The 113948-nt window shown below is 64.1% G+C and carries 103 protein-coding genes and 1 riboswitch; of the genes, 53 read left to right on the forward strand and 50 right to left on the reverse strand.

The window, feature by feature from the left end:
• Positions 1 to 253: 253 nt before the first annotated feature.
• Positions 254 to 655: an acyl-CoA thioesterase gene (locus DGA31_RS19860; RefSeq protein WP_056840560.1), complete on the reverse strand. Its 402-nt coding sequence runs from the start codon at positions 653 to 655 to the stop codon at positions 254 to 256.
• Between the two features lie 73 nt (positions 656 to 728).
• A complete protein-coding gene (locus DGA31_RS19865; RefSeq protein WP_109513715.1) occupies positions 729 to 2585 on the reverse strand; it encodes a patatin-like phospholipase family protein in 1857 nt (618 codons plus the stop codon).
• 193 nt (positions 2586 to 2778) lie between these two features.
• A riboswitch (S-adenosyl-L-homocysteine riboswitch) is annotated at positions 2779 to 2890 on the forward strand.
• Positions 2891 to 2914: 24 nt separating this feature from the next.
• On the opposite strand from DGA31_RS19865, the gene ahcY reads away from it, so the two are divergent.
• From ahcY to DGA31_RS19880, 3 genes are all read left to right on the forward strand, one after another.
• On the forward strand, positions 2915 to 4324 hold the full coding sequence (gene ahcY, locus DGA31_RS19870; protein WP_056840558.1) for an adenosylhomocysteinase: 1410 nt from the start codon (positions 2915 to 2917) through the stop codon (positions 4322 to 4324).
• A gap of 101 nt (positions 4325 to 4425) precedes the next feature.
• Positions 4426 to 5271: a methylenetetrahydrofolate reductase [NAD(P)H] gene (gene metF, locus DGA31_RS19875; protein WP_109513716.1), complete on the forward strand. Its 846-nt coding sequence runs from the start codon at positions 4426 to 4428 to the stop codon at positions 5269 to 5271.
• Between the two features lie 334 nt (positions 5272 to 5605).
• The gene (locus DGA31_RS19880) at positions 5606 to 7486 is read left to right on the forward strand and encodes an RNA helicase RhlE2 (protein ID WP_109513717.1); all 1881 of its coding nucleotides are present in this window, start codon (positions 5606 to 5608) and stop codon (positions 7484 to 7486) included.
• A 300-nt stretch (positions 7487 to 7786) separates the two neighbouring features.
• Here the strand turns inward: DGA31_RS19880 and DGA31_RS19885 are convergent, their stop codons facing one another.
• From DGA31_RS19885 to qhpR, 3 genes are all read right to left on the reverse strand, one after another.
• The gene (locus tag DGA31_RS19885; RefSeq protein WP_056840555.1) at positions 7787 to 8365 is read right to left on the reverse strand and encodes a YceI family protein; all 579 of its coding nucleotides are present in this window, start codon (positions 8363 to 8365) and stop codon (positions 7787 to 7789) included.
• 26 nt (positions 8366 to 8391) lie between these two features.
• Positions 8392 to 8940, reverse strand: a complete 549-nt coding sequence (locus DGA31_RS19890; protein ID WP_109513718.1) for a cytochrome b — start codon at positions 8938 to 8940, stop codon at positions 8392 to 8394.
• Between the two features lie 628 nt (positions 8941 to 9568).
• Entirely contained in the window at positions 9569 to 10639 is a 1071-nt protein-coding gene (gene qhpR / locus DGA31_RS19895) for an AraC-like transcriptional regulator QhpR (protein ID WP_109513719.1), read from the reverse strand.
• Between the two features lie 330 nt (positions 10640 to 10969).
• Here qhpR and exaC point away from each other — a divergent pair, with 330 nt between their 5' ends.
• The 4 genes from exaC (at position 10970) to eutC (ending at position 16277) form a co-directional block, all read left to right on the forward strand.
• A complete protein-coding gene (exaC, locus tag DGA31_RS19900; RefSeq protein ID WP_109513720.1) occupies positions 10970 to 12490 on the forward strand; it encodes an acetaldehyde dehydrogenase ExaC in 1521 nt (506 codons plus the stop codon).
• A gap of 73 nt (positions 12491 to 12563) precedes the next feature.
• Positions 12564 to 14012 carry an ethanolamine permease gene (eat, locus tag DGA31_RS19905; RefSeq protein ID WP_056840551.1) on the forward strand — a complete coding sequence of 483 codons (1449 nt, stop codon included), beginning with the start codon at positions 12564 to 12566 and terminating at the stop codon, positions 14010 to 14012.
• A 51-nt stretch (positions 14013 to 14063) separates the two neighbouring features.
• Positions 14064 to 15458, forward strand: a complete 1395-nt coding sequence (locus DGA31_RS19910) for an ethanolamine ammonia-lyase subunit EutB (protein ID WP_109513721.1) — start codon at positions 14064 to 14066, stop codon at positions 15456 to 15458.
• Between the two features lie 9 nt (positions 15459 to 15467).
• Positions 15468 to 16277: an ethanolamine ammonia-lyase subunit EutC gene (eutC, locus tag DGA31_RS19915; RefSeq protein WP_109513722.1), complete on the forward strand. Its 810-nt coding sequence runs from the start codon at positions 15468 to 15470 to the stop codon at positions 16275 to 16277.
• Between the two features lie 157 nt (positions 16278 to 16434).
• Here eutC and DGA31_RS19920 read toward each other — a convergent pair whose 3' ends face one another.
• Positions 16435 to 18141: a flavin monoamine oxidase family protein gene (locus tag DGA31_RS19920; RefSeq protein WP_109513723.1), complete on the reverse strand. Its 1707-nt coding sequence runs from the start codon at positions 18139 to 18141 to the stop codon at positions 16435 to 16437.
• A 212-nt stretch (positions 18142 to 18353) separates the two neighbouring features.
• Here DGA31_RS19920 and DGA31_RS19925 point away from each other — a divergent pair, with 212 nt between their 5' ends.
• Positions 18354 to 19760 (forward strand): adenosylmethionine--8-amino-7-oxononanoate transaminase, encoded by a 1407-nt coding sequence (locus tag DGA31_RS19925; RefSeq protein WP_056840547.1) that lies wholly within the window; start codon positions 18354 to 18356, stop codon positions 19758 to 19760.
• 107 nt (positions 19761 to 19867) lie between these two features.
• Positions 19868 to 20587 (forward strand): 16S rRNA (uracil(1498)-N(3))-methyltransferase, encoded by a 720-nt coding sequence (locus DGA31_RS19930; RefSeq protein WP_109513724.1) that lies wholly within the window; start codon positions 19868 to 19870, stop codon positions 20585 to 20587.
• A 110-nt stretch (positions 20588 to 20697) separates the two neighbouring features.
• Here DGA31_RS19930 and trhA read toward each other — a convergent pair whose 3' ends face one another.
• Entirely contained in the window at positions 20698 to 21312 is a 615-nt protein-coding gene (trhA, locus tag DGA31_RS19935) for a PAQR family membrane homeostasis protein TrhA (RefSeq protein ID WP_109513725.1), read from the reverse strand.
• Positions 21313 to 21454: 142 nt separating this feature from the next.
• Here trhA and DGA31_RS19940 point away from each other — a divergent pair, with 142 nt between their 5' ends.
• The gene (locus tag DGA31_RS19940; RefSeq protein ID WP_056840544.1) at positions 21455 to 22366 is read left to right on the forward strand and encodes a LysR family transcriptional regulator; all 912 of its coding nucleotides are present in this window, start codon (positions 21455 to 21457) and stop codon (positions 22364 to 22366) included.
• Positions 22367 to 22922: 556 nt separating this feature from the next.
• Complete coding sequence (locus DGA31_RS19945; RefSeq protein WP_056840543.1) at positions 22923 to 23192, forward strand: DUF6124 family protein; 270 nt, start codon at positions 22923 to 22925, stop codon at positions 23190 to 23192.
• A gap of 201 nt (positions 23193 to 23393) precedes the next feature.
• Here DGA31_RS19945 and madM read toward each other — a convergent pair whose 3' ends face one another.
• The 17 genes from madM to pilG form a co-directional block, all read right to left on the reverse strand.
• Positions 23394 to 24158 carry a malonate transporter subunit MadM gene (madM, locus tag DGA31_RS19950; RefSeq protein ID WP_109513776.1) on the reverse strand — a complete coding sequence of 255 codons (765 nt, stop codon included), beginning with the start codon at positions 24156 to 24158 and terminating at the stop codon, positions 23394 to 23396.
• 5 nt (positions 24159 to 24163) lie between these two features.
• Entirely contained in the window at positions 24164 to 24565 is a 402-nt protein-coding gene (gene madL / locus DGA31_RS19955) for a malonate transporter subunit MadL (protein WP_056840542.1), read from the reverse strand.
• Positions 24566 to 24634: 69 nt separating this feature from the next.
• Positions 24635 to 25570, reverse strand: a complete 936-nt coding sequence (gene mdcH / locus DGA31_RS19960; RefSeq protein WP_109513726.1) for a malonate decarboxylase subunit epsilon — start codon at positions 25568 to 25570, stop codon at positions 24635 to 24637.
• Positions 25567 to 26184, reverse strand: a complete 618-nt coding sequence (locus DGA31_RS19965; RefSeq protein ID WP_421957991.1) for a malonate decarboxylase holo-ACP synthase — start codon at positions 26182 to 26184, stop codon at positions 25567 to 25569. The genes mdcH and DGA31_RS19965 overlap by 4 nt, the downstream gene beginning before the upstream one ends.
• Positions 26181 to 26984, reverse strand: coding sequence for a biotin-independent malonate decarboxylase subunit gamma (gene mdcE / locus DGA31_RS19970; protein ID WP_056840539.1), 804 nt, complete (start codon positions 26982 to 26984; stop codon positions 26181 to 26183). Before mdcE ends, DGA31_RS19965 begins: the two co-directional genes overlap by 4 nt.
• Complete coding sequence (locus DGA31_RS19975) at positions 26981 to 27832, reverse strand: biotin-independent malonate decarboxylase subunit beta (protein WP_056840538.1); 852 nt, start codon at positions 27830 to 27832, stop codon at positions 26981 to 26983. The genes mdcE and DGA31_RS19975 overlap by 4 nt, the downstream gene beginning before the upstream one ends.
• Positions 27825 to 28124, reverse strand: a complete 300-nt coding sequence (locus tag DGA31_RS19980; RefSeq protein ID WP_056840537.1) for a malonate decarboxylase subunit delta — start codon at positions 28122 to 28124, stop codon at positions 27825 to 27827. Before DGA31_RS19980 ends, DGA31_RS19975 begins: the two co-directional genes overlap by 8 nt.
• Before the next feature lie 2 nt (positions 28125 to 28126).
• Positions 28127 to 29002, reverse strand: a complete 876-nt coding sequence (locus tag DGA31_RS19985) for a triphosphoribosyl-dephospho-CoA synthase (RefSeq protein ID WP_109513727.1) — start codon at positions 29000 to 29002, stop codon at positions 28127 to 28129.
• Positions 29002 to 30678 carry a malonate decarboxylase subunit alpha gene (gene mdcA, locus DGA31_RS19990; protein WP_056840535.1) on the reverse strand — a complete coding sequence of 559 codons (1677 nt, stop codon included), beginning with the start codon at positions 30676 to 30678 and terminating at the stop codon, positions 29002 to 29004. The genes DGA31_RS19985 and mdcA overlap by 1 nt, the downstream gene beginning before the upstream one ends.
• A 147-nt stretch (positions 30679 to 30825) precedes the next feature.
• On the reverse strand, positions 30826 to 32922 hold the full coding sequence (locus tag DGA31_RS19995; RefSeq protein WP_109513728.1) for a site-2 protease family protein: 2097 nt from the start codon (positions 32920 to 32922) through the stop codon (positions 30826 to 30828).
• Positions 32923 to 34242 carry an efflux RND transporter periplasmic adaptor subunit gene (locus tag DGA31_RS20000; RefSeq protein WP_109513729.1) on the reverse strand — a complete coding sequence of 440 codons (1320 nt, stop codon included), beginning with the start codon at positions 34240 to 34242 and terminating at the stop codon, positions 32923 to 32925.
• A 408-nt stretch (positions 34243 to 34650) separates the two neighbouring features.
• Positions 34651 to 35124 (reverse strand): chemotaxis protein CheW, encoded by a 474-nt coding sequence (locus DGA31_RS20005; protein ID WP_056840532.1) that lies wholly within the window; start codon positions 35122 to 35124, stop codon positions 34651 to 34653.
• The gene (locus DGA31_RS20010; RefSeq protein ID WP_109513730.1) at positions 35117 to 41005 is read right to left on the reverse strand and encodes an Hpt domain-containing protein; all 5889 of its coding nucleotides are present in this window, start codon (positions 41003 to 41005) and stop codon (positions 35117 to 35119) included. The genes DGA31_RS20005 and DGA31_RS20010 overlap by 8 nt, the downstream gene beginning before the upstream one ends.
• A gap of 44 nt (positions 41006 to 41049) precedes the next feature.
• On the reverse strand, positions 41050 to 43092 hold the full coding sequence (locus DGA31_RS20015; protein ID WP_109513731.1) for a methyl-accepting chemotaxis protein: 2043 nt from the start codon (positions 43090 to 43092) through the stop codon (positions 41050 to 41052).
• A gap of 17 nt (positions 43093 to 43109) precedes the next feature.
• Complete coding sequence (locus DGA31_RS20020; RefSeq protein WP_056840817.1) at positions 43110 to 43649, reverse strand: chemotaxis protein CheW; 540 nt, start codon at positions 43647 to 43649, stop codon at positions 43110 to 43112.
• A 26-nt stretch (positions 43650 to 43675) separates the two neighbouring features.
• Positions 43676 to 44041 carry a twitching motility response regulator PilH gene (gene pilH / locus DGA31_RS20025; protein ID WP_056840816.1) on the reverse strand — a complete coding sequence of 122 codons (366 nt, stop codon included), beginning with the start codon at positions 44039 to 44041 and terminating at the stop codon, positions 43676 to 43678.
• A 45-nt stretch (positions 44042 to 44086) separates the two neighbouring features.
• Positions 44087 to 44497 carry a twitching motility response regulator PilG gene (gene pilG / locus DGA31_RS20030; protein WP_056840529.1) on the reverse strand — a complete coding sequence of 137 codons (411 nt, stop codon included), beginning with the start codon at positions 44495 to 44497 and terminating at the stop codon, positions 44087 to 44089.
• A 197-nt stretch (positions 44498 to 44694) separates the two neighbouring features.
• Between pilG and gshB the strand changes: the two genes are divergently transcribed.
• From gshB to DGA31_RS20065, 7 genes are all read left to right on the forward strand, one after another.
• Positions 44695 to 45648, forward strand: coding sequence for a glutathione synthase (gene gshB / locus DGA31_RS20035; protein ID WP_109513732.1), 954 nt, complete (start codon positions 44695 to 44697; stop codon positions 45646 to 45648).
• A gap of 141 nt (positions 45649 to 45789) precedes the next feature.
• Positions 45790 to 46692 carry an energy transducer TonB gene (locus DGA31_RS20040; protein WP_109513733.1) on the forward strand — a complete coding sequence of 301 codons (903 nt, stop codon included), beginning with the start codon at positions 45790 to 45792 and terminating at the stop codon, positions 46690 to 46692.
• A 104-nt stretch (positions 46693 to 46796) separates the two neighbouring features.
• Positions 46797 to 47366: a YqgE/AlgH family protein gene (locus DGA31_RS20045; protein WP_056840526.1), complete on the forward strand. Its 570-nt coding sequence runs from the start codon at positions 46797 to 46799 to the stop codon at positions 47364 to 47366.
• A complete protein-coding gene (ruvX, locus tag DGA31_RS20050) occupies positions 47366 to 47806 on the forward strand; it encodes a Holliday junction resolvase RuvX (RefSeq protein ID WP_109513734.1) in 441 nt (146 codons plus the stop codon). Before DGA31_RS20045 ends, ruvX begins: the two co-directional genes overlap by 1 nt.
• 88 nt (positions 47807 to 47894) lie before the next feature.
• Positions 47895 to 48413 (forward strand): bifunctional pyr operon transcriptional regulator/uracil phosphoribosyltransferase PyrR, encoded by a 519-nt coding sequence (pyrR, locus tag DGA31_RS20055; protein WP_056840524.1) that lies wholly within the window; start codon positions 47895 to 47897, stop codon positions 48411 to 48413.
• Between the two features lie 12 nt (positions 48414 to 48425).
• Entirely contained in the window at positions 48426 to 49430 is a 1005-nt protein-coding gene (locus DGA31_RS20060; RefSeq protein WP_056840523.1) for an aspartate carbamoyltransferase catalytic subunit, read from the forward strand.
• Positions 49427 to 50698: a dihydroorotase gene (locus tag DGA31_RS20065; RefSeq protein WP_056840522.1), complete on the forward strand. Its 1272-nt coding sequence runs from the start codon at positions 49427 to 49429 to the stop codon at positions 50696 to 50698. Before DGA31_RS20060 ends, DGA31_RS20065 begins: the two co-directional genes overlap by 4 nt.
• Before the next feature lie 42 nt (positions 50699 to 50740).
• Here DGA31_RS20065 and DGA31_RS20070 read toward each other — a convergent pair whose 3' ends face one another.
• Positions 50741 to 51148, reverse strand: a complete 408-nt coding sequence (locus DGA31_RS20070) for an NINE protein (RefSeq protein WP_056840521.1) — start codon at positions 51146 to 51148, stop codon at positions 50741 to 50743.
• A 248-nt stretch (positions 51149 to 51396) separates the two neighbouring features.
• Here DGA31_RS20070 and DGA31_RS20075 point away from each other — a divergent pair, with 248 nt between their 5' ends.
• Complete coding sequence (locus tag DGA31_RS20075) at positions 51397 to 52068, forward strand: C40 family peptidase (protein ID WP_056840520.1); 672 nt, start codon at positions 51397 to 51399, stop codon at positions 52066 to 52068.
• A gap of 237 nt (positions 52069 to 52305) precedes the next feature.
• On the opposite strand, the gene DGA31_RS20080 is transcribed toward DGA31_RS20075, so the two are convergent.
• Positions 52306 to 53340, reverse strand: a complete 1035-nt coding sequence (locus DGA31_RS20080) for a type IV pilus twitching motility protein PilT (protein ID WP_056840519.1) — start codon at positions 53338 to 53340, stop codon at positions 52306 to 52308.
• A 55-nt stretch (positions 53341 to 53395) separates the two neighbouring features.
• On the opposite strand from DGA31_RS20080, the gene DGA31_RS20085 reads away from it, so the two are divergent.
• From DGA31_RS20085 to DGA31_RS20120, 8 genes are all read left to right on the forward strand, one after another.
• Positions 53396 to 54082: a YggS family pyridoxal phosphate-dependent enzyme gene (locus DGA31_RS20085; protein ID WP_056840518.1), complete on the forward strand. Its 687-nt coding sequence runs from the start codon at positions 53396 to 53398 to the stop codon at positions 54080 to 54082.
• A gap of 23 nt (positions 54083 to 54105) precedes the next feature.
• A complete protein-coding gene (proC, locus tag DGA31_RS20090) occupies positions 54106 to 54927 on the forward strand; it encodes a pyrroline-5-carboxylate reductase (RefSeq protein ID WP_109513735.1) in 822 nt (273 codons plus the stop codon).
• A 23-nt stretch (positions 54928 to 54950) separates the two neighbouring features.
• Positions 54951 to 55565: a YggT family protein gene (locus tag DGA31_RS20095; RefSeq protein ID WP_056840516.1), complete on the forward strand. Its 615-nt coding sequence runs from the start codon at positions 54951 to 54953 to the stop codon at positions 55563 to 55565.
• Positions 55566 to 55946: 381 nt separating this feature from the next.
• Positions 55947 to 57086, forward strand: a complete 1140-nt coding sequence (gene metX / locus DGA31_RS20100) for a homoserine O-succinyltransferase MetX (protein WP_109513736.1) — start codon at positions 55947 to 55949, stop codon at positions 57084 to 57086.
• Positions 57087 to 57093: 7 nt separating this feature from the next.
• Entirely contained in the window at positions 57094 to 57714 is a 621-nt protein-coding gene (gene metW / locus DGA31_RS20105; RefSeq protein ID WP_056840815.1) for a methionine biosynthesis protein MetW, read from the forward strand.
• A 37-nt stretch (positions 57715 to 57751) separates the two neighbouring features.
• Complete coding sequence (gene rdgB, locus DGA31_RS20110) at positions 57752 to 58345, forward strand: RdgB/HAM1 family non-canonical purine NTP pyrophosphatase (protein WP_109513737.1); 594 nt, start codon at positions 57752 to 57754, stop codon at positions 58343 to 58345.
• 56 nt (positions 58346 to 58401) lie between these two features.
• A complete protein-coding gene (gene hemW / locus DGA31_RS20115) occupies positions 58402 to 59556 on the forward strand; it encodes a radical SAM family heme chaperone HemW (RefSeq protein WP_236709459.1) in 1155 nt (384 codons plus the stop codon).
• A 9-nt stretch (positions 59557 to 59565) separates the two neighbouring features.
• Positions 59566 to 59889 carry a DUF3392 domain-containing protein gene (locus DGA31_RS20120; protein ID WP_056840512.1) on the forward strand — a complete coding sequence of 108 codons (324 nt, stop codon included), beginning with the start codon at positions 59566 to 59568 and terminating at the stop codon, positions 59887 to 59889.
• A 167-nt stretch (positions 59890 to 60056) separates the two neighbouring features.
• Here DGA31_RS20120 and trmB read toward each other — a convergent pair whose 3' ends face one another.
• The 4 genes from trmB to DGA31_RS20140 form a co-directional block, all read right to left on the reverse strand.
• Positions 60057 to 60704, reverse strand: a complete 648-nt coding sequence (gene trmB / locus DGA31_RS20125; RefSeq protein WP_241509623.1) for a tRNA (guanosine(46)-N7)-methyltransferase TrmB — start codon at positions 60702 to 60704, stop codon at positions 60057 to 60059.
• Between the two features lie 94 nt (positions 60705 to 60798).
• The gene (locus DGA31_RS20130; RefSeq protein WP_109513740.1) at positions 60799 to 61593 is read right to left on the reverse strand and encodes a thiazole synthase; all 795 of its coding nucleotides are present in this window, start codon (positions 61591 to 61593) and stop codon (positions 60799 to 60801) included.
• Between the two features lie 48 nt (positions 61594 to 61641).
• A complete protein-coding gene (gene thiS / locus DGA31_RS20135; protein ID WP_056840509.1) occupies positions 61642 to 61842 on the reverse strand; it encodes a sulfur carrier protein ThiS in 201 nt (66 codons plus the stop codon).
• 103 nt (positions 61843 to 61945) lie between these two features.
• A complete protein-coding gene (locus DGA31_RS20140; RefSeq protein WP_109513741.1) occupies positions 61946 to 62326 on the reverse strand; it encodes a DUF423 domain-containing protein in 381 nt (126 codons plus the stop codon).
• Positions 62327 to 62397: 71 nt separating this feature from the next.
• Between DGA31_RS20140 and mtgA the strand changes: the two genes are divergently transcribed.
• On the forward strand, positions 62398 to 63093 hold the full coding sequence (gene mtgA, locus DGA31_RS20145) for a monofunctional biosynthetic peptidoglycan transglycosylase (protein WP_056840507.1): 696 nt from the start codon (positions 62398 to 62400) through the stop codon (positions 63091 to 63093).
• A gap of 126 nt (positions 63094 to 63219) precedes the next feature.
• On the opposite strand, the gene rpoH is transcribed toward mtgA, so the two are convergent.
• The 4 genes from rpoH to ftsY form a co-directional block, all read right to left on the reverse strand.
• Positions 63220 to 64074, reverse strand: coding sequence for an RNA polymerase sigma factor RpoH (rpoH, locus tag DGA31_RS20150; RefSeq protein ID WP_056840506.1), 855 nt, complete (start codon positions 64072 to 64074; stop codon positions 63220 to 63222).
• A gap of 129 nt (positions 64075 to 64203) precedes the next feature.
• Positions 64204 to 65232 carry a permease-like cell division protein FtsX gene (gene ftsX, locus DGA31_RS20155; protein WP_056840505.1) on the reverse strand — a complete coding sequence of 343 codons (1029 nt, stop codon included), beginning with the start codon at positions 65230 to 65232 and terminating at the stop codon, positions 64204 to 64206.
• A complete protein-coding gene (ftsE, locus tag DGA31_RS20160) occupies positions 65229 to 65900 on the reverse strand; it encodes a cell division ATP-binding protein FtsE (RefSeq protein ID WP_056840504.1) in 672 nt (223 codons plus the stop codon). Before ftsE ends, ftsX begins: the two co-directional genes overlap by 4 nt.
• Positions 65897 to 67576 (reverse strand): signal recognition particle-docking protein FtsY, encoded by a 1680-nt coding sequence (gene ftsY, locus DGA31_RS20165; protein WP_109513742.1) that lies wholly within the window; start codon positions 67574 to 67576, stop codon positions 65897 to 65899. The genes ftsE and ftsY overlap by 4 nt, the downstream gene beginning before the upstream one ends.
• Positions 67577 to 67875: 299 nt before the next feature.
• Here ftsY and DGA31_RS20170 point away from each other — a divergent pair, with 299 nt between their 5' ends.
• From DGA31_RS20170 to DGA31_RS20195, 6 genes are all read left to right on the forward strand, one after another.
• Positions 67876 to 69228: a M16 family metallopeptidase gene (locus DGA31_RS20170; protein WP_056840502.1), complete on the forward strand. Its 1353-nt coding sequence runs from the start codon at positions 67876 to 67878 to the stop codon at positions 69226 to 69228.
• Positions 69225 to 70706, forward strand: a complete 1482-nt coding sequence (locus DGA31_RS20175) for a M16 family metallopeptidase (protein WP_109513743.1) — start codon at positions 69225 to 69227, stop codon at positions 70704 to 70706. The genes DGA31_RS20170 and DGA31_RS20175 overlap by 4 nt, the downstream gene beginning before the upstream one ends.
• Complete coding sequence (gene rsmD, locus DGA31_RS20180) at positions 70706 to 71290, forward strand: 16S rRNA (guanine(966)-N(2))-methyltransferase RsmD (protein WP_056840500.1); 585 nt, start codon at positions 70706 to 70708, stop codon at positions 71288 to 71290. Before DGA31_RS20175 ends, rsmD begins: the two co-directional genes overlap by 1 nt.
• A gap of 127 nt (positions 71291 to 71417) precedes the next feature.
• A complete protein-coding gene (locus DGA31_RS20185) occupies positions 71418 to 72458 on the forward strand; it encodes a hydrolase (RefSeq protein WP_056840499.1) in 1041 nt (346 codons plus the stop codon).
• Positions 72459 to 72638: 180 nt separating this feature from the next.
• On the forward strand, positions 72639 to 73355 hold the full coding sequence (locus tag DGA31_RS20190) for an AzlC family ABC transporter permease (protein ID WP_109513744.1): 717 nt from the start codon (positions 72639 to 72641) through the stop codon (positions 73353 to 73355).
• Positions 73352 to 73666, forward strand: a complete 315-nt coding sequence (locus DGA31_RS20195; RefSeq protein WP_056840497.1) for an AzlD domain-containing protein — start codon at positions 73352 to 73354, stop codon at positions 73664 to 73666. The genes DGA31_RS20190 and DGA31_RS20195 overlap by 4 nt, the downstream gene beginning before the upstream one ends.
• Before the next feature lie 136 nt (positions 73667 to 73802).
• Here DGA31_RS20195 and DGA31_RS20200 read toward each other — a convergent pair whose 3' ends face one another.
• Positions 73803 to 74657, reverse strand: a complete 855-nt coding sequence (locus tag DGA31_RS20200) for a sulfurtransferase (RefSeq protein WP_109513745.1) — start codon at positions 74655 to 74657, stop codon at positions 73803 to 73805.
• A gap of 224 nt (positions 74658 to 74881) precedes the next feature.
• Between DGA31_RS20200 and coaD the strand changes: the two genes are divergently transcribed.
• Both coaD and DGA31_RS20210 read left to right on the forward strand, forming a co-directional pair.
• Positions 74882 to 75364, forward strand: a complete 483-nt coding sequence (gene coaD / locus DGA31_RS20205; RefSeq protein ID WP_056840495.1) for a pantetheine-phosphate adenylyltransferase — start codon at positions 74882 to 74884, stop codon at positions 75362 to 75364.
• A gap of 97 nt (positions 75365 to 75461) precedes the next feature.
• Positions 75462 to 75713 carry a YfhL family 4Fe-4S dicluster ferredoxin gene (locus DGA31_RS20210; RefSeq protein ID WP_056840494.1) on the forward strand — a complete coding sequence of 84 codons (252 nt, stop codon included), beginning with the start codon at positions 75462 to 75464 and terminating at the stop codon, positions 75711 to 75713.
• 49 nt (positions 75714 to 75762) lie between these two features.
• On the opposite strand, the gene DGA31_RS20215 is transcribed toward DGA31_RS20210, so the two are convergent.
• From DGA31_RS20215 to DGA31_RS20225, 3 genes are all read right to left on the reverse strand, one after another.
• Positions 75763 to 76104 (reverse strand): hypothetical protein, encoded by a 342-nt coding sequence (locus DGA31_RS20215; protein ID WP_056840493.1) that lies wholly within the window; start codon positions 76102 to 76104, stop codon positions 75763 to 75765.
• Between the two features lie 87 nt (positions 76105 to 76191).
• On the reverse strand, positions 76192 to 77004 hold the full coding sequence (gene mutM, locus DGA31_RS20220) for a bifunctional DNA-formamidopyrimidine glycosylase/DNA-(apurinic or apyrimidinic site) lyase (RefSeq protein ID WP_056840492.1): 813 nt from the start codon (positions 77002 to 77004) through the stop codon (positions 76192 to 76194).
• Between the two features lie 18 nt (positions 77005 to 77022).
• Entirely contained in the window at positions 77023 to 77835 is an 813-nt protein-coding gene (locus tag DGA31_RS20225; protein WP_161959211.1) for an HDOD domain-containing protein, read from the reverse strand.
• A gap of 239 nt (positions 77836 to 78074) precedes the next feature.
• On the opposite strand from DGA31_RS20225, the gene DGA31_RS20230 reads away from it, so the two are divergent.
• A complete protein-coding gene (locus DGA31_RS20230) occupies positions 78075 to 78614 on the forward strand; it encodes a type 1 glutamine amidotransferase domain-containing protein (RefSeq protein WP_109513746.1) in 540 nt (179 codons plus the stop codon).
• An 83-nt stretch (positions 78615 to 78697) separates the two neighbouring features.
• Complete coding sequence (locus DGA31_RS20235) at positions 78698 to 79894, forward strand: class I SAM-dependent rRNA methyltransferase (protein WP_109513747.1); 1197 nt, start codon at positions 78698 to 78700, stop codon at positions 79892 to 79894.
• 411 nt (positions 79895 to 80305) lie between these two features.
• Here the strand turns inward: DGA31_RS20235 and DGA31_RS20245 are convergent, their stop codons facing one another.
• A complete protein-coding gene (locus tag DGA31_RS20245) occupies positions 80306 to 80692 on the reverse strand; it encodes a hypothetical protein (RefSeq protein ID WP_109513748.1) in 387 nt (128 codons plus the stop codon).
• 357 nt (positions 80693 to 81049) lie between these two features.
• Between DGA31_RS20245 and ilvD the strand changes: the two genes are divergently transcribed.
• On the forward strand, positions 81050 to 82891 hold the full coding sequence (gene ilvD, locus DGA31_RS20250; protein ID WP_056840488.1) for a dihydroxy-acid dehydratase: 1842 nt from the start codon (positions 81050 to 81052) through the stop codon (positions 82889 to 82891).
• A gap of 44 nt (positions 82892 to 82935) precedes the next feature.
• On the opposite strand, the gene darG is transcribed toward ilvD, so the two are convergent.
• The 4 genes from darG to DGA31_RS20270 all read right to left on the reverse strand — a co-directional run bounded on the left by darG (position 82936) and on the right by DGA31_RS20270 (position 86755).
• The gene (gene darG / locus DGA31_RS20255) at positions 82936 to 84033 is read right to left on the reverse strand and encodes a type II toxin-antitoxin system antitoxin DNA ADP-ribosyl glycohydrolase DarG (RefSeq protein ID WP_109513749.1); all 1098 of its coding nucleotides are present in this window, start codon (positions 84031 to 84033) and stop codon (positions 82936 to 82938) included.
• Positions 84033 to 84674, reverse strand: coding sequence for a type II toxin-antitoxin system toxin DNA ADP-ribosyl transferase DarT (gene darT / locus DGA31_RS20260; RefSeq protein ID WP_109513750.1), 642 nt, complete (start codon positions 84672 to 84674; stop codon positions 84033 to 84035). The genes darG and darT overlap by 1 nt, the downstream gene beginning before the upstream one ends.
• A gap of 347 nt (positions 84675 to 85021) precedes the next feature.
• Complete coding sequence (locus DGA31_RS20265; protein ID WP_109513751.1) at positions 85022 to 86083, reverse strand: HAD family hydrolase; 1062 nt, start codon at positions 86081 to 86083, stop codon at positions 85022 to 85024.
• A gap of 153 nt (positions 86084 to 86236) precedes the next feature.
• Complete coding sequence (locus tag DGA31_RS20270) at positions 86237 to 86755, reverse strand: dihydrofolate reductase (protein ID WP_109513752.1); 519 nt, start codon at positions 86753 to 86755, stop codon at positions 86237 to 86239.
• Positions 86756 to 86847: 92 nt separating this feature from the next.
• Between DGA31_RS20270 and DGA31_RS20275 the strand changes: the two genes are divergently transcribed.
• The 3 genes from DGA31_RS20275 (at position 86848) to DGA31_RS20285 (ending at position 90258) form a co-directional block, all read left to right on the forward strand.
• Positions 86848 to 88227, forward strand: a complete 1380-nt coding sequence (locus DGA31_RS20275; protein WP_109513753.1) for a DUF2868 domain-containing protein — start codon at positions 86848 to 86850, stop codon at positions 88225 to 88227.
• Positions 88220 to 89596 carry a DUF3482 domain-containing protein gene (locus tag DGA31_RS20280; RefSeq protein WP_109513754.1) on the forward strand — a complete coding sequence of 459 codons (1377 nt, stop codon included), beginning with the start codon at positions 88220 to 88222 and terminating at the stop codon, positions 89594 to 89596. Before DGA31_RS20275 ends, DGA31_RS20280 begins: the two co-directional genes overlap by 8 nt.
• Before the next feature lie 206 nt (positions 89597 to 89802).
• Positions 89803 to 90258, forward strand: coding sequence for a YkgJ family cysteine cluster protein (locus DGA31_RS20285; protein ID WP_056840483.1), 456 nt, complete (start codon positions 89803 to 89805; stop codon positions 90256 to 90258).
• 261 nt (positions 90259 to 90519) lie between these two features.
• Here DGA31_RS20285 and typA read toward each other — a convergent pair whose 3' ends face one another.
• Together typA and thiI are read right to left on the reverse strand one after the other, a co-directional pair.
• Entirely contained in the window at positions 90520 to 92340 is a 1821-nt protein-coding gene (gene typA / locus DGA31_RS20290) for a translational GTPase TypA (RefSeq protein ID WP_056840482.1), read from the reverse strand.
• A gap of 136 nt (positions 92341 to 92476) precedes the next feature.
• Positions 92477 to 93931, reverse strand: coding sequence for a tRNA uracil 4-sulfurtransferase ThiI (thiI, locus tag DGA31_RS20295; RefSeq protein ID WP_109513755.1), 1455 nt, complete (start codon positions 93929 to 93931; stop codon positions 92477 to 92479).
• Between the two features lie 335 nt (positions 93932 to 94266).
• On the opposite strand from thiI, the gene glnA reads away from it, so the two are divergent.
• The 9 genes from glnA (at position 94267) to DGA31_RS20345 (ending at position 103881) form a co-directional block, all read left to right on the forward strand.
• Entirely contained in the window at positions 94267 to 95673 is a 1407-nt protein-coding gene (gene glnA / locus DGA31_RS20305) for a glutamate--ammonia ligase (RefSeq protein ID WP_056840480.1), read from the forward strand.
• 212 nt (positions 95674 to 95885) lie between these two features.
• The gene (locus tag DGA31_RS20310; protein WP_109513756.1) at positions 95886 to 96443 is read left to right on the forward strand and encodes a chorismate mutase; all 558 of its coding nucleotides are present in this window, start codon (positions 95886 to 95888) and stop codon (positions 96441 to 96443) included.
• Between the two features lie 104 nt (positions 96444 to 96547).
• A complete protein-coding gene (locus DGA31_RS20315; RefSeq protein WP_109513757.1) occupies positions 96548 to 97732 on the forward strand; it encodes a hypothetical protein in 1185 nt (394 codons plus the stop codon).
• A 69-nt stretch (positions 97733 to 97801) separates the two neighbouring features.
• Positions 97802 to 98323: a DUF4124 domain-containing protein gene (locus DGA31_RS20320; RefSeq protein ID WP_056840478.1), complete on the forward strand. Its 522-nt coding sequence runs from the start codon at positions 97802 to 97804 to the stop codon at positions 98321 to 98323.
• A 37-nt stretch (positions 98324 to 98360) separates the two neighbouring features.
• Entirely contained in the window at positions 98361 to 98954 is a 594-nt protein-coding gene (locus DGA31_RS20325; RefSeq protein WP_056840812.1) for a DUF4124 domain-containing protein, read from the forward strand.
• Positions 98955 to 99284: 330 nt separating this feature from the next.
• Positions 99285 to 100370 carry a nitrogen regulation protein NR(II) gene (gene glnL, locus DGA31_RS20330; protein ID WP_056840477.1) on the forward strand — a complete coding sequence of 362 codons (1086 nt, stop codon included), beginning with the start codon at positions 99285 to 99287 and terminating at the stop codon, positions 100368 to 100370.
• Positions 100367 to 101803, forward strand: a complete 1437-nt coding sequence (ntrC, locus tag DGA31_RS20335) for a nitrogen regulation protein NR(I) (RefSeq protein ID WP_056840476.1) — start codon at positions 100367 to 100369, stop codon at positions 101801 to 101803. The genes glnL and ntrC overlap by 4 nt, the downstream gene beginning before the upstream one ends.
• Positions 101804 to 101923: 120 nt before the next feature.
• A complete protein-coding gene (locus DGA31_RS20340) occupies positions 101924 to 103696 on the forward strand; it encodes an amidase (RefSeq protein ID WP_056840475.1) in 1773 nt (590 codons plus the stop codon).
• Complete coding sequence (locus DGA31_RS20345; protein WP_152035062.1) at positions 103693 to 103881, forward strand: hypothetical protein; 189 nt, start codon at positions 103693 to 103695, stop codon at positions 103879 to 103881. The genes DGA31_RS20340 and DGA31_RS20345 overlap by 4 nt, the downstream gene beginning before the upstream one ends.
• Here DGA31_RS20345 and mgrA read toward each other — a convergent pair.
• The 4 genes from mgrA to DGA31_RS20365 form a co-directional block, all read right to left on the reverse strand.
• Entirely contained in the window at positions 103847 to 104884 is a 1038-nt protein-coding gene (mgrA, locus tag DGA31_RS20350; protein ID WP_109513759.1) for an L-glyceraldehyde 3-phosphate reductase, read from the reverse strand. The genes DGA31_RS20345 and mgrA overlap by 35 nt on opposite strands.
• A gap of 120 nt (positions 104885 to 105004) precedes the next feature.
• Complete coding sequence (locus tag DGA31_RS20355; RefSeq protein WP_109513760.1) at positions 105005 to 105946, reverse strand: sulfonate ABC transporter substrate-binding protein; 942 nt, start codon at positions 105944 to 105946, stop codon at positions 105005 to 105007.
• A gap of 97 nt (positions 105947 to 106043) precedes the next feature.
• Complete coding sequence (locus DGA31_RS20360; RefSeq protein ID WP_109513761.1) at positions 106044 to 107372, reverse strand: LLM class flavin-dependent oxidoreductase; 1329 nt, start codon at positions 107370 to 107372, stop codon at positions 106044 to 106046.
• 2 nt (positions 107373 to 107374) lie between these two features.
• Complete coding sequence (locus tag DGA31_RS20365; protein ID WP_109513762.1) at positions 107375 to 109645, reverse strand: TonB-dependent receptor; 2271 nt, start codon at positions 109643 to 109645, stop codon at positions 107375 to 107377.
• Between the two features lie 217 nt (positions 109646 to 109862).
• Between DGA31_RS20365 and DGA31_RS20370 the strand changes: the two genes are divergently transcribed.
• Complete coding sequence (locus DGA31_RS20370) at positions 109863 to 110909, forward strand: LacI family DNA-binding transcriptional regulator (RefSeq protein ID WP_109513763.1); 1047 nt, start codon at positions 109863 to 109865, stop codon at positions 110907 to 110909.
• Positions 110910 to 110954: 45 nt separating this feature from the next.
• Positions 110955 to 111692 (forward strand): SDR family oxidoreductase, encoded by a 738-nt coding sequence (locus DGA31_RS20375; protein WP_109513764.1) that lies wholly within the window; start codon positions 110955 to 110957, stop codon positions 111690 to 111692.
• 18 nt (positions 111693 to 111710) lie between these two features.
• On the opposite strand, the gene betT is transcribed toward DGA31_RS20375, so the two are convergent.
• Positions 111711 to 113666, reverse strand: coding sequence for a choline transporter BetT (gene betT / locus DGA31_RS20380; RefSeq protein ID WP_161959212.1), 1956 nt, complete (start codon positions 113664 to 113666; stop codon positions 111711 to 111713).
• Positions 113667 to 113948 lie beyond the last annotated feature (282 nt).

Consider the following 113948-nt stretch of genomic DNA (forward strand, 5'->3'; position numbering starts at 1 on the left):
TTCAAGGCCTGACAGGGATCTTGTGGGAGCGACCAGCAGTCGCGAAAGGGTCGGTACATTCACCCTCTTAAGTGCCTGCCACGCGACATTCGCGACCGTGGGTCGCTCCCACAGGTTTTGCGTCTGGCCCCTATTCAAGGCCTGACAGGGATCCTGTGGGAGCGACCAGCGGTCGCGAAAGGGTCGGTACATTCACCCTCTTAAGTGCCTGCGACGCTGCCTTGGCGACCGTGGGTCGCTCCCACGGGTTCAGTCATTCGTCGCCCGGCAGGTCGAACTGGTCCTTGATGTAGCGGATTTCGGTTCGACCATGCGCCGCCGGCTGGCCGTCTTCGCCCAGGTTGACGAAGACCATCTTCTCCACCGTCAGGATGCTCTTGCGGGTGATCTTGTTGCGCACCTGGCAACGCAGGGTGATCGAGGTGCGGCCGAACTCGGTGGCGGTGATGCCCAGCTCGATGATGTCGCCCTGGCGCGAGGCGCTGACGAAGTTGATCTCCGAGATGTACTTGGTCACCACCCGCTGGTTGCCCAGTTGCACGATGGCGTAGATCGCCGCTTCCTCGTCGATCCAGCGCAGCAGGCTGCCACCGAACAGCGTGCCGTTGGGGTTGAGGTCCTCGGGCTTCACCCATTTGCGGGTATGAAAATTCATGCTTGCTCCTGACATCCGACCTAAAGATGCCAGCCATCATGGCAGAGCACGGCGGTCCTGTGAAAAGCCTTTGTCAAACACCCCCCTCGATTCGCCAGGCCCTGGCCTGCGCGACGGTCGTGGAAGTCCAGAGCGTGACCGGCAAGCGGTTGCGCGATTGATACCCGCTGATGATGGCCTCCAGCGCCTCATTGACCTCGCTTGCCGTGCTCGCCTGCAACAGCTGTTGATCGGCACGCAGCAGCAGCTCGGTATTGGCCTGGGTCTGCCAGAGCAGGTGCAGCGATGGAAAGATCAGCGCCTTTCTGATGTTGCCGGCAATCACCCGGATCTCGCGCTGGCGCCGCTCGACCTGCGCCGCCACCAGCACCGACGACTGCACCGGCACCTCACGCAGGCCCTCGAGCAGCCGCTTGAAGGCCTGCCGTTCATGACGGTTCAGTTGCAGCGCCAGCCACTGCGTGTCCGCCGGGCTGCGAACCTGGGCATCAAGATTTGCAAGGGCTGCCGCGATGGCGTCCGTCAGCGTCACGCCGGCCTCGCTGTCGAGTGCGGCGATGGCCGCCTCAAGCAGTGCCAGCCGTTCGTGCGCGGTGCGGCGCCAGGCCAGCGTCTGCGTGACCCCGGGCACTTCGGTGCTGCGCGCAACACTGGCGAGCATGTCGTCGTCCAGGCTTTGCAGCGCGGCCTCCAGTGAGTCGAAATCGTAACCCTCGCGCTGCACGGCGCGCTCGGCCAGGTGCGTCCTGACCGCCTGTTCCAACTGTTCTTGCAGGTGATTGCGAAGCTCCGGGCTCATGGTGAAATTCAGCGTGCCGTTCAAGGCACCGGTGAAATCACCACGCTCGGTGCGCAACGGCACCACCACGGTCTGCGCCGCCAGGCGCTTGAGGCCCAGGTTCTGCCACTCGCGCTGCGCTGACACCGGTGCCCCGGCCAGCCAGTCGGCGAGGAAGGTGGTCAGGCCACCGCGCGTGTTGCCTGCCTGGCCCTGCTCGAACGTCAGGATCAGCATGTCGGCGCTCGACAACAGGTCGGTGCCCAGCTCCGGGTCGAGCAGTTGCGGCACCGGGGTGTTGAGCAGCACGCCACCGTCCTGGAAGAAGGTCAGCTCGTCGAACACCTGGAAATCCAGCCCTTCCTGCCCCGGCTGGCGAAACACCACGGGCAGGGCAGCCGAGACGTGCGCGGCCACCGCGATGTCCAGGTCGGGGGTCAGGGCCGCACCGAACACCACCAGTTGCGGTGCGCCGGCAAACATCGCCGTGCCGGTAATGGTGAGCTGCTTGATCTGCGCAATATACCGGTTGAGCAACGCAAGGTCGGCGAAGGTCACCGCGCCCTCGGCTTGCAAGCGCTTGCGCACGGCCTGCACCTCGGACGGGTGCGTGTCGGTAATCAGCGCCAGCACCGCCGTACGGGCCTGCTCGCGGATCAGCGCTTCCAGTGGCAGCGCTGCCGACTGCAGGCGTGGCAACACGCCCAGCAGCAGGTGGGTAAAGCTGCCGGCCGTGCCGGGCAGGATAGCGTCTGCGCGCTCACCCAGTCGGGCCAGGCCGTGTTGCAGCCAGCCGATACTCTGGTCGCTGCTGTCGAGCAGGGCCAGCAGGTCGGTGTTGTCGCTCAGTTCATCAAAGGGCGCGGCCGGCATGCCCGAGGCAATCAGCGCCGCCATGATCGCGCCGGCCGAAGATCCGTGCACCGACTCGATCCCGGGCAATACCCCAAGGCGCTCCAGCGCGGTCAGCGCACCCGAATAGGCAAAGCCCTTGGCGCCGCCGCCGCTGAGAATCAGCTTGCGGATCGGCGGCCTGTCCAGTTCAAGGCGGGCGATGCCATTTTCATGGATCGCCAGTGTGATCCGGCGACGGCCCGCCTGTTCGACGATCAGGGTGGGTGACGACTCAAGTCCTTTCGGGGTGCTGTTCACGGTGCGGTTCCTTGCACGCTGGATGAACCACGACGATAAAGCCCCGACCGGCACCGGATGCGGTACAAGAATATTTTCCCATCCGTCATCCGGCGCAGTGCCCTGTGCAGAAAAACTTTGGAACAATCGTCCGCACGGCTATACTGCACACCGTTTTCAAACGGTCATCAATTCTCGATACCGTTCCCGCCACCTGTCCGAGGGGCGCTGCAGCAGGTTTACCCTGTCAGGCTCGGATGGGGCGTTGTCTGACAGGCTGATCCCTCAGCCGGCAGGCCTTTAACGCACAACGGCGCCCATTCGCATTTACTTGGAATGGAGACTCTTCAATGAGCGCTGTAAACACGCCTGCCGATTTCAACGACTTCAAGGTCGCCGACATCTCCCTGGCTGCCTGGGGCCGCCGCGAAACCATCATCGCCGAATCGGAAATGCCGGCCCTGATGGGTCTGCGCCGCAAGTACGCCGGTGAGCAGCCGCTCAAGGGCGCCAAGATCATCGGCTGCATCCACATGACCATCCAGACCGCCGTGCTGATCGAGACCCTGGTTGCCCTGGGTGCCGAAGTACGCTGGTCGTCGTGCAACATCTTCTCCACCCAGGACCAGGCCGCTGCCGCCATCGCTGCTGCCGGTGTGCCTGTGTTCGCCTGGAAAGGCGAAACCGAAGAAGAATACGAGTGGTGCATCGAGCAGACCATCCTCAAGGATGGCCAGCCATGGGACGCCAACATGATCCTTGACGACGGCGGCGACCTGACCGAGATCATCCACAAGAAATACCCGGCGATGCTGGACAGGATCCACGGCGTCACCGAAGAGACCACCACGGGCGTGCACCGCCTGCTGGACATGCTGGCCAAGGGCGAACTGAAGATCCCGGCCATCAACGTCAACGACTCGGTGACCAAGAGCAAGAACGACAACAAGTACGGCTGCCGTCACAGCCTCAACGACGCCATCAAGCGCGGCACCGACCACCTGTTGTCGGGCAAGCAGGCGCTGGTGATCGGCTACGGTGACGTGGGCAAGGGCTCGGCCCAGTCGCTGCGTCAGGAAGGCATGATCGTCAAGGTCACTGAAGTCGACCCGATCTGCGCCATGCAGGCCTGCATGGACGGTTTCGAACTGGTTTCGCCGTTCATCGACGGTGAGAACGACGGCACCGAAGCGAGCATCGACAAGGCCCTGCTGGGCAAGATCGACCTGATCGTGACCACCACCGGCAACGTCAACGTGTGCGATGCCAACATGCTCAAGGCCCTGAAAAAGCGCGCCGTGGTGTGCAACATCGGTCACTTCGACAACGAAATCGACACCGCTTTCATGCGCAAGAACTGGGCATGGGAAGAAGTGAAGCCACAGGTGCACAAGATCCACCGCACCGGCACTGGCGCGTTCGACCCACAGAACGACGACTACCTGATCCTGCTGGCCGAAGGTCGCCTGGTGAACCTGGGCAACGCCACCGGCCACCCAAGCCGCATCATGGACGGCTCGTTTGCCAACCAGGTGCTGGCGCAGATCTTCCTGTTCGGGCAGAAGTACGCCGACCTGTCGCCGGCCCAGAAAGCCGAGCGTTTGACTGTCGAAGTGCTGCCCAAGAAGCTGGACGAAGAAGTCGCCCTGGAAATGGTGCGTGGCTTCGGTGGCGTCGTGACCAAGCTGACCAAGACCCAGGCCGACTACATCGGCGTGACCGTCGAAGGTCCGTTCAAGCCACACGCTTACCGCTACTGATCATTTAGCAGCTGCCCGCGCAGGGGCGGATTCATCCGTGATGCGTTTTGCGGATGAATCCGCTCCTGCAGGTGTGCGTCAGGCTTTGAAGGTTATCGCTCATGTCCCAGAAACACGTCTACAGCTTCGAGTTCTTCCCCACCAAGACCGATGCCGGCCAGGAAAAACTGTTGAGCGTTGCTCGGCAGTTCAGCGCCTGCTCGCCGGAATTCTTTTCGTGCACCTACGGTGCCGGCGGTTCGACCCGTGACCGGACCCTCAACACCGTGCTGCAACTGCAGAACGAGGTCAAGGTTCCCGCCGCCCCGCACCTGTCGTGCGTCGGCGACAGCAAGGATGACCTGCGCGGTCTGCTGGCCGAGTACAAGGCCGCTGGCATCAAGCGCATCGTGGCCCTGCGCGGCGACCTGCCTTCGGGCATGGGCCTGGTCAGCGGCGACTTGCGTCACGCCAACGACCTGGTGAGCTTCATCCGCGAAGAAAGCGGTGATCATTTCTACATCGAAGTCGCCGCCTACCCCGAGATGCACCCCCAGGCGCGCAACCTCGAAGACGACATCGCCAACTTCGTGCGCAAGGTCAAGGCCGGCGCCAGCAGCGCGATCACCCAGTACTTCTTCAACGCCGACAGCTATTTCTACTTCGTCGAGCGCGTGCGCAAGGCGGGCGTGGAGATTCCGATCGTGCCCGGCATCATGCCGATCACCAACTACAGTAAGCTGGCGCGTTTTTCGGACGCCTGCGGAGCGGAAATCCCGCGCTGGATCCGCAAGCAGCTGGAAGCCTACAACGACGACAGCGCCAGCATCCAGGCGTTCGGCGAGCAGGTCATCACCGAGATGTGCGAGAAGCTGCTGCAAGGCGGCGCGCCGAGCCTGCACTTCTACACGTTGAACCAGGCCGAGCCGAGCCTGGCGATCTGGAAGAACCTCGAGTCGTCACGCTGAGGTTGTGTCTGATGGCCCCGAAGCATTGCTTCGGGGCCACACTCCTGATAAAACCGTTGGGCAGCCGGAAACAAGCACAGCGTAGTGGCTCTGTTATACTCCGGCCTTCCCGCCAGGCTTACGCCCGGACGCTGGGTCTTGCAAAAGGCATCTCGATCACGCCGATGCAGTCACGAGATGGATTTCCGACCCCGCTGCACCGGACGCGATCGCGTTCCTCATATGCTCCTGAAAACCGCGACCCCACATGTCGTCGCAGGTCAAAGCAGCCCGAACGTCATTGCGCCAGGCACGATTTCCCTGAGCACAAGCTCCAACCAGAACAGGATTTCTCATGTCCTTTGCCTCCCTCGGTCTCTCCGAGGCTCTAGTCCGCGCTGTCGAAGCGGCGGGCTATACCCAGCCTACTCCCGTGCAACAGCGGGCCATTCCCGCCGTGTTGCAAGGTCGCGACCTGATGGTGGCGGCGCAGACAGGTACTGGTAAAACCGGTGGTTTCGCCCTCCCGATTCTGGAGCGCCTGTTTCCCAACGGTCACCCGGACAAATCCCAGCGTCATGGCCCGCGCCAGCCGCGCGTACTGGTCCTGACCCCGACCCGTGAACTGGCCGCACAAGTGCACGACAGCTTCAAGCTGTATGCCCGCGACCTCAAGTTCGTCAGCACCTGCGTGTTCGGCGGTGTCGGCATGAATCCCCAGATCCAGGCCCTGTCCAAGGGCGTCGACGTCCTGGTTGCCTGCCCGGGTCGCCTGCTCGACCTGGCCGGCCAAGGCAATGTCGACCTGTCCCACGTTGAAATCCTGGTGCTGGACGAAGCCGACCGGATGCTCGACATGGGCTTTGTGCACGACGTCAAGAAGGTCCTGGCACGCCTGCCGGCCAAGCGCCAGAACCTGTTGTTCTCGGCGACCTTCTCCAACGACATCACGGCCCTGGCCGGCAAGCTGCTGCATGACCCCGAGCGCATCGAAGTCACGCCGCCCAACACCACGGTCGAGCGCATCGAACAGCGTGTGTTCCGCCTGGCAGCCAGCCACAAGCGTGCCCTGCTCGCCCACCTGATCACCCAGGGTGCATGGGAGCAGGTGCTGGTGTTCACCCGCACCAAGCACGGCGCCAACCGCCTGGCCGAGTACCTCGACAAGCACGGGCTGAGCGCCGTGGCGATCCACGGCAACAAGAGCCAGAACGCCCGCACCAAGGCCCTGGCCGACTTCAAAGCCGGCGAAGTACGGATCATGGTCGCCACCGACATCGCCGCCCGCGGCCTGGACATCGATCAGTTGCCGCATGTGGTCAACTTCGAACTGCCCAATGTCGATGAAGACTATGTGCACCGTATCGGCCGTACCGGCCGGGCCGGTCGCAGCGGCGAGGCGATCTCGCTGGTTGCACCGGACGAAGAAAAACTGCTCAAGAGCATTGAGCGCATGACCCGCCAGAAGATCGCCGACGGCGACCTGGCCGGTTTCGATGCTTCCAAGGTCGAGGCCGAAAAGCCTGAAACCCGCGAGCCACGCCCACAGCGCAACACCCGTAGCGGCCGTGCCGAAGGCGCCGACAAAGGCGAAAAGGGAAGCGGCGGCCGTCGCGATAAAGGCAAAGACAAAGGGCGTGACAGCAAGAGCAAGGACAAGCCGGCCGTAGCCGCCGCTCCCGGTGAGCGTCCGGCGCGCCCGCCACGCGAAAAAAAACCGCGTGAAGGCACCGCCCGCACCCAGCCACAGCCGCAACAGCAGGCGTCCGCTGCACCTCGTGCCCCGGCCAACCGCGACCCGGAAGTGTTCCTGGATGACGAGGTCGACAACTTCGGCAACCGCGCCGACTACGTCAGCCCTTACCAGGGCAAGTCCCAGGGCCGTGGCCGTCGTCCGGGCGCCGCGCCTGCCGCCGGCACCGGTGCTGCCCGTCCGCAGGGCCAGGCACCGCGCAGCAACACACCACGTCCGGCGGGTGCTGGCGCCGGTGCAGGTGCTGGCAAGCGCACCAGCAATGGCCCGCGCACCGGTGCACCGCGCAACAACGCCCCGCGTGACCGTCAGGCCCGTGAAGAGCCCGCCGTTCGCCCGCCGGAGCGTCAGTCGCAACAGCCGAAAATCGTGCACAAGGAATCGAAGATCGATCGTTTCCCGTCCGCCGAACTGCTCGACGAAGTGCCAAACCGCCCACGCGGTGAAAAACCGGCCCTGCTGACCCGCAACCGCGACAGCTAAAACCGGAGCACCCGACCTGTAGGAGCGCGCTTGCCCGCGACCGGCTGCGTTAGCAGTCGTAAATTTGCAGCGTTTCAAAGATTTTGAATGTGTTCACAACCGTAAATTTTTGGCGTTGCGCAGATTTTGCGAGCGCTTCGCACTCGGTCGCGGGCAAGCGCGCTCCTACAAGCGGTGAATTGAATATTGAGTAGCGCGGCGGGGCGGCGAGCGGCTTTTGCGGTGATGCGCTCCTCGCCGTACGCCACACACAAAAACGCCGACCCAAGGGTCGGCGTTTTTGCATCTATCGAAAAGCGCTTACTTCTTCTGCACGCCTTCCAGCGAGATGTCCAGGTCCAGTGTCTGCGACGTCGGGCCTGGGCCCTTGATGCCGAAGTCGTTCAGGTTGAGGGTAGTCGAACCGTTGAAGCCGGCACGGTAGCCGCCCCACGGGTCCTTGCCTTCACCATTGAACGTGGCCTTGATGGTCACCGGCTTGGTCACGCCATGCAGGGTCAGGTCGCCGGTCACATCGGCGGTTTTCTCGCCGGTGGATTTCACGCTGGTGGAGACGAACTTGGCCTCTGGGAATTTGGCGGTGTCCAGGAAATCCTTGCTCTGGATGTGCTTGTCACGCTCGGCATGGTTGGTGAACAGGCTGGCGGTTTTCAGCTCGACCGCGATCTTGCTCGCTTCAGGCTTGGCAGCGTCGAAGCTGAACGTGCCGTCCCAGTCCTTGAACGTGCCGTGGATGAAGCTGTAGCCCAGGTGGCTGATCTTGAAGTCGATGAAGGCGTGCTGGCCTTCCTTGTCGATCACGTAGTCGGCGGCCATGGCCTGGCCGGCGGTGAACAGAGCAGTACCCAGGGCCAGAGCGGCGAGAGACTTCTTCAACATGCTGTATTCCCTTTGTGGTTGAACAATCAATTACGACCCAGCATGCGCTTGAGGGTCACATCACGATCAATAAAGTGGTGTTTCAGTGCAGCCAGCCCATGCAGCCCCGCGAAAATCACGATGGCCCAGGCCAGGTAAAAATGAATCTGCCCGGCGGTATCGGCCTGCTGCGGCAGTCCGCTGACCAGCGCCGGCACCTCGAACAGGCCGAAGACCGGAATGCCCACGCCATCGGCGGTGGAAATCAGGTAACCGGCGGTCATGACCGCAAACAGCGCGACATACAGGAAGGCATGGCCAAAGGCAGCGCCGAGGCGGGTCATTCGGCTGTAGCTGGCCAGTGGCGGTGGCGGCGGGCTGACAAAGCGCCAGATCACGCGCAGCAGCATCGCAGCGAACAGCACCAGGCCGATGCTCTTGTGCAGGTCCGGCCCTTGCTTGCGCCAGCTATCGTAGTAATCCAGCCCCATCATCCACAACCCCAGGCCAAACAGACCGAACACGGTCAGGGCCACACCCCAGTGCAGCACGCGACTGACCAGACCGTAACGAGAGGAGGAATTGCGTAGCTGCATTGCTTGATACCTTGTAAGACGTGCGATCAGACTAGCGATTTATCTATCGAAAGAAAGCGCAAAAAATGGCTTTTAACTATCGATAAATACGATGGATTAACCGTTTGTGCTGCCGCGGATTTCAGACCATGACGCGCGCTGGCGGTTCGTTGCGCACCTGCAAAGCAGGCGCAGCGCAGCATCGCCAGAAATCGAAGCGGGGAATACGGGCGCAAGACCGCCGGCTTTTTGCTACCGACGAACGGTATCCATAGACAAACGAATTGGGCATGGCACCTTGCTTGTGAGCGTCGGAAATCTGAGCCAGATACGTTGAATGTACCGGCCCTTTCGCGACCGTTGGTCGCTCCAACAAGGTCTATGGCCTTGAAAGGGAACAGACGCAAACCCGTAGGAGCGCGTTTACCCGCGACCGGCTGCGCAGCAGTCGTAAAATTGCAGCGTTTAATCAATTTCTGCGAGCGCTCCGCACTCGGTCGCCGGCAAGCGGGCTCCTACCGGTCGATGCCTGCCCGAATAGCCTGTTCTGAGCAACCAACGGTCGCGAATGCAGCCTGCCAGCCGCCGGCGATCTTGAATGTGCCGGCCCTTTCGCGACCGGTGGTCGCTCCAACACTGTCGTGCGTTTTTACGCCGAACCCTGCCGCCACTGGCGGGGGCTGACGCCGAACCAGCGGCGGAAGGCGCGGGAGAAGGCGCTGGATTCCGAATAGCCCAGCAAGGGCGCCAGGCTGGAAATCGGCAGCTGCGCCTGGCCCAGGTAGTGGGTGGCCAGCTCGCGGCGCAGGGTGTCGACCACTGCCGAGAAACTCAGGTTGTGCTCGCGCAAGCGGCGTTGCAGCGCCCAACTGGACAGGCCCAGTTGCTCGGCGATGGTTTCCAGCACCGGCTCGCCTTCCAGCAGGCGCTGGCGCACCTGCTCGCGCACCGCATCGACGATGTCCAGCTCGCCTTGGCCGCCCAGGCGGCTGAGCTGGCTCAGCGAATCCTGCATCACCAGCAACAGCAACGGATCGCTCTGCGGCATGCTGCGTTGCAGGCCGCGCTTGGGGATCAACAGCGAATTGCACGGCTGCTCGAAATACACCGGTGCATCGAAGACTTTGCAGTGCTCATGCCAGTGTTCCGGGCGTGGATGCTCGAAATGCACCGCCCGCGGCGCCCACTGGTTGCCCAGCACATGACGGACCAGGTTGAGCGCCATGCCCAGGGTCAACTCGGCGTCCTGGCGCCGGCACAGAATGGCACCGTGACGCACCTGGTAATCGAAGCGGTAGCACTCCCCGGCATCGACCAGGCGAATCAGGCTGTTGCGCTGGTGCAATGGAAAGGCCCGGGCAAAGTTAATCAGTGCCTGCTCGACCGTGGCCGAACACAGGCCGATATAGCCCAGCAACCCCAGCGCCTGCGGCTTGAATTGCTGGCCGTAGTACAGGCCGAAATTGTCGCAGCCCGACTGGCGCGAGGCCTCTTCAAGCACCTGGCAGTAGTTGGGCAAGGCCAGGCTCAGGGTCGGGTGACGCAGTGATTCCGGGTCGATACCCGACACCCCCAGCACCCGGTCGGGGTCGCCGCCCTGCTTTTCGATGAAGTCGCACAGGCCGCTGGCGGCAGCAGCCAGCACGCCGGCATTGGCCTGGGCCCCGGCCAGCAGCGAAGCGCGCCCCGAGAGTTCCGGCTGGGCGAGAAGAATGCTCATCGAGGCCTCCTTTGTGACAAGTCATGTCAACAAGCAAGAAATACGCCGCCCATCCTCAACCGCCCGGCCCCCGCCGCCAGGCAGGTCAGAACAATACCCATAACGTTGTAGGACGCCCCAAAATGGGTCGTCAGGAAACACCCGCACCGCCGCAGAGCGGCGGATTTGACTCAACACGACAGCGCGGCATGTCGTCGGCAAAAGTTGACCTCAGGTGACAAAAAGCCATTCTCAAGGTCAAGTCGGCGTCATGAAATCCGCTCAAGATGAAGCCCAGCCTTATTCCTCAGGCCTTCTCGAATAACAAGAAACGTCGTCCGGAGAATACTCATGATCTATGCCAAACCAGGTACCGCAGGCGCTGTCATCACCCTCAAGCCACGCTATGGCAACTACATCGGTGGTGAATTTAGAGCCCCCGCGGGCGGTCAGTACTTCACCAACACCAGCCCGGTGGACGCCTCGGTGATCGGTGAGTTTCCGCGCTCGACGGCGGCGGACATCGACCAGGCGCTGGACGCCGCCCATGCTGCCGCCGAGGCGTGGGGCAAGACCTCGGTGCAGAACCGCTCGCGGATCCTGCTCAAGATCGCCGACCGCATCGAAGCCAACCTCGAATTGCTGGCCGTGGCCGAAAGCTGGGACAACGGCAAGGCCGTGCGCGAGACCCTGAACGCCGACGTGCCGCTGGCCGCTGATCATTTCCGCTACTTCGCCGGCTGCATTCGCGCCCAGGAGGGCAGCAGCGCCGAGATCGACGAACACACCGCGGCCTACCACTTCCACGAGCCGCTGGGCGTGGTCGGGCAGATCATCCCGTGGAACTTTCCGCTGCTGATGGCCGCCTGGAAGCTGGCCCCGGCCCTGGCCGCCGGCAACTGCGTGGTGCTCAAGCCGGCCGAGCAGACGCCCCTGTCGATCACTGTCTTCGCCGAGCTGGTGGGCGACCTGCTGCCGCCGGGTGTGCTCAACATTGTCCAGGGCTTTGGCCGCGAAGCCGGTGAAGCCCTGGCCACCAGCACGCGCATCGCCAAGATCGCCTTTACCGGCTCCACGCCGGTGGGCTCGCACATCATGAAATGCGCCGCCGCCAATATCATCCCGAGTACCGTCGAGCTGGGCGGCAAGTCGCCCAACGTGTTCTTTGAAGACATCATGCAGGCAGAACCGGCCTTCATCGAGAAAGCCGCCGAAGGCCTGGTGCTGGCGTTCTTCAACCAGGGCGAGGTCTGTACCTGCCCGTCGCGGGCCCTGGTCCAGGAGTCGATCTTCGAGCCGTTCATGGTCGAGGTCATGAAGAAGATCAAATCGATCAAGCGCGGCAACCCACTGGACACCGAGACCATGGTCGGCGCCCAGGCCTCGCAGCAGCAATACGAAAAAATCCTCGGTTACCTGGACATTGCCCAGCAAGAAGGCGCACAACTACTGACCGGCGGCGCCTCGGAGCAGCTCGAAGGCGACCTGGCCGGCGGCTATTACATCCAGCCGACCCTGCTCAAGGGCACCAACGACATGCGCGTGTTCCAGGAAGAAATCTTCGGCCCGGTGGTCGGGGTGACCACCTTCAAGGACGAGGCCGAAGCCCTGGCAATCGCCAACGACACCGAATTCGGCCTGGGCGCCGGCGTCTGGACCCGTGACATCAACCGCGCCTACCGCATGGGCCGGGCGATCAAGGCCGGACGTGTATGGACCAACTGTTACCACCTGTACCCGGCGCACGCTGCCTTCGGCGGCTACAAAAAGTCCGGGGTCGGGCGTGAAACCCACAAGATGATGCTCGACCACTACCAGCAGACCAAGAACCTGCTGATCAGCTACGACATCAACCCGCTGGGCTTCTTCTGATCTGCCGCCAAGACAGCCAATCCAACACAGCTGCGGCCCGCTGTTACCCGGCGGGCCACGAAGGAGTCCAGACATGTCCAAAGAGACACTTACCCCATCCGCCTCTCAGGGCGGCGTGGAAACCGAAGCGGTCGGCGCCGAGTATTTCGCCAGCCGCCAACTCAAACAAGGCGCTGCCGGCTGGGTATTGCTGATCGGCCTGGGCGTGGCCTATGTGATTTCCGGTGACTACGCCGGCTGGAACTTCGGCCTGGCCCAGGGCGGCTGGGGCGGCATGTTCATCGCCACCTTGCTGATGGCGACCATGTACCTGTGCATGTGCTTCTCGCTGGCCGAGCTGTCCTCGATGATCCCCACCGCCGGCGGCGGCTATGGCTTCACCCGTACCGCGTTCGGCCCCTGGGGCGGCTTTCTGACCGGCACGGCAATCCTGATCGAATACGCCATCGCCCCCGCGGCGATTGCCTGCTTCATCGGCGCCTATTGCGAATCGCTGTTCGGCATCGGCGGCTGGATCATCTACCTGGTGTTCTACGTGGTGTTCATCGGCATCCACATTCTGGGCGCCGGTGAGGCCCTGAAACTGATGTTCGTGATCACCGCCGTAGCAGCCATCGCCCTGGGCGTGTACATCGTCGCAATGGTGCCGCACTTCCAGGTCGCCAACCTGTTCGACATTCCGGCCACCACCGCCGCCGGCGCCAGCAGCTTCCTGCCGTTCGGCTACATGGGCATCTGGGCCGCGCTGCCTTACGCCATCTGGTTTTTCCTGGCGGTCGAAGGCGTGCCACTGGCCGCCGAAGAAACCAAGGACCCCAAGCGCGACCTGCCCCGCGGCCTGATCGGCGCGATGCTGGTGCTGCTGGCCTTTGCCGGCCTGATCCTGCTGGTCGGTCCGGGTGCCGCCGGTGCCCAGGCGCTGGTCGCCTCCGGTAACCCGCTGGTCGAGTCGCTGGTCAAGGTCTATGGCGGTTCGACCTGGATGAGCCAGTTCGTCAACCTGGTCGGCCTGGCCGGCCTGATTGCCAGCTTTTTCTCGATTATCTATGCCTATTCGCGGCAGATCTTCGCCTTGTCGCGGGCCGGCTACCTGCCGCGCGGTCTGTCGCTGACCAACCGCAACAAAGCGCCGGTGATGGCGCTGATCGTGCCAGGCATCATCGGTTTCGGCCTGTCGCTGAGCGGTCAGGGCGATCTGTTGATTCTGGTGGCGGTTTTCGGTGCCACACTGTCGTATGTATTGATGATGGCCGCGCACATCACCCTGCGCGTGCGGCGTCCGGACATGCCACGCCCGTATCGCACACCGGGTGGCGTGGTGACCTCGGCGGTGGCGCTGGTGCTGGCGGCCATTGCCCTGGTCGCAGGCTTTCTGGTCGACACGCGGGTGGTGATCGGCGCGGCGGTCATCTACGCACTGTTCATTGCCTACTTCGCCCTGTACAGCCGTCACCACCTGGTGTCGGGCACTCCCGAGGAAGAGTTCGCCGCCATCCAGGCTGCCGAACAATCCCTGCGCTGACCGGTACAAGGTGGCCACCCCCCTGCGGGTGGCCACCACAGGAGACAGACCATGGCTCGTTTTACCCACACCATCGCCCACATGACCTGGACCTTCGAGGACCTGCGCGAGCTGATGGCCAAGGCCAGCCCGGCGCGCTCCGGCGACTACCTGGCCGAGGTCGCCGCCGGCAGCGATGCCGAGCGCGCAGCGGCGCAGATGGCCCTGGCCAACGTGCCGCTCAAGCATTTCTTGCAGGAAGTGCTGATTCCTTATGAAAGCGATGAAGTCACCCGCCTGATCATCGACACCCACGACAGCGAGGCCTTCGCGCCGGTCAGCCACCTCACCGTGGGCGGGCTGCGTGACTGGCTGCTCAGCGAGCAGGCCGACGAACAGAGCCTCAAGGCGCTGGCCCCCGGCCTGACCCCGGAAATGGCCGCGGCCGTGTCGAAGATCATGCGCATCCAGGACCTGGTGCTGGTGGCGCAGAAAACCCGCGTCGAAACCCGCTTTCGTAACACCCAGGGCCTGCGCGGGCGGATGTCGACCCGCCTGCAGCCCAACCACCCCACGGACGATCCGGCCGGCATTGCTGCCAGCATCGTCGATGGCCTGCTGTACGGCAACGGTGATGCCATGATCGGCATCAACCCGGCCACCGACAGCATGAGTTCGATCTGCACGCTGGTGGAGATGCTCGATGCGATCATCCAGCGCTACCAGATCCCGACCCAGTCGTGCGTACTGACCCATGTCACCAGCTCGATTGCCGCCATCGAACGCGGCGCGCCGCTGGACCTGGTGTTCCAGTCCATTGCCGGCACCGAGGCGGCCAATGCCAGTTTTGGCGTCAGCCTGAAGATTCTGCAGGAAGGCTATGACGCCGGCCTGAGCCTCAAGCGCGGCACGCTGGGCAACAACCTGATGTACTTCGAGACCGGCCAGGGCAGCGCGCTGTCGGCCAACGCCCATCATGGCGTCGACCAGCAGACCTGCGAGACCCGCGCCTATGGCGTGGCCCGGCATTTCAATCCGTTTCTGGTCAACACCGTGGTCGGCTTCATCGGCCCCGAGTACCTGTACAACGGCAAGCAGATCATCCGCGCCGGCCTCGAAGACCACTTCTGCGGCAAGCTGCTGGGGGTGCCGATGGGCTGCGACATCTGCTACACCAACCATGCCGAGGCCGACCAGGACGACATGGACGTGCTGCTGACCCTGCTGGGCGCGGCCGGCATCAACTTCATCATGGGCATTCCGGGCTCGGACGATGTGATGCTCAATTACCAGACCACCTCGTTCCACGATGCGCTGTATGCCCGCCAGGTGCTGGGCCTGCATGCCGCACCGGAATTCGAGCAGTGGCTGGCACGCATGGGCATCTTCCAGCAGCAGGGCGGTCAACTGCGCATGGGCAGCGAATTGCCACCGGCATTCCGCCAGGCCCTGGCGCAACTCAGTTAAGAGGTGCTCATGACAGACAAATCGCCCGCCACCGAAAACCCCTGGCAGCACCTGCGCCAGTTGACCCCGGCGCGCATCGCCCTGGGCCGCGCCGGCACCAGTCTGCCCACGGCGGCGCAACTGGACTTTCAGTTCGCCCACGCCCAGGCCCGCGACGCGGTGCACCTGCCGTTCGACCACGAAGGCTTGCGCGAAGAACTGCAAGGTCGCCAGCTCGACACCTTGCTGGCGCACAGTGCCGCGCCCGATCGCCACACCTACCTGCAGCGCCCGGACCTGGGCCGGCGGCTGAACGAGGAATCCGCGCAGGCGCTGGACGCCTACGCTGCGCAACAGGGCAAAGGCTTCGACCTGGCGATCGTCATCGCCGACGGCCTGTCGTCGCTGGCCGTGCGCCGGCACAGCCTGCCGTTTCTCGACAAGCTGCTGGAGCAGGTGAATGAAGCAGGCTGGTCGCTGGCGCCCATCACCCTGGTGCAACAGGGTCGGGTCGCGGTGGCCGATGAAGTGGCGCAGCGGCTGGGGGCGAAGATGAGCGTGATCCTGATCGGCGAACGACCAGGACTCAGCTCACCGGACAGCCTGGGGCTGTATTTCACCTACGGCCCCAGGGTCGGGCTCAACGACGCCTACCGCAACTGCATCTCCAACGTGCGGCTTGAAGGGCTGAGCTACGGCATGGCGACCTTTCGCCTGATGTACCTGATGCGCGAAGCCTGCCGCCGCCAGCTCTCCGGCGTCGACCTCAAGGACGAGGCCGAAGTGCCGGTGCTGGACAACGAAGGACCGGGGAACTTCCTGTTGAACGACAAGCGCTGAGCCCCTGCCACGCCCCTTCTGATCCCGTAGGAGCGCGCTTGCCCGCGACCGGCTGCGTTAGCAGTCGTAAATTTTCAGCGTTTCGCAGATTTTGCGAGCGCTACGCACTCGGTCGCGGGCAAGCGCGCTCCTACAGCGGGTTCGTGCTGGCCTGTCGCTATGGCGCGGTTTTCCTGGCCGGTTCTTTCTTGGTGCTTTCCTTGTGGGTCGAGGCCTTGTGGTGGGGCTCTTTCTTGACGGCTTCCTTCTTCACCGGTGTTTTCGCCGGCTCGACCCTGGCCGGGACCACCACCGGGGCCGCTACAGGTATCGGTGTCGGCGCCACCACCGGGGCGGCCGGTACAGGCTCTGGCAAGGGCGCAGGCTCAGGGGCCTTCGCGGCCGGGGCTTCGTCGGCACGGCCGAACAGTTTCTCGAAGAACCCGGGCTCGGCTTTTTTCACCGGCACTGCCGCCGGCACGGCCGGGATGACTTTAGGCTCGAACGACTTGCCCGCCGCCAGGTCCTGCACCTGGCTGGCGGCGCGCTGGCCACTGCGCAAGGCGCCTTCCAGGGTGCCGGGGTACAGGGTGTCGGTGTGCTCGCCGGCAAAGGCGATACGCTGTACCGGCTTTTCCCACAGGCGCCAGAACTTGCTGATCTGCCCCGGGCCATAGGCCAGGTACGAACCGCCAGTGCCGGGGTCGACGCTGTAGCGGCGGATTTCATAGCCGGTGTAGGCGCCACGCGCCTGCGGGTACAGCGTGTGCAGGCGAATCAGCACCTGGTCGACCAGTTGCTTGTCGCCAAAGGCCTGCATGATCCGTGCATTGTCGCCTGACAGGTTGATCACCACATTGGCGCCACCCTTGAGCGCTGGTTCGATCCACAGCATGCCCAGGCCGGTGTTGCTGAAGATCTCGCCCGACAGGCGCGCCTTGCTGTCCCATACCGGGGTCTTGAACTTGAGCATGATCTGGTCGCGCCAACCGTAGTTGGTGCCCTTGAGCGCCGCCTGGTGCTTGCCGTCCAGCGCCGGGGTGAGCTGGATCTTGCCCAGCGCCCGCAGCGGCACGGCCAGCACCACATAGTCGGCGCTGTAGCCTACGGCCCCCACCTTGACGGTGACGCTGTCCTTGTCCTGAATGATTGCCGACACCGGCGACTGGGTCTTGATCGACTTGATCTGCCGGGTCAGGGCCTCGACCAGCACGGCGCTGCCACCGGGCAGGCGCGCGGCACGGCGGTCGCGCTCATCGACACCCCGGTAGACCCGGGTCTGCTGGGCGAAATACAGCAGCGACAGGCGCGAAGGCTCGTCATAGCGGGTACGGATCTGCTGGTTGACCAGTTGCCGGGCCACCGGTGGCAGGTTCTGGCGGTCCAGCCAGTTGGACACGTTGATCTGGTCCAGCGCAAACAGCGTGCTGTTGGCCGCCGGATTTTCCGGGTCGTCGATGGAGCGCGCCAGGTTATCCAGCGTGGCGTCATAGCGCTTGAGCGCTTCGGCCGTGGCCGGTTGCTTCACGGCCAGGTCAGCCGCAGTGAAGTACTCGCCATCAATCAGGTAGCCGGGCGCACGCACGTATTCCGGTGCCGCCACGCTGGTCAGCTTGAAGCGCTCCAGGTACTGGTTGAGCAGCGGCTGGGCCTTGCTGTTGCCGATCCACTCGCTGCCGGCCAGCCCCGAACGGCCGCCAGTGCTGCCACGGGCTTCGAGCACCGTCACCTGCCAGCCCTTGGCTTGCAGTTCATAAGCGGCGGTCAGTCCCGCCAGCCCGCCGCCGACCACAATGGCCGTGCGCGGCTTGTCATCGGCGAGCGTATTGACGCTGACCAGCCCTATTACCACTAACACACAGGCACGCAGCCAGGCCGAACGCATTGCGCAAACTCCGATAAAAAATGTGGGAAATGTCAGCAACATGCTGCAATAAAACGTGAGAGGCGGCGCAGCATACGTCAGCCATCAAAAGGCCGCCAGCCACCCTTGACCCACTGTCGCTGCCAGCAAAGGTTGTTCCTTGAGCCCGCATTCACTAGGCTGGCGCCATTGTTTGCCCTCGCACCCAGCGAGTCGCTTGACGGAGATTGCCCATGGGCCTGAACGACCAATGGATGCAGCGCGACCTGGCGGTGCTGTGGCACCCCTGCACCCAGATGAAAGATCACGAACACCTGCCGCTGATTCCCATCCGCCGGGGTGAAGGCGTGTGGCTGGAAGACTTCGAAGGCAAGCGCTACCTGGACGCGGTGAGTTCCTGGTGGGTCAATGTCTTCGGCCACGCCAACCCGCGCATCAACCAGCGCATCAAGGACCAGGTCGATCAGCTTGAACATGTGATTCTCGCCGGCTTCAGTCACCAGCCGGTGATCGAGTTGTCCGAACGCCTGGTCAAGCTCACCCCTGAGGGCCTGACCCGCTGTTTCTATGCCGACAACGGTTCGTCGTGCATCGAGGTGGCGCTGAAGATGAGCTTTCACTACTGGCTCAATCGCGGCCAGCCGGGCAAGCAACGCTTCGTCACCCTGACCAACAGCTACCACGGCGAGACCATGGCGGCGATGTCGGTGGGCGATGTGCCGCTGTTCACCGAAACCTACAAGCCGCTGCTGATGGACACCCTCAAGGTGCCCAGCCCCGACTGCTTCCACCGCCCGGACGGGGTGAGCTGGGAAGACCACTCGCGCACAATGTTCCAGGCCATGGAGCAGACCCTGGCCGAGCACCATGCGAGTGTGGCGGCGGTGATCGTCGAGCCGTTGATCCAGGGCGCCGGCGGCATGCGCATGTACCACCCGGTGTACCTCAAATTGCTGCGCGAGGCCTGCGACCGCTACGGCGTGCACCTGATCCATGACGAGATCGCCGTGGGCTTTGGCCGCACCGGCACGATGTTCGCCTGCGAACAGGCCGGCATCCGCCCGGACTTCCTGTGCCTGTCCAAGGCCCTGACCGGTGGCTACCTGCCGCTGGCGGCCTGCCTGACCACCGACGAGGTGTACGGCGCCTTCTACGACGACTATCCGACCCTGCGCGCCTTTCTGCATTCGCACAGCTACACCGGCAATCCGCTGGCCTGTGCCGCCGCCCTGGCGACCCTGGACATCTTCGAGCAGGACAACGTCATCGAGGCCAACAAGGCCCTGGCCCGGCGCATGGCCACCCGCACCGCGCACCTGGCCGACCACCCCAACGTGGCCGAAGTGCGCCAGACCGGCATGGCCCTGGCCATCGAGATGGTCCAGGACAAGGCCAGCAAGACGCCCTACCCCTGGCAGGAACGCCGCGGCCTGAAGGTCTTCCAACACGCCCTGGAACGTGGTGCCCTGCTGCGCCCGCTGGGCAACGTGGTGTACCTGCTGCCGCCGTACGTGATCACCGAAGAGCAGATCGACTTTCTGGCCGAGGTGGCCAGCGAGGGCATCGACATTGCCACCCGCGAAAGCATCAGCGTGCCGGTACGCGAAGGCTTCCACCCTGATTTTCGTGATCCGGGCTAAACCCGTCAGACAACACGAAACCCAATGTGGGAGGCGGCTTGCCGGCGACGGCTGCACCGCCGCCCGACCGGCCTGCGACTTAAGACTTTTTACCAGAGACCCCTTGCATGAGACTGTCCCGCTTCTTCATCGACGCCCTGCTGAGCCTGGGCGAACACACCTTGCCCGAGGCCCAGGCGCACTACATCGGCCGGGTGCTGCGCATGACCGAGGGCCAGGCCCTGCAAGTGTTCGACGGCTCCGGCCATGAATACCGTGGCACCTTGCTGGAAGTGGGCAAGAAACAGGTGCGCGTGCAGCTCGACGAGTCGTTTGCCGGCCAGCCCGAATCGACCCTGCGCATCCACCTGGGCCAGGGCCTCTCACGTGGCGAGCGCATGGACTGGGCGATCCAGAAGGCCACCGAGCTGGGCGTGGCCGAGATCACCCCCATCGTCAGCGAGCGCTGTGAAGTGCGCCTGAAGGACGAGCGGGCGCAAAAGCGCCAGGACCACTGGCAACAGATCGCCATCAGCGCCTGCGAACAGTGCGGCCGCTCCGTGGTGCCGGTGATTCACCCGCCGCAGCCTTTGGCCGACTGGCTCAAGCAGACCCAGGCCGACCTGAAACTGGTGCTGCACCCGGTCGCCGAGCCGCTGAGCAGCCACCCGGCGCCCGGCACCCTGGCCTTCCTGATCGGCCCCGAAGGCGGGCTCGGCGACCAGGAAGTCGAGCAGGCCAAAGCCTGCGGCTACCATGCCGCCCGCCTCGGCCCGCGCGTGCTGCGCACCGAAACCGCCCCGGTGGTGGCCCTGAGCGTGGCACAGCAACTGTGGGGCGATTTCTGACCGCGATGTCCGTATGAGCGACCAACGGTCGCGAAAGGGCCGGTACATTCAAGATCGCCGGCGGCTGGCTCTGCATTCGCGACCGCTGGTCGCTCCTACGGGTTTTGCGTCTACACCACATACCCGCAGATCGCCACGAAGTGCATCAGGCTGCCGGCGATCACGAACAGGTGCCAGATGCCGTGCCAGTGGCGGATATGGTCGAAGGCAAAGAAGAGGATGCCGATGGTGTACATCACCCCGCCGCCGGCCAGCCAGGCAAAGCCTGCCGGGCCCAGCGTGGCCAGCAGCGGCTTGACTGCCACCAGCACGATCCAGCCCATCACCGCGTAGATCACCACGGACAATACCCGCGCCTCGGAGCGCGGCTTGATCTCTTGCAGGATACCGATCAGCGCCAGCGCCCAGACCACGCCGAACAGGCTCCAGCCCCAGGGCCCGCGCAGCGACACCAGGCAAAACGGGGTGTAGCTGCCGGCGATCATCAGGTAGATCGAAAAGTGATCGACCTTGCGCATGATCGTCTTCGTCCGCCCCTGCACGCTGTGGTAAACGGTCGAGGCGCTGTACAGCGCCACCAGGCACACGCCGTACACCGCGATGCTGACAATCTTCCAGATATCGTGCTGCACGCTGGCCAGCACCAGCAGCCAGACGGCACCGATCGTCGCCAGCACGGTGCCGACCAGGTGCGACCAGGCGTTGAATTTTTCTCCGTAGTACATCGATTGCTTGCCCTTTTGTGACTGAAGGTTGCACCGTTATAAACGGTTTTGCGTGACACCCTTTAACAACCGGTGGATTTAACGCAGCCATCTGCCGACGACTTGGGCACAATCGAGGGCACGCCCATCACCAGCGCCCGCCATGCAGATCGACGATGAATTGACCCTCAAGAAGCTCGAAACATTCCTGGCCTTCATGCGCACCGGCAACCTGAGCCGCGCCGCTGCCGAGCTGCAGACCAGCAATGTCAGCGTGCACCGCGCCATCCACTCACTGGAAAGTGCCCTGCGCTGCCCGCTGTTCAAGCATGAGGGCCGCAACCTGACGCCGCTGGAAAGCGCCTATGTGCTGGAAGAGCGCGCGCAAAAGCTGATCCAGGACGTGCTGGCCGCCGTCGAGCATACCCGCCAGGCCGCCGGCTTCTCGGCCGCGCGCTTCCGGCTCGGTGCCTTGTACTCGCTGACCGTGCGCACCGTGCCGCAGTTGATCATGGGCCTGAAGCTGCGCCGCAGCGAGCTGAACATCGACCTGATCCTGGGCTCGAACATGGACCTGTTGTACAAGCTCAAGAACATGGAAGTGGACGCGATGCTGGTGTCGCTGGACGAGAACGTGCACGACCCGGACTGCGACCACCTGCCATTGTTCAGTGATGACATCTTTCTGGCCGTGCCGGTCGACTCGCCGTTTGCCCGGCACCCCGAGGTCGACCTGAGCGATCTGCGTGAAGAAACCTTCATCACCCTGACCCAAGGCTTCGCCACCCACCGCGACGGCATCCGGGTGTTCCAGCAGGCGGGCTTCGAGCCCAAGGTGGCGATGCAGGTCAATGACATCTTCACCTTGCTGAGCATGGTCAGCTCCGGAGTGGGCTACGCCCTGCTGCCGGGGCGCATCGCCGCCGTGTATGAAAACCGCGTCAAACTGATCCCGCTGCAGGCGCGTTACCGCATGCAGCAGGCCATCGGCGTGGTCTTCCTCAAATCCCGCGAACGCGACCCGAACCTGCTGGCACTGGTGGCCGAGTGCCGGATGTACGCCAGCCGTACCTGAATGGGATACACGGTCTGTAGGAGCGCGCTTGCCCGCGACCGGCTGCGTTAGCAGTCGTAAAATTGTGGCGTTTCATAAATCCCGGATGGGTTAATAGTCATGCGTTTGTGGCGTTTCCGAGATTTTGCGAGCGCTGCGCACTCGGTCGCGGGCAAGCGCGCTCCTACAAGAGTCCGTACCAGACGTGGCTGTCGGAAATATCCGGTTATCGCGCGGTTTTTCGGATGTTTCTGTCAGCCGATTGCAAGACATCTCTCTTTCTCTTGAGGGAAATTTCCGAGACAATCCCGACCGCTTGCGCCTGCCTGATCGGGTCACTAGGCTGCCTACCGTCACTGCCAATTCAGTGACACGGGGGTAGTAGCCCGTAGTCAGGCGCACAGCGCCACCTTATGCAAGGTGCTTTTTTTCGGCCTGCATTTATGGCGGTCGTGCGTGGGGCACCTTCGGGTGCACGGATACCTGATCTCCGGACTACTACCCCTGCGCACGGCTGCCACCCTTCGCGTAGTAGTGAAAGGTGTCGGCCTCTTGAAATGATCAGGAGGTTACACCCATGAAGAAAATCGTCCCCGACCCACCGCTCACCCTCGAAATCCCCGCCCTTGGCACCACCCTCGAACTTCTGGAAATCCAGCTCGCCGAAGCCTCGGACCTGCTGCGCTGTGCCGGCGCCACAGTGTACGAATGCGCCGACAGCCTGAGCGGCCAACCCCGTCACCTGGCCATGGCATCAATGCGCCTGGTCAGCCAGGCCCAGGAAGTGGTCGACCGGCTGCTTGATCAATTGCAGCCACAGGCTGTGGCGACATGCCCCAATAACTGACGCAACGCTCTCTGCAGCCGCTCCTACGGATACCACTGGCAGTAGGAGCGCGCTTGCCCGCGACCGAGTGCGTTAGCGCTCGTAAAATCTCGGAAACGCCACAATTTTACGACTGCTAACGCAGCCGGTCGCGGGCAGAGCGCGCTCCTACGCCAGCCCTATGCTTGCGGCGCGCCAAGGCGGCAGGTGATCGCCTATGACCTACCCGAAAATTGCCCGCATCGCCACATACAACAGCGAGGGCCCGAGCAGGCAGCCCAGTGCGGTGTAGAACGCCGCCGTCAGGCAACCGTAGGGCACCAGCTTCGGATCGGTGGCGGCCAGGCCGCCGGCCACGCCGCTGGAGGTGCCCATCAGGCCGCCGAAGATCACCGCGCTGCGCGGGTTGTTCAGGCCGATGAACGGGGCAATGAACGGTGTGGCGACCATCACCAGGATGGCCTTGATCAGGCCGGCGGCAATCGACAGGGCCATGACTTCGGAGCTGGCACCAATCGCTGCACCGGTGACCGGGCCGACGATATAGGTCACCGCGCCGGCGCCGATGGTGGTCAGGCTGACCGCATCGGTGTAGCCGAAGGCCAGGGCCACGCCGACACCGGCCACGAACGAGGTGCCGATGCCGACGAACAGCGAGAACACGCCCACATAGCCGGCGCGTTTGAGTTCGTTGACATTGACCCCGAAGGCGGTGGCCACAATGGCGAAGTCACGCAACATGGCGCCACCCAGCAGGCCGATGCCGGACAGCAGCGGCAGGTCGACCACGCCTTTCTGGCCGCCGGTCACGGCGCCGCCGACATAGGCCAGGGCCAGGCCCAGCAGGATGGCAATGGCCGAGCCGTGCAGGCGGCCCTTGGTGAAGGTGTTGGACATCCAGTAGGACACCCACATGGTGATGCCGATCACGGCGAAGCCGGCGACCAGGCCATAACCACCTACCACTTTGATTATCGATTCGTACATGGCGCTCACCCCGCCGTCTTGCTGGGGGCGACCGCTTCAGGCTCGACGCTGGCGCCGCCGCCCATCCGGGTCAGGACTGGCACCATCGCGAAGGCCACCGCCACCGCCAGCGTGCCGGCCAGGATCGCCATCGGGCCGCCCTTGAGCGCGCCGAACACGTTCTGCTGCGCCGCCATCGCCACCACGATGGGGATGTAGATCGCGCTCCAGAACTCGACGCCCTGCTCGGACTTGCCAGCCAGTACGCCGCGCTTGTTGAGGTAACTGCCCAGGCCGATCAGCAGGATCATGGCGATGCCGACGCCGCCGACATTGGCCGGCACGCCGATCAACCGGCCCAGGACCTCGCCGATGAACAGGCCTGCCAGGGTACAAAATGCTAGAAATGCCACACCGTAGATAATCATTGTTGTTATTCCTTTGTTTGCATTGCTGAAGTTGTTGTTTTTGTCCTTCGTAGCAGCTGCACTCGGTGTTCAGGAGTGGGGGCTTTCCTCCTCGCGCGACAAGGCGACCAGACTGTCGAGACGGGCGCCGTCAAAGGCGATCGCCGTGGCGTGTTGCAGGGTTTTGCGGCCCAACCCGGTCAGTACCGACCCGGGCGGCATTTCGATCTGCAGGTGCACACCGCGCTCGAAGGCGGTCTCTGCGGTGCTGCGCCAGTCGATGACCCGGCACATGTTGAAAGCCAGGTCGTCGCGCAGTTTGTCGGCGTGGTAGATCGGCCTGGCCGAGGTGCCGCTGAGGTAGCGCAGCCGGGGGGTGCGTACCTCAACCTTGGCAAAGGCCTCATTCAGCGCCCGGGCCGGACCGTCCAGCAGCGGGCAATGCGACGGCACGCTGACCGCCAGGCGTTTTGCGCCACTGGCACCCGCCGCCCTGGCCCGCCGTGCGACCTCTTGCATGGCTGCCACGCTGCCGGCAATCACCAGTTGCCGCTCGGCGTTGATATTGGCCAGAAACACCGGTGCCTGCGGGCCGTTGACCTGAGCCAGCAAACGCTCGATCTCGGGCAACTCCAGACCGAGGATCACGGTCATGCCGTAGCCTTCGGGGTAGGCGTTGTGCATCAGCTCGCCGCGCAGGGCGACCAGCCGCAGGGCATCGTCGAAGGCCAGCGCCCCGGCAACCACCGCCGCCGGGTAAGCGCCGATGGACAGGCCGGCGACAAAGTCGGTGCTGCAGCCGTTTTGCTCCAGCAGGCGCGCCGCCCCAACGCCTGCGATCAGCAGGCACAGCTGCACGGCACGGGTGCCGCGCAAGGCCTGCTCGCTGTCCAGCGCCAGCACATCTTCACCCAGCACCTCACAGGCCTGGTTCACGGTGTCCTGCACCACGGTCGCTTGCGCCAGGCGGTGCAGCATGCCCGGTTGCTGCGCGCCCTGGCCGGGGAACACCCACAGGCGGCTCATGCACAGGCCTGCAAACGCTGCCAGGGATCGCTGAGCAACTGCGCGCCCTCACAGGTCTTGAGCAGGACCTGGCGTGACGCCCCGGCCCATTCGCGCAGGGCCAGCGCCCCGTGCGGCAGTTGCAACTGCACATCGACCCGGCAGGGCGCGCTGTCCAGCACCGCGACCAGGTCGGCAGCCCAGGCGCGGGACACGCACACCGGCGTGCGCACGATCAGGTCCAGGTCGCTGCCTTCATGCAGCGCGGCCACACCACAGGCCAGTTCGAACCCGGCACTGCCCGCCACGCCCCAGGCCAGGCCCAGTGCGTGCATGAGCGGGCGGACGTGTTGCAGGGCCCGCAAGGCCGGCATGTCACGCAGTCTGTCGGCCTCGATCAATTGCTCCGGCCGTACCTGACGCACCACGGCCGAACGCGGCAGGCTGGCGGCATGCCGCTGCTCACGGCGCAGCCCGCGGATGCCCACGGCAATGCGCTCCGGCGCCAGCCTTTCACGGCGTACCACCACCGGCTGGCCCTGGCGCACCACCTCAATGGCCCAGGCCGGCGCATCGGCCGCCAGTTCGGCCACCGTCATGCCCCAGAGCAAGTCGTGGGGAAGCAGGCTGTTCATGCCCATTGCTCGCGCAGCCGCTGGCGCACCTGCGCCGAGGCCGCCCGATGGCGGGCGCCGAGCCGACCGCTGAGGTCGCGACCGCTGCGTCGTACATCGGCGATGGCCGCATTCAACACCTGGCGCACCTGGGCCAGGTCGTCGGCACCGGGTTGCTCGATGCGCCCGACGGTGAGGGTTTCCCACAGCAGGCCGAGGCTGGCGTAGCTGTCGATGTCATAGGCCATCGGCGCAATGCTGGCGGCGAGTTTTTCCAGTTCGTCGACGCTGCGCTGGGTGACGCGCGCGGCCGAGGCCTTGCCCATCGCATGCACCATGACCCCCGGATCGCGCAGGGCAATCAGGCGGTTGGCCTGGTAGCCGTGAGCCAGGAATGCCCCGGACATCGCCTTGCCGACCAGCAGGCCGATCACCGGATGCCCGGCCAGCCGGGCCCGGGCGTAGCTGTCCACGGCCCCGGCCAGTGCCTGATGAATGCCCAGCGCTTCTTCGCGGCGGCCATAGGCCTGGCTGGGCACGTCGATAATGGCGATCAGCGCCCGCTTATCATCCAGTGCGCGGTCCTGCTCGATCACCTGGTCCACAGCCTTGGCCAGCCCCCAGCCTTCCAGCAGCCCGACTTCGCCTTCGCGGGCGCGGGGAAACGGATTGGCGGCATCAGCCACCACGGCGATGAAGCGCACCGGCTGTTCACCCAGCGTGGCGTCGACCGCGCGCACCGAAGGCGGCAGGCCGGCCACAGGCTGACCTTGGGCGCCCAAGGCGTCGAGCCAGTTCAGGCCCCGTTGTGAAGCGCTCATGAGCGGTCTCCTTGATAGAGGGTGCGCACCGTCTGCGCATCGATCTGCGGCGCGGTGTCGAGTTGCCCCAGGCGTTGCAGGTAGTCGGCGTACTGCCCGCTGCGATGGCGGGCCGGTACCCCCTGCTCCAGCCAGGCACTGACCTGCCGTTGAATGTCGTGGGTGTCATCGGCGGCAAAACCGTCCACCAAAGCGCTGGCAAAGCGTTGCTCACCACCGGTCAGGCTCCAGATGAACGGCCGGTCGCGTGAGTCGTATTCCTCGATGCCGGCTTCCTGCTCGATCACCTGCGGACCGTTCAGGCCCAGCCGCGCTTCGCGGGTCACAAGCACATAGCTGCACAGGCCGGCGGCAATCGACATGCCGCCAAAGCACCCCACACTGCCGGCCACCACGCCGATCACCGGCTGGTACTGGCGCAGGTCGACGATGGCGGCCTGGATCTCGGCAATCGCCGCCAGCCCCAGGTTGGCTTCCTGCAAGCGCACGCCGCCGGTTTCCAGCAGCAGGATGGCGGCAGTAGGGATGCCATTGCGGTTGTCCTCGGCGGCCAGTTCCAGTGCGCCGGCCATTTTCGCGCCGCCGACCTCACCCATGCTGCCGCCCTGGAACGCGCCTTCGATGGCGGCGATGACCACCGGTCGGCCTTGCACGGTGCCCTTGGCGATCACTACGCCGTCATCGGCCTGCGGCACCACGCCCTGCTGCACCAGCCAGGGCGAAATCAGGCGCTCGAAGGGGTCGATCAATTCACGGAAGCTGCCCGCATCGAGCAAGGCTTTGGCACGCTGGCGGGCACCCAGTTCGATGAAGCTGTGTTGCTGCAGCAAGCGGGCGGTGTCAGTCATGGCCGACCTCCTCGAAGCCTTGTTCCAGACGCAGGCGCACCACCCCTGGCGTGGCGCCGAAGTCATGGATGTCGATGTTCAGGGCCTGGGGCACCTGGCCGTCGAACATGCGCTGGAACAGATGCTCCCAGCGCGCACTGGCGCCGTTGACCGAAGTCACCACGCGGATCGACAACTTGCCCGGCAAACCCGGTTCCAGCAGCACCTCAAGGTCGCCGGAGCCGACACAGCCGACCAGCGCACGGCCGCGTGGCGGTTGCCCGGCCGGAAATTCGAATGACAGGGTTTCCATGGTCAGAGACTCCGTGATGGATGGCCGAGCGCAGGCTCCAGGCCATCGATGAACAGGCAGGCCGCCAGCAGGTCGGCGGCGCCGCCGGCCGAGGCGTTCAGTTCGGTGAGTTGCCGGTCCAGCACGTGCAGCTCGCGCCGCCCGGCCAGGCTGGCGCTGCCGCCGGCCTCCAGTACCCGTTGCGCGCCGTGCTGCATGGCGTGCAGGCCCTCGAAGCCGGCGCGGTGCAGCACGCAGGTGTCGGTCAGGGTGGTCATGATCGCCAGCAAGGCATCCAGCCGGGCATTCTGCTCGCCACTGGCGGCGGCGCGGCTGCGCTGCAACTGTGGCAAGGCGTAGCCGGTAATGGCCGGAAAGCCTTGCCGGGCCTGTTCCCGAGCACCCGCCACGCCGTAGCGCCGGGTCACCTCAAGACCATGGCTGGCGGCCGGTGCGGCGTGGCGGTCGTCGATCCGCGCCAGGCGAGCGGCACGCTGGCACAGGCCGGCCGGGGTCGCGTCGTCGGCATCCAGCGCTGCGGCGGCGACCAGCAGGCCCAGCGCCCAGATCGCGCCGCGATGGGTGTTGACCCCGCCGGTGGTGCGCAGCATGTCGGCCTCGCCTTCACGGCCCAGGCGGCCCAGGGTTTCGCGCAACGCCTGGCCGACGTCGCCGTGTTCGAGCGCGGCGTCAGCCATCTGCTGGAAGGTCGGCCACAGCGACAGCGCCGAGGCCTGCATCAGGCCCAGGTGCATGTCGCGGTGCGCGCCACTGCTGCGACGGTCGACCAGCGCCGGCTTGGGCGACAGTTCGGCTTCGTTGATCAGGGCCTCGACGGCCAGGTCGGCCAGGCGGTCGGCCAGCGACTGTTCGGGTAGATGACGCTTGAGGGCACTCATCACCAGCTCCTGAATTTGGCGGGCGGGTTGTACAGGCCACCGGACCACTCGACCAGGTCGGCGATGCTCTTGGCGGCCAGCAGTTCGCGGCTGGCATCAAGGCGGCGGATGCCAAGGTCTTCGGGCAGGGCAATCAGCCCCTCGCGGCGCAGGCGGGCGGTTTCTTTCGGGTCATGCCGCAGGCCGATGGCGGTCACGCCGGCCACGGCGGCGATCATTGCGCGGCGCTCTTCCAGGCTGCGTGCCCGGTACAGATAGGCAATGCCCTCTTCGGTGAGCAGGTGGGTGACGTCGTCGCCGTAGACCATGATCGGCGCCAGCGGCATACCGCTTTTTTTCGCCACTTCGATGGCATCAAGGGTGTCGACGAAGGTGGGTTTGCCGCCTTCCTGGAAGGTTTCGACCATCTGCACCACCAGCTTGCGGCCGCGCTCCAGGTAGGCCGCCGGGCCATCGCCGCTGGCGGTGCGCATGTCGAGCCAGGCCGGGGTGCTGTGACGCCGGCCACCGGGGTCGTGGCCCATGTTCGGCGCGCCGCCGAAACCGGCCAGCCGGCCACGGGTCACGGTGGACGAATGGCCGTCGCCGTCGACCTGCAAGGTGGCGCCGATAAACAGGTCCACCGCGTATTGCCCGGCCAGTTGGCACAGTTGGCGGTTGGAGCGCATCGAGCCGTCGCGACCGGTAAAGAACACATCGGGGCGTGCGGCAATGTAGTTTTCCATGCCCAGCTCGGTGCCGAAGCAGTGCACGCTCTCGACCCAGCCGCTTTCGATGGCCGGAATCAGCGTCGGGTGCGGGTTGAGCGTCCAGTTGCGACAGATCTTGCCCTTGAGGCCCAGCGACTCGCCGTAGGTGGGCAGGATCAGCTCGATGGCGGCGGTGTTGAAGCCGATGCCGTGGTTGAGCGACTGCACATTGTGTTTCTCGTAGATGCCACGGATGGCCATCATCGCCATCAGCACGTGCACCGGCTTGATATGGCGCGGGTCGCGGGTGAACAGCGGCTCGATGTAGAACGGCTTGTCGGCCACCACCACAAAGTCGACCCACGAGGCCGGAATGTCGACCCGGGGCAGCTCGCTGACGTCGTCGACCAACTGGTTGACCTGGACAATGACGATACCGTCGCTGAACGCGGCCGGCTCGATCAGCGCCGGGCTGTCTTCGGTGCTGGGGCCGGTGTAGATGTTGCCGGCACGGTCGGCCATGAAACCTGCGGACAAGACCACGTTGGGGATCAGGTCCACCACCAGCCGTGCATAGAGTTCGATGTAGGTGTGGATGGCGCCGATTTCCAGCAGCCCGTCTTCGAGCAACTGGCTGATGCGCAGGCTCTGGGTGCCGGCAAAGGAGAAGTCGAGCTTGCGGGCAATGCCGCGCTCGAACAGATCAAGGTGCTCGGACCGCCCGACGCTGGGCATGATCATGTGCAGGTCGTGGACCTTGCCAGGATCGACCTGGACCAGCGAGCGTGACAGAAAGTCGGCCTGCTTCTGGTTATTGCCTTCCAGCACCACCCGGTCGCCGGCGACCAGCAGCGCCTCGAGCGCGGCGACGATCTTGTCGGTGGGAATCACCACACCGTCGGCCAGCGGCCTGACCTGGTCCAGCCGCCGCTGCTTTTCGCTGCGGCGCCGCGACCAGCGCGCGTCGGGGTTATTTGTCATTGTCATGGTCACTCCACGAGATTCGCTGTCGTGGGTCACCTTAGAAGGTGCATGACCTGGCATCAATCAAGCTGGGCGCAGGATCGTTACGGTCAGGGTAATGGATGGCAAGAGCACAGGCGGCCAGCCTCACCGCCCATGGCTTTATGAGAATCAGAAGCCGCTTTCCCTGACCCCCAGTGCCGCCAGTCGGCGCCAGGCCGCCACCACCAGCGATTCGCTGCGCCCGTCCAGCACCACCACACCGCGCAGCGGCTGCACCGGCGCCTCGACCGCCTGATCAATGCCCAGCCGCGCACCGTACTGGGCCTGCACGGGTTCAGCGCGGTTGCTTTCGTCGCGGCGCACGGCAATCGGACCATGATGGTCGGAGGCCAGGGCTTCCTGGTCCAGCCAGCTCACGCCGTTGGCGTCGATGTCCAGCAGCCGGACCTCAAGGGCCGCACGCATCGGGTCGTCGGCAATGAAGCGCCCTTGCGCACCAGGCACCACACGCCAGAGCGCGTCTTCAGCCAGGTAACCACGCAGTCGGGCGCCGGGTTCGACGATGCGCACCAGGGGCATCTGGGTTGAAACCCAGCGGCCCGGCACCAGATTGGGCAGCAGGTCGCGCACCCGGCCAGCCTGCGGGGCACGGATCAACAGGCGTTCGCGCTGGGCGCTCAAGCCCCGGTATTCGGCCAGCGCCTCGGCCAGGCGCTGTTCAAGAACCCCGACGTCACCGGCCGTCTCGCTGCGCCCGGCCTGACGGCGCATCTGCAGCTGCATGATGTCGATCTCGCGGCGCACGATGACCAGGCGCGACTCGATGTCCGGCGACTCAAGCTCCACCAGCACGGTGCCCTGCCCGACCGGCTGACCGTCCTGGACATTGACCTGCCTGACGCGGGCCGCCACCGGCGCGTGCAAGACGCTGACCCGCTCGGCTTCGAGCATCGCCGGCAGCTCGACGCTGCTGCGCCACGGCACCACCAGCACCGCGACCAGTGCCAACAGGATCAGCGCGCTGATCAGCACACGCGGGGTGTGCGCCTGTTCGCGGTGTGCCCACCAATGCTGCATTTCTTTATAAATCGGCATGAAGATGAACCAGCCCAGCTCGACCAGCATCAAGAAGATGCCAAGCAATTTGAAAAACAGGTGATAGACCGCCAGCGCAATGCCGAAAAACAGCGCCGCCCGCCACAGCCACGACAGGTAGCCCCACCACAACAGGCGCCGGCGCATCGGTGACGACCAGGGCTCTGGCGCCTGCAGGCCATAGCCGAACAGCGCCTCGCGCAGGCGCCAGCGGCACAAGGCAAAGGCCCGGCCTTGCAGGTTGTCGACCTGCCAGAGGTCGCTGACCAGAAAGTAGCCGTCGAAGCGCATGAACGGGTTGAGGTTGACGATCACCGTGGTGATCCAGGTCGCGCTGGCCAGCATGAACGCGGCGGTGCGCGCCGGTCCGTCCGGCAGCAGCGACCAGGCCAGCAAGGCGATACAGGCCAGGACCATCTCCGCCAGCACCCCGCCGGCACCGATCAAGAGTCGCGCACGCTGGTCGTTGATCCGCCAGGCATCGCTGACGTCGGTGTAGAACAGCGGAAACAGCACCATGAACGCCACGCCCATGCTCTGTACACGGCACCCGGCGCGCTTGGCCATGAACGCATGGCCAAACTCATGACAGAGCTTGGCAAAGAACAGCGCCACGGCAAACGCCAGCGCCCCGCCCAGGCTGAACAGGTACGGGAACGAGCCGACAAACCGCTGCCAGTCCCGCGACACCAGGAACACGCCCAGCATCAGCGTCAGTGGCAGGCCGACCTTCAACAAGGCCGGGCCAAAGCGTTGCACCCAGGGCCAGGCACGATTGAGAAACGCGTCCGGGCGCCACAATGGAATGCGAAAGAACAGGTATTGGTGCAGCACCTTTTTCCACAGACTCTGACGCGTGGCGGCGGTCTTGATGCCATAGCTGCCGCGCTGCTGCGGGTCGGTCGCGGTGATCAGGTCGTAGCGGCGCAGGAAGGCCAGCATCGCCTCCAGCTCTTTTTCGCCAACGCGCAAGCCCGGCTCGCGGTTGGCAGCCTGTAGCACCTGGCCAGGATCGCCCAGTGCCCAGTGACGCAACAGGCGAATGGCCTGGGCGCCGAGCTTGTAATAGCGGCCGCTGATCGGGTCGGCCAGGGTCCAGCGCGGCGAGCCGTCCAGGGCAGGACTGGCCGGCGTCAGTTGCAGGTCTTCACGCAGGCCGGGCAGGCTCATCTAGAGGCCGATGCTCTGGCGCAACCCGGCCAGTGGCCGGCGCAGCAGGTACAACGCCAGCGGTGCGCGCTCGCCATAGACCTTGGCGGTGCCGCGCAGGCCGATACGCGGCGGCGCATCGACAAACCCGGCGTCCAGGCGATAGGCCAACTGACCACCGGGGGTCGGCTGGGCTTCATAGGCGGCGCGTTGCAAGGTCGCGGTATGACGGTGCAACGGATCGCTGTCGAGAAACAGCGCCACTTCGGCGTCAGGCTTGAGCACGATGGCATCGCCCACGGCCAGTTCGATGCGCAGCTCGGCCTGGGCGGGATCGGCAATTTCCATCAGTCGCTCGCCAGTCTGCACCGGCTTGCCGATCCAGCGCTGGGCGTCGGCAAACACAGCAATGCCGTCACGCTCGGCGCGTACTTCGCTGCGCTTGAGCAGTTCGCTGGCATAGTCGCGCTCGGCACGCTTCTGCGCCACACGGGCGGCCAGCAGGTCAAGCCGGGCATTGGATTCGGCATCGGCGAACGAGCGCTGCGAATTGGCGCGCAGTTCCGCCTCGGCCACCCCCAGCGCGCGCTCGGCGACATCGGCCTGGGCCTTGAGCGTGGTGCCTTCGAAACGCACCAGCAGCTCGCCGGTCTTGACCGGCTGGTTGGGCTTGACCAGAAACTCGGCGATCACCCCGTCCAGCGGTGCCGCCACGACCCGCCCGCCCAGCGGCACGACTTCAGCCGGTGCCAGCACCGACTGACGCACCGGAATCAGCAACGCCAGCAACAGCACGGCCGCCACGATCATCTGGCGCTTGCGGGTCAGGCGCAGGCGCCAGGGCTTGCGCGGCTGCAAGGCCAGCCAGGCATGTGCACAGGTGTCGCCCAACTGGGTGAACAGAATCTTTTCCGAGGGCGTCCAGCCGCGATCACGGGCCAGCCACAGGCCGCCGAACACTTCGCCCTGGTAGTCCTGCAACGGCAGCCAGAACACGCTCGGGGCCGACAGGCTCAGCCAGTCTTCGCGCACGGCGTTGTCAAAACCTTCCATGCTCACGATGTCAGGTGTCTTGAATCGCGCCTGCGCACGCAGTTGCGCCACGGCATGCTCGACAAAGGCCACGAACGGCGCGTTGGGCTCGACCATGCTGATCCCGGTGACTGCACGCACCTTGCCGGCAATCAGCAAGGTGGCATGACGAAAGCCGAACAGGTGCTGGCCGTCGTTGACCAGGCTGTAGGCCAACTGCTCGATGCTGCGGGCCGTGCGGATTTGCCGCTCCAGCTCAAGGTATTGCGCGAAAATCCGCTCGACGACACCGGGCACGGGTGCGTTCACTTGAACTCCGGGAAACGGGCCTGGGTCGCCAACATGGCAGGCATGTGCAGTGAGGGATCAGGTGCGGCCGGCGTCTGGGCCGGACTGCTGGCAGGCAAGAATCCAGAAACAACAGTCTTCAGACAACGCATCGCACAGACTCCAGGCTGGACGCCGCCAGTCTACGGTAGCCATGGCAAGCGTCAAGCCAATTGCCATCACTTCGTCGACCATCCTGAAGGGCAGGTGGCGTCCCGATCTGCCGGCGCCGAGGCAGGCAAGGACCCTACACCTGCTGCGCCTGTCACAAAGCTATCACCAGCAAGCTGCCTCCCACAGTCTGGTGTCAGGCCCGAGACCTTGGGCGACATCAATTGAGTGTCAGACGCAAAATCGGGTGAAAACCGGCTTAACTGATCGGCATTGGTCCTATACAACCAGGCCGGCTTCCAGCAGCCATTGCTCCAGCGCCGGCAGGTCGGGGATGCGGGCCTGGGTGTCGCCGACCTGCACGGCAGCCAGCTCCAGTCGGGCCAGGGGTACGTCGACATAGCTGAGCTGGTTGTCGACCTTGCACGAGCGCGGGATGTTCTGGATCAACAGCGCCAGGTAGCGCAGTTGCGGGTGCCCGCCCAGGGCATTGAGCACCACGATGCGCGCCCGGCCGCCGACCTTGGTGCGCCCGCCGCAGGCCGCTTCGAAGCTTAGCAGCGGCAGGCTCAGGTCGCGCCAGGCGATGTGGCCCAGGTACCAGGGCGGCGCGTCCGGGTCGGCGTGGCAATCCTGATAGTCGATCAGCTCGGCCACCGCGACATTGGGCAGCAGCAGGTAGCGGTCGCTCAACGGCAGCAGCAGGCACGTCAGGCTGGTCAGCCGCGCTGATTGAAAGCTGGCATCAGACATGGCGTGCGCTCCAGCGCTGGATGCTGTCGAGCAGCACCGATTCCTGGTAAGGCTTGCTCAGGTAGTCGTTGACCCCGATGGCCATGGCCCGGTCACGGTGTTTCTGGCCCGAGCGTGAGGTGATCATGATGATGGGCAGGTCCTTGAGCTGTTCGTCCTGGCGAATCCGGGTGGCCACTTCAAAGCCGTCCATGCGCGGCATTTCGATGTCCAGCAACAGGACGTCCGGGGTGAAGTCTTCCAGCAGGCTCATGGCATCGACCCCGTCCTTGGCGGTCACCACCTGCATGCCGTGGCGCTCCAGCAGCCGACCGGTGACCTTGCGCACGGTCACCGAATCGTCCACCACCATGACCCGCAAGGCCCGTGGCCCGGTCTCGGTGAACCAGCTGGCGGTGTCATCGGGCAAGGCGTGTGGCGTGCGGCCTTGCCGGGCGCGGACGTAGGCCAGCAGGTCGAGAATCAGCACCACCCGGCCGTCACCCAGGATCGTCGCGCCGCTCAGGCCCTGGACCTGGGCAAATTGCGCCCCGAGGCTCTTGACCACGATCTCGCGCGAGCCGGCCAGGGCATCGACCTGCACCGCCACCCACTGATCCTGCAGGTGCACCAGCAGCACCGGCAAGGGCTGGAACTGATCGAACAGGCGCGGCTGGCCATTGCCGAGCAGCTCGCCCAGGTAGCGCAGCTCATAGGTGCGTCCGCCATAGCGGTAACGCGGTGGCTGGGTCTGATAGTGTTCGAGCAACTGGCCCGGCATGACCCGGACGATGCCTTCGATGGTGTTCAACGGCACCGCGTAGAGTTCTTCACCGCACTGCACCATCAAGGCACGGTTGACCGACACCGAGAACGGCAGGCGGATGCGAAAACGCGTGCCCAGTCCGGCCACCGAGTCGATGGTCATCGAGCCGCCCAGTTGCTTGACCTCGGCATGCACCACGTCCATGCCCACGCCACGCCCGGAAATCTGGGTGATCACCTCGGCGGTGGAGAACCCCGCTTCGAGGATGAACGGCAGCACCTCGTGGTCGGCCAGCACCGCGTCGGCACGGATCAGCCCGCGCTTGATTGCCTTGCGGCGCACAGCCGCCAGGTCGACGCCGGGGCCGTCATCACTCAGTTCGATGATCAGGTCGCCGCCTTCGTGCATCAGCGCCAGCTGGATCAGGCCCTGCGCCGGCTTGCCGGCGGCCAGGCGCTTCTCGGTGCTTTCCAGGCCATGGTCCACGGCATTGCGCAGCATGTGCTCCAGCGGTGCGACCATCCGCTCCAGCACGCTGCGATCCAGCTCGCCATCGGCGTTGGCCACCTCGAACTGCACCTGTTTATCCAGCTCGCCGGCCACCTGGCGCACCACCCGGCGCAGGCGTGGCACCAGCCGTTCGAAGGGCACCATGCGTGTGCGCATCAGGCCTTCCTGCAGTTCGGTGTTGACCCGCGCCTGGCGGGTCAGCAGCGTGCCGGCATCGCGGGCGCGCAGGTCCAGGGTTTCCTTGAGGTCCAGCAGGTCCGAGGCCGATTCGCTCAAGGCCCGCGACAGTTGTTGCAGCTGTGAATGGCGGTCCATTTCCAGCGGGTCGAACTCTTCGTAGCCGCGCCGTTCGGCCGGGACCTGCTCGCGGGCCAGCAAGCGCCCTTGGGTTTCGCTGTCCAGGCGGCGCAACTGGTCGCGCATGCGCGCCAGGGTGGTTTCGATTTCTGCCAGGGTCGCTTGCGTGTCGAAAATCTGCTGCTCGATGCGCCCGCGAAAAATGGAGGTTTCACCGGCCAGGTTGGCCAGTTGCTCCAGGTCTTCGGCGGCGACCTTGACCATTTCCGGGCCGATACGCTCGGCATCGGGGTCCATGACCACAGCACTCGCTACCGGCACCGGTACGGCAGTGGCGGTTGGCTCCACCACCTCCAGTTGGCGCAGGCTGTCGATCAGGGCCTCGGCGTCCGGCAGCGGCTGGCCGGCACGCACCGCATCAAGCATGTCGGCCAGCCGGTCGTGACCGCGCTGCAAGGCCTCCAGCAACAGCGGTCCCGGCGTACGCAGGCCACCGGCAACGGACTCATACAGCGATTCGACCTCGTGGGCCAGGTCACTCAGCGGCTTGATTTCGAGCATGCGCGCACCGCCTTTGAGGGTGTGCAGGTCGCGCAGCAGGTTCTCGACTTCCAGGGTGTTGTGCGGGTCGACCTGCCAGCGGCTCAGGGCGGCGCTGGCGCTGTCGAGGAGATCGAAGCCTTCTTCGAGAAAGATCTCCAGCAACTCCGGGTCGCGTTCGCCGGCCTCAGGAGCCGGGTCCGGTATGCCCGGCAGTGGATCGCCCCAGGTCACACCCTGCCCCTGGCGCAGTGCGCCGAGAGCGTCGATCAACGGCGCCGGGTCGTCCAGCGGTTGCTGGGTGCCGAGCTGTCCGAGCCACTGCTGTAATTGCTCATGGCAGTCGAGCAACAGCCCGGCGAGCGCTGGTGAATAGCTGTAGCGTCGGTCGATCAGCCCTTCATACAGGGCTTCAAGCTCATGGCCCAGGTCGCTGATCGCTGTGACACCGGCCATGCGCGCACCGCCCTTGAGCGTATGCAGGTCGCGTTGCAGCGCCGACAGTGGCTGCGGGTTATCCGGTTCGCTCAGCCAGCGGTGCAGCGTCTGGCCTGCGCTGTCGAGGATATCGGCGGCCTCTTCGAGAAACACCGTGATGATTTCGTCGTCAGGCGCCGCCTCATCCTGCCGGGACGGGCCGGCCATCTGCTCGATCACCGCGCCCAGCTCGGTCACCGGGCTGCCATCGCGGGCCACCAGGCCCGTCGCGTCCGGCGCCAGGGCCTGGTCAAGCAGCGCATACAAGGCCTGGACGCAATCGGGGCGCGGCACGACGTCCTGGCCGGCGGCGATCTGGTCGAGCATGTCGATCAGTGCCTCATGGGCGTGGCCGGCCTCATCGAAGAAGCGCTCGCTGGCCGCCAGGCTGCTTTCTTCCACCGCGCCATACAGGTCCAGCAGGGCCTCGCACAGTTCATCGACCTGCGGCAGCTCGGCCAGGTGCGCGCTGTGGCCCAGGGTGGTCAGCTCATCAAGCAGCGCGGTCAGTTCCTGGCGCGCGCCGGGGTGCTGCCGCCAGCGCTGCAATAGGCCCTCGGCGTCCAGCACGATGTCCATGCCCTCGGCGAGAAAGGTCGCGATCAGCTTGGGGTTGTGCCGCACCGGCAGGCCGTCGGGGGCGTCGTGCAAGGCCGCCGCCAGGCGCTGCTCAAGCAACGAGCGGGCCGCCTCGATCAGTTGCGCGGCCCCCGGAATCGGCGCCAGGGGCTGGCTGTCCAGCTGCTCCAGCCCCTGATAGAACAGCGGTTCGGCGGCACGCAGCAGCTTGAGCTCGGGGGTTTCAATGGCGATCAGATTGGCCTTGAACTCGCGCACCAGTTCATCCAGCGGGCTGGCCAGTTCCGCCATCGGCAACACACCGGCCATGTAGGCACTGCCCTTGAGGGTGTGCAGGGCACGCAGCAGGTCGTCGCCGATGGCCGCCGAGTCGCGGCGCGCGGCGCTGTCGAGAAAGCGGTCGATCACATGCAGATGGCCCAGCGCCTCCTGGCGAAAGATGTCCAGCAACTGAGGGTCCAGGTCGTCGGCCGGCTTGACCGTCGGCACCACCGACGCGCTGGCACCGGCCAGGCGCTGCGCCTGGGTGGCCAGGCGGTCGGCATCGTCACGCTGGCGCTGGGCGCCGGCGGCGAAGTCGGCCACCAGGGCCGGCAGCAAGGCCTGCACTTCGCCGAGCAGCTGGCGCACCGGCTGGTCGGCCGCCACGCTGCCTTCAAGCACGCGGTTGAGCAGGTTTTCCACCGACCAGGCCAGCTCGCTGAGCACCAGCGCACGGACCATGCGGCCGCTGCCCTTGAGCGAGTGAAAGGCGCGGCGCACTTCGCGCAGGGCCTGATGGGTGGCCGCCCCCGGCGTGGCCAGGGCCACCAGCCAGCGCGGCTGTGATTGCTTGAGGGCGTCGAGGATTTCCTGGGCCTCCTCGATGAACACCTCGCGCAGTTCGTCGTCCACCGCCGGTTCATCGGCCGGTGGTGGCAGCAGGCTGGCCGGCATGTCGCGGCCCGGCGGGTTGATCGTTGCCAACGGGCTGGCCAGCACCTGGGCCAGGCTGCCGGGGGCCGGCACCGGCTCTTCAAGGGCATCGTCGTCAGGCGCCTCAGGGCCTGGCGAGGCCGGTGCATAGCCGAGCCGGGCCAGGCTGGCCTGGGCCATGTCGAGAATCGGGTCGCCGGCCGCCTCGTGGTCTTCGTTCATGCGCTCCAGGTAATACTCGACCGCACTCAAGGCTTCGGCCAGGCCTTCGAGCGCGTGCTCGTCAGGCCGGGTGGCGGCCGTGAGCAGGTGCTGGCGCACATAGTCGTTGCCGGCGGCCAGCAGGCTGGCAGCCCGGCTCAGCGGAATCATTGCCAGGGCGCCGCGCACCTGCACCAGCAATTCGCCCAGCGGCGCCAGGCGTTGCGCCGACCACTCGCCCTCCAGGCCGTCGATCAGCACATCCTTGGCCTGTTGCAGCACCAGCCGCGCCTCGCGCACCACCAACTGGTGGATCTGGGTCAGGTCGGTGGTCGGCAGGCGGCTTTCTTCGCGACGGGTCTCGCCGACCGCACCGATCATGCCGGCCAGCGTCGACTCGACGTACAGCAGCGCCCCGGCCACGTCCATCAACGCCGCATCGTTGGGTTCGCGCTGCCCCTGGGCCATGCTCTGGACCACGCCGGTCTGGTCGATGATCACCTTGCGCGGCTGGCCGAACCCCAGCACCGCCAGGGTATCGGCAATCTGCCGCAGCGGCCCCAGCAAGGCATTGAGTTCGCTGACGTGCTGGCGGTCGCCGCGCACGAACACATCGAGCCGCTCCTTGGCCCGCACCAGCCCTGCGCACACGGCCAGGATCACCGAGCGCATGGCATCGCGGTCGGGGCCGGCCATGCGCGCGCGCTCCTGGTCGACCACCTCGCTGCCGGGCAAGGCATCGTCCAGCGCATAGTCGTCCTTGAGCGCCAGCAGTTTCGGCGCCCGGTCCTCGGACTTGGCGATGTAGAACAGCAGGCTCTTGAGCAGCTCTTCGGGCGCCGGCTGATTGATGCCCTCGATGCCCTGGGCCATCAGGCGCTTGAGTTCGCGATCGGCGTCGCGCAGCAGGCTGCGCAGGGCCGGGCTGTTGGTGAAGCGACTGGCCGGCAGGCTTTCGACCAGCGCCGAGGTGATGCGCCACAAGGCCCCCAACGGGGCGTCGGCGCACAGGTGCTCGAGATGAGCGAACACCTCGGCCAGCTGGTGCAGATGGCCTTGGACGTCCTGTTCACGCATCAATCCGGCCAGTGCATTTTGCAGGTTCTGGCGCCATTGACGCAGTTGCCCGGGCAGTTCAGGGCTGTCGCGCAGGCTCAGGGCCTGGTCGTCGAGCGGGTCGATGTCATAGAACTGCGGGGCGAACAGGCGGGTTTCCGACAGCAGGCTCTCGCCACGGGCGCCGCGCAGGTCGTTGAGCAGCGGCAGGATCACCAGCGGCAGGTCGCGCCGCGCCGCATGGGTGCGCTCAAGGTAGAGCGGCAACTGGGTCATGGCCTGGTTGAGCAGGTGCACGGTCTCGGCCTGGCTGCCCACCCGACCTTCGCGCAGGGCCACGCCCAGCAGTTCGATTTCCTCGGCGAGCAAGGCGGCGCCGTAGAACTCGATCATCTGCAGGCTGCCCTGCACCTGGTGCACGCCGTGGATGTATTCGTCCAGCGCGGCCAGGTTGCCGGAGGCGGCGACGAATACGTCAAGCGCCTGGCGGGCCTGCCCCAGGGTTTCGGCGATCTCGCCTTTGACCCATTCAAGGGCCACGTAATCGTGACGATCAGGCATGGCGCGGGAAGCTCCGGGAAACGTGCGTGGTCATCATCGAGGCCTCAAGCCTGATCCCGGGAAGGCGGCAAGGTAAAGCCGGATACGGAGCGGCGCATCTCGCTGGCCATTTTCGCCAGGTTGCCGATGCTCTCGGCGGTCATCGAGGTGCCCGAGGTGGTCTGCGAGGTGATCTGCTGGATCACGGTCATGGTCTGCGCGATCTGCCCGGCCGACACCGCCTGTTGCTGGGCGGCGACCGTGATGCTTTCGATCAGCTCGGCCAGCACTCTGGAGACGCCTTCGATTTCTTCCAGCGCCACCCCGGCATCTTGCGCCAGGCGTGCACCGCGCACCACTTCGCTGGTGGTCTGCTCCATGGAGATCACCGCTTCGTTGGTGTCGTTCTGGATGGCCCGCACCAGGGTTTCGATCTGCTTGGTGGCCGACGACGAGCGCTCGGCCAGGCGCTGCACTTCGTCGGCGACCACGGCAAACCCGCGCCCGGCATCACCGGCCATCGAGGCCTGGATCGCGGCATTGAGGGCCAGGATATTGGTCTGATCGGAAATGTCATCGATCAGGCTGACAATATCGCCGATTTCCTGGGACGACTCGCCCAGGCGCTTGATGCGCTTGGACGTGTCCTGAATCTGCTCGCGAATGTTGTCCATGCCGTCGATGGTGTTGTGCACCACTTCGTTGCCCTTGTTGGCAATCGCCACCGAGCGGGCCGCCACCGCCGAGGATTCCGAGGCATTGGTCGACACCTGGTCGATCGACTGCGCCATGTCGTTGATCGCCGTGGAGGCGGCGCTGATCTGCAAGGCCTGGTGCTCGGAAGCGCGCGCCAGTTGCGAGGCGGTGGCCTGGGTGTCCTGCACGGCGGCGGCGACCTGCTCGGCGGTGATGTTGATGGTCGCCACCAGTTCGCGCAACTGGTCGATGGAATAGTTGATCGAGTCGGCAATGGCGCCGGTGAAGTCCTCGGTCACCGACGCGGCCACGGTCAGGTCGCCATCGGCCAGTTCTTCGATCTCGTTGAGCAGGCGCATGATCGCCGCCTGGTTGCGCTCGCTTTTCTGCGCGGTTTCATGCAACTGGCGGTTGGTCTCGCGCACCATCACCAGGCCAATGAGAATGATCGACATCAAGGCCAGCAGGCCGATGATGTAGCCACCAATGGAATTGACCGTGCGCCGGCTGGCCAGGTGTTCCAGGCTGTTGGCCAGCGTGGAGGCCTGGTCGAGCAGGGTCTGCGAGGTGGTGAAGATCTTGCTTGAAGCCTCGCGCACCTGGAACAGCTCGGGGGAGGTTTCGAGGATCTCGTCGACCGAGCCTGAGACGAACTCGAACAGTTCGGCAATCTCGCTCAGCCGCGCCCGCGCATCGCGGTCTTCGACCTGGCTGATGTGCAAGCCCGGGTTGCCTTCGAGCATGCCGCTGAGCACGCGGCCGAACTGGCTGGCGTCGCGCCCGAAGGCATCGGCCGCCTGCACGGCCGTGTCGTCGCCGGCCAGTACCTTGTTGACCGAGCCCAGGATGCGCTCGCCCAGCAAGGCCTGGCGCTGGGCCAGGACCACCTGGCTGGCCGGGGCGTTGTTCTGCAACAGGATCTCGACGACCTTTTCGTATTCGGTCTGCAATTGCGGGATGGTTTCGGCCAGCGTGGCAGCGACCTGATGCAGCGACAGCACGGTCTGTTCGTTGGCCAGGATCACATCGGTGCTCTTGCGCAGCGCTTCCCAGTCGTTCTGCACCGCCCGCAGTTCGTCGCGCACCCCCGACGGCGCGGCCGGCAGGCCGGTGGCCGGGTCGCCCTTTTTCAGGTAGCCCCAGCGCAGGTCGAAATCGTTGCGCGCATCGGCCAGCAACTTGAACGCCTGGGCCTTGCCGCCGGCGGCCTCGGTGGCGTTTTTGGCGATGCGCTGGGACAACACACGCAGCTCGCCGGCATGGCCGATGTACTGCTTTTCGTAGTTCGACTGCGTGTTGAGGTACGCGAAGTTGGCGAACAGCAGAATGATGAACACGATCAACGCGACAAACAGCGTGATGATCTGCGCCCGGCTGCGTGCACCGTCCTGCAATGTGCCTGTATCAACCATGACGTTTCCTGTACGACTCAAAGCGCGACATCCATGAACCCCCGGGACTGTGCCAGGGCCCGGGTACTGAACACCCGCCAGGGCTGCTCGCGGATGAATTGCCCGGGGATGAACGGCGCCATCCCCAGGGTCGGCGACGCCTCGGCGCCACGCACCAGGCTGGCCGGGTCGAAGTGCTGCATGCCCAGGACTTCATCGACCAGCAGGCCGGCGAACACCTCAGGCTGCTCGACCACCAGCACCTGGCGCGGCTTGCGCAAGGGCGAGCACGCATGGCCGAAGTAACCGCACAGGTCGATGACCGGCAGCAAGCGCCCGCGCAGGTTGGCAATGCCCAACACCCAGGGCTTGACCCCGGGCATCGCGGTGCAGCGCGGTTCGTTGAGAATTTCGGCGATCTCGCCCATCGGCGTGACGAACAGGTGCTCGCCCAGGCGAAAACCGATGCCGCTCCAGTCCTGCTCGCGGGTGGTCTGGGCCGGCAGGCCGGCGGCCAGCGAGCGGCAGCGCTGGTCGATGGCGAACAACAGCTCGAACGCGGTGCGCGAACCGTTCAGCGACGGTGGCGTGGGCATAAGGGTTCTCAGCCGGCCAGGACCGAATTCAGGACTTTGATCAGGGTGTCTTCGTCCACCGGCTTGGTCAGGTAGCCGCGGGCCCCCTGGCGCTCGCCCCAGACCTTGTCGGTTTCCTGATCCTTGGTGGTCACCATGATGACGGGAATGGGCCGGGTGTCGGGGTCCTTGCTCAACTGGCGCGTGGCCTGGAAGCCATTGAGCCCGGGCATGACGATGTCCATCAGCACCGCGTCGGGTTTTTCCTGGCGGGCCAGGGCCACGCCGTCGGCACCGTTCTCGGCCTTGAGGACCTGGTGGCCGTGCTTTTCCAGGATGCCGGTGAGTTTGTACATTTCGGTCGGCGAATCGTCGACGATCAGTATTCGAGCCATGGTGTTCCCCAAAAGATGGCAGGCCGGCGGCACACGCCGCAGGCCTCACGATTCATGTTGTTCAACGCTCAGGAAGCCCGGTACATGGACCTTGATGGCATTGAGCAGTTCTTCCTGACTGAAAGGCTTGGTCAAAAACTGATCGGAACCGACGATCCGGCCCTTGGCCTTGTCGAACAGACCGTCCTTGGACGACAGCATGATCACCGGCGTGGCCTTGAAGGCCCGGTTGTTCTTGATCAGGGCGCAGGTCTGGTAGCCATCCAGGCGCGGCATCATGATGTCGACGAAGATGATGCGCGGGTGATGGTCGACAATCTTGGCCAGCGCCTCGAAACCGTCAACCGCCGTGATGACTTCACAGCCGGCACTCTTGAGGATGGTTTCGGCGGTACGGCGAATGGTCCGCGAATCATCGATCACCATGACCTTCAATGCTGTGGCGTGCTGTGACATGTGGGGCTGTTCCGTCGCCGCGAGCCGGCTCTGACAGGCCGCTGCCAGGCAGGCAGTGGGTGCCGTGACTTTTTAGCACACTCTCCAGGCGCAATCCATCAAGCGCGCAGGGCGCTGGCCTCTTGACCGCGAGGCATGGCGCAAGCGACCCTGACGGTTTTTCGGCCGTCGGCCGCAACGTACAGAGGATATTGCCCATGAGTGTTCGCCTAGGGATTGTCATGGACCCGATCGAGCGCATCTCCTATAAGAAGGACAGCTCGCTGGCCATGCTCCTGGCTGCACAGGAACGCGGCTGGTCGCTGTTCTACATGGAGCAGCAGGACCTGTACCTGGACGCCGGCAAGGCCCGCGCGCGCATGAAGCCGCTGACCGTGTTCGCCGACCCGGCCAAATGGTTCGAGCTGGGCGATGAAGCCGACACGGGCCTGGCCGAGCTGGACGTGATCCTGATGCGCAAGGACCCGCCCTTCGACATGGAATTCGTCTACGCCACCTACCTGCTGGAGCAGGCCGAGCGCGATGGCGTGCTGGTGGTCAACAAGCCGCAGAGCCTGCGCGACTGCAATGAAAAGCTGTTCGCCACGCAATTTCCGCAGTGCACCCCGCCGACGCTGGTCAGCCGCCGTGCGGACATCCTGCGCGCCTTTGCCGAACAACAGGGTGACACCATCCTCAAGCCGCTGGATGGCATGGGCGGCACTTCCATCTTTCGCCACCGCGCCGGCGACCCGAACCTGTCGGTGATCCTGGAAACCCTGACCCTGAACGGCACCCAGCAGATCATGGCCCAGGGTTACCTGCCGGCCATCAAGGACGGTGACAAGCGCATTCTGGTGATCGATGGCGAGCCGGTGCCCTATTGCCTGGCGCGCATCCCGGCTGCCGGCGAAACCCGTGGCAACCTGGCCGCCGGCGGCCGTGGTGAAGCCCGCCCGCTGACCGAGCGCGACCGCTGGATCGTGGCCCAGGTCGCCCCGACCCTGCGCGAAAAAGGCCTGCTGTTCGTCGGCCTGGACGTGATCGGCGAGCACCTGACCGAAATCAACGTCACCAGCCCGACCTGCATCCGCGAAATCGACAATGCCTTCGGCACCCGCATCGGCAGCCTGCTGATGGATGCGATCGAGAAGAAGCTCAAGGCGCGATAAGGCCTAAGCGGCAAGCTGCAAGCAGAGCGGTCCGGCTGTGGCTTGCTGCTTGCCGCTCATGGCTTGTAGCTTTCATTGCGTTATCATGTGCGACCTGCGACATGCACCTGACCTACAGGCTCCAATGATGCCCGACCGCCCATGACTGCAATGGCCTACAACCCCCTCTTGATCGAACCCCCGCGCTCCGGCGTGCGCTCGCGCGACCGCCTGGGCTTTACCCTGCTGATCGCCGCCCTGGTGCACCTGGTGGTCATCCTCGGGGTGGGCTTTACCTATGTGAAGCCCGAGCAGATTTCCCGCACCCTGGAAATCACCCTCGCCACCTTCAAGAGCGAGAAGGCACCCGAGCAGGCCGATTTCCTGGCCCAGGACAACCAGCAGGGCAGCGGCACGCTGGATCAGGCCCAGACGCTCAAGACCACTGAGCTGGCGCCGTTCCAGGACACCGAGATCAACAAGGTGACCCCGCCGCCGGCCAGCAAGGCGGTCCAGAAGCAGGAAGCGCCGAAGGCCGCCGTGGCCACGGTGGCGCCGGCGAAGGAAAAGACCGTCACGCGTCGTGAAGAGGTCAAGCCTGACCCCAAGCCGCGGGAAACCCCGACCTTTGACAGCGCTCAACTGAGCAATGAAATTGCCAGCCTCGAAGCCGAGCTGTCGGACGAGCAGCAGCGCTATGCCAAGCGGCCCAAGATCCATCGCCTCAATGCGGCCTCGACCATGCGCGACAAGGGGGCCTGGTACAAGGACGACTGGCGCAAGAAAGTCGAGCGGGTCGGCAACCTCAATTACCCCGAGGAGGCACGTCGCCAGCAGATCTACGGCAGCCTGCGCCTGCTGGTGTCGATCAACCGCGACGGTTCGCTGTATGAAGTGCTGGTGCTGGAATCCTCCGGCCAGCCGCTGCTGGACCAGGCCGCCCAGCGCATCGTGCGCCTGGCGGCGCCTTTTGCGCCGTTCAGCGGCGATCTGGCCGACATCGACCGGCTGGAAATCATCCGCACCTGGAAATTTGCCCGCGGCGACAAACTGTCCAGCAATTGAGCCCCCCGGCCGGGAATGGCAGCGCCGCAGAATTTCGGTTCAGGGGCGCGCTCTGCCATAAGTGACAGTTGTCAGCGACCGCCGGCAGCGCCACACTAGGCGTCATGAAAAACGTCACTGCAAGTTACTTCAAGCATCAGTTCCTGATCGCCATGCCGCACATGGACGATCCGCATTTTGCGCAGACCCTGACTTACATTGTCGAGCACAATGCCGATGGCGCCATGGGGCTGGTCATCAACCGTCCGCAGGACCTGACCCTGGCCGACGTACTGGAGCAACTGCGCCCCGAGCAATTGCCACCGGTGCGCTGCCAGCAGATCCGCATTCACTCAGGCGGCCCGGTGCAGACCGATCGCGGTTTCGTCCTGCACCCCAGCGGCCCGGTCTTTCAGTCCACGGTCGAGCTGGGCGGCATAGCCCTGTCGACCTCGCAGGACATCCTGTTTGCCATCGCCGACGGCGACGCCCCCGCGCACAGCCTGATCACCCTGGGCTATGCCGGCTGGGATGCCGGCCAGCTGGACGCCGAAATGGCGGCCAATGCCTGGCTGACCTGCCCGTTCGATGCCGCCATCCTGTTCGAGACCGACAGCGACCAGCGCCTCAATGCGGCCGCTGCACGCCTGGGCATCAACCTGAGCCTGCTCTCGACCCAGGCAGGGCACGCCTGATGGCGGTCTTGCGCCTGATTCTGGGCTTCGACTACGGCACCCGGCAGATCGGTGTTTCGGTGGGTCAGGCCATTACCGGCCAGGCCCGCGAGCTGTGCACCCTCAAGGCCCAGAACGGGGTGCCCAACTGGGACCAGATGCAAGCCCTGTTCAAGGAGTGGAAGCCCGACGCGGTGGTGGTCGGCCTGCCCCTGAACATGGACGGCACGCCCAGCGACATGAGTGCCCGTGCCGAGAAGTTCTCACGCCAGCTCAACGGTCGCTTCAATGTCCCCGCCTACACCCACGACGAGCGCCTGACCACCTTCGAGGCCAAGGGCGAGCGCATGGCCCGTGGCGGCCAGCGCGGCAGTTACCGTGACAACCCGGTGGATGCGATTGCGGCCGCCCTGCTGCTGCAAGGCTGGCTGGATGCCAACCCGCAGCTGCTCAATGTGTGACCTTTTGCCCCCGCAACGCTTCGAATCCCACGTTTGCGCTTGAGTACGCCCGGCTGCGGGCGCACGACAAGCTTCTGAAGGAGCCAGCATGAGTTTGCCCAACCCCGCCGATCTGATCCGTCAGATGGCCACCGACCTCACCGCCCACCTGAGCCATCGCGGCATTCACGAACCACGCTTCATCGGCATTCGTACCGGGGGCGTGTGGGTCGCGCAGGCACTGCTCCAGACACTGGACCATCCGGGGCCGCTGGGCACGCTGGACGTGTCGTTCTACCGTGACGATTTCAGCCAGAACGGCCTGCATCCCCAGGTGCGGCCTTCAGAGCTGCCGTTCGAGATCGAAGGCCAGCACCTGGTATTGATCGACGACGTGCTGATGAGCGGACGCACGGTGCGCGCCGCCCTTAACGAGCTGTTCGACTACGGCCGCCCGGCCAGCGTGACGCTGGTCTGCCTGCTGGACCTGAACGCCGGCGAACTGCCGATCCGCCCCAATGTGGTCGGTGCAACGCTGGCCCTGGCCGCTCATGAGCGGGTCAAGCTCAGTGGTCCCGAGCCGCTGGCGCTCGACATCCAGGATCTTTCCACTGCCTCAGCCTTTTAAGAGTCCATTGCGATGACGCCTCTCGACGCCAAGCGACCGCTGCAGCTCAATCACCAGGGCCAGCTTCGCCATTTCCTGTCCCTGGACGGCCTGCCCCGCGAACTGCTCACAGAAATCCTCGACACCGCCGACTCGTTTCTGGAAGTCGGCGCACGCGCGGTGAAAAAAGTCCCGCTGCTGCGTGGCAAGACGGTCTGCAACGTGTTTTTCGAGAACTCGACGCGCACCCGCACCACCTTCGAGCTGGCCGCACAGCGGCTGTCGGCCGACGTGATCACCCTGAACGTCTCGACCTCCTCGACCAGCAAGGGCGAGACCCTGTTCGACACCCTGCGCAACCTTGAAGCCATGGCCGCCGACATGTTCGTGGTGCGCCATGCCGACTCCGGCGCCGCGCACTTCATTGCCGAGCACGTGTGCCCCGAGGTGGCGATCATCAATGGCGGCGACGGCCGGCACGCGCACCCGACCCAGGGCATGCTCGACATGCTGACCATCCGCCGGCACAAGGGTGGCTTCGAGAACCTGTCGGTGGCCATCGTCGGCGATATCCTGCATTCGCGGGTGGCACGCTCGAACATGCTGGCACTCAAGGCGCTGGGCTGCCCGGACATCCGCGTGATCGGACCCAAGACCCTGATGCCGGTGGGCATCGAGCAATACGGCGTGAAGGTCTACACCGACCTGGCCGAGGGCCTCAAGGACGTCGATGTGGTGATCATGTTACGCCTGCAACGCGAACGCATGCAGGGCGGCCTGCTGCCCAGCGAAGGCGAGTTCTACCGCCTGTTCGGCCTGACCACCGCCCGTCTGGCGGGCGCAAAACCGGATGCCATTGTCATGCACCCAGGCCCCATCAACCGCGGGGTGGAAATCGAATCGGCGGTGGCCGACGGCCCCCATTCGGTGATTCTCAACCAGGTGACCTACGGCATCGCCGTGCGCATGGCCGTGTTGTCCATGGCCATGAGCGGTCAGACCGCACAACGTCAATTCGAGCAGGAGAACGCCCTGTGAAGCTCAGCATTCTCGGCGCTCGCGTCATCGACCCGCGCAGCGGGCTGGACCAGGTCACCGACCTGCACATCGAAGCCGGCAAGATTCTGGCCGTGGGCGCGGCGCCCGCAGGTTTCGAGCCTGCGCACAGCATCGACGCCACAGGGCTGGTGGCCGCACCGGGCCTGGTGGACCTGAATGTCTCGCTGCGCGAGCCCGGCTACAGCCGCAAGGGCAGCATCGCCAGCGAGACCCGTGCCGCCACCGCCGGCGGGGTGACCAGCCTGTGCTGCCCACCCCGCACCCGGCCGGTACTGGACACCTCGGCGGTGGCCGAACTGATCCTGGACCGCGCCCGTGAGGCCGGCTTCAGCAAGGTCTATCCGATCGGTGCCCTGAGCAAGGGCCTGGAAGGCGAGCAACTGGCCGAGCTGGTGGCCCTGCGTGACGCCGGCTGCGTAGCGTTCGGCAACGGCCTCAAGACCTTCACCAACACCCGCACCCTGTGCCGGGCGCTGGAATACGCCGCCACGTTCGACCTGACGGTGATTTTCAATTCGCAGGACCATGACCTGGCCGCCGGCGGCCTGGCCCACGAAGGCCCGACCGCCAGTTTCCTGGGGCTGGTCGGCATCCCGGAGACCGCCGAGACCGTGGCCCTGGCCCGCGACCTGCTGCTGGTCGAACAGAGCGGCGTGCGCGCGCACTTCAGCCAGCTGACCAGCGCCCGTGGCGCCGCCATGATCGCCGACGCCCAGGCCCGCGGCCTGCCGGTGACCGCCGACGTGGCGCTGTACCAGTTGATCCTCACCGATGAGGCGCTGATCGACTTTTCCAGCCTCTACCATGTGCAGCCGCCCCTGCGCACCCGCGCAGACCGTGACGGTCTGCGCGAGGCCGTGAAAGCCGGGGTGATCCAGGCCATTTCCAGCCATCACCAGCCACACGAGCGCGACGCCAAGCTGGCGCCGTTCGGTGCGACCGAGCCGGGCATCAGCAGTGTGGAGTTGCTGCTGCCGCTGGCCATGACGCTGGTAGAGGACGGCCTGCTCGACCTGCCGACCCTGCTTGATCGCCTGAGCGCAGGCCCGGCGGCGGCGCTGCGCCTGCCGGCCGGGCAATTGCAGCAAGGGCTGGCGGCCGACCTGGTGCTGTTCGACCCGACCGCCAGCACCCTGGCCGGCCAGGCCTGGCTGTCCCGCGGCGAGAACTGCCCGTTCCTGGGCCATTGCCTGCCGGGGGCGGTGCGTTACACGCTGGTGGACGGGCGCATCAGCTACAGCGCCTGACCAGCGCTCCCCAAGGTCAACAGCGCTCTGCCCGGCTGCGGTTCAGCGCTGCAGTTGGGCGTTCTTGATCGAGATCTGGGTGTTCATCGTCCAGAAGTCATACAGCACGCCCACGCCAAACAGGCCGACGGTGAAAAAGTAGATGATGGCGGTGACCCATTTGCCCTGGTACAGGCGGTGGGCGCCGAAGATGCCCAGGAACGTCAGCAGAATCCACGCCAGGTTGTAGTCGGTCGGGCCAGGGGTGAAACGCAGGTCCGCCTCGCGGTCCATCGATGGGATCAGGAACAGGTCGATCAGCCAGCCGATGCCGAACAGGCCCAGGGTGAAGAACCAGATCGTGCCGGTCACCGGCTTGCCGAAGTAGAAACGGTGAGCACCCAGGAAGCCGAAAATCCACAGCAGGTAACCCAGGACTTTGCTGTGCGTGTTGGGGGTATAGCTGTTCATAAACTGCCTCGTTGCGTTGATAGAAAAATTTTCGTGTAAATTTTGTGACTTTTTATCGGTCATCCGACGTATGGCGAATGCCCTTTATCGATTCCGCAAGGCCTTGTAACACAAGGGATTGCTACACAATACAAGACAATCCGTCGCAATAATTGCAACGATTGCCGTGTAAACGTGTCGTCGGGTGGGGTCGGCTTTGGACGCAAGCTGTTATAGAGTTGCGCGCTGATCTTTAAGAGCCCTGCCGAATGCGTCCTTTTTTCAAGACATGGCTGACTGTTTGTCTCCTTATGCCATTGGCCGCCCACGCCACCAATCGTGAGCAAAACCTGCCCGCCGGCTTCTCCGGCTACACCGCCAAAAGCAATGCCTCGGCCTCGCGCGAAACCACCCGCAGCGAAACCGCCAGCGTGCCGCATGTGCGCAAGACGAGCGCTGCCCAGAGTCCGGTGACGGCCAACAATGCCCGAAAATCCGCGGTATCGTCTGCTGTGGCCGGCACCAATAAACAGGGCAGCGCCGTCGTCAAGCGCGCCCTGGAAGCGGTTGGCACTCCTTATCGCTGGGGCGGCAACACACCCGGCAAGGGCCTCGACTGCAGCGGCCTGGTCAAGTACGCCTTCACCGACGTGGCCAATGTCGACCTGCCGCGCAGTTCGCGTGACATGGCCGAAGGTCATGGCCAGGCCGTGGACCGCAAGGACCTGAAACCCGGTGACCTGCTGTTTTTCAACATCAAGAGCCGCCGCATCAACCACGTGGCCATCTACCTGGGCAACGACCGCTTCGTCCACGCGCCCCGCCGCGGCAAGGCCGTGACCGTCGACACGTTGAAGAAACCTTACTGGAACAAGAGCTACAAGGTTGCCAAGCGCGTACTGCCCAAGCAGAAGCCGGCGCTGAATATTGCCAGAAACTGAGTCAGGCGCCTGCGCTCGATACTACTGCTGTACCAACGCGCTACTACTGTCGGTACCAACGCGCGATCCCGCCCTGTAGGAGCGCGCTTGCCCGCGACCGGCTGCGTTAGCAGTCGTAAAATTGTGGCGTTTCGTAGATTCCAGATCGGAAATTTGTGGGGCCTCACCAATTTTGCGAGCGCTGCGCACTCGGTCGCGGGCAAGCGCGCTCCTACAAGACAGTCTGGGTGTCGGGGTTTAGAAGTTATCCGGCAGCTTGGCCTTTTCGCGGGCGCTTTCGCGGTTGATCAGGCCGCGCTTGAGCAGCTCGGCCAGGCACATGTCCAGGGTCTGCATGCCCATCGCCCCACCGGTCTGGATCGCCGAGTACATCTGCGCCACCTTGTCCTCGCGGATCAGGTTACGGATCGCCGGCGTCCCCATCATGATTTCATGCGCCGCCACCCTTCCCCCGCCGACCTTCTTGAGCAGCACCTGCGAGATCACGGCATGCAGGGATTCGGACAGCATCGAGCGGATCATGGACTTTTCAGCGGCCGGAAACACGTCGACCACCCGATCGATGGTCTTGGCTGCCGACGTGGTGTGCAACGTGCCGAACACCAGGTGCCCGGTTTCGGCAGCGGTCAGTGCCAGGCGAATGGTCTCCAGGTCGCGCATCTCGCCGACCAGGATCACGTCCGGGTCTTCCCGCAAGGCTGAACGCAGGGCCTCGGAAAAGCCCAGCGTGTCGCGGTGCACCTCGCGCTGGTTGACCAGGCACTTCTTGGATTCGTGGACGAATTCGATCGGATCCTCGATGGTGAGGATGTGGTGGTGCTTGTTGCTGTTGAGGTAGTCGACCATCGCCGCCAGGGTTGTCGATTTACCCGAGCCGGTAGGCCCGGTAACCAGGACCAGCCCGCGCGGCACATCGGTAATGCGGCGAAACACTTCGCCCATTCCCAGGTCTTCCATGCTCAGGATCTTCGACGGGATGGTACGAAAGACCGCGCCCGCGCCACGATTCTGGTTGAACGCATTGACCCGGAAGCGCGCCACCCCCGGCACCTCGAATGAAAAGTCGGTCTCCAGGCGCTCCTCGAAGTCCTGGCGCTGCTTGTCGTTCATGATGTCGTAGATCAGTGCCTTGACCTGCTTGGCATCCAGAGCCGGCAGGTTGATACGCCTGACATCGCCATCGACGCGGATCATCGGCGGCAGCCCGGCAGAGAGGTGCAAGTCGGAAGCGCCTTGTTTGGCACTGAAGGCCAGCAGCTCGGTAATATCCATACAGCTCCTCAATCACATAGAATGCCGCAGACCTCAGACCTGCTGGCACGAATCAATGTCCACGATAGCAGCGAATATATCAACGCTCGAACACCGAATCCGCGACGCGGCCCGGGCCGTACAGCGCGACCCGGCCAGCATCGGCCTGCTGGCGGTCAGCAAGACCAAGCCGGCCGCCGACCTGCGCGAAGCCTTCGACGCCGGCCTGCGCCACTTTGGCGAAAACTACCTGCAGGAAGCCCAGGACAAGCAGCAACAATTATCCGACCTGCCCTTGTGCTGGCATTTCATCGGCCCCATTCAGTCGAACAAGACCCGTGCCATCGCTGAGCACTTCGACTGGGTACATTCCGTGGACCGCCTGAAAATCGCCCAACGCCTGTCCGAACAACGTCCCGAACACTTGGGACCGCTGAACATCTGCATCCAGGTCAACGTCAGTGGCGAGGCCAGCAAATCGGGCTGCAATGCCCAAGACCTGCCCGCGCTGGCCGCCGCCATTGCGCAACTGCCACGCCTGCAGCTGCGCGGCCTGATGGCGATCCCGGAGCCCACGGACGACGTAGCCGCCCAGCGCGCCGCCTTTGCCCGCGTAAGGACCCTGCAAACCCAACTGCCCCAGACGCTGGACACTCTGTCGATGGGCATGAGCCACGACCTGGAGGCCGCCATCGCTGAAGGCGCCACCTGGGTGCGCGTCGGCACGGCCCTGTTTGGCGCCCGCAATTACGGCCAACCCTGACTTCTGACTCAAGGAAACTGTTCATGAGCACCACTCGCATTGCCTTCATTGGCGCCGGCAACATGGCCGCCAGCCTGATCGGTGGCCTGCGCGCCCAGGGCGTCGATGCCGCCGACATCCGCGCCAGCGACCCGGGCGCCGACACCCGGGCGCGCATCAGCGCCGAGCATGGCATCACCGTCGTGGCCGACAACGCCGAGGCCATCGAGGGCGCCGACGTGATCCTGCTGGCGGTCAAGCCGCAGATGATGAAAAACGTCTGCCAGGCCCTGAGCCCCAGCCTCAAGCCCGAACAACTGATCGTCTCGGTGGCCGCCGGCATCACCTGCGCCAGCCTCAACCAGTGGCTGGGCGAGCAACAGCCGGTGGTGCGCTGCATGCCCAACACCCCGGCGCTGCTGCGCAAGGGCGTCAGCGGCCTGTACGCCACCGACAAGGTCACCGACACCCAGCGCCAGCAGGCCGAGCAGTTGCTGTCGGCCGTAGGCATCGCCCTGTGGCTTGAGCAGGAACATCAGCTCGATGCCGTGACCGCCGTGTCCGGCAGCGGGCCGGCGTATTTCTTTTTGCTGATCGAAGCCATGACCGCCGCCGGCGTGAAGCTGGGCCTGCCTGAACACGTGGCGCGCCAGCTCACCGAGCAGACCGCCCTGGGCGCCGCGCTGATGAGCACCGGCAGCGACGTGGATGCCGCCGAACTGCGCCGCCGCGTGACCTCGCCGGCCGGCACTACGGAAGCGGCCATCAAGTCCTTCCAGGCCGGAGGCTTCGAATCGCTGGTCGAGACGGCCCTCACCGCCGCCGCCAGGCGCTCGGCCGAGCTGGCTGAGCAACTGGGCCAATAATTTTCGACTACTGGAGCAGATAGATGAGCGAGTTGACCAACGCTGCAAGTTTCATCGTTACCACCCTCGGCAGCCTGTACCTGCTGATCGTCATGCTGCGCTTTGTGCTGCAACTGGTGCGGGCCGATTTCTACAACCCCCTGAGCCAGTTCATCGTCAAGGCCACCCAGCCGCTGCTGCGCCCGATGCGCCGGATCATCCCCAGTGTGTTCGGCCTGGACATGTCCTCGCTGGTGCTGGGCATCATTGTGCAGATGCTGATCATGGCCGCCATCCTGATGCTGGAGTTCGGCACCATCGTTCCGCCCGGCATCAGCGCTCTGACCATGGTCCTGCACCTGCTGGTGTGGGCCCTGATCGGCGTCACCGTGCTGTTGCTGAACATTTTCTTCTGGGCCCTGCTTATCAGCGTGATCCTGTCGTGGGTCGCCCCGACCAGCCACAACCCGGCCGCGCAACTGGTCAACCAGATCTGCGAACCGCTGCTGGCCCCGCTGCGCCAGCGCCTGCCCAACCTGGGTGGCCTGGACCTGTCGCCGATTGCCGCCTTCATGGCCATCAAGCTGATCGAAATGACCGTCATTGTCTGGCTGATCAAGATGTCCGCCATGCCGCCGGTACTGCGCCTGCTGATCTGAATGCTTGGTAGGAGCGCGCTTGCCCGCGACCGAGTGCGTAGCGCTCGTAAAAATCTATGAAACGCTGAAAATTTACGACTGCTAACGCAGCCGGTCGCGGGCAAGCGCGCTCCTACAGGTGTGAATTTTATAGCCAATAAAATCAACAAGTTATTTCATGTTTGATGAGAGCGCACTTGCCGGAATGCCGGACCACCGCGACCGGCTGCGTTAGCAGTCGTAAAATTGTGGCGTTTTCGAGATTTTACGAGCGCTACGCACTCGGTCGCGGGCAAGCGCGCTCCTACGGGCGCGTTGTCAGGGCTCACGGTCCTGTTGATTGGTTGCCGCTGCCCCCTCGGGTCTTTAGACTTACGCCTCTTTCAAGCGAGAGCAGGGTCGATGCCCACGGTCTTTCCCCCCGATTGTGTTGGTCTGGTCACGCCGCAGCTGGCGCATTTCAGCAAGCCTCTGGCGCTGGCGTGTGGCCGCACGCTGCCCGCCTATGACCTGATCTACGAAACCTACGGCCAGTTGAATGCCCAGCGCAGCAACGCCGTGCTGATCTGCCACGCCCTGTCGGGCCATCACCACGCCGCTGGCTACCACAGCACCGAAGAACGCAAGCCGGGCTGGTGGGACAGTTGCATCGGTCCCGGCAAGCCGATCGACACCCACCGTTTCTTCGTCGTCAGCCTCAATAACCTGGGTGGCTGCAACGGCTCGACCGGCCCCAGCAGTATCGACCCGCAGACCGGCGAGCCTTATGGCGCCAACTTCCCGGTGGTCACCGTCGAAGACTGGGTGCACAGCCAGGCGCGGCTGGCCGACTTGCTGGGTATCGAGCAATGGGCGGCAGTGGTCGGCGGCAGCCTGGGCGGCATGCAGGCGCTGCAATGGACCATTACCTTTCCCGACAGGGTGCGTCACTGCCTGGCCATCGCCTCGGCGCCCAAGTTGTCGGCGCAGAACATCGCCTTCAATGAGGTGGCTCGCCAGGCCATCCTGACCGACCCGGAATTCCACGAAGGCGCCTTCCAGGCCCGTGGCGTGATTCCCAAGCGTGGCCTGATGCTGGCGCGCATGGTCGGGCATATCACCTATCTGTCCGATGACTCGATGGGCGAGAAATTCGGCCGTGGCCTGAAGAACGAAAAGCTCAACTACGACTTCCATAACGTGGAATTCCAGGTCGAGAGCTACCTGCGCTACCAGGGTGAAGAGTTCTCCGGGCGCTTCGATGCCAACACCTATCTGTTGATGACCAAGGCGCTGGACTATTTCGACCCGGCGGCGGCCTTCAACGATGACCTGGCGAAAACCTTCGCCTCGGCCAGCGCGAAATTCTGCGTGATGTCCTTCACCACCGACTGGCGCTTCTCGCCGGCGCGCTCGCGCGAGCTGGTGGACGCCCTGATGGCGGCGCGCAAGGACGTCAGCTACCTGGAAATCGAAGCCCCCCAGGGCCACGACGCCTTCCTGATCCCGAACCCGCGCTATGTGCAGGCTTTCGGCAACTACATGAATCGTATTGCGCTGTGAGGACCTCATGAGAGCCGATCTGGAGATCATCCAGGAGTGGATTCCCGCCGGCAGCCGCGTGCTCGACCTGGGCTGCGGCGACGGCGAACTGCTGGCCTGGCTGCGCGACCACAAGCAGGTCACCGGCTACGGGCTGGAGAAAGACCCCGACAACATCGCCCAGTGCGTGCTCAAGGGCGTCAACGTCATCGAGCAGGACCTGGACAAGGGGCTGGGCAACTTCGCCAGCAACAGCTTCGATGTGGTGGTCATGACCCAGGCGTTGCAGGCGGTGCATTACCCCGACCGCATCCTCGACGAAATGCTGCGCGTGGGTCGTCAATGCATCATCACCTTCCCCAACTTCGGCCACTGGCGCTGCCGCTGGTACCTGGCCAGCAAGGGGCGCATGCCGGTCTCGGACTTCATGCCATACACCTGGTACAACACGCCGAACATCCACTTCTGCACCTTCGAGGACTTCGAAGCCCTGTGCCGCGAGCGCGAGGCGCGGGTGCTGGACCGCATGGCGGTCGACAATCAGCACCGGCACGGCTGGGCCAGCAAGCTGTGGCCTAACCTGTTGGGTGAGATCGGCATCTACCGGGTGCGCAGCCCGGGCCTGAGCGAGCACCAGCTCGCGGTCTGACGCGCAGCCCATCCCCACAGACTTTGCGGACGTACAGATGAACATCACTCAATTGGTACTGGCCAGCCATAACGGCGGCAAGCTCAAGGAACTGCAGGCCATGCTCGGCGACCGCGTGCAGTTGCGCTCGATCGGCGAGTTCAGCACGGTGGAGCCTGAAGAAACCGGCCTGTCGTTCGTCGAGAACGCCATTCTCAAGGCGCGCAACGCGGCACGTATTTCCGGGCTGCCGGCGCTGGCCGATGATTCGGGGCTGGCCGTGGACTTCCTGGGTGGTGCGCCGGGCATCTACTCGGCGCGTTACGCAGACGGCCAGGGCGATGCCGCCAACAACGCCAAACTGCTCGACGCCCTCAAGGACGTGCCGGACAAGCGGCGCACCGCGCAGTTCGTCTGTGTGCTGGCGCTGGTGCGGCATGCCGACGACCCGCTGCCGATCCTGTGCGAAGGCCTGTGGCACGGGCGCATTCTGCATGCCGCCAGCGGCGAGCACGGCTTTGGCTATGACCCGCTGTTCTGGGTGCCTGAGCGCCATTGCTCCAGTGCCGAGCTGTCGCCCGCCGAGAAAAACCAGCTCAGCCACCGCGCCCGCGCCATGGCCCTGTTGCGCCAGCGCCTGGACCTGCAATGACCGCTGACGCCATTGTCCAGCCGCTGTATGCCGGCACCGACGGGTTTTCGTCGCTGATGCCCCGGCCGGCCTTGCCTGTCCTGCCGCCGCTGTCGCTGTACATTCATATCCCGTGGTGCGTACGCAAATGCCCGTATTGCGACTTCAACTCGCACACCGCCAGCGCCGTGCTGCCCGAGCAGGACTACGTCGACGCCCTGCTGGCCGACCTCGACCAGGACCTGCCCCATGTGCATGGCCGCGAGTTGCGCTCGATCTTCTTCGGCGGTGGCACGCCCAGCCTGTTCAGCGCAGACGCCCTGGGTCGCCTGCTGGCCGGCGTGGAACAGCGCATTCGCTTCGCGGCCGATATCGAGATCACCCTGGAAGCCAACCCCGGCACCTTCGAGCAGGCCAAGTTCAGCGCCTATCGCGGCCTGGGCATCAATCGCCTGTCGATCGGCATCCAGAGCTTCCAGGAGGCCAAGCTCAAGGCGCTGGGCCGCATCCATAACGGTGACGAAGCCATCCGTGCCGCCGACATGGCCCGCGCCGCCGGCTTCGACAACTTCAATCTGGACCTGATGCACGGCCTGCCCGACCAGAGCCAGGACGAGGCGCTGGGCGACCTGCGCCAGGCCATCGCCCTGGCGCCCACTCACCTGTCCTGGTATCAGTTGACGCTGGAGCCCAACACGGTGTTCTGGAACCAGCCGCCGGTGCTGCCCGAAGACGACATTCTCTGGGACATCCAGGAAGCCGGGCAGCAACTGCTGGCCGACCACGGCTATGCCCAGTACGAAGTCTCGGCCTATGCGCAGCCCGACAAGGCGGCGCGGCACAACCTCAATTACTGGGGCTTTGGCGATTTCATCGGCATCGGTGCCGGTGCCCACGGCAAGCTCAGCCATCCGGACGGGCGCATCGAGCGCACCTGGAAGACGCGCCTGCCCAAGGATTACCTGAACCCGGCCAAGCCGTTCCAGGCCGGAGCCAAGGTGCTGACGGCCGACGAGTTGCCCTTTGAATTCCTGATGAACGCCCTGCGCCTGACAAATGGCGTGGACGCTGCATTATTTCGTGAAAGAACCGGTCTAAGCCTGGATTCACTGGCCGGGGGACGCGAGCAGGCGATCAGGCGTGGTTTGCTGCACGCCGATCCGCAACGCCTGGCCGCTACGCCGCAGGGCCAGTTGTTCCTCAACGACCTGTTGCAATACTTTCTGAGCTAAGGAACCTGCATGGACGTCGTACTCGATCTGCTGGACGCGGTCTCGCGCTGGAGCCGCAGCAACCTGTCGGAAATCGCCCTGGCGCTGGTGGGGTGCCTGCTGGTGTTGTTCGGATCGGACATCAAGGCCTGGGTCGAGCAACGCGCCGGCAGCCTGTCGGGCGCGATGCGCATCCCGCTGCTGGCCCTGGCCTGCACCGTGGGCAGCGGCCTGGCGCTGATCTACGCCACGCCCTGGGTGGTCAAGGGCCTGAGCCAGTTCAACAACTACAGCCTGGCCCCGGTGCTGCTGGTGGTGCTGGTGCTGATCGGCGTGATTGCCGATCGCAAGTAGGAGCGCGCTCTGCCCGCGACCGAGTGCGCAGCGCTCGCAAAATTGATGCAACACCACAAACTTATGATTGCCAATACATCCAGAAATCTGCGAAACGCCACAATGTTACGACTGCTAACGCAGCCGGTCGCGGGCAAGCGCGCTCCTACCACGGGCCGGTGTTGGATTCAGTCGATTTTTTCGAACTTCAGGTCCCATACGCCATGGCCCAGGCGCTCGCCGCGGCGTTCGAACTTGGTGATCGGGCGCTCTTCAGGGCGCGGCACGTACTGGTTGTCCTCGGCCAGGTTGCGATACCCCGGCGCCACGTTCATCACTTCCAGCATGTACTCGGCATAGGGTTCCCAGTCGGTGGCCATGTGGAACACGCCGCCCGGCTTTAGCTTGCTGCGCACCAGTTCGGCAAACTCGGGCTGCACGATGCGGCGCTTGTGGTGACGGCTCTTGTGCCACGGGTCCGGGAAGAACAGCATCAGGCGATCCAGGCTGTTGTCGGCCACGCAGCGGTTGAGCACTTCGATGGCGTCGCAATCATAGACCCGCAGGTTCTTGAGGCCCTGGGTCAGGGCACCATTGAGCAGCGCACCCACACCCGGCGAATGCACCTCGACACCGATGAAGTCGTGCCCGGGCGCGGCGGCGGCCATTTCCAGCAGCGAGTGGCCCATGCCGAAGCCGATTTCCAGGGTGCGCGGCGCCGAACGGCCAAACACCTGATCGAAATCCACCGGCGTGTCGGTCAGTTGCAGGCCGAACAGCGGCAAGCCCTGATCCAGGCCGCGCTGCTGGCCTTCGGTCATGCGCCCGGCACGCATCACGAAACTCTTGATGCGACGGTGCGGGCGATCCTGGCCTTCTGGCGCTTCGGGCAACTCGGGTGAAACGTGCGAATCAGTCATCAACAGGCTCTTACTTGATCAGGCCATCCAGCGGCGAAGATGCGCTGGCATAGAGTTTACGGGGCATGCGACCGGCCAGGTAGGCCAGGCGGCCGGCGATGACCGCGTGTTTCATGGCTTCGGCCATGAGCACCGGATACTGGGCGTGGGCGATGGCCGAGTTCATCAGCACCGCTTCACAGCCCAGCTCCATGGCAATCGTGGCGTCCGAGGCCGTGCCGACACCGGCATCGACCAGCACCGGCACCTTGGTTTCTTCCAGGATGATCTGCAGGTTGTACGGGTTGCAGATGCCCAGGCCGCTGCCGATCAGGCCGGCCAGCGGCATGATGGCGATACAGCCGATCTCGGCCAGCTGGCGGGCAACGATCGGGTCGTCACTGGTGTAGACCATGACGTCGAAGCCGTCCTTGACCAGCACTTCGGCGGCCTTGAGGGTCTCGATGACATTAGGGAACAGGGTCTTCTGGTCGGCCAGCACTTCAAGCTTGACCAGGTTGCTACCGTCGAGCAGCTCACGTGCCAGGCGGCAGGTGCGCACCGCCTCCGGGGCGTCGAAGCAGCCGGCGGTGTTGGGCAGGATGGTGTAGCGGTCCGGCGGCAGGACGTCGAGCAGGTTCGGCTCGCCCGGGTTCTGGCCCAGGTTGGTGCGGCGCACGGCCACCGTGACGATCTCGGCACCCGAGGCCTCGATGGCCAGGCGGGTCTGTTCCATGTCGACATACTTGCCGGTGCCGACCAGCAGGCGCGACTCGAAGGTCCGGCCGGCCAGAACGAAGGGCTTGTCGCTGCGGGCGTTGCTCATCGTGGATCCTCTTTAGCGTGCAGAAGGGGTCATCGGTAACCGCGAAACCTAACCACCGCCAATGGCATGCACCACCTCGACCTGGTCGCCTTCGCGCAGGGAGGTGGTTTCATGCTGGCTTCGCGGGACGATGTCCAGGTTCAATTCGACCGCGACGCGGCGCCCGACCAGGTCCAGGCGGGCCAGCAAGGCGGTGACGGTCGCGCCGTCGGGCAACTCAAAGGGTTCGCCGTTCAACTGAATGTGCATGCGCAGCAGCAGCCATCATGGTTAAGGGGGCCCGCATTCTAGCCCGCCGGGCCGGCCTGACCAACCCCGCAGCGCACCATTCGTCCCGGCCGGGGTCGGCAGGTCAGGTGCCGCTGCCCAGCCGCCAGGCCATCACGCCCAGGATCGACCAGCCAAACAGAAAGCACAGGCCGCCAAAGGGGGTGATGATGCCCAGCTTGCTCATGCCGGTCAGGGTCAGCAGGTACAGGCTGCCGGAGAACAGCACGATGCCGGCGACAAAGGCGAAACCGGCCCAGGTGACCAGCCGCCCGGGCATGTGCGCGGCCAGCAGGGCTACCCCGAACAGCGCCAGGGCGTGGATCAGTTGATAGAGCACACCGGTCTGGAACACCGCCAGGTATTCGGGGCTCAGGCGTCCTTTCAGACCATGGGCGGCAAACGCGCCCAAGCCCACGCCGGTGAAACCGAAAAAGGCGGCCAACATTAAAAAGCTGCGAAGCATCAAGAACTCCTGGGCATTTGCGCACGGTCTGTATAATGGCCCGCTCAACGGGTTCGGCCAAGCGATGTCTAATGCTGCGTATTCTTTTCCGTCGTGTCATCCAGGCCATGCTGTGGTTCGCCGCCGGCAGCTTCATTGTTGTTCTGCTGCTGCGCTGGATCCCGCCACCGGGCACCGCGCTGATGGTCGAGCGCAAGATCGAGTCGTGGTTCGATGGCCAGCCCATCGACCTGCAACGCGACTGGCAACCCTGGGAGCAGATCGCCGCGCCGCTCAAGGTGGCTGTGGTGGCCGGTGAAGACCAGCACTTTGCCGAGCACTGGGGCTTCGATATCGGCGCTATCCAGGCGGCTATTGCGCATAACGAACGCGGCGGCTCGCTGCGTGGCGCCAGCACCCTGAGCCAGCAGGTGGCCAAGAACCTGTTCCTGTGGTCGGGGCGCAGCTACCTGCGCAAGGGGCTGGAAGCCTGGTTTACCGCGCTGATCGAGCTGCTGTGGTCCAAGGAGCGCATTCTTGAGGTGTACCTCAACAGCGTGGAATGGGACGACGGCGTATTCGGCGCCGAAGCGGCCGCCCGTCATCATTTCCACACTTCAGCCGCGAACCTGTCGACCCAGCAGGCCAGCTACCTGGCTGCCGTGCTGCCCAACCCGCGCCGCTGGAGCGCCAGCCGTCCCAGCAGTTATGTGGCACGCCGCGCCGGCTGGATCCGCCAGCAGATGCGCCAATTGGGCGGCGACGATTACCTGCAGGCGATCCGGTAGGAGCGGCTTCAGCCGCGATGGCTTCACCCTTCCCGGTTGAAGCCGGTCCTGCAGGATCGTCGTGCGGTTACCAGGCCCGGACGAAAACGCCCCGACAGGTCGAGGCGTTTTGCGTCACGGCGTGGATCAGGCGGCGATGGAGGTCTTGAGCTTGTTCATCGCGTTCTTTTCCAGCTGGCGGATGCGCTCGGCAGAGACGTTGTACTTCTCGGCCAGCTCATGCAGGGTCGCCTTTTCCTCGGCCAGCCAGCGTTGATAGAGGATGTCGCGGCTGCGGTCGTCCAGCACGTCCAGCGCCTGGTGCAGGTTGGCGGTGGAGTTGTCGGTCCAGTCGGAATCCTCGAGCTGGCGCGCCGGGTCGTAGCGATGATCTTCGAGGTAGTTGGCCGGCGACTGGAAGGCGCTGTCGTCGTCGGCTTCACTGGCCGGGTCGAAGGCCATGTCCTGGCCGGTCAGGCGGCTTTCCATCTCGCGCACTTCACGCGGCTCGACCCCGAGGCTTTCCGCCACGCGGTGGACTTCCTCGTTGTTCAGCCAGGCCAGACGCTTTTTCTGGCTGCGCAGGTTGAAGAACAGCTTGCGCTGGGCCTTGGTCGTGGCGACCTTGACGATACGCCAGTTGCGCAGGATGAATTCGTGAATCTCGGCCTTGATCCAGTGCACGGCAAACGACACCAGGCGCACGCCCATTTCAGGGTTGAAGCGCTTGACGGCCTTCATCAGGCCGACGTTGCCTTCCTGGATCAGGTCAGCCTGGGCCAAGCCATAACCGGAGTAGCTGCGGGCGATATGCACCACGAAGCGCAGATGGGCAAGGACCATCTGGCGCGCAGACTCAAGGTTCTGCTCGTAGTAGAGACTGTCTGCCAGTTCACGCTCCTGCTCGGGCGTCAGCATCGGAATGCTGTTGACCGCATGCACGTAAGCTTCCAGGTTGGCGCCTGGAACCAATGCATAGGCAGGTTGCAAAGAAGTGGTCATACGAAAGAAACCTCCAACAGATGTAGCGGGTGCAGCTCAGCACTGCGAAATTGACCGGGAACCGCTAGACAAGTTCCCTCAGCTGAATAAGTCAATTGGTCCTGCATAAACGAATGAAACAGCCCGGATTTACCGGGGGGCCAGCTCGCTCAGGTGGCGGGCGACCGCAATCCAAGCACCGATATACCCTAACAGTACCGCTCCAAGCAAGAGTGACAAGCCATCGCCCATCGGAACACCGGTCAAGGCGAAGTTGCTGCCATAGAGTCCGGCCAGACCGATCACGGCGTCGTTCAGCCAGTCCAGGCCAAACGCCAGCACACCCCACGACAACACGCCGGCACCGATGCCGTACAGTGCGCCCATATAAAGAAACGGCCTGCGCACATAGCTGTCTGTACCGCCTACCAACTTGATGACCTCGATTTCGACACGACGGTTCTCGATGTGCAGACGAATGGTATTGCCGATCACCAGCAACAGCGCCGCCACCAGCAGGACCGTCAGGCCGAAGACGAAGCGGTCACCCAGCTTGAGAATCGCCGCCAGGCGCTCGACCCACACCAGGTCGAGTTGCGCCTGTTGCACCTTGGGCAATTCGGCCAGCCGGGCGCGCAAGGCTTCGAGCGCCGGTTTGTCGACCTCCTGCGGTGTCACCACCACCACGCCCGGCAGCGGGTTGTTCGGCAAGGCCTTGAGCGCCTCGCCCAGGCCTGAGTCCTTCTGGAACTCCTTGAGCGCCTGGTCGCTGCTGACGTACTCGGCTTCGGCCACGTCCGGCATGGCCTTGATCTGCTCGCGCAGCCGACCGCCTTCGGCCTGTCCGGCATCCATCTGCAGGTACACGGAAATCTGCGCCGCACGCTGCCAGGAGCCGCCCAGGCGTTCGATGTTGCTCAACAACAGCGACAGCCCCATGGGCAGGCTCAAGGCAATGGCCATGACCAGGCAGGTGAAGAAACTGCCGATCGGTTGCTTGCCCAGCCGGCGCAGGCTGTCGACCAGGCTGCTGCGATGGCTTTCGATCCAGGCCGCCAGCAAGGTGCTGAAGTCCGGGCCGTCATCGTCATGCGCGCCGCGTTTTTTCTTCGGATCGGGGTCGGCCGGACGGGGCGCCACCCGATCAGAGACTTTTGCGTTACTGCGCGGACTGCTCATACGCCAGCCTCCCCGTCACCGATCAGGCGGCCCCGCTGCAGGGTCAGCATGCGATGGCGCATCCGGGCAATCAGGGCCAGGTCGTGGCTGGCGATCAGCACACTGGTGCCCAGCCGGTTGATGTCTTCGAATACACCCATGATTTCCGCTGCCAGCCGGGGGTCGAGGTTGCCGGTCGGTTCATCGGCCAGCAACAGGGCCGGGCGATGGACGATGGCCCGGGCGATGCCGACCCGCTGCTGCTGGCCGGTGGACAGGTCGCCCGGGTACAGTGCCGCCTTGTCGGACAGCGCGACGCGCTCAAGCGCCGAATCGACGCGCTTGAGGATCTCGGGCTTGGACAGGCCCAGGATCTGCAACGGCAGCGCGACGTTGTTGAAGACGGTACGGTCGAACAATAACTGGTGATTCTGGAACACCACGCCGATCTGCCGGCGCAGGAAAGGAATCTGTGCCGTGCTGATCTGCCCCAGGTCCTGGCCGGCCAGCAAGAGCTTGCCCGAGGTCGGGCGCTCCATGGCCAGCAACAGGCGCAACAGGGTACTTTTGCCGGCACCGGAGTGGCCGGTGACAAACAGGAACTCGCCACGACGCACTCGAAAGCTCAGCTCATGCAACCCGACGTGACCGTTCGGATAACGCTTGCCGACCTGCTCGAATCGAATCATGGGCGCTCCCGTTCCGCAAACAGGGCCTGAACAAAAGGTTCGGCCTCGAAGGTGCGCAGGTCGTCGATGCCTTCGCCCACGCCGATGTAGCGAATCGGCAGGCCGAACTGCTTGGCCAGCGCGAAGATGACACCGCCCTTGGCCGTGCCGTCGAGCTTGGTCAGCGCCAGGCCTGTAAGGGTCACGGTCTGGTTGAACTGCTTGGCCTGGTTGATCGCGTTCTGCCCGGTGCCGGCGTCCAGCACCAGCAGCACCTCGTGCGGCGCCTCGGCGTCGAGCTTGCCGATGACCCGGCGCACCTTCTTGAGTTCTTCCATCAGGTTGTCTTTGGTGTGCAGGCGACCGGCGGTGTCGGCGATCAGCACATCGACGCCACGCGCCTTGGCGGCCTGCACCGCATCGAAGATCACCGAGGCCGAGTCGGCACCGGTGTGCTGGGCGATCACCGGGATCTGGTTGCGCTCGCCCCAGACCTGCAACTGCTCTACGGCGGCGGCACGGAAGGTGTCGCCGGCGGCCAGCATGACTTTCTTGCCTTCCAGCTGCAGCTTCTTGGCCAGCTTGCCGATGGTGGTGGTCTTGCCGGCGCCGTTGACACCCACGACCAGGATCACGAACGGCTTGTGCTCGGCCTTGATCACCAGCGGTTGCTCGACCGGCTTGAGCATGGCGGCCAGCTCGGCCTGCAGCGACTTGTACAGGGCCTCGGCATCGGTCAGCTGCTTGCGCGCGACCTTCTGCGTCAGGTTCTGGATGATCACCGACGTAGCCTCGACGCCGACATCGGCGGTCAGCAGGCGGGTTTCGATTTCTTCAAGCAGGTCATCGTCGATGGCCTTGCGGCCCAGGAACAGCGAGGCCATGCCTTCGCCGATGCTGGCGCTGGTCTTGGACAGGCCTTGTTTGAGACGGGCAAAGAAGCCGACCTTGGGCTCGGCAGGTGCCGCAGGCACTGGCAGGGTTTCGACCACCAGGTCTACGACCGCAGGGGCAGCAAGCGGCTCGACGACAGGAGGCTGGGCAACAGGCATCTGCGCAACAGACGCGATGACAAGGGTTGGTGCGATCGGTGCAGGCTCGGTCACAGGCGCCAGGATGACCGGCTCCGGGGTGATGACCGGTGCCGCTTCGACGGGTGCTGCGGGTGCAGGCGCGGGAGCCGCCGGCGGTACCAGCTCGTTGACCCGTGCCACCGACTCGTCGGCCACCGGCCGGGTCAGCCACGACGGGGTCGGCGCCTCGGCGGGGGCCGGCGCAGGGGCCGAGAGCGGGGCGACAGGCGGTGTAACCGGCTCGGGCGCCACGCTTGCAGGCGCTGCCGGGGCCACTGGCGCCGGCACGGGCGGCACGTCGGCCACCGGCGGCTGCACGACCGGCGGTGCAACGACCGGCGCTACAGGAATGATCGGCGACGCGGGCGCTACAGGCGGCTGGACGACAGGCGCTTCGGCAACCGGCGTCGGGGCCGTCGGCACCAACGGCTCGGCCGGCGTCACCACGGGCGGCTCATTGGCTACGCCAGCAGACGGTTCTTCGGGCTGGACGGGAGGCTGGGCCTCGGGGGCGGGCTCGGGCGGCTGGACCGGCTCCGGGGCCTTTTTACGAAACCACCCGAACAGGCCTTTCTTTTCGCCAGCCGCAGCTGGGGTCTTCTTGTCGTCGTTGGAACCAAACATGGAGGACGGCTATCTCAAAGTAGCGAAACGCCAACAGGCCTTTCGGAAAATGCTGACATGCCAAACAGACTGCGTTCTGGGCTGCTTGTTCATTCGGCGGTTCTGGCGCGGCACATTTCAACCGCGCAAAGGGTGGTCTGTAAAACCGTCGGCCGGTCTTTTGCACACACACCCTAAAACAAGTTTCACGCGCCGGCAGGCCGTGAGGGTTGTTCGCCGCGCAAACGGATCAGTATCCTACCACCCCCGTGCCTGCCGACGCTAAGTCCAAGCAGGTCGTCTTACAGGTTCCAATAGCCATGAATGCTTTAGCCCGCCGTGCCGCAGGCCTGTTGCTCAGCACCCTCTGCCTGCCGCTGTCTGCCCTGGCAGCCGACCCGCAACCGACCCACGAATTCACCCTCGACAATGGCCTGAAGGTTATCGTGCGTGAAGATCATCGCGCGCCGGTGGTGGTTTCCCAGGTCTGGTACAAGGTCGGCTCCAGCTACGAGACACCCGGCCAGACCGGCCTGTCGCACGCGCTGGAGCACATGATGTTCAAGGGCAGCAGCAAGACCGGGCCTGGCGAGTCCTCGCTGATCCTGCGCGACCTGGGCGCCGAAGAGAACGCCTTCACCAGCGACGACTACACCGCCTATTACCAGGTGCTGGCCCGCGACCGCCTGAGCGTGGCGCTGGAGCTGGAAGCCGACCGCATGGCGACCCTGAAGCTGCCGGCCGACGAGTTCAGCCGCGAAATCGAGGTCATCAAGGAAGAGCGCCGCCTGCGCACCGACGACAAGCCGGTCAGCAAGGCCTTCGAGCGCTTCAAGGCCATGGCCTACCCGGCCAGCGGCTATCACACCCCGACCATCGGCTGGATGGCCGACCTCAACCGCATGACGGTCGAGGACCTGCGCCACTGGTACGCATCGTGGTACGCCCCCAACAACGCCACCCTGGTGGTGGTCGGTGACGTCAAGGCCGACGAGGTCAAGGCGCTGGCCGAGCGTTTCTTCGGCTCGATCGCGCGCCGCGACCTGCCACCGTCGAAAAAACCGCTGGAACTGGCCGAACCCGGCGAGCGGCGCATTACCCTGCATGTGCAGACCCAGTTGCCCAGCCTGATGTATGCCTTCAACGTGCCGAGCCTGGCCACCGCCGAAGACCCGCGCTCGGTGCAGGCGCTGCGCCTGATCGCCGCCCTGCTTGACGGCGGCTACAGCGCCCGCATCCCCAGCCGCCTGGAACGTGGCGAAGAACTGGTGTCGGGTGCCGGCTCCAATTACGACGCCTTTACCCGTGGCGACAGCCTGTTCATGATCAGTGCCACGCCCAACGTGCAGAAGAAGAAAACCCTGGCCGACACCGAGGCCGGTATCTGGCGCCTGCTCGACGAGCTGAAAACCAAGGCCCCGTCGGCCGAAGAACTGGAGCGCGTACGGGCCCAGGTCATTGCCGGCCTGGTCTACGAGCGCGACTCGATCACCAGCCAGGCCACCACCATCGGCCAGCTGGAAACCGTCGGCCTGTCCTGGAAGCTGATCGACGAAGAACTCGCCGCCCTGCAAAGCGTGACCCCGGCCGACATCCAGAACGCCGCCAAGACCTATTTCACTCGTGAGCGCCTCAGCGTTGCGCACGTGCTGCCCGAGAAGAAGGCTCAATGATCATGCGCACACCCTACCGCTCTACGCTGACCGGCCTGTTGCTGGCCGCTGTCGTCGCCCTGCCCGTGCAGGCCAACAATGCCGCCGGCAGCGATGCGCCGCGCACCGATGCCCCGCTGGGCCAGAACCTGCAGTCACTCAAGGAACTGGACAGCAAGGCGCCGGCCCGTCGCGACCTGAACATCCAGACCTGGAACACTGCCGAAGGCGCCAAGGTGCTGTTCGTCGAGTCGCGTGAGCTGCCGATGTTCGACCTGCGGTTGATCTTCGCCGCCGGCAGCAGCCAGGACCAGAACACCCCGGGGCTGGCCCTGGTCACCAACGCCATGCTCAACGAGGGCGTCAAGGGCAAGGACGTCAGCGCCATCGCCCAGGGCTTCGAAGGCCTGGGCGCCGATTTTGGCAACGGCTCGTACCGCGACATGGCCATGGTGTCGCTGCGCAGCCTGAGCGACAAGGACAAGCGCGAGTCGGCCCTGAAGCTGTTCAGCGACGTGGTGGGCAAGCCGACCTTTCCGGCCGACTCGCTGGCACGCATCAAGAACCAGCTACTGGCCAGTTTTGAGTACCAGAAGCAGAACCCCGGCGTGATCGCCAGCAACGCGTTGTACGCCAAGCTGTATGGCGATCATCCTTATGCACACCCCAGCGATGGCAATGCCAAGAGTGTCGGCGCCATGACCCAGGCACAGCTCAAGGCGTTTCATGCCAAGGCCTATGCGGCCGGCAACGCAGTCATTGCCCTGGTCGGCGACCTGTCGCGTGACGAAGCCCAGGCCATTGCCGCCCAGGTGTCCAGCGCGCTGCCCAAGGGCCCGGCCCTGGCAAAAATGCCGGAACCGGTCGAACCCAAGGCCGGCGTCACGCACATCGAATTCCCCTCAAACCAGACCCACCTGATGCTGGCGCAGCTGGGCATCAGCCGTAACGACCCGGACTACGCCGCGCTGAGCGTCGGCAACTCGGTGCTCGGCGGTGGTGGCTTCGGCAGCCGCTTGATGACCGAAGTGCGGGAAAAACGTGGCCTGACCTATGGTGTATCCTCCGGTTTTACCGGCATGCGTGTGCCAGGGCCGTTTACCATCGGCTTGCAGACCCGTGCCGAACTGAGCGAAAACACCCTCAAGCTGGTTCAGGATGAAGTCGGCAAGTTTCTTGCCGACGGTCCGACCCAGAAGGAAATCGATGATGTGAAACGCGAACTGTCGGGCAGCTTCCCGCTGTCGACGGCCAGCAATGCTTCGATCGTGGCGCAACTGGGCGCCATCGGCTTCTACGACCTGCCGCTGACCTTCCTCGAGGACTACATGACCCAGGCCCAGGCCGTGACGGTCGAGCAGGTCAAGGCGGCGATGAACAAACACCTGGCGGCCGACAAGATGGTGATCGTCACCGTCGGCCCGACCGTGGCGCAGAAACCCTTGCCGCCACCTACTGACAAACCTGCCACACCGCCTGCGGGCGTTCCGGAGCATTAATGGCCAATCCACGTCCCAAAACGCATAACGGCCAGGGCCAGTTGCGCATCATCGGCGGCGAATGGGGCAGCCGACGGCTGAGTTTCCCCGACGCCCCGGGCCTGCGCCCGACCCCTGACCGGGTGCGCGAGACCCTGTTCAACTGGCTGGCGCCGTCCATCGTCGGCGCGCGGGTGCTGGATGTTTTCACCGGCAGCGGCGCCCTGTATTTCGAGGCGCTGTCACGCGGGGCACAGTCGGGCCTGGCGCTGGACAACAACCCGGCCGCCATCGCCAGCCTGCGCCAGAACCTTGAGCTGCTCAAATGTGAGAATGGCCAGGTGCTGCACAGCGATGCCCTGCGCCACCTGGAAACCGCTCCGGCAGAGGCTTTCGACGTGGTGTTCCTCGACCCGCCGTTCCATCAGGGCCTGCTGAGCAACGCCTGCGCCTTGCTCGAAACCCGGGGCTGGCTGGCGGAACGTGCGTGGATCTACACCGAAAGCGAAACCCCGCCTTCCACCACCGGCCTGCCGGGCAACTGGCGCCTGCACCGCGAGAAAAAGGCCGGCCAGGTGTATTACGGGCTTTGGCAAAGGGGCTGATACCTGTTGCACGGCCGGCACTGCCGGCCGTGTTCCATTGCCGTTGAGCCAATCGTCACTTACATCGGCCCGCGCTTGATGGCAACGTAGGGGACCGACCGACACTGCACTCACGACGATCGACGCCATGCCTTTGCCCTCCTTCCATCCCCTTCATGTCAGCCCTTTCGTTCCGGCGACCGGGCTGGGCAACCCGCACCTGCAAACCCTGTGGGGCCCGTTATTGCGCCGTGGCCTGCCCATCGAGCGCACCCGCGAGCGGCTGTGGCTGGACGATGGCGACTTTCTCGACCTCGACTGGCACGGCCCGCACCAGCCTGATACCCCGCTGGTGCTGGTGCTGCACGGGCTGACCGGTTCGGCCAACTCGCCGTACGTCGTGGGCCTGCAACGGGCCATGATGGCGCAGGGCTGGGCCAGCGTGGCGCTCAACTGGCGCGGCTGCTCGGGCGAGCCCAACCTGCGTTCGCGCAGTTACCACTCCGGCGCCAGCGAAGACCTGGCCGCCGTCATCGCCCACTTGCGTGCCCTGCGCCCACTGGCGCCCTTGTATGCCGTGGGTTATTCGCTGGGTGGCAACGTGTTGCTCAAGTACCTGGGCGAGTCCGGTGAACACAGCCATTTGCTCGGCGCGGTCGCGGTGTCGGTGCCGTTTCGCCTGGATGAATGCGCCAACCGTATCGGCCAGGGCTTTTCGCGCATTTATCAACGCCACTTCATGCGCGAAATGCTCGGGTATATCCGTGACAAGCAGCGGCGCTTCCAGCACGAAGGCCTCAGCGAAGGCCTGGCTGAACTGGCGGCGCTGGGCTCGCTGGAAAACATGCGCACCTTCTGGGACTTCGACGGCCGGGTCACCGCCCCGCTGCATGGCTTTACCGATGCCCACGATTACTACAAGCGCGCCTCAAGCCGCTACTTCCTGGGCCGGATCCGCACCCCGACGCTGATGATCCAGGCCCTGGACGATCCGTTCGTGTTCGCCCACAGCCTGCCCGAACCAGCGGAGTTGTCATCGTGCATCGAATTCGAGCTGCAGGCCCGGGGCGGGCATGTGGGCTTTGTCGAAGGCTCGCTGCGCCATCCCGGCTATTACCTGGAACGGCGTATCCCACTGTGGCTGGGCATTGCCCACGAGCGGGACAACCCGTATCCGCACGCGTTGTAAGCCTGATGCCGAGCCGTACAGGCGCAGCAGATGAGCGCCATTCCCGGCTGAAGCCGGTCCTGCAGGGTTATGCCGAACGCTAAACGTGTGGAGGGGCCAGCATGGGCAACTCCCACCCACAGCCTGCCTCCCACAGTGACAAAAAGTATTAAGATGCGCGACCAAAGGAGTGGTCTTCACATGTCACGCAGTCATCTTTTTTATCGCGGTCTTCGCGACAGTGTGCCGATGCAGGTCGGCATCGCCCCGTTCGGCATCATTTTCGGCACCCTGGCCGGCGTAGGCGGGCTCTCGCTGCTGCAGGCGGTGGGCATGTCAGCGCTGGTGTATGCAGGGTCCGCGCAATTTATCGTGATCAGCCTGCTGGGCTCCGGGGCCAGCGCTGCGGTGATTCTACTGACCACGCTGATCGTCAACCTGCGGCATGTGCTGTACAGCGCGACCCTGCAACCGCACGTCAGTGCCCTGCCGCAACGCTGGCGTCTGCTGCTGGCGTTCTGGCTGACCGACGAAACCTTTGCCGTGGTGCAGCGCTTCTACCGGGTGCATGGCCGCATGCCGCAGGCACACTGGTACTGGCTGGGTGTCGCCACCGCGCTGTACGCCTGCTGGGTCGGCAGCTCGCTGGTCGGCGTGCTGTTCGGTCAGGCCGTGCCGGACATGGCTGGCTGGGGGCTGGAGTTTGCCATGCTGGCGACCTTTATCGGCATTGTCGTGCCGATGCTGCGCAACCGGCCGCAGATCGCTGCCGCGCTGGTGGCCGCTGCCGTGGCCTTGCTGACTTATGACCTGCCCTACAAGCTGGGGCTGATGGCCGCCGCCTTCAGTGGCATCGTCGCCGGTGTCGTGCTTGAGCGCCGACGTCCGGTCACCACCATCGGCGAGGTGCAATCATGAGTTTCTGGTGGCTGGTGGCGGCCATGGCCGCCATGACCTTTGCGTTGCGCTACAGCCTGTTCGCCTGGCCGAACCTGAGCTTCCCGCCGCTGGTGCGCCAGGCGCTGCATTACGTGCCCACGGCTGTGCTGACCGCCATTGTGGTGCCGGGCATGTTGCTGCCGGACGGCCAGCACTGGCAGGTGTCGCTAAACAACCCCTACCTGCTGGCAGGCATCGCCTGCATCGGCATCGCCGCCCTGACCCGCAACCTGCTGGCGACCATCGGTGGCGGGCTGGCCGTATTCTTCGTGTTGCGCTGGGTGCTTTAGGGTCTGTTGCCATTTCATCACGGCCGCGCCGGCGCCCGTTTTGCCGCGAGGCAAGGCAGGCGCCGCGAAGTCTGGTCATTCCAGATGAGTGGCGAGTAACGCAGTCTCGCGGCAAAACAGGCCCTAAGGCAAACGATCAGGCGCCGGTCGCCACTTCACGCCGGCTGTCGGTGATCCACTCGCTCCAGGACCCTGCATACAGCGCGCCCAGCGTATAACCGGCCAGGGCCATGGCAAACAGGTTATGGCAGGCCGTCACCCCCGAGCCGCAATAGGCCACCAGGTCCTTGGGCGAGCGGCTTTGCAGGGCCTGGGCAAAACGTTCATGCAGCTGCTCGGGCGGCAGAAAGCGGCCGCCCTCGCCGAGGTTGTCGGTGAACACCAGGCACTGCGCGCCGGGAATATGCCCGGCCACCGGGTCGATAGGCTCGACCTCGCCCCGAAAGCGCGCCTCGGCACGGGCATCGATCAGGGTCAGGGTCGGGCGCCCCAGGCGGTTTTGCAGGCGTTCGGCGCTCAGCACCAGCGACATGTCCGGTTCGCCGGCCAATCGACCAGGCGCGGAGCGTGGCGCGTCCAGGCTCAACGGCAGTCCGGCGGCATGCCAGGCCTTGAGGCCGCCATCAAGCAGGTACACGCCTTCGCGCTTGCCCAGCCAGGCCAGCAGCCACCAGGCACGCGCGGCATAGGCGCCAGGGCCATCGTCGTAGAGCACGACATCGCTGTCATCGTTGATGCCCCAGGCGCGCAGCCGCTCAAGCAGCGCCTTGGGGTCCGGCAAGGGGTGCCGGCCTGTCTTGCCCTTGGTCACCGGCCCGCTGAGGTCGCGCTCAAGGTCTGCAAACCGGGCACCCTCGATATGCCCCTGCGCGTAGCTGCGCTGGCCGTAATCGGCATCGTCCAGCGCAAAACGGCAGTCGAGGATCACCAGACCCGGCGTCTGCTGCCGGGCGGCCAGTTCACGGGGGCTGATCAGTTGCGCAAGCGGCATAACGAACTCCTGTGGACAGAACATCGAATCATCATGCCACCGAGCATAGGCTGTGCCAGGGGCCGGCGTCGACTGGCCTTTGGTCTGGCCTTACAGTGCTCGCAAGCGGTCGATGACCGATAATCGGCACTTGTTGCGCGGGTCAAAAGGCACACGGCTTGGCGTGCGGCAAGTGGCTGCGCTACCATCCGAATCCCTCAACGGACTCCTCACAGGACGACGCGATGAACCGAGTGTTGTATCCAGGCACCTTCGACCCTATTACCAAGGGCCACGGCGATCTGGTCGAACGCGCCTCGCGCCTGTTCGATCATGTGATCATCGCGGTGGCAGCCAGCCCCAAAAAAAACCCGTTGTTCGGCCTTGAACAGCGTGTCGAGCTGGCCCGCGAGGTCACCCGTCACCTGCCCAATGTCGAGGTGCTGGGCTTTTCCACCCTGCTGGCGCAGTTCGCCACCGAACAGGGCGCCAATGTGTTGCTGCGCGGTCTGCGGGCAGTGTCGGACTTCGAGTACGAATTCCAGCTGGCCAACATGAATCGACAACTGGCACCGGACGTCGAAAGCCTGTTCCTGACGCCCTCCGAGCGTTACTCGTTCATTTCCTCGACGCTGGTCCGGGAAATCGCGGCCCTGGGCGGTGATATCACCAAATTCGTGCACCCGGCTGTGGCCCAGGCACTGAACGAGCGTTTCAAGCAGTCGTAATCGGCTATCAAGCGCGGGGTGCATCCGAAGACCTAATGCGGCACAATTCGCCGCATTGGTTTTCATGTGCCCGGTCTCCCCGCGGCAGGAGAGTTGCATGTCCCTTATCATCACTGACGATTGCATCAACTGCGACGTTTGCGAACCCGAGTGCCCGAACGAAGCGATTTCCCAGGGCGAAGAGATCTACGTGATCAACCCGAACCTGTGCACCGAGTGCGTGGGCCACTACGACGAGCCGCAGTGCCAGCAGGTCTGCCCGGTCGATTGCATCCCGCTGGATGAAAATCGCGTCGAAAGCAAAGACGAACTGATGACCAAATACCTGCACATCACCGGCAAGGCTTGATCACACGCACGGCAAGCGCTGGCCGTTCAGGCCGGCCACAGGGGCGGTTTCACTCCTGCTCGCCGTAACGATCCCCCGTACAGCCCAGGCAGCGCACGAAGGCCGCCTTGGCCGGGTCGACCACCAGCGCCTTGCCGGTGCGGCCGATGCCGCCGCCGGTGGCCGTAAATGGCAGAGCCACGACAAACAGCCCGGCACCGACCACGGTCGCGGCGATCAGCAGCGGCCGGGCGATCAGCAAGTCGCCGATCATGGCAAACGCCGGCGGGTTCTGGATTTCGTAGGAAGGGTCGCCACTGGCGGTGGGGTTTTCGAAGCCGGCCATGGCCGGCGCGGCCTGCAGGCCGACCAACAGGGCCAGGGTAGCGGCGAGAATACGAAACGGGCTCATGCTGGGTCCTTCGGCTGCACGGGTTGAATGGATCAACTATAAACAGCGCCCGGGGTTAAGCAAGGCCCGTTACCGACTCACTTTGTGTCAACGCTGACACTTGGGGCAGAAGACACTGGCGCGCTGGCCCAGCTTGACCTCGCGCAACAGGCTGCCGCAGACCTTGCACGGCTGGCCGCCACGGCCATAGGCAAATAATTCCTGCTGGAAATACCCAGGCTTACCGTCGCCACCAGTGAAATCGCGCAAGGTGGTGCCACCGCGCTCGATGGCATGCGCCAGGATGCGCTTGATCTCGATGGCCAGCCTGAGATAACGCGCGCTGGAAATGCCCCCGGCCTCGCGGCGCGGATCGATGCCGGCGGCGAACAGCGCCTCGGTGGCGTAGATATTGCCCACCCCGACCACCACCGCGTTGTCCATGATGAACGGCTTGACTGCCATTGACTTGCCACGCGAGCGCTCGAACAGCCGTGCGCCGTCGAACAGGTCGGTCAGGGGCTCAGGGCCCAGGCGCAGCAGCAGTTCGTGATTATGCGGGTCCAGGCTCCAGAGCATGGCGCCAAAGCGGCGCGGGTCGGTGTAGCGCAGGGCCAGCCCCGACTCCAGCTCAATGTCCACATGTTCATGCTTGAGCGCCGGCGAGCCGGCCTCGACCAGGCGCAGGTTGCCGGACATGCCCAGATGGCTGATCAGCGTGCCGACCTCGGCCTGGATCAACAGGTACTTGGCCCGCCGCCCCACCTCGACGATGCGTTGCCCGGACAGGCGCACATCCAGGTCTTCAGGGATCGGCCAGCGCAAGCGGTGATCGCGCACGATCACACGCTCGACGCGCTGCCCTTGCAGGTGCGGCGCGATGCCCCGGCGGGTGGTTTCGACTTCAGGCAATTCAGGCATGGTTCACTCAGATGGCGATCAGCGTCCGCTCAGTTCGCGGATGCTTTCCTTGAGGTATTCGAAATCGTATTCGGACAGGCCGACGTAATCGAGCACCAGGTGCCCGACCGCGTCCCACTCGTGGTCCTCCTCCTCATTGCCCAGCACCCGGTGAGACTGGCAGATATGCTCGGCCATCTTCAACGTGCCCAGCAGGTTCTTCAGTGGCGCATTATTGCTCGAGTCGTCCTGGAACATCGCCAGCGCATTGTGATGATTGGCAATGGCGGCGCACAGGTGCTCGGGCAGGCGCCAGGAACGGGCCGTGTAATAGCCCACCACGGCGTGGTTGGTATTGAAGGCTTCGTTCTCGGTGTCGACGACGCGCCACTCGCCACGGGCGCGGGCGTAGGCATTTTCCAGCATCGACATATAGTCGGGAAAGCGCTTGAGCATCAGCGGGATGCCGCAATCGTGAAACAGACCCAGGGCGTAGGACTCGTCCACGGTCTGCGAGCCCAGGCGCTTGGCCAGGGTCAGGCTGGTCATGGCCACGTCCTGGGCACTGTCCCAGAACCGGTTCAGGGTGACGATGGTTTCATCGCTCATCTCGCCCTTGATCGACTGGGCATTGATCAGATTGATGACCGTCCGACTGCCCAGCAGGTTCACGGCCCGCTCGATGGACGCGATCTTGTTCGACAGCCCGTAATGTGCCGAATTGACGATCTTGAGCAGCGCACCGGACAGCCCGGGATCCTGTGAAATCAGCCGTGCGATCACGCCCAGATCAGGGTCGGGCATGTACTGCTCCATCTGCAGATCAACCAGGATTTGCGGCTGCGCAGGCACACTGATGCCTTGCAGGGCCTGCTGGATCTGCTCTTGGGTCAACTCGGGTGACAACTTCTGAGGCATAGAGGCTTACTCGGGATCAGGTTGGAATTCTGCCCCCTTAATCAAGAACGGTCCATCACCATTAAAGGTCAATTTCCTTGAACTTTGCCGCGTCCTGCGCTTCGGACTCTGTAAGCGCGGCACCGCAAGGCGGCACGCCGCATGCCGTCCCAGACCCGATTGAGGAGAAGACCATGTCCCGTTCTTTAAGTGGCAAGCGCGTTGCGTTTTTGGTGACCGACGGTTTCGAGCAGGTTGAACTCACCGGTCCCAAGGAGGCGCTTGAAAAAGCCGGTGCCAAGGTGGAAATCCTGTCCAGCCAGGCCGGCACGGTCAAAGGCTGGAACCACGACAAGCCCGCAGACGACTTCGAGGTGCACCGCACCTTCGAGCAGGCCAAGAATGAAGATTACGACGCGGTGGTGCTGCCCGGTGGCGTGCAGAACTCCGACACCATCCGCCTGGATAAAGGTGCGCAGCACATCGTCAATCTCATCAACGGCCAGAACAAACCGATTGCTGTGATTTGTCATGGCGGCTGGTTGCTGATTTCTGCAAAACTGGTGACAGGCAAGACGCTCACCAGCTACAAGACCCTCAAGGACGATCTGGTCAATGCTGGCGCCGACTGGGTTGATGAAGCCGTGGTCGTCGACGGCAACCTGATCAGCAGCCGCCAGCCCGACGACATTCCCGCCTTCAACGAGCAACTGATCAAGGCCCTTTCGGCCTGATCCATCGTCAGTTAATTCGCCTCATCCCGGCCCGACGCCGGGATGACGCGCTATAATCCCGCTCTTTTTTCCGGAGCGACGTCATGTCCCCGCCCAGCCTGCGCCTCAAAGCCAATGCCGACCGTCGCCTGCGTAACGGCCACCTGTGGGTCTACAGCAACGAAATCGATGTCGCCACCAGCCCGCTGAACAGGTTCGCCGCAGGCGACCAGGCTGTGCTGGAAGCCGCCAACGGCAAGCCGCTGGGCATCGTGGCCATGAGTCCTAACAACCTGATCTGCGCCCGCCTGCTGTCGCGTGACATCAAGCTGCCGCTGGACAAGTCGCTGCTGGTGCATCGACTCAATGTCGCCCTGTCACTGCGCGAGCGCCTGTTCGACAAGCCGTTCTACCGCCTGGTGTACGGCGACTCGGACCTGCTGCCGGGCCTGGTGGTCGACCGCTTCGACCACATTCTGGTGGTGCAACTGGCCTCGGCGACCATGGAGCAGCACAAGGACGACGTGATCGCCGCTCTGGTGCAAGTGCTCAAGCCCAGCGGTATCTTGTTCAAGAACGACTCCAGCGCCCGCGACGCCGAAGGCCTGAACCGTTACGTCGAAACCGTCTACGGTGCGGTGCCCGAGTGGGTCGCGCTGGAAGAGAACGGCGTGAAGTTCGAAGCCCCGGTGCTGGGCGGGCAGAAGACCGGCTGGTTCTACGACCACCGCATGAACCGTGCGCGCCTGGCCCCCTACGTCAAGGGCAAGCGCGTCCTGGACCTGTACAGCTATATCGGTGGCTGGGGCATCCAGGCCGGTGCGTTCGGGGCCAGCGAAGTGTTCTGTGTCGACGCCTCGGCCTTCGCCCTGGACGGTGTCGAGCGCAACGCCGCCCTTAACGGCTTTGCCGAGAAAGTGACCTGCATCGAAGGCGACGTGTTCGAAGCCCTGAAAGAACTCAAGGCGTCCGAAGAGCGTTTCGACGTGATCGTGGCCGACCCGCCGGCCTTCATCAAGCGCAAGAAGGACATGAAGAACGGCGAAGGCGCCTACCGCCGCCTGAACGAACAGGCCATGCGCCTGCTCAGCAAGGACGGCATCCTGGTCAGCGCCTCGTGCTCGATGCACCTGCCCGAAGACGACCTGCAGAACATCCTGCTGCAAAGCGCCCGTCACCTGGACCGCAATATCCAGTTGCTTGAACGCGGCGGCCAGGGCCCGGACCATCCGGTGCACCCGGCGATTGTCGAAACGCGGTACATCAAGAGCATTACCTGCCGGTTGTTGCCCAACAGTTAACATCACCCAGCGGTTATCGGGACTGTAGGAGCGCGCTCTGCCCGCGACCGAGTGCGCAGCGCTCGCAAAATTTGTGAAACGCTGAAATTTTACGACTGCTAACGCAGCCGGTCGCGGGCAAGCGCGCTCCTACCCCCGGCCGGATATCCAACTGCTCGAACGCGGCGGCCAGGGCCCGGTGCACCCGGCGATTGTCGAAACGCGGTACATCAAGAGCATTACGTGCCGGTTGTTGCCCAACAGTTAACATCACCCAGCGGTTATCGGGACTGTAGGAGCGCGCTTGCCCGCGACCGGCTGCGTTAGCAGTCGTAAATTTGTGGTGTTTCGCAGATTTCTGCGAGCGCTTCGCACTCGGTCGCGGGCAAGCGCGCTCCTACCCCCCGGCCGGTGTACGCGGGTGAGCCTTGGTCACTCGCCATCGACGAGCGTGACCACCCACTCATCCGTGGAGGGTGTAAAAACGGACCTTGCAATGAAGTTGCCGGCAAGGAAGATCATCGTTGCCAGCATAAAGACGACGCTGGAAATGGCACCGATCAGCATAAGGACGCAGGACGTTACGGTGAAAAGCCCTAGCCCCATGACTGTGTATTTATAGCCTTTACCAGGGTCGGTTTTTGCCAATAAGGCTTCGCGCTGGTCTTCAGGCAGCTTCTGCGGCCGCTTGCACGACGGACATGCCAGCGACTCATTGGAATAAAGGGTCAGCAACTGCTTGTCATCGGGCAAAATCTGTTCATCACAGTAGCCGCACAGTGCCTTGATACCGGTGGTGCCGGGGCTTTTATCGCTCATGCTGCGTCCTTGAGTCAGAGCTCTTGTCGAGCCGGGCGCAGACTGTAGCGAGGCAATCACAGCCCTGACACCGCCATAAGGCACGTTCAGAAAAGCCCTACAGTAAAAACAGACTTTTCTCTTGATCCTCACAGCAAATACCCGCTTGAGCACCTCCCTGTCCGCAACACCTCCCCAAGGTGTAGAATCGCCGGTATTCATCGCCAGTCATCCCCGGCGGGTTTATGAGCTCAGGCCGATTGCCCGGTGATCCCACGGTAGTCGGTTTCTTCGCAACATCCGGTCACTGCCTGTGTCTGCGGCGCCTATAGAAGCTCACTCCCCTTACTGATTAGCCTGCTTTGCCGGAGTGCTCCAATGCCTGATTATCGTTCCAAGACTTCCACCCACGGCCGCAACATGGCCGGTGCCCGCGCCCTGTGGCGTGCCACGGGCATGAAGGATGCCGACTTCAAGAAGCCGATCATCGCCATCGCCAACTCCTTCACCCAGTTCGTCCCGGGCCATGTGCACCTCAAGGACCTGGGGCAGCTGGTGGCCCGCGAGATTGAGCGCGCCGGTGGCGTGGCGAAGGAATTCAACACCATTGCCGTGGACGACGGCATCGCCATGGGCCATGACGGCATGCTGTACTCGCTGCCGAGCCGCGAGATCATCGCCGACTCCGTGGAGTACATGGTCAACGCCCACTGCGCCGACGCCATCGTGTGCATCTCCAACTGTGACAAGATCACCCCTGGCATGTTGATGGCCGCCCTGCGCCTGAACATTCCGGTGATCTTCGTTTCCGGCGGTCCGATGGAAGCGGGCAAGACCAAGCTGGCCAGCCACGGCCTGGACCTGGTCGACGCCATGGTCATCGCCGCCGACTCCACCGCAAGCGACGAGAAAGTCGCCGAGTACGAGCGCAGCGCCTGCCCGACCTGCGGTTCGTGCTCCGGCATGTTCACCGCCAACTCGATGAACTGCCTGACCGAAGCGCTGGGCCTGGCCCTGCCGGGCAACGGCTCGACCCTGGCCACTCACAGCGACCGCGAGCAACTGTTCCTGCAGGCCGGGCGCACCATCGTCGAATTGTGCCAGCGCTACTACGGCGACAACGACGACTCGGTGCTGCCGCGCAACATTGCCAATTTCAAGGCGTTCGAGAACGCCATGATGCTCGACATCGCCATGGGCGGTTCGACCAACACCATCCTGCACCTGCTGGCCGCAGCCCAGGAAGCCGAGATTGCCTTCGACCTGCGCGACATCGATCGCCTGTCGCGCGTGGTGCCGCAGCTGTGCAAGGTGGCGCCGAACATCCAGAAGTACCACATGGAAGACGTGCACCGCGCCGGTGGCATCTTCAGCATCCTGGGTTCGCTGGCCCGTGGCGGCCTGCTGCACACCGACCTGCCGACCGTGCACAGCCGCTCGATGGCCGAAGGCATTGCCAAGTGGGACATCACCCAGACCACCGATGAAGCGGTGCACCACTTCTTCAAGGCCGGTCCTGCCGGCATCCCGACCCAGACCGCGTTCAGTCAGTCGACCCGTTGGGAAACCCTGGACGACGACCGCGAGAACGGCTGCATCCGCAGCTTCGAGCATGCCTACTCGCAAGAAGGCGGCCTGGCCGTGCTGTACGGCAACATCGCCCTGGACGGCTGCGTAGTGAAAACCGCCGGCGTCGACGAGTCGATCCATGTCTTCGAAGGCAACGCCAAGATCTTCGAAAGCCAGGACAGTGCGGTACGCGGCATTCTGGCCGACGAAGTGCAGGCAGGTGACATCGTGATCATCCGCTACGAAGGCCCTAAAGGCGGTCCGGGCATGCAAGAGATGCTCTACCCGACCTCGTACCTGAAGTCCAAGGGCCTGGGCAAGGCCTGCGCCCTGCTGACCGACGGTCGCTTCTCGGGCGGCACCTCCGGCCTGTCCATCGGCCACGCCTCGCCTGAAGCAGCCGCCGGCGGCGCCATCGGCCTGGTGCGCGACGGCGACAAGGTGTTGATCGACATCCCGAACCGCTCGATCAACCTGCTGGTCAGTGACGAAGAACTGGCCGCCCGCCGCGTCGAACAGGACGCCAAAGGCTGGAAACCGGTTGAAGTCCGCCCACGCAAGGTGACCACGGCCCTGAAAGCCTACGCTTTGCTGGCCACCAGCGCCGACAAGGGCGCGGTGCGCAACAAGGCGCTGCTCGACGGCCTGTAAGGCGAGTTGCGGTCAATGAAAAACCGGCGCCTGGCGCCGGTTTTTCATAACATTCCGAGCTTATCGTGATCCTGACAACTCGATTGAGTCGCCGATAAACGCTGCAACGCGATACAGAGCGAGTCATCATCGAATAAAGCATTCTTTCGAGCCGCAGCGCCTTTGCCGTCGCTCCACCTCTTCAGCCCTTGCCTCAATGCGGCGACCTCCGGCTCTACGCCCTCTCGATAAAGCAGCCAATCCACAGAGGCCAACAGCTCCATCCCGTAGGGTGACTCAAAGCCATCGATCAAATGGGCGGTAAACTCCAGCGCTGGCAAATAAGCCTTCGCCTCGCTATTGAGGTAGGTGTGTAAAAAAGCCTTGCGACCTTCATCAAACCAGATGACATCCATAGGCCCTGCATCGCTGATACGCTTTTCACAGTGCAAATAACTACCATCCAGGTTGTCCAGCAAGTGATCGAGGCGGTTGGCATAAGGGCCATACTTATGGGCAACAAACTGTAGCGCCAGAGGATTTTCAGGCGCCAGGCGCTCCAGAGAGCGCTCCAGAAACCATGCCAGTTTCTGAATCTCCAGAAGGCTGCACTCCATACCCAGAACCCAGTAACGACGCACCAGTTCAGCGATCAGGGCACGCGCAGGCGTCAGGCTTTCAACCCCACTGCGTTTGGACACGTTCTGATAGGTCCCCGTGGGCTCGAAAACCAGAATTTCCGAATCAACGTCACCCAGAATCGCTTCGATCTGCTCACGCACCAATGACCAGCTCAAACCTCCATTGCCGGCCCCCAAAGGAGGAATGGCAATGGACCCGACCTCATTCTGGACAATAAAATTGCGAAGATCGTGTAACCCCTCAATGATCCAGCTCAGTTGCGAAGGTGAACGCCAATGCTGCTTGGTTGGAAAGTTGACGATCCAGCGCGGCCCTTGCAACTCCTGCACCGGCGTGACAAACATTTTTCCTGTCACCACCTCATGGGCCTTGCACGCAGCCTTGTAGCGACGATAGTTATCGGTAAAGCGCTCCTTGAACATCAGCGCAATACCCTTGCCCATCACCCCTACCGTATTGACTGTATTGACCAGTGCTTCTGCCCTGGCCTCAAGCAGATTACCTTGCGTAAAACGGATCATCAAAAGTACCACCCTGGTCGAGCATGTACGGGCAGGTCCAACTGTCGTTGTCGAACTTCCTCGGTTACCCAGCGTTGCAAATCTTCGTTGTAGCAGACAATACCCAGCAGCGCTGCCACAGGCACATGCTCGTGGATAAGCGCTTCGGCCTGGTAGCGCTCCATTTTCCGCGGGTCATCCGGATCGCGCTTGAAATCGCGCTGCTGCAGGATCGCCCAGTCGAGGCGCTCAAGGTGCTGGAGGTCACTGTAATAGCCAGTCCAGTGAGGATAGGCATGCGCATCGGTAAAAACGAAACGCAGTCCAAGGGACTGCACATGGTACAGACTGGAGACCAGAATCAGGATTTCCTCGTTCAGACGCTGCTGAACGCCCCAGCCCGAGTGAATGTTTTTCATCATTACTGAAAACGGGGTGAAGTAAAACGGCACATAGTCGGACAGCGTACCACCCGGGTAGATAGGCACCTGACGCTGAGAGCGCTTGTCGATCAGATCCGGGTTGCCGATGTTGACGTACTGACGGGTAAGGCGACCCGTGGCAACGGCAGGAACGCCATTATCGAGCAACCATGGCAGGTTATCCCTGTGGACAATACGCCAAATGAGGGCTTTGCCTGAATTGAGATTTTTGTAGTTCATTCGGGAGGAAACATATGAGGATCGGCCTCGCCCCATAAACGACCAGGACAGTCCGTTGGTGAGCCAGCCCCTGACGGCGCGCTCGCCGATGGGGTAAGGGTTTTGGCAAATTGCGTGGCAAGAGCAGGCCCCGGTATTGGGCATTCAGCCATGCACACACGCTTGCACAGCTGATCATGATAGTCCCGTCGTTCCATCATGTCCCACCTAATCGTCTGGGCATGATCGCGTCTCATTGCCACGAGCATAAACGCAAGACAACATCGAATTCAGCGACGGACCCCGCTCTTGCTGTAAACCAGAGAGCAAAATCTGTAACAGCGCTTTGCTCTCTGGAAGGGCATGTATTACTGAATCTCCTCCGGCTTGACCACCACCCAGTTCTTGTCTGCCGTCACCGGCAGACCTTCCTTGGCCTGGGCCTCGGCGTTGCTCTTGATCATGCCGTCGAGCTGCTTCATGTACTTGTCCTTGCGGTTGATCCACAGGTGCACGCCGCCCTTGCTGACGTCGACCCCGTGGAACAGCATGTAGCCGTCGCTGCTCGGGGTATCGCCTGCCACCAGCACCGGTTTCTTCCATTGGTCGATGTAGGTCAGGATCGCGGCCTGCTTGCCGGCCATCCAGGTGGCCGGGGTCCACAGGTACGGGGTAATTTCCAGGTCCATGTTGGCCTTGGCGTCGTACTTGCCGGCGGTGATCTGCTTGCGTGCGGTGGTCAGTTCGCCGGTTTTCTTGTCCTTGAGCAGCATGGTCACACCGATGACGTTTTCCGGTTTGACGTTGTAGCCGTACTTGGGATCGGAGGCGACCATGCGCACCAGTTCTTCGGAGGCGGCGGTCATCACGTAGACCTCGATGCCGTTCTCCATCAGTTTCTTGTACAGCTCGGTCTGCCCGGTGAAGACCTTCGGCGGCTCGACATTAAGGGTTTTTACCGTGTCGCCGTCGTAGTAGGTCGCCGGGATCGGCTTGCCGAGCGCCATCAGCTCATCGACGTAGCCCTTGAGCTGCTGCAGGGTAAAGCCCGAGAACACCTGGGCCACCCACGGGTAGCAGACCATGTCGTCGAGTTCGCACAGGCGATAGTAGTAGCTGAACAGGCTTTCCTTGTGCTCGGCGGTGTCCTTGAAGGGAATCAGTTTCAGCGACGGGTCGAGGGTGTCGCGGGTGATCAGGCCCTTGCTTTCCATGTACGGCAGCAACGACTCTTCGAGGTCGAAGCGGTAACTGGTGTTGTCCATGTCGAACACCGCGTAGTTACCCTTGTTGGCGTTGGCGGTGATCATCGCCTCCAGCGCCTTGGCGGCAGGCTCTGGCCAGTGCTTCAAATCGGTGGCCGACGCCTGGCCTGTAATGGCCAGACCCAGGCAGAGCGCGACCGCTAACAATCCTCGCTGAAACTTCATGGTGATGCCCCTTCATGGTAGAGGCGTTCGACCGTAACAAAATCCTGTGACCACTTATGCATGCCTGCGACCCGTTACGGCCTCAATTGCGTCAGGCATCTGTCCGTTCACGACAGCGGGCCGCAAAAGCGACACTTTCATGACAAAAAAATGTCAGCCCTGGCGCCGTTCCCACACCTCGAAGTGATACGCCGGCTTGCCGTCTGCGGCAGCATTGGCCTGGGTCGACGCGAGTTGCCACTGCCCGGCGTCGAACTCCGGAAACCAGGCATCGCCTTCAGGCTCAAGCTCGACACGGGTCAGGTACAGGCGGTCGGCCTCGGGCAGCCCTTGCGCATACAGCTGCGCGCCGCCGATCAGCATCACCTCGCTGACGCCCTGCTCGCTCGCCCATTGTTCGGCACGCTGTACGGCCGCCTCCAGGGAAGCGAAGACCTCGGCGCCTTCCAGCATCAGGCCGCTCTGGCGGCTGACCACCAGGTTCAGCCGGCCCGGCAGCGGGCGACCCAGCGAGTCCCAGGTCTTGCGCCCCATGATGATCGGCTTGCCCAGGGTCATGGCCTTGAAGTATTTGAAATCCCCCGGCAAATGCCAGGGCATGGAATTGTCGATGCCGATCACCCGGTTGGCGGCCAGGGCGGCGATCAGGCTGAGGGGAAGTTGTTTTTTCATGTCGGCGAGAATACCAGAGCCACGGAACTGTTACCCCTCAAGCCCGCTCACAGCGGTATGCTGCCCGTTGGTATTTCTCAAAGAGACGCTGTGTGACTGCCCTGACTCCCCTCGATACCCTCTGGCTGACTGAAGCGGTGCGCCTGCGCGAGGCGCAGGCCGGCCCGCTCGATGACCTGCAAGCCTGTCGCCAGGCGCGTACCGCCCAGGGTGATCTGGCAACGCGTATCCAGCACCGCGCCCTGCATCTGGCCGAACGTGACGGCATGAAAGCCGCCCTGTATCGCTGGAAGCATGGTGCGCGCCTGGCGCTGATGCTGCTGATGCTGCTGTCGGTGGCCAGCGGCGCGGGCCTGGCCTTTGCCGCGCTGGGCGACGGGCGTGCACCGGTCAATGTGTTCTGGGCGCTGGGCAGCCTGCTGGGCGTCAACCTGCTGCTGTTGCTGGGCTGGTCGCTGGGCATGCTGTTCACCCGCCAGGGCAGCGCCAGCCTCGGGCAAGTGTGGTTGTGGCTCAGTGCCCGGCTGGCCCGCGATGCCCAGGCCGTGCAACTGGCACCCGCCCTGCTGGTGCTGCTGCAACGCCAACGCCTGGAGCGCTGGGCCCTGGGCCTGCTGAGCAACGGCTTGTGGCTGCTGGCCCTGCTCAGCGCGCTGGTGGTGATGCTGGCGCTGATGGCCACGCGGCGCTACGGGTTTGTCTGGGAAACCACGATCCTGGGCAGCGAGACGTTTGTCGGCCTGACCCAGGCCTTGGGCGCACTGCCCGCCTGGCTGGGCTTCAGTGTGCCGGACGCCGAGATGATCCGCGCCAGCGGCAACAGCCTCACCGGCCTGGAAGACGCCCGGCAGAGCTGGGCCGCCTGGCTGGTCGGGGTGCTGTTGATCTACGGCATCCTGCCGCGCCTGTTGCTGGCCGGGCTGTGCCTGTGGCGCTGGCGGCGTGGGCGCCAGGCCCTGCGGCTGGACCTCGAAGACCCCGCCTACCTGCAGTTGCGCGAGCGCCTGATGCCCAGTAGCGAGCGGTTGGGGGTCAACGATGCGGCACCGGCGCAGGTGCATCAGGTCAGTGCGCCCACGGCGGCGATGACCCGCAATGGCGCCGTGCTGGTGGCCATCGAGCTGGACGATCAACAGCCCTGGCCACCCGCACACGCCGACAGCGTGGTGAATGCCGGGGTGCTCGACAGCCGCGAGTCGCGCCATCGTCTGCTCGAACACCTGGCCCACACGCCGCCGGCCCGCCTGCTGATCGCCTGCGACCCGCGCCGCTCGCCGGATCGCGGCAGCCTGGCGCTGATCGCCGAGCTGGCGCGCAATGCCGGCGCCACCCGTCTGTGGCTGCTGCCAGCGCCGCCGGGGCAGCAGCTTGATCCCGAGCGCCTGGACGACTGGCAAGTGGCACTGCGCGACCTGCAACTGACGTGCACCGACAGCGCCCCGATGAACTGGCTGGAGACAGGCCATGACTGAAGCCTTGCCCGTGCTGAAGCTGGCGGTGGTCGGCCACACCAATGTCGGCAAGACCTCGCTGCTGCGCACCCTGACCCGTGACGTGACCTTCGGCGAGGTGTCACATCGCCCCAGCACCACCCGGCATGTCGAGGGCGCACGCCTGTCGGTGGACGGCCAGGCACTGCTGGAGCTGTACGATACGCCGGGCCTTGAAGACGCCATCGACCTGCTCGATTACCTGGAGCGCGTGGCCGCCGAACAGCGCCTGGACGGCCCGGCGCGGCTGGCGCTGTTTCTGCAAGGCAGCGAGGCGCGCCAGCGCTTCGAGCAGGAAGCCAAGGTGCTGCGCCAGTTGCTGGCGTGTGATGCCGGGCTGTACGTGATCGACGCCCGCGAACCGGTGCTGGCCAAGTACCGCGATGAACTGGCGGTGCTGGCCAGCTGTGGCAAGCCATTGCTGCCGGTGCTCAATTTTGTCAGCAGCCCGCAACAGCGCGAAGCCGACTGGCGCGAGGCGCTGTCACGCCTGGGCCTGCATGCGCTGGTGCGTTTCGACAGCGTCGCGCCGCCGCAAGACGGCGAGCGCCGCCTGTATGAAAGCCTGGCCCTGCTGCTGGAAAGCGCCCGGCCACGCCTGGAAATGCTGATTGCCGACATCGAGGTGCAACGCCAGGCCCGCTATCACAGCGCAACGCGACTGATTGCCGACCTGTTGATCGACTGTGCGGCCTGCCGGCGCAGTGTCGAATCGCGCGAAGCGCCCGAGCGTCAGGCCATCGAAGCGCTGCACCAGGCGGTGCGCCAGCGCGAGCAACGCTGTGTCGAAAGCCTGCTCACGCTGTATGCCTTTCGGGTCCAGGATGCGGCGGCCAGCCATCTGCCGCTGCTCGACGGGCGCTGGGGCGACGACCTGTTCAACCCCGAGACCCTGCGTCTGCTCGGCATAAGGGTCGGCGGTGGCGTGGCCGCCGGCGCAGCGGCCGGTGCCGGGGTCGACCTGCTGGTCGGCGGCATCACCCTGGGCGCGGCGGCACTGGTCGGGGCGATTGCCGGTGGCGCACTGCTGACGGCACGCAGCTACGGCGGCCGCTTGCTGGGCAAGCTCAGGGGCCTGCGCGAGCTGACCGTGGACGACAGCGTGCTGCGCCTGCTGGCCCTGCGTCAGCGCCAGTTGTTGCAGGCTCTGAGCGTGCGCGGCCATGCGGCAATGACCAGCATCGAACTGGCCGACCCGCAGGATGATCACTGGCGCCAGGGTAAACTGCCCGAGCCGCTGCGCAAGGCGCGGGCGCATCCGCAATGGTCGGCGCTCAACGCCCATCCCCGGCTGAGCCAGGCCGAACGGCAGGAAACCCTGGAGGCGCTGGCGCAGGTGCTGGAGAGCTGACACTAATGCCCGCTGATTGAACGTGTGGGGGGGCAGCAACGGCTGGCGAATGCTTCGGTACCGACGCAGCAGATGTGCCGGCTTTGTTGTCCTCATCGCCGCCTCTCACAGGTCCGCGCAATGCCCGGCCATCATCTATCGCTACTGTAAAGCCGTGCAGCCCGGTATCATCCCGCGCCCGTGATGACCGTCTGCCAGAACCGATAATGAAACCCACCCTGATTGCCGCTGCTGAAATCGACCGCCTTGAAACCTGGGCCAAATACGCCAGCCACATGTGCGGAGGCTGCATTTCCAGTTGCTGCACCCTGCCGGTGGAAGTGAAGATCAAGGACTTGATCCGCATCGGTGTGGTCGATGAGTTCGAAAGCGGCGAGCCGCCCAAGAACATCGCCAAGCGCCTGCTCAAGGAAGGGACTATCGAGCGCTACAACCAGAAGAGCGGGATTTTCACCCTGCAGCGCATGAGCAACAACGACTGCCTGTACCTGGACCGCAAGAGCCGGCTGTGCACCATCTACGAAAAGCGCCCCGACACCTGCCGCAGCCACCCGAAGATCGGCCCGCGCCCGGGCTACTGCGCCTATAAGCCCAAGGCGGTGGAGCGCAACACAAGCGGCACGCTGAACGCCAACTCGGGCCGGGTGCCGCTCAAGTTCTGATGAGACTCAGGGCTTGTCGCGCAGTAGACATCGGGCCCGGTAGGAGCGCGCTTGCCGGAATGCCGGACCACCGCGACCGAGTGCGCAGCGCTCGCAAAATCTGTGAAACGCTGAAATTTTACGACTGCTAACGCAGCCGGTCGCGGTGTCCGGCATTCCGGCAGAGCGCGCACCTACATCCGCCGGTGCCAGTAGCACACACAAAAACGCCCCCGGTCTTGCGACCGGGGGCGTTTTGTTTTCAGCCGGTTAACCGATTACTCAGTTCTTGGCTTTCTTGGCAGCGCGGGTACGCTCGCTTTCGTCCAGGATCTTCTTGCGAAGACGGATGGATTTCGGCGTCACTTCGCACAGCTCGTCTTCCTGGATGTATTCCAGGGCCTGTTCCAGGGTGAACTTCACTGGCGGAACCAGGGCGATGGTTTCGTCTTTACCCGAAGCACGCATGTTGTCGAGCTTCTTGCCCTTGGTAGGGTTGACGCCCAGGTCGTTGTCGCGGCTGTTCTGGCCGACGATCTGACCGTTGTAGATTTCCTGGCCGTGCTCGACGAACAGCTTGCCGCGCGCCTGCAGGGTTTCCAGCGAGTAGGTCAGCGCCTTGCCGGTCTCGACCGAAACCAGAACGCCGTTCTGACGGCCGGACATGTGGCCCGACTTGACGGTGTCATAGCGATCGAAGATCGAGGTCAGGATGCCGGCACCGTTGGTCAGGGTCAGGAACTGGTTACGGAAACCGATCAGACCACGTGCAGGGATGTTGTATTCCAGACGCACACGGCCCTTGCCATCCGGCACCATGTTGCTCAGGTCGCCTTTACGCAGGCCCATCTCTTCCATGACCTTGCCCTGCGCTTCTTCAGGGATGTCGATGGTGACGTTTTCGAACGGTTCCTGCTTGACGCCGTCGACTTCGCGGATGATCACTTCAGGACGGCCCAGGGCCAGCTCGAAGCCTTCGCGACGCATGGTTTCGATCAGTACCGAGAGGTGCAGCTCACCACGGCCGGAAACCTTGAACTTGTCGGCCGAGTCGCCTTCTTCAACGCGCAGGGCAACGTTGTACAGCAGCTCCTTGTCCAGACGGTCCTTGATGTTACGGCTGGTCACGAACTTGCCTTCTTTACCGCAGAATGGCGAGTCGTTGACCTGGAAGGTCATGGAAACGGTTGGCTCGTCGACGGTCAGCGGCTTCATCGCCTCGACCGTGTCCGGGTGGCACAGGGTGTCGGAAATGAACAGCGAGTCCATGCCGCTGATGCAGACGATGTCGCCGGCGGCAGCTTCTTCGACGTCGATGCGGTGCAGACCGTGGTGACCCATCAGCTTCAGGATACGACCGTTGCGACGCTTGCCGTCGGCACCGATGGCCACGACCGGCGTGTTCGGCTTGACGCGACCACGGGCGATACGGCCAACGCCGATCACACCCAGGAAGCTGTTGTAGTCCAGAGCGGAGATCTGCATCTGGAACGCGCCGTCACGGTCAACGGCCGGTGGCGGTACGTGGTCGACAACGGCCTGGTACAGCGGGGTCATGTCTTCGGCCATGTCGGTGTGATCCAGACCGGCAATGCCGTTCAGGGCCGAGGCGTAGACGACCTGGAAGTCCAGTTGTTCTTCGGTGGCGCCCAGGTTGTCGAACAGATCGAAGATCTGGTCCAGAACCCAGTCAGGACGCGCGCCCGGACGGTCGACCTTGTTGATGACCACGATCGGACGCAGGCCGGCTTCGAAAGCCTTCTTGGTCACGAAGCGGGTTTGCGGCATAGGGCCGTCCTGGGCGTCGACCAGCAGCAGTACGGAGTCGACCATCGACATCACGCGCTCTACTTCGCCGCCGAAGTCGGCGTGGCCCGGGGTGTCCACGATGTTGATGTGGTAGCCGTTCCAGTTGATGGCGGTGTTTTTCGCCAGAATGGTAATACCGCGCTCTTTCTCCTGGTCGTTGGAGTCCATCACGCGCTCGTCGTTGAGCTCGTTGCGCTCAAGAGTGCCGGACTGACGCAGCAGCTTGTCGACCAGTGTGGTTTTACCGTGGTCAACGTGCGCGATGATGGCGATGTTACGGAGATTTTCGATCACTTGTGTATCTCGATCAGAGGATTCGGTCTGCTGCCGGTTGAGGGCAGCGATTAACGTTTGAAGCTTGAGGCGTCGGCCGATGCACTAGGCGTCGGGGGGCCGGTGACGCAAGCCACAGGCAAACAGCCCCGGGCGTTTAGCTCGGTCGATATACGCGCACATTGGCATACCCCTCACTGAGCAGATGGTGAGCATGCAGGCGGCTCATGACGCCTTTGTCGCAATACAAAAGGTACTGGCGATTACCGTCCAGTTCCTTGAAACGGCTGTTCAATGCATAGAACGGCAGCGTCTGTACTTCTATGCCCGGCACGTGCAGCGGCTGGTCTTCCTGGGCATCCGGGTGACGGATGTCGACGATGACGTGGCCGGCCAGGGCTTGTTGGACTTCTTCAACCTCGACATGCTGGCCCAGGTCGTCGATCACCTGATCAACGGTCACCAGGCGGGCGCGCTCCAGGGCGCGGTCCAGCACCGCCATGTCGAAGCGGGTTTCTTCATGCTCGACGCGGTTGCGCTTGGCATGGGTCTTGGGGTTGACCGAAATCACCCCGCAATATTCAGGCATGTGCCGGGCGAACTCGGCCGTGCCGATCTTCGTCGCCAGGTTGACGATGTCCTGCTTGTCGGTCGCGATCAGCGGCCGCAGCACCAGCTTGTCGGTCACCGAATCGATGAGGCTCAGGTTCGGCAGGGTCTGGCTCGACACCTGGGAAATCGCCTCGCCGGTGACCAGCACGTCGATCTCCAGGCGTTCGGCCATGGCCGAGGCTGCGCGTAACATCATACGCTTCAACACTACACCCATATGACTGTCATCGACGTTTTGCAGAATTTCGCCCAGAACTTCTTCGAACGGCACGCTGACGAACAGCACGCGCTGGGAGCTGCCGTATTTTTTCCAGATGAAATGCGCGACTTCCATCACGCCCAGTTCGTGGGCACGGCCGCCCAAGTTGAAGAAGCAGAAATGCGTGACCAGGCCGCGGCGCATGATCTGATAGGCCGCCACGGTGGAGTCGAAACCGCCCGACATCAACACCAGGGTCTGCTCCAGCGCGCCCAGCGGGTAGCCGCCCAGGCCCTGGTGCTGGCTGTGGATCACGAACAGGCGCTGGTCACGGATCTCCATGCGCACCACCAGCTCGGGCTGCTTCAGCTCGATGCCGGCGGCGCCACATTGACGGCGCAGCTGGCTGCCCACGTAACGCTCGACCTCCATGGAGGTGAACGTGTGCCGGCCGGCACGCTTGCAGCGCACCGAAAACACCTTGCCGGGCAACAGGTCTTCGTAGTGCGCCTTGCATTTGGCGACGATGTCGTCGAAGTCGCCCAGCGGGTATTCGGCCACTTGCAGGAACTGGTTGATCCCGGGCATGCAGCTCAGGCGCTCGGTAATGCCCTGCAGGATCTTCGGATCGGTCAGCCGGGTTTCGACTTCCAGGTTGTCCCACACGCCGCCCACGACGATGTCAGCATCCAGCTCACGCAGGACGGTACGGATGTTCTTGGCCAGCTGGCGAATGAACTTCTTGCGCACCGGCGGGCTTTTGATGGTGATTTCGGGGAAAACTTTGACGATCAGTTTCATAGAAACAATGCGCGTGGGGCCAGCTAAAAAAGAGGGGCGCGGATTATAGCGGAAATTGCTCAAGGTTTAACCAGTTATCGTATGCCCGATCATCGGCGCACCAAAAACGAACACTTGCAGCAAATTCAGCCTCATGATGGTGCACATATTTTGCCGAAAATCCGCCTGCGTGCATTTAACGCTTGGATTTGGGGCGCAGAACCCAACTCAGGGCACTGGCATGCAAATTGCTCCCTTGTGAGGCAGGTTGCCATGGCAGAGTATTCTGCGCCGTGCATCACCCAAATCGTCGGGGCCAACACCAAGCAGCGGCCTCAAGTCACCCGGAGGACACCATGTCGAAGTCGGTTCAACTCATCAAAGATCATGACGTTAAATGGATTGATCTGCGCTTCACCGATACCAAGGGCAAGCAGCAGCACGTCACCATGCCGGCGCGCGATGCGCTGGACGACGACTTCTTTGAAGTCGGCAAGATGTTCGACGGTTCCTCCATCGAAGGCTGGAAAGGCATCGAAGCCTCCGACATGATCCTGCTGCCGGACGACGACTCGGCCGTACTGGACCCGTTCACCGAAGAGCCGACCCTGATCCTGGTCTGCGACATCATCGAACCGTCGACCATGCAGGGCTATGACCGCGACCCGCGCGCCATCGCTCACCGTGCCGAGGAATACCTCAAGACCACCGGCATCGGCGACACCGTGTTCGTCGGTCCAGAGCCTGAATTCTTCATCTTCGACTCGGTCAAGTACAAGTCCGACATCTCCGGCTCCATGTTCAAGATCTTCTCCGAGCAAGGCTCGTGGATGACTGACCAGGACGTCGAAGGCGGCAACAAGGGCCACCGTCCAGGCGTCAAGGGCGGCTACTTCCCGGTGCCACCGGTCGACCACGACCACGAAATCCGTACTGCCATGTGCAACGCACTGGAAGAAATGGGCCAGTTCGTCGAAGTGCACCACCACGAAGTGGCCACGGCCGGCCAGAACGAAATCGGCGTGAAATTCAACACGCTGGTCAAGAAGGCTGACGAAGTCCAGACCCTGAAGTACGTTGTCCACAACGTGGCCGACGCCTATGGCCGTACCGCCACCTTCATGCCCAAGCCCCTGTACGGCGACAACGGTTCGGGCATGCACGTGCACATGTCGATCGCCAAAGACGGCAAGAACACCTTCGCCGGCGAAGGCTATGCCGGCCTGTCCGACACTGCCCTGTACTTCATCGGCGGTATCATCAAGCACGGCAAGGCCCTGAACGGCTTCACCAACCCGGCCACCAACTCCTACAAGCGTCTGGTGCCAGGCTTCGAAGCCCCGGTCATGCTGGCCTACTCGGCCCGTAACCGCTCGGCCTCGATCCGTATTCCTTACGTCTCCAGCCCGCGCGGCCGTCGTATCGAAGCCCGTTTCCCGGATCCGGCTGCCAACCCGTACCTGGCCTTCGCTGCCCTGCTGATGGCAGGCCTGGACGGTATCCAGAACAAGATCCACCCAGGCGATGCCGCCGACAAGAACCTGTATGACCTGCCGCCTGAAGAGGCCAAAGAGATTCCACAGGTTTGCGGCAGCCTGAAAGAAGCCCTGGAAGAGCTGGACAAGGGCCGTGCATTCCTGACCAAGGGCGGCGTGTTCTCCGACGACTTCATCGATGCCTACATCGAGCTGAAGAGCCACGAAGAAATCAAGGTCCGCACCTTCGTACACCCGCTGGAATACGATCTGTACTACAGCTGCTGATTGCACCGCGCGGGCTTGTCCTGCGTAACGAACAAGGTCACCTTCGGGTGGCCTTTTTCGTTTCTGGCACATACACACACCCGCCGCCCCAGACGCGGTACATATCTACCGCTGGCGCTGTGCGGCTCTCTGGCAGTCTTGCAGTGCGCACCGGTGCCGGCATGAATCGACACCTGCGCGCAGCCCTCAACCACGCTGACACGAGAGACCCCATGCGCCTGCCGCTAGCGACTGCACTCCTGGCCTTGATGCACCTGCCTTTCACCTTCGCCCAGGCAACGGAACCGGGCAGCACGGCCATGGGGCCGCTCTTGCAGGCCATTCATGGGCGCCTGGCCCTGGCCGATCAGGTTGCCTTGAGCAAATGGGACAGCGGCAAGGCCGTCGAGGACGCGGCGCGTGAGCGGCAGGTCATCGCCAACGCCAGGGCCCGTGCGCCGGCATTCAACCTGGATCCCGACAGGGTCGAGCGGTTGTTCCGTGCCCAGATCGAGGCCAGCAAGCAGGTGCAGAATGCACGACTCAGCCAATGGCGCACGGCAGGCCGGGCACCGGACACCCCCAGGCAGGACCTGGCGCAGGACATCCGCCCTGAACTCGACCGCTTGCAGACACAACTGCTTCAGTCCTATGCAGACGTTCAACCTTTCCAGGCAGCCCCTGCGTGCAGGCGCTGGCTGAGCGCAGGCCTCGGACTGCTTCCCGGCGATCCGGTCCATGCCCAGGCGCTGGTCCTGGCCACTGCCGAGGTATGTGCCACCGACCCTTGATTTGTATTCGGCCGGGCCTCGCCTGCGCTGGCGCGGCTTATTTGACTGATCGGCATCAACCTGCGGGTGGCCTTTTTCGTTGTACAGGCGTTATCGTGGCGGCCATGACCAAAGACATGCAGCACACCCTCGACCTGACCGGTCCCGCCAGCCATACCCTGACCCGGGAGCCGGGCGTCGGCCTGCTGCGCATCGGGCCGGCTTCGCAAGGCAAGCAGGCCGACCTGCATGTCGAGGCACACGAAACGCCGGACTGGCACGTGTTCGATGCCTTCAGCACGCCGGCCGGCTCGCCCTGGCCCCGTGTGCTGCAGTACACCGGCAGCGACAGCGGCGTGTTCGCCTGGGCCTGCCAGCGGCCGATCGAAACCCTGCGCTGGACGCCGATCCTCACGCAAGACACCCGGATCGATGCCCGCCACAGTACGATTCAAATCCTGGCCGTGGACCTGAGCGCGCCGGGTGCTCACCTGCAACTGACGTTACCCGGACAACAGACCGGCGGCGCTCACCGGCACCTGAGCCTCAAGGGCGACCTGACACGCCTGAGCGTTGACGGCGACCTGCCCGACAGCCTGGACCTTGCGCCCACCACCCTCGCCCGCCGCACCGCCGCGCCTTTTGAGCTACCTGACCTGGGCGCCCTGCATCAGGTCGACACCCTGTCACTGCATAACGGCCCGATGGTGCAGCCGGTTTCACTCAGGGGCCTGGAACGCTTTAGCCATCTCAGGTCGCTGAGCCTGTACGGGCACTTCTGTGACCTTGAGCAACTGGCCAGCCATCGCGACCTGAGCACCCTGAACCTGCGCTTCATGCCGACGCTGGACGGGCTGCCCATGCTCGATCACTGGCCGCAACTGGAGCATTTCGTGGCCTTCAATGTCGAGGCCGAGGCCGGCAAGCGCCTGCGCCAGCAACTCAAGGCGCGCAGCAAGGTGCGGGCCTGGGCCGGGCATGCAGCGGTCAGCCAGTTGCGCAGCGCTGCGTGGTGGCAAAGCGAGTTCGGCCGTCCCTTTTCGGCCTGGCCCAAGCGGCAGGCCACCCTGGCCAACCAGGCGTTCGACCAGGCCCTGGCGCAGTTGGCCGAGGCACAGGACCTGACACAGGCCGAAACCGCCATCAGCACCTTTGCCTGCCGATTCAATGCCTTCAAGAACATCGAAACCGGCGAACGCGAAGACCTCGGCGAAGCGGTCTGGCAGCTCAGCCAGAGCAAGGATGCCCTGCGCCTGGGCGTGACCGAGGCGATGGCGCAGGGCTGGTTCGACCGGGCACGCCACTACTGAGGCCCACGCAATGTGCGCCGATGTGCATTATGCTGAGCGTCCATCGCGCCCCTTGATGCCGAGAAGTCCATGCGCCGTTATCTCGCCTGCCTGCTGCTGTTGATCTGCGTACCTGCCCTGGCGCAGATCTACAAGTACACCGATGCCAACGGCAATACCGCCTACAGCAGCCAGCCACCCGATGGCACCCGGGCCGAGACCGTCGAACTCAAGCCGCTCAACAGCATTGAGGCCCAGCCTCCGGTAGCGCCGCCGCCCAGCCAGAATGCGCCACAGACTCCGGCGCAACAGGCCAGCTATGACCAACTGGAACTGACCGACCTGCCAGCCGACGCCATCATTCGCGCCAACGACGGCACCTTCACGCTCAGCGTACGGGTGCAGCCGCGCCTGCAACCGGGCCATCGCCTGCAACTGCTGGTCGACGGCGAACCCTACGGCCAGCCCAGCAACCTGCCGCGCCTGCAGGTGGTCAACATCGATCGCGGCGAGCATCGCTTTGCGGTGCTGGTGCAAGACGCCCGGCGGATCATCCAGCAGAGCCCTGAGGTGACGCTGAGCATCATGCGCGCGGCCGTGGGCGGGTCCTGAGGTGAACCTGTCGCATTTCTTGTTGCTGTGCGTGCTGATGAGCGCAGGCCCGGCGCTGGCCGAGATCTATACCTACACCGACGCCCAGGGCAACCGCGTATTCACCGACCAGCCACGCAAGAATGCCAAGCGCGTGGAGGTGGCTCCGAGCAACACCATGACCGGCACGCCGCCGACCCGCCGCGTCAAGATCAGTCCGGCAGCGGCACCTCAGCCAGGCAAGCCGGCAGTGCCTTACTCCCTGCTGCGCATTCTGGTGCCCGAGCCCGATACCACCGTGCGCAATGCCGAGGGCAACCTGATCGTGACGGTCAACAGCGACCCGGCGTTGCAGGAAGGTCATGTGTATCGCCTGCTGCTCGACGGCCAGCCGGTTGCCGAACCGGGGCGCAGCCCGGTCTTCCCGCTGAGCCACATTGACCGGGGCACGCATCAATTGTCGGTGGAAATCCTCGACCGCAACGGCCGGCTGCTGGAAAAGACCCCCAGCCAGCCCTTTCACCTGCAACGCATCTCCCTGGCGCAGAAACGCCAGACCAACCCCTGCCAACTGCCCGAATACGGCGTCCGCCCGGAATGCCCGCTCAAGGACAAGCCAGAGCAGAAGAGCCGCTGGCTGCCCTTTTTCTGATAGGCCGGCCCCTGCGCTCCAGCAGCGGCGCCCTGCGCAAAAATATTGCAAGGCACTAAACTGGTGCATAAATAATCCGGCGCACCGGGCCCTGGCCCTGATTCGGTTCAATTTTGTCCATCCAAAGTCGCTGCCAAACAACAAGAGCACGAAAAAAGCCCGGTTTTTGTGGAAAACGCGCTTCTTTTCGGAGCCTTGGTTTGGTTCTTGCAACTTCATCCAGCACAGCATTCCGTTACGCATTGTTTCAGTGAAGGTGCGCAGGCTGGCAAATCCTCCCAGCATTCACCTTTCGCGATTGCCCTGTGCCAAAAGAGGTCACCCGGATTCATGACTATCAGCGACGCGCTGCACCGATTGTTACTCGACAATCTGACCACTGCGACGATCCTGCTCAACGCCGACTTGCGCCTTGAGTACATGAATCCCGCCGCAGAAATGCTGCTTGCCATCAGTGGCCAGCGCAGCCACGGGCAGTTCATCAGCGAACTATTCACCGAGTCCGCCGAAGCCCTCAGTTCGCTGCGCCAGGCCGTGGAGCATGCGCACCCGTTCACCAAGCGCGAAGCCATGCTCACGGCCCTGACCGGCCAGACCCTGACCGTCGACTACGCCGTCACGCCGATCCTGAACAAAGGCGAAACCCTGCTGCTGCTTGAGGTTCACCCGCGTGATCGCCTGCTGCGCATCACCAAGGAAGAGGCCCAGCTGTCCAAGCAGGAAACCACCAAGATGCTGGTGCGCGGCCTGGCCCACGAGATCAAGAACCCGCTGGGCGGGATTCGCGGAGCGGCCCAGTTGCTGGCCCGCGAGCTGCCCGAAGAGAGCCTCAAGGACTACACCAACGTCATCATCGAGGAGGCCGACCGCCTGCGTAATCTGGTCGACCGCATGCTGGGCTCCAACAAGCTGCCGTCGCTGGCCTCGACCAATATCCATGAAGTGCTCGAACGCGTCTGCAGCCTGGTCGATGCCGAAAGCCAGGGACGCATCACTCTGGTGCGCGACTATGACCCCAGCATTCCCGACGTACTGATCGACCGCGAGCAAATGATCCAGGCCGTGCTCAATATCGTGCGCAACGCCATGCAGGCCATCAACAGCCAGAACGAGCTGCGCCTGGGACGTATCACGTTGCGCAGCCGGGCCATGCGTCAGTTCACCATCGGCCATATCCGCCACCGGCTGGTCACCAAGGTCGAGATCATCGACAACGGCCCCGGCATCCCGGCCGAGCTTCAGGAAACCATCTTCTACCCGATGGTCAGCGGCCGCCCCGACGGTACCGGGCTGGGCCTGGCCATTACCCAGAACATCATCAGCCAGCACCAGGGCCTGATCGAGTGTGAAAGCCATCCTGGCCATACCAACTTCTCGATCTTCCTGCCGCTGGAACAAGGAGCCGCTTCGACATGAGCCGTAGTGAAACTGTCTGGATCGTAGATGACGATCGTTCCATCCGCTGGGTGCTGGAAAAAGCCCTGCAACAGGAAGGCATGACCACGCAGAGCTTCGACAGCGCCGATGGCGTCATGAGCCGCCTGGCCCGCCAGCAGCCGGACGTGATCATTTCCGACATCCGCATGCCCGGCGCCAGTGGCCTGGACCTGCTGGCGCGCATTCGTGAAGAGCACCCGCGCCTGCCGGTGATCATCATGACCGCGCATTCGGACCTCGACAGCGCCGTGGCGTCCTATCAGGGCGGTGCCTTCGAGTACCTGCCCAAGCCGTTCGATGTCGACGAAGCCGTCTCGCTGGTCAAGCGCGCCAACCAGCACGCCCAGGAACAACAGGGCCTGGACGTGCCGCAGGTGGTGGCCCGCACCCCGGAAATCATCGGCGAAGCGCCGGCGATGCAGGAAGTGTTTCGTGCCATCGGGCGCCTGAGCCACTCCAACATCACCGTGCTGATCAACGGCGAGTCCGGCACTGGCAAGGAGCTGGTGGCCCACGCCCTGCATCGCCACAGCCCGCGTGCCGTGGCACCGTTCATTGCCCTGAACATGGCGGCCATCCCCAAGGACCTGATGGAGTCGGAGCTGTTCGGCCACGAGAAAGGCGCCTTCACCGGCGCGGCCAACCTGCGCCGCGGCCGCTTCGAACAGGCCGATGGCGGCACGCTGTTTCTCGACGAAATCGGTGACATGCCGGCCGACACCCAGACCCGCCTGCTGCGCGTGCTGGCCGATGGCGAGTTCTACCGGGTCGGCGGTCACACGCCGGTCAAGGTCGACGTGCGCATCATCGCCGCCACCCACCAGAACCTTGAAACCCTGGTGCAGGCCGGCAAGTTCCGCGAAGACCTGTTCCACCGCCTGAACGTGATCCGCATCCACATTCCGCGCCTGTCGGACCGTCGTGAAGACATCCCGACCCTGGCCCGGCACTTTCTCAGCCGCGCGGCGCTGGAACTGGCGGTGGAACCCAAGCTGCTCAAGACCGAGACCGAGGAATACCTCAAGCACCTGCCGTGGCCGGGCAACGTGCGGCAGCTGGAAAACACCTGCCGCTGGATCACGGTCATGGCCTCGGGCCGCGAAGTGCACATCAGCGACCTGCCACCGGAACTGCTCAACGTCCCGCAGGACGCCGCCCCGGTCACCAACTGGGAGCAGGCCCTGCGCCAGTGGGCCGACCAGGCCTTGTCACGCGGGCAGTCCAACCTGCTCGACAGTGCCGTGCCGGCCTTCGAACGGATCATGATCGAGACCGCGCTCAAGCACACCGCCGGTCGTCGTCGCGATGCCGCCGTGCTGCTGGGCTGGGGCCGCAACACCTTGACCCGCAAGATCAAGGAACTGGGCATGAAGGTCGACGGCAGCGACGATGACGACGGCGAAGACAGCTGACGAAGGCGGGTCGCGGCCTTCGAGGCCGGACTGGTATTTTTGCCAGTTTACGCCCGCCACATTCGCTGATTAGCTCCTTGAAACAGCCTTGTCTTCCAGGGCTTCAAGGAGTTGATCGTGATGGAGTACACCCCCTTCCCCGAACTGCGGGAAATCAATGCGCGACTGCTGGCCTGCCTGCCGCCGCGCGCGTCCTTTCGATTGCGCAACCGCATCGTCGACTATGAAATCGCTGAGATGGCGGTGCTGTTTCGCACCGGCGAACTGAGCGCCGAGCAAGTGACCATTGCCTACCTGGCACGGATCTACGAACTCAACGGACCGTTCGAGGTGTACGACGACAATGGCGGCTTCAATGCCTTTGTGCGCATCGATGCCCAAGAGGCGCTGAGCCAGGCTCGCTGGGCTGACCTATGGCTGAACAACCCTGATGATCCACGCGGACCAGCCCCGGTGCTGTGCGGGATCGCGTTGGGGTTCAAGGACGTCATGGCGATCTGCGGGCGTGAAAGCAAGAACGGCACCCACGCCTTCGACACCAATGTTGCTCACCACGATGCCACCATCGTCGCCCGTCTGCGCGAACAGGGGGCAGTGTTGCTGGGCCATACCATCTGCTCGGAATACTCCGGCAGCGTGCATGGCGATTTCGGTGCCAATGCCTGGGACCCGACCCGGGTGCCTGGTGGCTCCAGTTCCGGCTCCGGCATTGCCCCGGTCGCACGCCTGTGTGCCGGTGCGCTGGCCGCAGAAACCGGCGGCTCGCTGATCACCCCGGCGGCGGCCAACGGTGCCAGTGGCATCAAGCCCTCTTTAGGCCTGGCCTCGACCGCCGGCCTGATGCCACTGCTCATGGGCTGGGATGTACCGGGCACCATCGCCCGCTCGATACGCGATGCCTCGCTGATTCTGTCAGCCATCAGTGGCCTGGACCCGCTCAATGACCCCCTGACCCTGTCGCAACCCATCCCGGCGCTGCAACTGCCTTGCGCACCACGTCCGGGCCCCACGCCGTTGGCGGGTATCACCATCGGCATCCCGCAGACCGACTGGATGTTCCCCGATGGGCTGGGCCAGCCGCCAGCCAGCCTCTATGACACCGATTACCGCGAAGCCTTCGAGCGCTTCAAGGCACAACTGACCGGGCTGGGTGCACGGGTGCTGGATTTTCCCGGCCTCGACATGACGCAGTCGCAGAACCGCCCGTACTATGGTGCCGGCCCTATTTTCGATACCCCGGATCCTTTTATGCGCCTGACACCGGCGGCTTTGACCAGCTATCCGGTGCAATACGAGGCGCGCTACTGGAAAGCGGTGGCCGATTTTGCCGTACGCCGCCCGTCGCCTTATCGTGAAGAGTTGCTGAAAAATTTCAATGCACAGTTTTATAAGGCGGTTATCGAGCAGGTGCCTTATTCGTTAATCGTCGAGGCTGACCAACGTCGACGGCGGCAACAGCAAGTGTGGTATCAGGCGCTGCATGAGCACGACGTGGACTTCATGCTGGTGATGCCGCTGGGCTCGCACATTGGCTTGCGTTTCGGCCTGGAGCGGGCTGAAAACGGTTTGCAGGTACGACGCACCTACTATGATCTGCCCAACGCGCTGGGCTGGCCGATGGTGACCTTTCCGATCGGGCATGGCCGTACCGGTGTGCCTGCCTCCTTGCCGATCAACGCAGCGTTCTGGGGAACGCGCTTTGCTGAGGTACAGATTATCCAGGCCGCGCTGGATTTCCAGGCGCACTACCCGCAGTACCACGATGCGGCGCCGCCGACGCCTCGATTCGACCTGTACAGCAAACGCCCGGATAACATGCCCAGGGTCCGGGACATAGCCCCGCACGACTCCACCGATCCGCTGGTCATTGAGCGGGGCAGAACATGGACATGAGCACCTTTTACAGCATTGCCTGGAAGCCGATGCGCAACCCGGCCTTGTTGCCGGCCGATACCGGGCAGGCACCCCGGGTGTTTTTCAGCATTGCCTGGCAGGCGCCGCTGCGGCCGTTGTACTACCCGGCCGACACCGCGCACCTGCACCTCACTCAGCCAGTGAAGGCCGGGCCCACAGGTTGATCCCTCCTTCCACGGCAAAGCGATCGATCGCGGCCAGTTCTTCGGCGCTGAACGCCAGGTTGTTCAGCGCCGCGACGTTCTCGATGATCTGCTCGGGGCGGCTGGCACCGATCAGCGCCGACGTCACCCGCGGATCGCGCAGGGTCCAGGCCAGGGCCATTTGCGCCAGGCTCTGGCCACGGCTGCGGGCGATCTCGTTGAGCGCCCGCACATGGGCCAGGTTCTGCTCCGACAGATGCTCGGCCTTGAGCGAGCCGCCACCGGGGCGATTGACCCGGGCGTCTTGCGGCACGCCATTGAGGTATTTGTCGGACAGCAGGCCCTGGGCCAGGGCAGTAAAGGCAATGACCCCGGCACCCAGCTCATCGGTGGTGTCGAGCAGGTCCTTTTCCACCCAGCGATTGAGCAGGTTGTAGGCCGGCTGGTGGATCAGCAGCGGGACGTTCCACTGTTTGAGCAAGGCGGCCATTTCCCGGGTCTTGCTGCCCGAATACGACGAGATGCCGATGTACAGCGCCTTGCCCTGTTGCACGGCGGTGGCCAGGGCACCGGCGGTTTCTTCCAGCGGCGTGTCGGGGTCAAAGCGGTGCGAGTAAAAGATATCCACATAGTCGAGCCCCAGGCGTTGCAGGCTCTGGTCGAGGCTGGCCAGCACGTACTTGCGCGAGCCACCGCCCTGACCATAAGGACCGGGCCACATGTCCCAGCCGGCCTTGGTGGAGATGATCAACTCGTCGCGGTAGGCCGTGAAGTCTTCGCGCAACAGCCGGCCGAAGTTCACCTCGGCGCTGCCATAGGGTGGGCCGTAGTTATTGGCCAGGTCGAAATGGGTGATGCCCAGGTCAAATGCAGTGCGCAGCATGGCGCGCTGGGTTTCGATCGGCGTGCTGTCGCCGAAGTTGTGCCACAGGCCCAGTGACAAGGCCGGCAGCAGCAAGCCACTGCGGCCGGTACGGCGGTAGAGCATGTCGGTGTAGCGATTATCGGCTGCGATGTAAGTCATGAAAAATCCCTGAAAAAAGTAATGGCCCCATCGCCGGCAAGCCGCCTCCCACACGACCGCGCCCTACACAAAACAGATGCCCGACGTGCTCCTGTGGGAGGGGGCTTGCCCGCGATGGCGTCAGCGCAGTTGCACCTGCCAGGTCGCGCTCTGGATATCGACACGCTTGGGCAGCAAACGGTTATCGAAGAACAGATCAGCGGTCGCCTGTTGCGCCTGGATGATTGCGGGCGTGATCGGCAGCACCGGCGACACCGGGCGATGGTCGATGTACAGGCCGATCACTTCGCCGGGCAGGCCCATGCTGCGGCTCAGTATCTGCACGCTCTGTTCGCGCTGGCTGCGGGTCAAATCATCGGCGGCCGTCAGTTCGTCCAGCACTTGCTGGACGAACTCCGGGTGCTGCCCGGCAAAACCGCGGCGGGCGGTGTACACCGGTCCCGACAGGCCAAGCCCGCTGCCATCGGCCAGCAACCGGCTCTGGCCTTCGACGAGCGCAATGGAGTAGTACGGGTCCCAGATGGCCCAGGCCTCGACACTGCCGTTTTCGAATGCGGCGCGGGCATCGGCCGGGCTCAGGTAGACGGGCTGGATATCCTTGAAGCCCAGCCCGGCCTTGAGCAGCGCACGCAGCACCAGGTTGTGTGCGCTGGAGCCCTTTTGCAGCGCCACCTTGCGGCCCTTGAGTTCGGCCACGCTGCGCAGCGGGCTGTCCTTGCGCACCAGAATCACTTCAGCCTCAGGCTTGGCCGGTTCGGCGCCGACGTACACCAGATCGGCACCGGCCACCTGGGCGAAGATCGGCGGAATGTCACCGGTAGAGGCGATGTCCAGGCTGCCGATATTCAGCGCCTCCAGCATCTGCGGCCCGGCGGGGAATTCGATCCATTTGATCGCGGTGCCGGCAAAACGCTTTTCCAGCAGGCCGTGCTCCTTGGCCAGCACCAGCGGGATCGAGCCCTTCTGATAGCCGATGCGCAGCGTGTCGGGGTCGGCCGCTGCAGCGTTAGCCACCAGGCTGAAGACAGCCAGGGCGGCGGCGATAAAAGCGAGTGGTTTCATGAAGTCATCCTTTGCCTGTCAGTACGCCGTCGCCGGCAAGCCGCCTCCCACAAGCCATTCAGGGGCGCTGCGACAGCGTGGAAAATGGGTGGGCCAATCATTCAAACGGGTTGGCGGGCCGCTGCAGCCCGAGATTTTCGCGCAGCGTCGTGCCTTCGTATTCGGTGCGGAACAGGCCACGCCGTTGCAGTTCAGGCACCAGCAGGCGGGCCACGTCTTCCAGTCCGCCAGGCAAATGCGGCACCAGCACGTTGAAACCGTCGGCCGCGCCGTTTTCGAACCATAGCTGCATCTGGTCGGCGACCTGAGCGGGCGTGCCGATCAGGCTGTAGTGCCCACGCCCACCGGCAATCCGGCGGCCCAGTTGGGCCAGGTTCAGCCCCTCGCGTTGAGCCAGCGCGGTGAGCAATTGCTGCCGGCTGCGCTGGCCGCTGTCGGTCAGTGGCAGCTCGGGCAGCGGGCCGTCCAGCGGGTAGCCGGACAGGTCGAAATTGCCCAGCATCCGCCCCAGCAACGCCACCCCGACTTCAGGTTCCACCAGGTTCTGGAACGACTCGAAGGTGGCCTGGGCCTGCGACTCGGTTTCAGCCACCACGACCAGCACGCCGGGCATGATCTTCAGCGATTCGGGGCTACGGCCATACGCGGCCAGCCGGCCCTTGAGATCGGCATAGAATGCCTGGGCGCAGGTTAACGATGTCTGGGCGGTAAACACCACTTCGGCGGTACGCGCCGCCAGGTCGCGGCCGACCTCGGACGAGCCGGCCTGCACCACCACCGGCTGGCCCTGGGGCGAGCGGGCCACATTGAGCGGCCCCCTGACCCGGAAGAACTCGCCATGATGGTCCAGCACCTGCACCTTGGCCGGGTCGTAGTACTGACCGCTGGCCTTGTCACGGGTAAAGGCATCATCGGCCCAACTGTTCCACAGGCCGGTTACCACTTGGTGAAACTCCTGCGCCCGGCGGTAGCGCTCGGCATGCCCGACGTGCTCGTCCAGGCCGAAATTCTGCGCCTCGGCGGCGGCGTCGGAGGTCACCAGGTTCCAGCCCGCACGCCCACCGGACAGATGATCGAGTGAGGCAAACTTACGCGCCACGTGATACGGCTCGTTGTAGGTGGTGGTCGCCGTGGCGATCAGGCCGATGTGCCCGGTGACCGCGCTCAGGGCCGCAAGCAGAGTCAGGGGCTCGAAGTGATCAGAGCGCGCCATGCGGCTGGCCACCTCGCCGGTTGCCGCGGCCACGCTGTCGGCCACGAACAACGCATCGAAGCACGCCGCTTGCGCGACTTCGGCCAGATGCCGGTAGTGCTTGAAGTCGAGCCCGGCGTCGGCCGGGACGTCCGGGTGCCGCCAGGCCGCCACGTGGTGCCCGGTGGCCATGAGAAAGGCGCCCAGTTTCATCTGTCGTGCCGGCGTGTTCATGGTCAGAAGTCCTTGCGCAGTTGCACGCCGAAATAGCGCTCGTCGTCACGCGGCACGGCGCGGTAGATGTAGTTGCCACCGGTGGCGAGCATCGGCGAGTAGGACTTATCGGCCAGATTCTTGCCCAGCAAGGCCACGCGCCAGCCGGCGTCGTAGTCAGCCAGGGCCATGCTGGCGTTCCAGATACCGTAGGCGCCCTGCCGGGTGTCGGGGTTCTGGCTGATGTCGTACTGCACCTCGCTCTGCCAGCTGTAGTCGCTGCTCAGTTCGATATCCAGGCCGTTGTCCAGCGGGATGCTGTAGTCGGCACGCACATAGCTTTTCCAGTCCGGGCTGTACGGCAGGGTCTTGCCATCGACATTGCATGAAGCCGCCGCCCCGGCCGGGCAGGCGAAGCTGTCGATGCGCGCCTGGGTGTAGGCCAGCGCGCCGGAGACCTTGAACTGCGAAGTCACCTGCAAGGCGTAGTCGAGTTCGACGCCCTGGGTCTTCACGCTGCCGGCGTTGATCAGGCGCGTCACCACCTGGCCGGCGACGCTGTCGAAGAAGTTGGCCTGGTAGTTGTCGTACTCGCTGTGGAACACCGCCAGATTGGTGGTCAGGCGGTTGTTCCAGGCGCTGGCCTTGATCCCCGCTTCCCAAGTGTTGGAGGTTTCCGGCTTCAGGGCCTCGGTGTCGCGTGGCTGCATGTTGAAGAACACGTTATAGGCCGGGCCCTTGTAGCCGCGCGAATAAGTGACGTAGCTGGTCACGGTATCGCTCAGGTCATATTGCAGCCCCAGGCGCCCGGACTTGCCGTCTTCGTCGACCGATCCTGTGCTGCGGGTGGCCGGCTGGATACCGCTGACCGTGGTGGACGAGGTCGAGACGCGGCGATGGTCATACTCCAAGTCATCGTGGCTCCAGCGCAGCCCGGCGATGGCGCGCAGGTCCGGGGTCAGGTTGAAGGTGCTCTCGCCGAACACCGCATAGTTCTCGCTGGTGGTGCTGTAGTCGGCCACGCCCTGCTCACGGGCGGTCGGGGTGATCAGCGTGCGCTGGTAGGTTTCATCGCTCTTGCCGCGCATGTAGAACAGCCCGCCGACGTACTCGACAAAGCCGCCCTTGGGCGAGGCCAGGCGCAGCTCCTGAGAGTACTGGTTGTAGTCCAGCTTGCCCTTGTCTTCGGTGCCGGGAAACGCCGTGGTAATGGCAGCCAAGCGGTCGCCGTCCTGGTACTGGGTGTTGTCCCAGCCGCGCCAGGCGGTGATCGACGTCAGGGTGTGGTCGCCCAGTTGCCAGTCCAGTTGCCCGGACAATCCTTTATTCACGTCCTCGACATGGCTGCGGTAATCGCTGACCACGTCGCGGTTGTCGCTGCCGGCGCGCACCGGGGCCAGGGCACTGGCGAACGCCGGCGTCAGTGCCTGGCTGACCACGCCATTGGGCGCGTCGTCATGGCTTTGCATGTAGTCGGCGGCCAGGGTGAAGGTCACCTCGTCGCTGGGGGTGAATTGCAGTTTGCCGCGCACGCCCTTGCGGTTATAGCCGTTGACCTCGTGACCATTGGCCTGGTTGTCGACGTTGCCGTCGTAGCTGCCGAACAGGGTGGTGACCGAGCCCTTGAGCGTATCGGGGATCAGGCTGCCGCCGAGGCCGAAGCGCGTGCGGCTTTCATGGCCGCTGTACCAGGACTGGTCGATGTAGCCATGAGTGGCTTCGGTCGGGGCCTTGGTCACCACGTTGAGCACGCCGGCCGAGGCGTTCTTGCCGAACAGCGTGCCTTGCGGGCCGCGCAGCACTTCAATGCGCTCAAGGTCCAGCAGGTCGAGGGTCGCCTGCCCCGGCCGGCCGAGCACCACGCCATCGATGACCGTGGCCACGGTCGGTTCGACGCCCGGCGAAGTGGAAATGGTGCCGACACCGCGAACGAACAGCGAGGTGTCCTTGTTCGACGCACCGGTACGAAAGTTCAGGCTCGGCACTTGCTGAACCAGGCTGGCCACGCCGTTGCGGTTGTCGCGCTCCAACTGTTCGCCCTCGACCACCGAGACCGCCACCGGCACCTTTTGCAGCGATTCTTCGCGGCGCGTGGCCGTCACCGTCACGGCATTGAGCACCGGTGCTTCGGAGGCGCTGCGCGCTGTGTCGGCGAATGCGGCCCCCGGCATCAGCGGCCAGCTTGCCAGGCCCATCAGCAGCCAGGCGCAACGACCTGCCCGCGCCTTGGTGGCCTGTTCGATGGCGGTTGCCAGAGGTGTGTGTCCAGTGCCGCTGCCCAGTGTCGTGCGCATCTGTGTGCCTGCCTGAAAAAGTAGCGAATGTCGTCAATACCCCACGTATTGACGGTTTTTATGTGGCTAAACGGGGCGTTGGCATTCGCACGAGCGAGTAGCAGACAAACCAGGACGTTAGCGCTAACATCGCCAGTATCAGAAACGGGACCATAGAGCGTCCAATACTGAAAAATTACTTTTATATTCCTTTTTCTTTTATGCGGATCACGTCGGCATGGCAGAGCAACCCCCGATAACACGTAAACGCCGCAGCGTTGGTCGCGTCACGCTCACTGCGGTGGCCAAGGCCGTGGGTGTTTCGGCGATCACCGTTTCGCGCTACTTCAATCAGCCCGAACAGGTCTCACCCGAGCTGCGCGAACGCATCGCCACGGTCGTGGCTGATCTGGGTTATGTGCCCAACCTGGTCGCCGGCGGCCTGGCCTCGGCGCGCAGCAAGGTGGTGGCGATGGTGATCCCGAACATCTCCGGGCCGATTTTCGCCAATACGATCCAGGGCTTCAGCGACACCTTGAGCCAGCACGGTTTCCAGTTGCTGCTGGCCTCCAGTTATTTCTCGGCCGAGCAGGAAGAAAGCGCGGTGCGGGCTTTTCTCGGCTGGTCGCCGGCCGCCCTGGTGCTGACCAGCCACTTTCATACCGCCGCGACGCAGAAGATGATCGAGCAGGCCGACATGCCGGTGATCGAAACCTGGGATTACCAGCCGCAGCGCCAGCCGATCCAGATCGGCTTTTCGCATTACCAGGTCGGTGTCACGGCAGCGCGCTACCTGCATGGCAAGGGCTACCGGCGCATCGCCTTTGTGCAGAACAGCGTGGTCAGCGACTTCAGCGCCCTGGAGCGGCGTGACGGTTATGCCGATACGTTGAGGACGCTGGGGCTTGAGCCGTGGGTCTTCGCCCCGGACCCGGGACTGGCGCCGTTCGAGGCCGGCAAGCAAGCCATGCAGCACTTGATGAGCGGGGTGCAGCGCCCGGATGCGATTTTCTTTGCCAACGACAACCTGGCCGCCGGCGGCCTGCTGGCCGGTCAGCGCGCCGGCCTGTCGATCCCGCAGGACTGTGCGGTGATGGGCTTTGGCGACTACGCCTTTGCCGAAATGCTGTTGCCCAGCCTGAGCACCATCAAGCCGCCGGCGCTGGAGATCGGCGTGCTGGCGGCGCAGCGACTGCTGCAAAGCCTGGGCGTGTTGCCGCTGGAGGGTGAGCTGCAGCGCTTGAACCTGCTGGAGTGCCAGTTGATGGAACGGGAAAGCACATAGCGCTCTAAGATGAGGTAGCCCCTCATTTCTGACAGGAGAAACGCCATGACCCGACCTCGCAAAGTCGCTATCGTCACGGGCGCATCACGCGGCATCGGCGCACAGATCGCCCGGCGCCTGGCCGCCGACGGCTTTGCCGTGGTGATCAACTACGCCCACAGCGCCGACGAAGCCGACACCCTGGTGGCCGAACTGATGGGCCAGGGTCACGATGCGATTGCGATCAAGGCCGACGTCGCCAGCACCGCCGATGTGCGCCGATTGTTCGACGCCACCGAGCACCACCTGGGCCAGGTCGATGTGCTGGTCAACAACGCCGGGATCCTCAAGACCACGCCACTGCTCGACACCAGCGACGAGTTGTTCGAGCAGACCTTTGCGGTCAATACCCGGGGCGTGTTCAACACCCTGCGCGAAGCCGGCCGGCGCTTGAACGACGGTGGGCGGATCATCAATTTCTCGACCACCGCCCTCGCCCTGAGCCTGCCGGGCTACGCCATCTACAACGCCAGCAAGGCCGCCGTGGAAGCCATGACCCCGGTATTCGCCAAGGAACTGCGCGGGCGCAGCATCACGGTCAATGCCGTGGCGCCGGGGCCGGTGGCCACCGAACTGTTCCTCAACGGCAAGACCGAAGAACAGATCCAGCATTTCGCCAGCCTGCCGCCGCTGCAACGCCTCGGCCAGCCCGACGACATCGCCAGCGTCGTGGCCTTCCTGGCCGGTCCCGATGCAGGCTGGGTCAACGGCCAGGTCCTGCGCGCCAATGGCGGCCTGGCGTGACCATCTGCGCCTACCGTCCTACCGCACCAGATGCAGGAACTGCATGTGGCGTTCGTACTGGTCGAGCACGTCGTTGATCACCTGCTCCTTGGTGTAGCCGACCAGGTCGTAGTCCTGGCTGCCTTCGCTCAGGTGCACCTCGGCGCGGTAGTAGCGGCGGTTGTTCAATTGCTTGGAGCCCATGCCGCCACGGGCGAAGGACGGAGTGAAGAAGCCTTTCATCTGCACCTGGTAGATGAAAGGACGCTCTTCGCCGTGGCCGATTTCCAGGGTCACCGAGTCGTTGGCCGGGTCCGGCACGTTGTTCACGACCAGGCCCTTCTCGACGAACACGGCCGTCACCTCGTCGATGGCCGGGCGTACGGTCTGGTCGAGGAAGCGGTACACCTCGTCGCGCGACGGGTAATGCACCGCCTGGCTCAGGCGCTGGCGCCAGCCGCCACGCCGGGCACCCGAGGCCGGGGCCAGGGAATACAACTGCGCCAGTTGCCGCTGCGACTCCAGATAGAACGCCTTGTGCAGCCCCCACATCATCAGCAGCAGGATCAGCGAGAACGGCAGCGAGGTCAGCACCACCGCCGACTTGAGCGCATCGATGCTGCCGGAGAACAGCAGGCCGCTGGTCACCAGTGCCGTGGCCGCACCCCAGAAGACGCGCAGCCATTTCGGGCCGTCTTCATCAGCATTGCCGCCCTTGGCCGACAGGGTCGAAAGCACCACGGTGCCGGAGTCGGCCGAGGTGACGAAGAACACAAAGCTGATGAACACGGTCACGGCAATGACCGTCTTGCTCCAGGGGTAGGTTTCCAGCAGCAGGTACAGGGTCATGGACGGGTCGTCGATGGCCGACTGGCCCAGCGCGGTCATGCCGTTTTCCAGCACTTGGTAAATGGCGCTGTTACCGAAGATCGACATCCACGCCAGGGTGAAACCCAACGGGATCAGCAGCACGCCGAAAACGAACTCGCGGATGGTGCGACCTCGCGAAATGCGGGCGATGAACAGGCCCACGAACGGCGCCCAGGCAATCCACCAGGCCCAGTAGAACACGGTCCAGCCGCCCAGCCAGCCGTCGACACTCTTGTAGGCGTAGACGTCGAAGCTCTTGGACGGCAGCGCGCCCAGGTAGTCGCCGATGTTCTGCACCAGGGTGTTGAGCAGGTGCTGGGTGGGACCGGCGAACAGCACGAACAGCAGCAGTGCACAGGCCAGCAGCATGTTGATGTCGGACATGACCCGCACGCCCTTGTCGACGCCGGAGACCGCTACCACGATGGCGGCGCCCATCATCAGGGTGATCAGCCCGACCTGCACCCACTGGGTGTGGGCCACGCCGAACAGGTAGTCCAGGCCGGAATTGAGATGCAGCACGCCAAAGCCCATGTCGGCACCCAGGCCGAAGATGGTGGCGATGATACCGAAGCCGTCGACGGCATAACCGATCGGGCCATTGATGCGCTTGCCGATCAGCGGGTACAGCGCCGAGCGCAAGGCCAGCGGCAGGTTATGCCGGTAGGCGAAATAGGCCAGCGCCATGCCGACAAAGGCAAACACGCCCCAGCCATGCAGGCCCCAGTGCAGGAACAGCAACTGCATGGCCTGGCGCGCCGAGTCAACCGTGCCAGCCTCGCCTTGCGGCGGTTGCAGCATGTGGGTCAGGGGTTCGGATACGCAGAAGAAGAACAGCGTGATGCTGATGCCGGCGGCGAACAGCATGCCGGCCCAGGACAGGTAGCTGAATTCGGGCTCGTCGTGGTCGGCACCGAGCTTGATCTTGCCGTAGCCAGACAAGGCGGTGACCACCACGAAGACCAGATACAGCGTCATGACCAGCATGTAGTACCAGCCGACGGTTTCGGCCGCCCAGGTCTGCGCCGCCAGCAACCATTGGCCACTGGCCTCGGGAAAGCTGATGACGATGAGGCCGAAAATGAGGATGAAACTGGCCGCAAAATAGAACACCGGCGCATTCATGCGCACCGGGCCATTACCGGCAGGGGTGAGGGTATTCATGCGTGATACGCCTCCAGCGTCCGTAAAACACGGGTCAGACATGGGCAGGACAAGGGCATTGCCTCCTTTTGGGAGCGGGCAGCGGACCACCGTTCAAGATTGATTGAACGTTCAATTTAAACATGAAAGCGCCCGTGATGACGAATCGCAGGCGGTGTGTCGGGGGTTGGAACAGGCGTAAGACGTGCACGACGAACGGATCGTTCCCTGATGGCACGGTGATTACAGAGCCGCTGTAGGAGC

Origin of the sequence: Pseudomonas ovata, from assembly GCF_003131185.1 — a bacterium.
Lineage (GTDB): Bacteria > Pseudomonadota > Gammaproteobacteria > Pseudomonadales > Pseudomonadaceae > Aquipseudomonas > Aquipseudomonas ovata.

Bases quoted from the DNA above. Each gene is read 5' to 3' on its own strand.
- DGA31_RS19860 (WP_056840560.1), bottom strand. From the start codon at position 655: ATGAATTTTCATACCCGCAAATGGGTGAAGCCCGAGGACCTCAACCCC.
- ahcY (WP_056840558.1), top strand. From the start codon at position 2,915: ATGAGCGCTGTAAACACGCCTGCCGATTTCAACGACTTCAAGGTCGCC.
- metF (WP_109513716.1), top strand. From the start codon at position 4,426: ATGTCCCAGAAACACGTCTACAGCTTCGAGTTCTTCCCCACCAAGACC.
- DGA31_RS19880 (WP_109513717.1), top strand. From the start codon at position 5,606: ATGTCCTTTGCCTCCCTCGGTCTCTCCGAGGCTCTAGTCCGCGCTGTC.
- DGA31_RS19885 (WP_056840555.1), bottom strand. From the start codon at position 8,365: ATGTTGAAGAAGTCTCTCGCCGCTCTGGCCCTGGGTACTGCTCTGTTC.
- DGA31_RS19890 (WP_109513718.1), bottom strand. From the start codon at position 8,940: ATGCAGCTACGCAATTCCTCCTCTCGTTACGGTCTGGTCAGTCGCGTG.
- qhpR (WP_109513719.1), bottom strand. From the start codon at position 10,639: ATGAGCATTCTTCTCGCCCAGCCGGAACTCTCGGGGCGCGCTTCGCTG.
- exaC (WP_109513720.1), top strand. From the start codon at position 10,970: ATGATCTATGCCAAACCAGGTACCGCAGGCGCTGTCATCACCCTCAAG.
- eat (WP_056840551.1), top strand. From the start codon at position 12,564: ATGTCCAAAGAGACACTTACCCCATCCGCCTCTCAGGGCGGCGTGGAA.
- DGA31_RS19910 (WP_109513721.1), top strand. From the start codon at position 14,064: ATGGCTCGTTTTACCCACACCATCGCCCACATGACCTGGACCTTCGAG.
- eutC (WP_109513722.1), top strand. From the start codon at position 15,468: ATGACAGACAAATCGCCCGCCACCGAAAACCCCTGGCAGCACCTGCGC.
- DGA31_RS19920 (WP_109513723.1), bottom strand. From the start codon at position 18,141: ATGCGTTCGGCCTGGCTGCGTGCCTGTGTGTTAGTGGTAATAGGGCTG.
- DGA31_RS19925 (WP_056840547.1), top strand. From the start codon at position 18,354: ATGGGCCTGAACGACCAATGGATGCAGCGCGACCTGGCGGTGCTGTGG.
- DGA31_RS19930 (WP_109513724.1), top strand. From the start codon at position 19,868: ATGAGACTGTCCCGCTTCTTCATCGACGCCCTGCTGAGCCTGGGCGAA.
- trhA (WP_109513725.1), bottom strand. From the start codon at position 21,312: ATGTACTACGGAGAAAAATTCAACGCCTGGTCGCACCTGGTCGGCACC.
- DGA31_RS19940 (WP_056840544.1), top strand. From the start codon at position 21,455: ATGCAGATCGACGATGAATTGACCCTCAAGAAGCTCGAAACATTCCTG.
- DGA31_RS19945 (WP_056840543.1), top strand. From the start codon at position 22,923: ATGAAGAAAATCGTCCCCGACCCACCGCTCACCCTCGAAATCCCCGCC.
- madM (WP_109513776.1), bottom strand. From the start codon at position 24,158: ATGTACGAATCGATAATCAAAGTGGTAGGTGGTTATGGCCTGGTCGCC.
- madL (WP_056840542.1), bottom strand. From the start codon at position 24,565: ATGATTATCTACGGTGTGGCATTTCTAGCATTTTGTACCCTGGCAGGC.
- mdcH (WP_109513726.1), bottom strand. From the start codon at position 25,570: ATGAGCCGCCTGTGGGTGTTCCCCGGCCAGGGCGCGCAGCAACCGGGC.
- DGA31_RS19965 (WP_421957991.1), bottom strand. From the start codon at position 26,184: ATGAACAGCCTGCTTCCCCACGACTTGCTCTGGGGCATGACGGTGGCC.
- mdcE (WP_056840539.1), bottom strand. From the start codon at position 26,984: ATGAGCGCTTCACAACGGGGCCTGAACTGGCTCGACGCCTTGGGCGCC.
- DGA31_RS19975 (WP_056840538.1), bottom strand. From the start codon at position 27,832: ATGACTGACACCGCCCGCTTGCTGCAGCAACACAGCTTCATCGAACTG.
- DGA31_RS19980 (WP_056840537.1), bottom strand. From the start codon at position 28,124: ATGGAAACCCTGTCATTCGAATTTCCGGCCGGGCAACCGCCACGCGGC.
- DGA31_RS19985 (WP_109513727.1), bottom strand. From the start codon at position 29,002: ATGAGTGCCCTCAAGCGTCATCTACCCGAACAGTCGCTGGCCGACCGC.
- mdcA (WP_056840535.1), bottom strand. From the start codon at position 30,678: ATGACAATGACAAATAACCCCGACGCGCGCTGGTCGCGGCGCCGCAGC.
- DGA31_RS19995 (WP_109513728.1), bottom strand. From the start codon at position 32,922: ATGAGCCTGCCCGGCCTGCGTGAAGACCTGCAACTGACGCCGGCCAGT.
- DGA31_RS20005 (WP_056840532.1), bottom strand. From the start codon at position 35,124: ATGTCTGATGCCAGCTTTCAATCAGCGCGGCTGACCAGCCTGACGTGC.
- DGA31_RS20010 (WP_109513730.1), bottom strand. From the start codon at position 41,005: ATGCCTGATCGTCACGATTACGTGGCCCTTGAATGGGTCAAAGGCGAG.
- DGA31_RS20015 (WP_109513731.1), bottom strand. From the start codon at position 43,092: ATGGTTGATACAGGCACATTGCAGGACGGTGCACGCAGCCGGGCGCAG.
- pilH (WP_056840816.1), bottom strand. From the start codon at position 44,041: ATGGCTCGAATACTGATCGTCGACGATTCGCCGACCGAAATGTACAAA.
- pilG (WP_056840529.1), bottom strand. From the start codon at position 44,497: ATGTCACAGCACGCCACAGCATTGAAGGTCATGGTGATCGATGATTCG.
- gshB (WP_109513732.1), top strand. From the start codon at position 44,695: ATGAGTGTTCGCCTAGGGATTGTCATGGACCCGATCGAGCGCATCTCC.
- DGA31_RS20040 (WP_109513733.1), top strand. From the start codon at position 45,790: ATGACTGCAATGGCCTACAACCCCCTCTTGATCGAACCCCCGCGCTCC.
- DGA31_RS20045 (WP_056840526.1), top strand. From the start codon at position 46,797: ATGAAAAACGTCACTGCAAGTTACTTCAAGCATCAGTTCCTGATCGCC.
- ruvX (WP_109513734.1), top strand. From the start codon at position 47,366: ATGGCGGTCTTGCGCCTGATTCTGGGCTTCGACTACGGCACCCGGCAG.
- pyrR (WP_056840524.1), top strand. From the start codon at position 47,895: ATGAGTTTGCCCAACCCCGCCGATCTGATCCGTCAGATGGCCACCGAC.
- DGA31_RS20060 (WP_056840523.1), top strand. From the start codon at position 48,426: ATGACGCCTCTCGACGCCAAGCGACCGCTGCAGCTCAATCACCAGGGC.
- DGA31_RS20070 (WP_056840521.1), bottom strand. From the start codon at position 51,148: ATGAACAGCTATACCCCCAACACGCACAGCAAAGTCCTGGGTTACCTG.
- DGA31_RS20075 (WP_056840520.1), top strand. From the start codon at position 51,397: ATGCGTCCTTTTTTCAAGACATGGCTGACTGTTTGTCTCCTTATGCCA.
- DGA31_RS20080 (WP_056840519.1), bottom strand. From the start codon at position 53,340: ATGGATATTACCGAGCTGCTGGCCTTCAGTGCCAAACAAGGCGCTTCC.
- DGA31_RS20085 (WP_056840518.1), top strand. From the start codon at position 53,396: ATGTCCACGATAGCAGCGAATATATCAACGCTCGAACACCGAATCCGC.
- proC (WP_109513735.1), top strand. From the start codon at position 54,106: ATGAGCACCACTCGCATTGCCTTCATTGGCGCCGGCAACATGGCCGCC.
- DGA31_RS20095 (WP_056840516.1), top strand. From the start codon at position 54,951: ATGAGCGAGTTGACCAACGCTGCAAGTTTCATCGTTACCACCCTCGGC.
- metX (WP_109513736.1), top strand. From the start codon at position 55,947: ATGCCCACGGTCTTTCCCCCCGATTGTGTTGGTCTGGTCACGCCGCAG.
- metW (WP_056840815.1), top strand. From the start codon at position 57,094: ATGAGAGCCGATCTGGAGATCATCCAGGAGTGGATTCCCGCCGGCAGC.
- rdgB (WP_109513737.1), top strand. From the start codon at position 57,752: ATGAACATCACTCAATTGGTACTGGCCAGCCATAACGGCGGCAAGCTC.
- hemW (WP_236709459.1), top strand. From the start codon at position 58,402: ATGCCCCGGCCGGCCTTGCCTGTCCTGCCGCCGCTGTCGCTGTACATT.
- DGA31_RS20120 (WP_056840512.1), top strand. From the start codon at position 59,566: ATGGACGTCGTACTCGATCTGCTGGACGCGGTCTCGCGCTGGAGCCGC.
- trmB (WP_241509623.1), bottom strand. From the start codon at position 60,704: ATGCGTGCCGGGCGCATGACCGAAGGCCAGCAGCGCGGCCTGGATCAG.
- DGA31_RS20130 (WP_109513740.1), bottom strand. From the start codon at position 61,593: ATGAGCAACGCCCGCAGCGACAAGCCCTTCGTTCTGGCCGGCCGGACC.
- thiS (WP_056840509.1), bottom strand. From the start codon at position 61,842: ATGCACATTCAGTTGAACGGCGAACCCTTTGAGTTGCCCGACGGCGCG.
- DGA31_RS20140 (WP_109513741.1), bottom strand. From the start codon at position 62,326: ATGCTTCGCAGCTTTTTAATGTTGGCCGCCTTTTTCGGTTTCACCGGC.
- mtgA (WP_056840507.1), top strand. From the start codon at position 62,398: ATGCTGCGTATTCTTTTCCGTCGTGTCATCCAGGCCATGCTGTGGTTC.
- rpoH (WP_056840506.1), bottom strand. From the start codon at position 64,074: ATGACCACTTCTTTGCAACCTGCCTATGCATTGGTTCCAGGCGCCAAC.
- ftsX (WP_056840505.1), bottom strand. From the start codon at position 65,232: ATGAGCAGTCCGCGCAGTAACGCAAAAGTCTCTGATCGGGTGGCGCCC.
- ftsE (WP_056840504.1), bottom strand. From the start codon at position 65,900: ATGATTCGATTCGAGCAGGTCGGCAAGCGTTATCCGAACGGTCACGTC.
- ftsY (WP_109513742.1), bottom strand. From the start codon at position 67,576: ATGTTTGGTTCCAACGACGACAAGAAGACCCCAGCTGCGGCTGGCGAA.
- DGA31_RS20170 (WP_056840502.1), top strand. From the start codon at position 67,876: ATGAATGCTTTAGCCCGCCGTGCCGCAGGCCTGTTGCTCAGCACCCTC.
- DGA31_RS20175 (WP_109513743.1), top strand. From the start codon at position 69,225: ATGATCATGCGCACACCCTACCGCTCTACGCTGACCGGCCTGTTGCTG.
- rsmD (WP_056840500.1), top strand. From the start codon at position 70,706: ATGGCCAATCCACGTCCCAAAACGCATAACGGCCAGGGCCAGTTGCGC.
- DGA31_RS20185 (WP_056840499.1), top strand. From the start codon at position 71,418: ATGCCTTTGCCCTCCTTCCATCCCCTTCATGTCAGCCCTTTCGTTCCG.
- DGA31_RS20190 (WP_109513744.1), top strand. From the start codon at position 72,639: ATGTCACGCAGTCATCTTTTTTATCGCGGTCTTCGCGACAGTGTGCCG.
- DGA31_RS20195 (WP_056840497.1), top strand. From the start codon at position 73,352: ATGAGTTTCTGGTGGCTGGTGGCGGCCATGGCCGCCATGACCTTTGCG.
- DGA31_RS20200 (WP_109513745.1), bottom strand. From the start codon at position 74,657: ATGCCGCTTGCGCAACTGATCAGCCCCCGTGAACTGGCCGCCCGGCAG.
- coaD (WP_056840495.1), top strand. From the start codon at position 74,882: ATGAACCGAGTGTTGTATCCAGGCACCTTCGACCCTATTACCAAGGGC.
- DGA31_RS20210 (WP_056840494.1), top strand. From the start codon at position 75,462: ATGTCCCTTATCATCACTGACGATTGCATCAACTGCGACGTTTGCGAA.
- DGA31_RS20215 (WP_056840493.1), bottom strand. From the start codon at position 76,104: ATGAGCCCGTTTCGTATTCTCGCCGCTACCCTGGCCCTGTTGGTCGGC.
- mutM (WP_056840492.1), bottom strand. From the start codon at position 77,004: ATGCCTGAATTGCCTGAAGTCGAAACCACCCGCCGGGGCATCGCGCCG.
- DGA31_RS20230 (WP_109513746.1), top strand. From the start codon at position 78,075: ATGTCCCGTTCTTTAAGTGGCAAGCGCGTTGCGTTTTTGGTGACCGAC.
- DGA31_RS20235 (WP_109513747.1), top strand. From the start codon at position 78,698: ATGTCCCCGCCCAGCCTGCGCCTCAAAGCCAATGCCGACCGTCGCCTG.
- DGA31_RS20245 (WP_109513748.1), bottom strand. From the start codon at position 80,692: ATGAGCGATAAAAGCCCCGGCACCACCGGTATCAAGGCACTGTGCGGC.
- ilvD (WP_056840488.1), top strand. From the start codon at position 81,050: ATGCCTGATTATCGTTCCAAGACTTCCACCCACGGCCGCAACATGGCC.
- darG (WP_109513749.1), bottom strand. From the start codon at position 84,033: ATGATCCGTTTTACGCAAGGTAATCTGCTTGAGGCCAGGGCAGAAGCA.
- darT (WP_109513750.1), bottom strand. From the start codon at position 84,674: ATGAACTACAAAAATCTCAATTCAGGCAAAGCCCTCATTTGGCGTATT.
- DGA31_RS20265 (WP_109513751.1), bottom strand. From the start codon at position 86,083: ATGAAGTTTCAGCGAGGATTGTTAGCGGTCGCGCTCTGCCTGGGTCTG.
- DGA31_RS20270 (WP_109513752.1), bottom strand. From the start codon at position 86,755: ATGAAAAAACAACTTCCCCTCAGCCTGATCGCCGCCCTGGCCGCCAAC.
- DGA31_RS20280 (WP_109513754.1), top strand. From the start codon at position 88,220: ATGACTGAAGCCTTGCCCGTGCTGAAGCTGGCGGTGGTCGGCCACACC.
- DGA31_RS20285 (WP_056840483.1), top strand. From the start codon at position 89,803: ATGAAACCCACCCTGATTGCCGCTGCTGAAATCGACCGCCTTGAAACC.
- thiI (WP_109513755.1), bottom strand. From the start codon at position 93,931: ATGAAACTGATCGTCAAAGTTTTCCCCGAAATCACCATCAAAAGCCCG.
- glnA (WP_056840480.1), top strand. From the start codon at position 94,267: ATGTCGAAGTCGGTTCAACTCATCAAAGATCATGACGTTAAATGGATT.
- DGA31_RS20310 (WP_109513756.1), top strand. From the start codon at position 95,886: ATGCGCCTGCCGCTAGCGACTGCACTCCTGGCCTTGATGCACCTGCCT.
- DGA31_RS20315 (WP_109513757.1), top strand. From the start codon at position 96,548: ATGACCAAAGACATGCAGCACACCCTCGACCTGACCGGTCCCGCCAGC.
- DGA31_RS20320 (WP_056840478.1), top strand. From the start codon at position 97,802: ATGCGCCGTTATCTCGCCTGCCTGCTGCTGTTGATCTGCGTACCTGCC.
- DGA31_RS20325 (WP_056840812.1), top strand. From the start codon at position 98,361: ATGAGCGCAGGCCCGGCGCTGGCCGAGATCTATACCTACACCGACGCC.
- glnL (WP_056840477.1), top strand. From the start codon at position 99,285: ATGACTATCAGCGACGCGCTGCACCGATTGTTACTCGACAATCTGACC.
- ntrC (WP_056840476.1), top strand. From the start codon at position 100,367: ATGAGCCGTAGTGAAACTGTCTGGATCGTAGATGACGATCGTTCCATC.
- DGA31_RS20340 (WP_056840475.1), top strand. From the start codon at position 101,924: ATGGAGTACACCCCCTTCCCCGAACTGCGGGAAATCAATGCGCGACTG.
- DGA31_RS20345 (WP_152035062.1), top strand. From the start codon at position 103,693: ATGAGCACCTTTTACAGCATTGCCTGGAAGCCGATGCGCAACCCGGCC.
- mgrA (WP_109513759.1), bottom strand. From the start codon at position 104,884: ATGACTTACATCGCAGCCGATAATCGCTACACCGACATGCTCTACCGC.
- DGA31_RS20355 (WP_109513760.1), bottom strand. From the start codon at position 105,946: ATGAAACCACTCGCTTTTATCGCCGCCGCCCTGGCTGTCTTCAGCCTG.
- DGA31_RS20360 (WP_109513761.1), bottom strand. From the start codon at position 107,372: ATGAACACGCCGGCACGACAGATGAAACTGGGCGCCTTTCTCATGGCC.
- DGA31_RS20365 (WP_109513762.1), bottom strand. From the start codon at position 109,645: ATGCGCACGACACTGGGCAGCGGCACTGGACACACACCTCTGGCAACC.
- DGA31_RS20370 (WP_109513763.1), top strand. From the start codon at position 109,863: ATGGCAGAGCAACCCCCGATAACACGTAAACGCCGCAGCGTTGGTCGC.
- DGA31_RS20375 (WP_109513764.1), top strand. From the start codon at position 110,955: ATGACCCGACCTCGCAAAGTCGCTATCGTCACGGGCGCATCACGCGGC.
- betT (WP_161959212.1), bottom strand. From the start codon at position 113,666: ATGAATGCGCCGGTGTTCTATTTTGCGGCCAGTTTCATCCTCATTTTC.